The 111,460-nt window shown below is 64.0% G+C and carries 114 protein-coding genes and 1 tRNA gene (2 of these 115 only partly in view); 51 read left to right on the top strand and 64 right to left on the bottom strand.

Annotation, left to right across the window (positions count from 1 at the left end; translation table 11 throughout):
• Positions 1–893, bottom strand: partial view of an arginine N-succinyltransferase gene (gene astA, locus SOQ14_RS02850; RefSeq protein ID WP_322896533.1) — the 5' portion only. The gene continues 124 nt to the left of window position 1, outside the view; 893 of the gene's 1,017 nt are visible here — the first part of the coding sequence; the start codon lies at positions 891–893; its stop codon lies off the left edge, out of view.
• Positions 890–2,044 carry a hydrolase gene (locus SOQ14_RS02845; RefSeq protein WP_322896712.1) on the bottom strand — a complete coding sequence of 385 codons (1,155 nt, stop codon included), beginning with the start codon at positions 2,042–2,044 and terminating at the stop codon, positions 890–892. The genes astA and SOQ14_RS02845 overlap by 4 nt, the downstream gene beginning before the upstream one ends.
• A gap of 159 nt (positions 2,045–2,203) precedes the next feature.
• Here SOQ14_RS02845 and SOQ14_RS02840 point away from each other — a divergent pair, with 159 nt between their 5' ends.
• Together SOQ14_RS02840 and SOQ14_RS02835 are read left to right on the top strand one after the other, a co-directional pair.
• A complete protein-coding gene (locus SOQ14_RS02840) occupies positions 2,204–4,303 on the top strand; it encodes a malate synthase G (RefSeq protein ID WP_322896532.1) in 2,100 nt (699 codons plus the stop codon).
• 9 nt (positions 4,304–4,312) lie between these two features.
• On the top strand, positions 4,313–4,804 hold the full coding sequence (locus tag SOQ14_RS02835; RefSeq protein ID WP_322896531.1) for a hypothetical protein: 492 nt from the start codon (positions 4,313–4,315) through the stop codon (positions 4,802–4,804).
• 300 nt (positions 4,805–5,104) lie between these two features.
• Here SOQ14_RS02835 and rsmA read toward each other — a convergent pair whose 3' ends face one another.
• The 4 genes from rsmA to lptD all read right to left on the bottom strand — a co-directional run bounded on the left by rsmA (position 5,105) and on the right by lptD (position 10,870).
• Positions 5,105–5,929: a 16S rRNA (adenine(1518)-N(6)/adenine(1519)-N(6))-dimethyltransferase RsmA gene (gene rsmA, locus SOQ14_RS02830; protein ID WP_322896530.1), complete on the bottom strand. Its 825-nt coding sequence runs from the start codon at positions 5,927–5,929 to the stop codon at positions 5,105–5,107.
• Between the two features lie 98 nt (positions 5,930–6,027).
• Complete coding sequence (pdxA, locus tag SOQ14_RS02825) at positions 6,028–7,035, bottom strand: 4-hydroxythreonine-4-phosphate dehydrogenase PdxA (protein WP_322896529.1); 1,008 nt, start codon at positions 7,033–7,035, stop codon at positions 6,028–6,030.
• Positions 7,036–7,037: 2 nt separating this feature from the next.
• Positions 7,038–8,420: a peptidylprolyl isomerase gene (locus tag SOQ14_RS02820; RefSeq protein ID WP_322896528.1), complete on the bottom strand. Its 1,383-nt coding sequence runs from the start codon at positions 8,418–8,420 to the stop codon at positions 7,038–7,040.
• Positions 8,421–8,596: 176 nt separating this feature from the next.
• Entirely contained in the window at positions 8,597–10,870 is a 2,274-nt protein-coding gene (gene lptD / locus SOQ14_RS02815) for an LPS-assembly protein LptD (protein WP_322896527.1), read from the bottom strand.
• A 142-nt stretch (positions 10,871–11,012) separates the two neighbouring features.
• Between lptD and SOQ14_RS02810 the strand changes: the two genes are divergently transcribed.
• The 5 genes from SOQ14_RS02810 (at position 11,013) to ndk (ending at position 14,200) form a co-directional block, all read left to right on the top strand.
• Positions 11,013–12,473 (top strand): leucyl aminopeptidase, encoded by a 1,461-nt coding sequence (locus SOQ14_RS02810; RefSeq protein WP_322896526.1) that lies wholly within the window; start codon positions 11,013–11,015, stop codon positions 12,471–12,473.
• Between the two features lie 24 nt (positions 12,474–12,497).
• The gene (locus SOQ14_RS02805) at positions 12,498–12,641 is read left to right on the top strand and encodes a DUF2256 domain-containing protein (RefSeq protein WP_416232718.1); all 144 of its coding nucleotides are present in this window, start codon (positions 12,498–12,500) and stop codon (positions 12,639–12,641) included.
• On the top strand, positions 12,638–13,075 hold the full coding sequence (locus SOQ14_RS02800; RefSeq protein ID WP_322896525.1) for a DNA polymerase III subunit chi: 438 nt from the start codon (positions 12,638–12,640) through the stop codon (positions 13,073–13,075). Before SOQ14_RS02805 ends, SOQ14_RS02800 begins: the two co-directional genes overlap by 4 nt.
• Positions 13,076–13,135: 60 nt before the next feature.
• On the top strand, positions 13,136–13,648 hold the full coding sequence (locus SOQ14_RS02795) for a hypothetical protein (RefSeq protein WP_322896524.1): 513 nt from the start codon (positions 13,136–13,138) through the stop codon (positions 13,646–13,648).
• A gap of 129 nt (positions 13,649–13,777) precedes the next feature.
• Entirely contained in the window at positions 13,778–14,200 is a 423-nt protein-coding gene (gene ndk, locus SOQ14_RS02790) for a nucleoside-diphosphate kinase (RefSeq protein ID WP_322896523.1), read from the top strand.
• Positions 14,201–14,254: 54 nt separating this feature from the next.
• On the opposite strand, the gene SOQ14_RS02785 is transcribed toward ndk, so the two are convergent.
• The 3 genes from SOQ14_RS02785 to purM form a co-directional block, all read right to left on the bottom strand.
• Complete coding sequence (locus SOQ14_RS02785) at positions 14,255–15,475, bottom strand: sulfotransferase (protein WP_322896522.1); 1,221 nt, start codon at positions 15,473–15,475, stop codon at positions 14,255–14,257.
• Positions 15,475–16,440 carry a phosphoribosylglycinamide formyltransferase gene (gene purN / locus SOQ14_RS02780; protein WP_322896521.1) on the bottom strand — a complete coding sequence of 322 codons (966 nt, stop codon included), beginning with the start codon at positions 16,438–16,440 and terminating at the stop codon, positions 15,475–15,477. The genes SOQ14_RS02785 and purN overlap by 1 nt, the downstream gene beginning before the upstream one ends.
• A 108-nt stretch (positions 16,441–16,548) precedes the next feature.
• The gene (gene purM / locus SOQ14_RS02775) at positions 16,549–17,646 is read right to left on the bottom strand and encodes a phosphoribosylformylglycinamidine cyclo-ligase (RefSeq protein WP_322896520.1); all 1,098 of its coding nucleotides are present in this window, start codon (positions 17,644–17,646) and stop codon (positions 16,549–16,551) included.
• 68 nt (positions 17,647–17,714) lie between these two features.
• On the opposite strand from purM, the gene SOQ14_RS02770 reads away from it, so the two are divergent.
• The 5 genes from SOQ14_RS02770 to SOQ14_RS02750 all read left to right on the top strand — a co-directional run bounded on the left by SOQ14_RS02770 (position 17,715) and on the right by SOQ14_RS02750 (position 21,736).
• The gene (locus tag SOQ14_RS02770; protein WP_322896519.1) at positions 17,715–19,037 is read left to right on the top strand and encodes a heavy-metal-associated domain-containing protein; all 1,323 of its coding nucleotides are present in this window, start codon (positions 17,715–17,717) and stop codon (positions 19,035–19,037) included.
• A gap of 20 nt (positions 19,038–19,057) precedes the next feature.
• Positions 19,058–19,735, top strand: coding sequence for an HdaA/DnaA family protein (locus tag SOQ14_RS02765; protein WP_416232717.1), 678 nt, complete (start codon positions 19,058–19,060; stop codon positions 19,733–19,735).
• A 43-nt stretch (positions 19,736–19,778) separates the two neighbouring features.
• Positions 19,779–20,504, top strand: coding sequence for a serine O-acetyltransferase EpsC (epsC, locus tag SOQ14_RS02760; RefSeq protein WP_322896518.1), 726 nt, complete (start codon positions 19,779–19,781; stop codon positions 20,502–20,504).
• Positions 20,504–20,869, top strand: coding sequence for a DUF2794 domain-containing protein (locus tag SOQ14_RS02755; RefSeq protein WP_322896517.1), 366 nt, complete (start codon positions 20,504–20,506; stop codon positions 20,867–20,869). Before epsC ends, SOQ14_RS02755 begins: the two co-directional genes overlap by 1 nt.
• A 270-nt stretch (positions 20,870–21,139) precedes the next feature.
• Positions 21,140–21,736: a PilZ domain-containing protein gene (locus SOQ14_RS02750; RefSeq protein WP_322896516.1), complete on the top strand. Its 597-nt coding sequence runs from the start codon at positions 21,140–21,142 to the stop codon at positions 21,734–21,736.
• Positions 21,737–21,970: 234 nt separating this feature from the next.
• Here the strand turns inward: SOQ14_RS02750 and SOQ14_RS02745 are convergent, their stop codons facing one another.
• Both SOQ14_RS02745 and SOQ14_RS02740 read right to left on the bottom strand, forming a co-directional pair.
• Entirely contained in the window at positions 21,971–22,900 is a 930-nt protein-coding gene (locus tag SOQ14_RS02745; RefSeq protein WP_322896515.1) for an SDR family NAD(P)-dependent oxidoreductase, read from the bottom strand.
• Between the two features lie 114 nt (positions 22,901–23,014).
• A complete protein-coding gene (locus tag SOQ14_RS02740) occupies positions 23,015–23,719 on the bottom strand; it encodes an HAD hydrolase-like protein (protein WP_322896514.1) in 705 nt (234 codons plus the stop codon).
• A gap of 75 nt (positions 23,720–23,794) precedes the next feature.
• On the opposite strand from SOQ14_RS02740, the gene glmU reads away from it, so the two are divergent.
• Together glmU and SOQ14_RS02730 are read left to right on the top strand one after the other, a co-directional pair.
• Positions 23,795–25,165, top strand: coding sequence for a bifunctional UDP-N-acetylglucosamine diphosphorylase/glucosamine-1-phosphate N-acetyltransferase GlmU (gene glmU / locus SOQ14_RS02735; protein WP_322896513.1), 1,371 nt, complete (start codon positions 23,795–23,797; stop codon positions 25,163–25,165).
• Positions 25,162–25,437: an HNH endonuclease gene (locus tag SOQ14_RS02730; protein WP_322896512.1), complete on the top strand. Its 276-nt coding sequence runs from the start codon at positions 25,162–25,164 to the stop codon at positions 25,435–25,437. The genes glmU and SOQ14_RS02730 overlap by 4 nt, the downstream gene beginning before the upstream one ends.
• A 19-nt stretch (positions 25,438–25,456) precedes the next feature.
• Here the strand turns inward: SOQ14_RS02730 and SOQ14_RS02725 are convergent, their stop codons facing one another.
• The 10 genes from SOQ14_RS02725 to SOQ14_RS02680 all read right to left on the bottom strand — a co-directional run bounded on the left by SOQ14_RS02725 (position 25,457) and on the right by SOQ14_RS02680 (position 37,382).
• A complete protein-coding gene (locus SOQ14_RS02725; protein WP_322896511.1) occupies positions 25,457–25,699 on the bottom strand; it encodes a DUF1153 domain-containing protein in 243 nt (80 codons plus the stop codon).
• A 265-nt stretch (positions 25,700–25,964) separates the two neighbouring features.
• Entirely contained in the window at positions 25,965–28,052 is a 2,088-nt protein-coding gene (locus SOQ14_RS02720) for a prolyl oligopeptidase family serine peptidase (protein ID WP_322896510.1), read from the bottom strand.
• 142 nt (positions 28,053–28,194) lie between these two features.
• Positions 28,195–29,667, bottom strand: a complete 1,473-nt coding sequence (locus SOQ14_RS02715) for an ArnT family glycosyltransferase (protein WP_322896509.1) — start codon at positions 29,665–29,667, stop codon at positions 28,195–28,197.
• Positions 29,668–29,781: 114 nt separating this feature from the next.
• On the bottom strand, positions 29,782–30,039 hold the full coding sequence (locus SOQ14_RS02710) for an ATP synthase F1 subunit epsilon (RefSeq protein WP_322896508.1): 258 nt from the start codon (positions 30,037–30,039) through the stop codon (positions 29,782–29,784).
• A 45-nt stretch (positions 30,040–30,084) separates the two neighbouring features.
• Positions 30,085–31,542, bottom strand: coding sequence for a F0F1 ATP synthase subunit beta (atpD, locus tag SOQ14_RS02705; protein WP_322896507.1), 1,458 nt, complete (start codon positions 31,540–31,542; stop codon positions 30,085–30,087).
• Between the two features lie 20 nt (positions 31,543–31,562).
• Positions 31,563–32,432 (bottom strand): F0F1 ATP synthase subunit gamma, encoded by an 870-nt coding sequence (locus SOQ14_RS02700; RefSeq protein ID WP_322896506.1) that lies wholly within the window; start codon positions 32,430–32,432, stop codon positions 31,563–31,565.
• Between the two features lie 13 nt (positions 32,433–32,445).
• On the bottom strand, positions 32,446–33,975 hold the full coding sequence (atpA, locus tag SOQ14_RS02695; protein ID WP_322896505.1) for a F0F1 ATP synthase subunit alpha: 1,530 nt from the start codon (positions 33,973–33,975) through the stop codon (positions 32,446–32,448).
• A gap of 11 nt (positions 33,976–33,986) precedes the next feature.
• On the bottom strand, positions 33,987–34,541 hold the full coding sequence (locus SOQ14_RS02690) for a F0F1 ATP synthase subunit delta (RefSeq protein ID WP_322896504.1): 555 nt from the start codon (positions 34,539–34,541) through the stop codon (positions 33,987–33,989).
• A 186-nt stretch (positions 34,542–34,727) separates the two neighbouring features.
• Positions 34,728–35,762 (bottom strand): hypothetical protein, encoded by a 1,035-nt coding sequence (locus tag SOQ14_RS02685; RefSeq protein WP_322896503.1) that lies wholly within the window; start codon positions 35,760–35,762, stop codon positions 34,728–34,730.
• 90 nt (positions 35,763–35,852) lie between these two features.
• The gene (locus SOQ14_RS02680) at positions 35,853–37,382 is read right to left on the bottom strand and encodes a trypsin-like peptidase domain-containing protein (protein ID WP_322896502.1); all 1,530 of its coding nucleotides are present in this window, start codon (positions 37,380–37,382) and stop codon (positions 35,853–35,855) included.
• Between the two features lie 112 nt (positions 37,383–37,494).
• Here SOQ14_RS02680 and SOQ14_RS02675 point away from each other — a divergent pair, with 112 nt between their 5' ends.
• The gene (locus tag SOQ14_RS02675; protein ID WP_322896501.1) at positions 37,495–38,016 is read left to right on the top strand and encodes a methylated-DNA--[protein]-cysteine S-methyltransferase; all 522 of its coding nucleotides are present in this window, start codon (positions 37,495–37,497) and stop codon (positions 38,014–38,016) included.
• A 9-nt stretch (positions 38,017–38,025) separates the two neighbouring features.
• Here SOQ14_RS02675 and SOQ14_RS02670 read toward each other — a convergent pair whose 3' ends face one another.
• From SOQ14_RS02670 to SOQ14_RS02655, 4 genes are read right to left on the bottom strand one after another with little or no spacing between them, the layout of a single operon-like run.
• Entirely contained in the window at positions 38,026–38,661 is a 636-nt protein-coding gene (locus tag SOQ14_RS02670; protein ID WP_322896500.1) for a glutathione S-transferase family protein, read from the bottom strand.
• Between the two features lie 11 nt (positions 38,662–38,672).
• The gene (locus tag SOQ14_RS02665) at positions 38,673–40,232 is read right to left on the bottom strand and encodes a cryptochrome/photolyase family protein (protein ID WP_322896499.1); all 1,560 of its coding nucleotides are present in this window, start codon (positions 40,230–40,232) and stop codon (positions 38,673–38,675) included.
• A gap of 44 nt (positions 40,233–40,276) precedes the next feature.
• On the bottom strand, positions 40,277–41,791 hold the full coding sequence (locus tag SOQ14_RS02660) for a tetratricopeptide repeat protein (protein WP_322896498.1): 1,515 nt from the start codon (positions 41,789–41,791) through the stop codon (positions 40,277–40,279).
• Positions 41,792–41,835: 44 nt separating this feature from the next.
• A complete protein-coding gene (locus tag SOQ14_RS02655; RefSeq protein WP_322896497.1) occupies positions 41,836–44,004 on the bottom strand; it encodes a primosomal protein N' in 2,169 nt (722 codons plus the stop codon).
• A gap of 55 nt (positions 44,005–44,059) precedes the next feature.
• On the opposite strand from SOQ14_RS02655, the gene SOQ14_RS02650 reads away from it, so the two are divergent.
• Positions 44,060–44,758, top strand: a complete 699-nt coding sequence (locus tag SOQ14_RS02650; protein ID WP_322896496.1) for a DUF4197 domain-containing protein — start codon at positions 44,060–44,062, stop codon at positions 44,756–44,758.
• 4 nt (positions 44,759–44,762) lie between these two features.
• Here the strand turns inward: SOQ14_RS02650 and SOQ14_RS02645 are convergent, their stop codons facing one another.
• Both SOQ14_RS02645 and SOQ14_RS02640 read right to left on the bottom strand, forming a co-directional pair.
• The gene (locus tag SOQ14_RS02645; RefSeq protein WP_322896495.1) at positions 44,763–45,446 is read right to left on the bottom strand and encodes a DUF2490 domain-containing protein; all 684 of its coding nucleotides are present in this window, start codon (positions 45,444–45,446) and stop codon (positions 44,763–44,765) included.
• 131 nt (positions 45,447–45,577) lie between these two features.
• Positions 45,578–46,225, bottom strand: coding sequence for a DUF2490 domain-containing protein (locus tag SOQ14_RS02640; protein WP_322896494.1), 648 nt, complete (start codon positions 46,223–46,225; stop codon positions 45,578–45,580).
• Positions 46,226–46,295: 70 nt separating this feature from the next.
• On the opposite strand from SOQ14_RS02640, the gene fsa reads away from it, so the two are divergent.
• The 5 genes from fsa (at position 46,296) to SOQ14_RS02615 (ending at position 52,072) form a co-directional block, all read left to right on the top strand.
• Entirely contained in the window at positions 46,296–46,949 is a 654-nt protein-coding gene (gene fsa, locus SOQ14_RS02635; RefSeq protein WP_322896493.1) for a fructose-6-phosphate aldolase, read from the top strand.
• A gap of 16 nt (positions 46,950–46,965) precedes the next feature.
• Positions 46,966–48,804, top strand: a complete 1,839-nt coding sequence (gene cobT, locus SOQ14_RS02630) for a cobaltochelatase subunit CobT (RefSeq protein ID WP_322896492.1) — start codon at positions 46,966–46,968, stop codon at positions 48,802–48,804.
• On the top strand, positions 48,801–49,460 hold the full coding sequence (locus tag SOQ14_RS02625) for a nitroreductase (protein ID WP_322896491.1): 660 nt from the start codon (positions 48,801–48,803) through the stop codon (positions 49,458–49,460). The genes cobT and SOQ14_RS02625 overlap by 4 nt, the downstream gene beginning before the upstream one ends.
• A gap of 109 nt (positions 49,461–49,569) precedes the next feature.
• Entirely contained in the window at positions 49,570–51,021 is a 1,452-nt protein-coding gene (gene cysS / locus SOQ14_RS02620) for a cysteine--tRNA ligase (RefSeq protein ID WP_322896490.1), read from the top strand.
• 112 nt (positions 51,022–51,133) lie between these two features.
• Positions 51,134–52,072 carry a D-2-hydroxyacid dehydrogenase gene (locus tag SOQ14_RS02615; protein WP_322896489.1) on the top strand — a complete coding sequence of 313 codons (939 nt, stop codon included), beginning with the start codon at positions 51,134–51,136 and terminating at the stop codon, positions 52,070–52,072.
• Between the two features lie 23 nt (positions 52,073–52,095).
• Here SOQ14_RS02615 and SOQ14_RS02610 read toward each other — a convergent pair whose 3' ends face one another.
• Together SOQ14_RS02610 and SOQ14_RS02605 are read right to left on the bottom strand one after the other, a co-directional pair.
• Positions 52,096–52,497 carry a hypothetical protein gene (locus tag SOQ14_RS02610; protein ID WP_322896488.1) on the bottom strand — a complete coding sequence of 134 codons (402 nt, stop codon included), beginning with the start codon at positions 52,495–52,497 and terminating at the stop codon, positions 52,096–52,098.
• Positions 52,487–52,717, bottom strand: coding sequence for a hypothetical protein (locus SOQ14_RS02605; protein ID WP_322896487.1), 231 nt, complete (start codon positions 52,715–52,717; stop codon positions 52,487–52,489). Before SOQ14_RS02605 ends, SOQ14_RS02610 begins: the two co-directional genes overlap by 11 nt.
• Positions 52,718–52,837: 120 nt before the next feature.
• On the opposite strand from SOQ14_RS02605, the gene SOQ14_RS02600 reads away from it, so the two are divergent.
• Complete coding sequence (locus tag SOQ14_RS02600; RefSeq protein WP_322896486.1) at positions 52,838–53,509, top strand: LexA family transcriptional regulator; 672 nt, start codon at positions 52,838–52,840, stop codon at positions 53,507–53,509.
• On the opposite strand, the gene SOQ14_RS02595 is transcribed toward SOQ14_RS02600, so the two are convergent.
• Positions 53,506–53,967, bottom strand: coding sequence for a GNAT family N-acetyltransferase (locus tag SOQ14_RS02595; protein ID WP_322896485.1), 462 nt, complete (start codon positions 53,965–53,967; stop codon positions 53,506–53,508). The genes SOQ14_RS02600 and SOQ14_RS02595 overlap by 4 nt on opposite strands.
• Before the next feature lie 69 nt (positions 53,968–54,036).
• Here SOQ14_RS02595 and SOQ14_RS02590 point away from each other — a divergent pair, with 69 nt between their 5' ends.
• Positions 54,037–54,702 (top strand): MBL fold metallo-hydrolase, encoded by a 666-nt coding sequence (locus SOQ14_RS02590; protein WP_322896484.1) that lies wholly within the window; start codon positions 54,037–54,039, stop codon positions 54,700–54,702.
• 147 nt (positions 54,703–54,849) lie between these two features.
• Here the strand turns inward: SOQ14_RS02590 and SOQ14_RS02585 are convergent, their stop codons facing one another.
• Complete coding sequence (locus SOQ14_RS02585; protein ID WP_322896483.1) at positions 54,850–55,245, bottom strand: MAPEG family protein; 396 nt, start codon at positions 55,243–55,245, stop codon at positions 54,850–54,852.
• A 224-nt stretch (positions 55,246–55,469) separates the two neighbouring features.
• Between SOQ14_RS02585 and rpmF the strand changes: the two genes are divergently transcribed.
• The 5 genes from rpmF (at position 55,470) to SOQ14_RS02560 (ending at position 58,613) form a co-directional block, all read left to right on the top strand.
• Positions 55,470–55,649: a 50S ribosomal protein L32 gene (gene rpmF / locus SOQ14_RS02580; RefSeq protein ID WP_322896482.1), complete on the top strand. Its 180-nt coding sequence runs from the start codon at positions 55,470–55,472 to the stop codon at positions 55,647–55,649.
• A 37-nt stretch (positions 55,650–55,686) separates the two neighbouring features.
• Complete coding sequence (plsX, locus tag SOQ14_RS02575) at positions 55,687–56,772, top strand: phosphate acyltransferase PlsX (protein ID WP_322896481.1); 1,086 nt, start codon at positions 55,687–55,689, stop codon at positions 56,770–56,772.
• Positions 56,769–57,746, top strand: coding sequence for a beta-ketoacyl-ACP synthase III (locus SOQ14_RS02570; RefSeq protein WP_322896480.1), 978 nt, complete (start codon positions 56,769–56,771; stop codon positions 57,744–57,746). The genes plsX and SOQ14_RS02570 overlap by 4 nt, the downstream gene beginning before the upstream one ends.
• A gap of 136 nt (positions 57,747–57,882) precedes the next feature.
• Entirely contained in the window at positions 57,883–58,185 is a 303-nt protein-coding gene (locus tag SOQ14_RS02565; protein ID WP_322896479.1) for an integration host factor subunit alpha, read from the top strand.
• A 32-nt stretch (positions 58,186–58,217) separates the two neighbouring features.
• Positions 58,218–58,613: a MerR family transcriptional regulator gene (locus SOQ14_RS02560; RefSeq protein ID WP_322896478.1), complete on the top strand. Its 396-nt coding sequence runs from the start codon at positions 58,218–58,220 to the stop codon at positions 58,611–58,613.
• Positions 58,614–58,616: 3 nt separating this feature from the next.
• Here the strand turns inward: SOQ14_RS02560 and SOQ14_RS02555 are convergent, their stop codons facing one another.
• From SOQ14_RS02555 to SOQ14_RS02530, 6 genes are all read right to left on the bottom strand, one after another.
• The gene (locus SOQ14_RS02555) at positions 58,617–58,937 is read right to left on the bottom strand and encodes a BrnA antitoxin family protein (RefSeq protein ID WP_322896477.1); all 321 of its coding nucleotides are present in this window, start codon (positions 58,935–58,937) and stop codon (positions 58,617–58,619) included.
• A complete protein-coding gene (locus tag SOQ14_RS02550) occupies positions 58,897–59,172 on the bottom strand; it encodes a BrnT family toxin (RefSeq protein WP_322896476.1) in 276 nt (91 codons plus the stop codon). Before SOQ14_RS02550 ends, SOQ14_RS02555 begins: the two co-directional genes overlap by 41 nt.
• A 116-nt stretch (positions 59,173–59,288) precedes the next feature.
• A complete protein-coding gene (locus SOQ14_RS02545) occupies positions 59,289–62,711 on the bottom strand; it encodes a chromosome segregation SMC family protein (RefSeq protein WP_322896475.1) in 3,423 nt (1,140 codons plus the stop codon).
• Positions 62,712–62,735: 24 nt separating this feature from the next.
• A complete protein-coding gene (locus tag SOQ14_RS02540; RefSeq protein ID WP_322896474.1) occupies positions 62,736–63,485 on the bottom strand; it encodes a thioredoxin domain-containing protein in 750 nt (249 codons plus the stop codon).
• Between the two features lie 133 nt (positions 63,486–63,618).
• The gene (locus SOQ14_RS02535; protein ID WP_322896473.1) at positions 63,619–64,413 is read right to left on the bottom strand and encodes a DsbA family protein; all 795 of its coding nucleotides are present in this window, start codon (positions 64,411–64,413) and stop codon (positions 63,619–63,621) included.
• Positions 64,410–64,943, bottom strand: coding sequence for a DUF721 domain-containing protein (locus SOQ14_RS02530; RefSeq protein ID WP_322896472.1), 534 nt, complete (start codon positions 64,941–64,943; stop codon positions 64,410–64,412). The genes SOQ14_RS02535 and SOQ14_RS02530 overlap by 4 nt, the downstream gene beginning before the upstream one ends.
• A 29-nt stretch (positions 64,944–64,972) precedes the next feature.
• Between SOQ14_RS02530 and SOQ14_RS02525 the strand changes: the two genes are divergently transcribed.
• Complete coding sequence (locus tag SOQ14_RS02525) at positions 64,973–66,025, top strand: A/G-specific adenine glycosylase (RefSeq protein WP_322896471.1); 1,053 nt, start codon at positions 64,973–64,975, stop codon at positions 66,023–66,025.
• Here the strand turns inward: SOQ14_RS02525 and SOQ14_RS02520 are convergent.
• Positions 66,022–66,243 carry a hypothetical protein gene (locus SOQ14_RS02520; protein ID WP_322896470.1) on the bottom strand — a complete coding sequence of 74 codons (222 nt, stop codon included), beginning with the start codon at positions 66,241–66,243 and terminating at the stop codon, positions 66,022–66,024. The two genes, SOQ14_RS02525 and SOQ14_RS02520, sit on opposite strands and share 4 nt — an antisense overlap.
• A 123-nt stretch (positions 66,244–66,366) precedes the next feature.
• On the opposite strand from SOQ14_RS02520, the gene SOQ14_RS02515 reads away from it, so the two are divergent.
• From SOQ14_RS02515 to SOQ14_RS02505, 3 genes are read left to right on the top strand one after another with little or no spacing between them, the layout of a single operon-like run.
• Positions 66,367–67,701, top strand: coding sequence for a serine hydrolase domain-containing protein (locus tag SOQ14_RS02515; protein WP_322896469.1), 1,335 nt, complete (start codon positions 66,367–66,369; stop codon positions 67,699–67,701).
• Complete coding sequence (gene nudC, locus SOQ14_RS02510; RefSeq protein WP_322896468.1) at positions 67,701–68,609, top strand: NAD(+) diphosphatase; 909 nt, start codon at positions 67,701–67,703, stop codon at positions 68,607–68,609. Before SOQ14_RS02515 ends, nudC begins: the two co-directional genes overlap by 1 nt.
• Positions 68,606–69,289: a DsbA family oxidoreductase gene (locus tag SOQ14_RS02505; RefSeq protein WP_322896467.1), complete on the top strand. Its 684-nt coding sequence runs from the start codon at positions 68,606–68,608 to the stop codon at positions 69,287–69,289. The genes nudC and SOQ14_RS02505 overlap by 4 nt, the downstream gene beginning before the upstream one ends.
• 106 nt (positions 69,290–69,395) lie before the next feature.
• Here SOQ14_RS02505 and SOQ14_RS02500 read toward each other — a convergent pair whose 3' ends face one another.
• Both SOQ14_RS02500 and mgtE read right to left on the bottom strand, forming a co-directional pair.
• Positions 69,396–69,788, bottom strand: coding sequence for a DUF1489 family protein (locus SOQ14_RS02500; RefSeq protein ID WP_322896466.1), 393 nt, complete (start codon positions 69,786–69,788; stop codon positions 69,396–69,398).
• Positions 69,789–69,843: 55 nt separating this feature from the next.
• Positions 69,844–71,292: a magnesium transporter gene (mgtE, locus tag SOQ14_RS02495; protein ID WP_322896465.1), complete on the bottom strand. Its 1,449-nt coding sequence runs from the start codon at positions 71,290–71,292 to the stop codon at positions 69,844–69,846.
• A gap of 106 nt (positions 71,293–71,398) precedes the next feature.
• Here mgtE and SOQ14_RS02490 point away from each other — a divergent pair, with 106 nt between their 5' ends.
• The 10 genes from SOQ14_RS02490 to SOQ14_RS02445 all read left to right on the top strand — a co-directional run bounded on the left by SOQ14_RS02490 (position 71,399) and on the right by SOQ14_RS02445 (position 80,232).
• Positions 71,399–71,860: a peptidylprolyl isomerase gene (locus SOQ14_RS02490; protein WP_322896464.1), complete on the top strand. Its 462-nt coding sequence runs from the start codon at positions 71,399–71,401 to the stop codon at positions 71,858–71,860.
• An 851-nt stretch (positions 71,861–72,711) separates the two neighbouring features.
• The gene (locus SOQ14_RS02485) at positions 72,712–73,446 is read left to right on the top strand and encodes a class I SAM-dependent methyltransferase (RefSeq protein ID WP_322896463.1); all 735 of its coding nucleotides are present in this window, start codon (positions 72,712–72,714) and stop codon (positions 73,444–73,446) included.
• A gap of 198 nt (positions 73,447–73,644) precedes the next feature.
• On the top strand, positions 73,645–74,988 hold the full coding sequence (gene miaB / locus SOQ14_RS02480; RefSeq protein WP_322896462.1) for a tRNA (N6-isopentenyl adenosine(37)-C2)-methylthiotransferase MiaB: 1,344 nt from the start codon (positions 73,645–73,647) through the stop codon (positions 74,986–74,988).
• A gap of 108 nt (positions 74,989–75,096) precedes the next feature.
• Positions 75,097–76,128 (top strand): PhoH family protein, encoded by a 1,032-nt coding sequence (locus SOQ14_RS02475; protein ID WP_322896461.1) that lies wholly within the window; start codon positions 75,097–75,099, stop codon positions 76,126–76,128.
• Positions 76,129–76,511: 383 nt separating this feature from the next.
• Complete coding sequence (locus SOQ14_RS02470; RefSeq protein ID WP_322896460.1) at positions 76,512–76,919, top strand: DUF1761 domain-containing protein; 408 nt, start codon at positions 76,512–76,514, stop codon at positions 76,917–76,919.
• Complete coding sequence (locus tag SOQ14_RS02465; protein WP_322896459.1) at positions 76,916–77,200, top strand: ArsR/SmtB family transcription factor; 285 nt, start codon at positions 76,916–76,918, stop codon at positions 77,198–77,200. The genes SOQ14_RS02470 and SOQ14_RS02465 overlap by 4 nt, the downstream gene beginning before the upstream one ends.
• Positions 77,194–77,622: a hypothetical protein gene (locus tag SOQ14_RS02460; protein ID WP_322896458.1), complete on the top strand. Its 429-nt coding sequence runs from the start codon at positions 77,194–77,196 to the stop codon at positions 77,620–77,622. Before SOQ14_RS02465 ends, SOQ14_RS02460 begins: the two co-directional genes overlap by 7 nt.
• Positions 77,623–77,825: 203 nt before the next feature.
• Positions 77,826–78,305, top strand: coding sequence for an rRNA maturation RNase YbeY (gene ybeY, locus SOQ14_RS02455; RefSeq protein WP_322896457.1), 480 nt, complete (start codon positions 77,826–77,828; stop codon positions 78,303–78,305).
• Between the two features lie 25 nt (positions 78,306–78,330).
• Positions 78,331–79,254, top strand: coding sequence for a hemolysin family protein (locus SOQ14_RS02450; protein ID WP_322896456.1), 924 nt, complete (start codon positions 78,331–78,333; stop codon positions 79,252–79,254).
• A gap of 93 nt (positions 79,255–79,347) precedes the next feature.
• Entirely contained in the window at positions 79,348–80,232 is an 885-nt protein-coding gene (locus SOQ14_RS02445; RefSeq protein WP_322896455.1) for a LysR substrate-binding domain-containing protein, read from the top strand.
• A 10-nt stretch (positions 80,233–80,242) separates the two neighbouring features.
• On the opposite strand, the gene SOQ14_RS02440 is transcribed toward SOQ14_RS02445, so the two are convergent.
• The 7 genes from SOQ14_RS02440 to SOQ14_RS02410 form a co-directional block, all read right to left on the bottom strand.
• A complete protein-coding gene (locus SOQ14_RS02440) occupies positions 80,243–81,100 on the bottom strand; it encodes a lysophospholipid acyltransferase family protein (RefSeq protein ID WP_322896454.1) in 858 nt (285 codons plus the stop codon).
• Positions 81,084–81,512, bottom strand: coding sequence for a Fur family transcriptional regulator (locus SOQ14_RS02435; protein WP_322896453.1), 429 nt, complete (start codon positions 81,510–81,512; stop codon positions 81,084–81,086). The genes SOQ14_RS02440 and SOQ14_RS02435 overlap by 17 nt, the downstream gene beginning before the upstream one ends.
• Before the next feature lie 175 nt (positions 81,513–81,687).
• On the bottom strand, positions 81,688–82,125 hold the full coding sequence (locus SOQ14_RS02430) for a Ros/MucR family transcriptional regulator (RefSeq protein ID WP_322896452.1): 438 nt from the start codon (positions 82,123–82,125) through the stop codon (positions 81,688–81,690).
• A gap of 109 nt (positions 82,126–82,234) precedes the next feature.
• Positions 82,235–82,714, bottom strand: coding sequence for a GNAT family N-acetyltransferase (locus SOQ14_RS02425; RefSeq protein WP_322896451.1), 480 nt, complete (start codon positions 82,712–82,714; stop codon positions 82,235–82,237).
• A complete protein-coding gene (tsaB, locus tag SOQ14_RS02420; protein WP_322896450.1) occupies positions 82,711–83,343 on the bottom strand; it encodes a tRNA (adenosine(37)-N6)-threonylcarbamoyltransferase complex dimerization subunit type 1 TsaB in 633 nt (210 codons plus the stop codon). Before tsaB ends, SOQ14_RS02425 begins: the two co-directional genes overlap by 4 nt.
• Before the next feature lie 54 nt (positions 83,344–83,397).
• Positions 83,398–84,006, bottom strand: coding sequence for a malonic semialdehyde reductase (locus tag SOQ14_RS02415; protein ID WP_322896709.1), 609 nt, complete (start codon positions 84,004–84,006; stop codon positions 83,398–83,400).
• Complete coding sequence (locus SOQ14_RS02410; protein ID WP_322896449.1) at positions 84,003–84,581, bottom strand: NifU family protein; 579 nt, start codon at positions 84,579–84,581, stop codon at positions 84,003–84,005. The genes SOQ14_RS02415 and SOQ14_RS02410 overlap by 4 nt, the downstream gene beginning before the upstream one ends.
• A gap of 96 nt (positions 84,582–84,677) precedes the next feature.
• Between SOQ14_RS02410 and SOQ14_RS02405 the strand changes: the two genes are divergently transcribed.
• The 3 genes from SOQ14_RS02405 (at position 84,678) to SOQ14_RS02395 (ending at position 90,221) form a co-directional block, all read left to right on the top strand.
• Positions 84,678–87,671, top strand: a complete 2,994-nt coding sequence (locus SOQ14_RS02405; RefSeq protein ID WP_322896448.1) for a M16 family metallopeptidase — start codon at positions 84,678–84,680, stop codon at positions 87,669–87,671.
• Between the two features lie 139 nt (positions 87,672–87,810).
• Positions 87,811–89,196 (top strand): class II 3-deoxy-7-phosphoheptulonate synthase, encoded by a 1,386-nt coding sequence (locus SOQ14_RS02400; RefSeq protein ID WP_322896447.1) that lies wholly within the window; start codon positions 87,811–87,813, stop codon positions 89,194–89,196.
• A gap of 50 nt (positions 89,197–89,246) precedes the next feature.
• Positions 89,247–90,221 carry an NAD(P)/FAD-dependent oxidoreductase gene (locus SOQ14_RS02395; protein WP_322896446.1) on the top strand — a complete coding sequence of 325 codons (975 nt, stop codon included), beginning with the start codon at positions 89,247–89,249 and terminating at the stop codon, positions 90,219–90,221.
• 75 nt (positions 90,222–90,296) lie between these two features.
• On the opposite strand, the gene SOQ14_RS02390 is transcribed toward SOQ14_RS02395, so the two are convergent.
• Both SOQ14_RS02390 and cpdR read right to left on the bottom strand, forming a co-directional pair.
• Positions 90,297–90,371: transfer RNA gene (locus tag SOQ14_RS02390), tRNA-Val, on the bottom strand.
• An 82-nt stretch (positions 90,372–90,453) separates the two neighbouring features.
• Positions 90,454–90,843: a cell cycle two-component system response regulator CpdR gene (gene cpdR, locus SOQ14_RS02385; RefSeq protein WP_322896445.1), complete on the bottom strand. Its 390-nt coding sequence runs from the start codon at positions 90,841–90,843 to the stop codon at positions 90,454–90,456.
• Between the two features lie 110 nt (positions 90,844–90,953).
• Between cpdR and SOQ14_RS02380 the strand changes: the two genes are divergently transcribed.
• A complete protein-coding gene (locus SOQ14_RS02380) occupies positions 90,954–91,949 on the top strand; it encodes an N-formylglutamate amidohydrolase (protein WP_322896444.1) in 996 nt (331 codons plus the stop codon).
• Positions 91,950–92,013: 64 nt separating this feature from the next.
• Here SOQ14_RS02380 and SOQ14_RS02375 read toward each other — a convergent pair whose 3' ends face one another.
• On the bottom strand, positions 92,014–92,796 hold the full coding sequence (locus tag SOQ14_RS02375; protein ID WP_322896443.1) for a SapC family protein: 783 nt from the start codon (positions 92,794–92,796) through the stop codon (positions 92,014–92,016).
• Between the two features lie 140 nt (positions 92,797–92,936).
• A complete protein-coding gene (locus SOQ14_RS02370; protein ID WP_322896442.1) occupies positions 92,937–94,394 on the bottom strand; it encodes an FAD-binding oxidoreductase in 1,458 nt (485 codons plus the stop codon).
• Positions 94,395–94,586: 192 nt separating this feature from the next.
• Between SOQ14_RS02370 and SOQ14_RS02365 the strand changes: the two genes are divergently transcribed.
• The 3 genes from SOQ14_RS02365 to SOQ14_RS02355 all read left to right on the top strand — a co-directional run bounded on the left by SOQ14_RS02365 (position 94,587) and on the right by SOQ14_RS02355 (position 97,584).
• A complete protein-coding gene (locus tag SOQ14_RS02365; RefSeq protein ID WP_322896441.1) occupies positions 94,587–95,120 on the top strand; it encodes a hypothetical protein in 534 nt (177 codons plus the stop codon).
• A gap of 159 nt (positions 95,121–95,279) precedes the next feature.
• Positions 95,280–96,716 carry a DEAD/DEAH box helicase gene (locus SOQ14_RS02360; protein ID WP_322896440.1) on the top strand — a complete coding sequence of 479 codons (1,437 nt, stop codon included), beginning with the start codon at positions 95,280–95,282 and terminating at the stop codon, positions 96,714–96,716.
• Positions 96,717–96,783: 67 nt separating this feature from the next.
• Complete coding sequence (locus tag SOQ14_RS02355) at positions 96,784–97,584, top strand: sterol desaturase family protein (RefSeq protein WP_322896439.1); 801 nt, start codon at positions 96,784–96,786, stop codon at positions 97,582–97,584.
• Here SOQ14_RS02355 and SOQ14_RS02350 read toward each other — a convergent pair.
• Positions 97,581–99,884 carry an ATP-dependent helicase gene (locus SOQ14_RS02350; RefSeq protein WP_322896438.1) on the bottom strand — a complete coding sequence of 768 codons (2,304 nt, stop codon included), beginning with the start codon at positions 99,882–99,884 and terminating at the stop codon, positions 97,581–97,583. The two genes, SOQ14_RS02355 and SOQ14_RS02350, sit on opposite strands and share 4 nt — an antisense overlap.
• Before the next feature lie 239 nt (positions 99,885–100,123).
• Here SOQ14_RS02350 and SOQ14_RS02345 point away from each other — a divergent pair, with 239 nt between their 5' ends.
• Entirely contained in the window at positions 100,124–100,441 is a 318-nt protein-coding gene (locus SOQ14_RS02345; RefSeq protein WP_322896437.1) for a hypothetical protein, read from the top strand.
• Between the two features lie 28 nt (positions 100,442–100,469).
• Here SOQ14_RS02345 and rsmD read toward each other — a convergent pair whose 3' ends face one another.
• Genes rsmD through SOQ14_RS02330 form a run of 3 tightly spaced genes read right to left on the bottom strand, consistent with a single transcriptional unit; the run spans position 100,470 to position 102,994 of the window.
• The gene (rsmD, locus tag SOQ14_RS02340) at positions 100,470–101,012 is read right to left on the bottom strand and encodes a 16S rRNA (guanine(966)-N(2))-methyltransferase RsmD (RefSeq protein ID WP_322896436.1); all 543 of its coding nucleotides are present in this window, start codon (positions 101,010–101,012) and stop codon (positions 100,470–100,472) included.
• A complete protein-coding gene (locus SOQ14_RS02335) occupies positions 101,012–101,815 on the bottom strand; it encodes a pseudouridine synthase (RefSeq protein ID WP_322896435.1) in 804 nt (267 codons plus the stop codon). The genes rsmD and SOQ14_RS02335 overlap by 1 nt, the downstream gene beginning before the upstream one ends.
• Before the next feature lie 18 nt (positions 101,816–101,833).
• On the bottom strand, positions 101,834–102,994 hold the full coding sequence (locus SOQ14_RS02330) for an aromatic ring-hydroxylating oxygenase subunit alpha (protein ID WP_322896434.1): 1,161 nt from the start codon (positions 102,992–102,994) through the stop codon (positions 101,834–101,836).
• A 71-nt stretch (positions 102,995–103,065) separates the two neighbouring features.
• Here SOQ14_RS02330 and SOQ14_RS02325 point away from each other — a divergent pair, with 71 nt between their 5' ends.
• Positions 103,066–104,379: an AmpG family muropeptide MFS transporter gene (locus SOQ14_RS02325; protein ID WP_322896433.1), complete on the top strand. Its 1,314-nt coding sequence runs from the start codon at positions 103,066–103,068 to the stop codon at positions 104,377–104,379.
• Between the two features lie 6 nt (positions 104,380–104,385).
• Here SOQ14_RS02325 and SOQ14_RS02320 read toward each other — a convergent pair whose 3' ends face one another.
• The 9 genes from SOQ14_RS02320 to purB all read right to left on the bottom strand — a co-directional run.
• Entirely contained in the window at positions 104,386–105,678 is a 1,293-nt protein-coding gene (locus SOQ14_RS02320) for a bifunctional folylpolyglutamate synthase/dihydrofolate synthase (RefSeq protein WP_322896432.1), read from the bottom strand.
• A 145-nt stretch (positions 105,679–105,823) separates the two neighbouring features.
• Positions 105,824–106,675 carry an acetyl-CoA carboxylase, carboxyltransferase subunit beta gene (gene accD, locus SOQ14_RS02315; protein WP_322896431.1) on the bottom strand — a complete coding sequence of 284 codons (852 nt, stop codon included), beginning with the start codon at positions 106,673–106,675 and terminating at the stop codon, positions 105,824–105,826.
• Positions 106,672–107,466, bottom strand: a complete 795-nt coding sequence (trpA, locus tag SOQ14_RS02310; RefSeq protein ID WP_322896430.1) for a tryptophan synthase subunit alpha — start codon at positions 107,464–107,466, stop codon at positions 106,672–106,674. The genes accD and trpA overlap by 4 nt, the downstream gene beginning before the upstream one ends.
• Positions 107,463–108,674 (bottom strand): tryptophan synthase subunit beta, encoded by a 1,212-nt coding sequence (trpB, locus tag SOQ14_RS02305; RefSeq protein WP_322896429.1) that lies wholly within the window; start codon positions 108,672–108,674, stop codon positions 107,463–107,465. Before trpB ends, trpA begins: the two co-directional genes overlap by 4 nt.
• A gap of 102 nt (positions 108,675–108,776) precedes the next feature.
• A complete protein-coding gene (locus SOQ14_RS02300; protein ID WP_322896428.1) occupies positions 108,777–109,421 on the bottom strand; it encodes a phosphoribosylanthranilate isomerase in 645 nt (214 codons plus the stop codon).
• Between the two features lie 15 nt (positions 109,422–109,436).
• On the bottom strand, positions 109,437–109,937 hold the full coding sequence (locus SOQ14_RS02295; RefSeq protein ID WP_322896427.1) for a GNAT family N-acetyltransferase: 501 nt from the start codon (positions 109,935–109,937) through the stop codon (positions 109,437–109,439).
• Positions 109,934–110,608, bottom strand: coding sequence for an orotidine-5'-phosphate decarboxylase (gene pyrF, locus SOQ14_RS02290; RefSeq protein ID WP_322896708.1), 675 nt, complete (start codon positions 110,606–110,608; stop codon positions 109,934–109,936). The genes SOQ14_RS02295 and pyrF overlap by 4 nt, the downstream gene beginning before the upstream one ends.
• A 1-nt stretch (position 110,609) precedes the next feature.
• Positions 110,610–111,035, bottom strand: coding sequence for a LapA family protein (locus SOQ14_RS02285; protein ID WP_322896426.1), 426 nt, complete (start codon positions 111,033–111,035; stop codon positions 110,610–110,612).
• A gap of 81 nt (positions 111,036–111,116) precedes the next feature.
• On the bottom strand, positions 111,117–111,460 hold the 3' end of the coding sequence (purB, locus tag SOQ14_RS02280) for an adenylosuccinate lyase (RefSeq protein ID WP_322896425.1). The gene runs 967 nt beyond the window's last position; 344 of the gene's 1,311 nt are visible here — the last part of the coding sequence; the start codon falls outside the window, past its right edge; the stop codon is at positions 111,117–111,119.

Here is a 111,460-nt window from a genome sequence, read left to right as displayed (position 1 = left end):
CCAAGGTGGCCGGTTGCGAGGATGGCCCGCTCGCCTTCGGTGGCGGTCACGTCCGTCACCTTGGCGTGCACCGCGTCGCGCACGCTGGTGACCTGATCGGTGTGCGCCACCATCGTCGGGCCGCCATCGAAGATGTCGACATAGCCATCATGCCGGAAGCCTTCGAGTTCGAGCATCCGCATCGCCGCCCGGCCTGAAGGGTGCGGCACGCCGATCACGCTGCGCGCGTCTTCGCCCAGCATCGCGATGTAGACCGGGTGTTTGGGCATCAGATCGGCAATGAACTGGTTGCCGTTGATCGCGTTGAAATAATCCGCTTCCTGAAAATTCATTCCGAAAAAGCGCCCCGCCACGCCGTCCCAGAAGGGGGAACCGCCGCGCTCGTCGATGATGCCGCGCAATTCGGCGAGAATGCGATCGGCAAAGCGCGCCCGGTGCATCGCAATGAACAGATAGCGCGAGCGGGCGAGCAGCAGGCCGAGCCCCCCGGCGCGTTCATTGGGGTGGAGGAACAGCCCGCCGACTTCGCTCGATCCTTCGAGATCGGTGACAAGGCTCAACAGCTCGGCGCGCACCGTGCGATCAAGCTCCTGCGAATACTGGGTCAACGTGTTGAGCCGGTAGGAATAGAACGGCCAGCGCTGCCCGACCTTGGTCATCAGTTGGCAGGTGCCGCGCACCGCGCCGGTGCGGGCATTTTCGAGCACCAGCACGAACAATTCATCCGCCAGCGTATCGCCCTCGCGGGTAAAGGCAGCCGCCGCGCGTTCGAGCTTGCTGTTCAAGGCCGCGCGATCGGGCGGCAGATTGGTAAAGCCGCCGCCGGTCAGCTTGGCCATCTCATAGAGATGTTCGAGATCAGCAGGGCGCGCCGCGCGCAAACGGAAGGTCACGATATTGCTCCTAGGGCCAGACGCTCGATGACGCGGGCAGACAGCGCCGCGCGTTCAGCGAGGCTGGGGACGATGAGATATTCCTGCGACGAATGGATCGCGCCGCCGCGCACGCCCATGGTGTCAACCACGGGCACGCCGCAGGCCGCGATATTATTGCCATCGCATACGCCGCCGGTGGATTGCCAGCGGATGTCCTGCCCCAGCTCCGCGCCGCATTCCCGCACCAGATCGAACAGGCGTTGCGCCTTGGCATCGACTTTTTTGGGCGGGCGGGTGACGCCGCCGTGGCGATGGGTCGAAACGTCATGTACGGTCTGAATATCGATCAGCAAGTGATTGAGTGCGTGATCGAAATGGGCGCCCGCTTCAACCGTTTTCGGGCGGATGTTGAAGCGCAGCACGGCATGATCGGGCACGACATTATTGGGGCCGCCCCCTTCGAGCTTCGCCGGATTGATGGTTATATCGGCGTTTTCCAGCGCTTTCAGCCGCAGGATCAGATCAGCCGCCGCGACAATCGCGTTGCGCCCCTCGTGCGGGTTGCGGCCCGCATGGGCGCTGCGACCGGTAAAGGTGATCGTGTAGTTCCCCGTGCCCCCGCGCTCATGCGCCAGCGTGCCATCGGGCAGGGCGGCGGGTTCATAGGTCAGCGCCGCCAGCTTGCCCGCGGCGAGCTCGGCAATCAGATCCGCGCTGGCGAGTGAGCCAGTTTCCTCGTCCGAATTGATCAGCACATCATAGCCAAGGCCGGAGGCGCTGGCCGTCTGCTCGAACGCCATCAGCGCGTGTAGCATGACCGCAATGCCGCCTTTCATGTCGGCCACGCCCGGCCCGTTGAGCGTCTCCCCGTCGAGCCAGCGCAGCCGCTGGAAGGGGTGATCGGCGGGAAACACCGTGTCCATGTGCCCGGTCAGCAGGATGCGGCGGTTCGCCTGGGGGCGGACACGCACCACCAGATGCTGGCCGTGGGGCTTGTCAAAAGCGGTACCATCAGCGGCAATCGCGGTGACGGGGGCAGGGTCGACCAATTCGACCGTGCCGGGGAGCGCCGCAAAAGCATCCGCCAGCGCGGCGGCCTGCTGCGCGAGGCCGGCAAGATTGCCGGTGCCGGTGTTGATCGCGCTCCACGCTTCGACCTGTCCAAGCATGGCCGCTGCATCAATCGCGGAAAGATTTGCAATTCCAGACACGCGCCACCTCTAGCCTGCCTTTTGTGCCAGTCCAACCCGTTGCAATCCCCTGTCCCCTGCGCCATAGGCCCGGGCGGTCCTCTCCTCCCCAGGTTGATCCAACCGATGAGGACACTGATGACAGACATGATCCCCCGCGCCGGTATCGCGATTGATGCGCGGCTTGCCAGCTTCCTTGAAACCGAAGTGCTCGGGCCGCTGGGGCGGGATGTCAGCACATTCTGGCAGGGCTTTGCCGCGCTGCTGGCGGCGTTTGCGCCGCGCAATCGGGCATTGCTGGAAAAGCGCGAGAGCCTGCAAGCGCAGATTGATGCTTGGCATGTCGCCAATACCGGAAAGCCTCATGATGCAGCGGCTTACAAGGCATTTCTGACACAGATTGGTTACCTCGTGCCCGAGCCGGGTGACTTTCAAATCGGCACGCAGAACGTCGATCCCGAGATCGCGACGATGGCCGGACCACAGCTGGTGGTGCCGATCCTTAATGCGCGCTTCCTGCTGAATGCGGCGAACGCGCGGTGGGGGAGCCTTTACGACGCTTTCTACGGCACCGACGCGCTCGATGCGCCGCCTGCTCGGCCGGGCGGCTATGATGAGGCGCGTGGCGCAGCGGTGATCGCGCGCGGGCGGCAGTTCCTCGATGCGACTTTCCCGCTCGCGGGCGGTGCAAGCTGGGTCGATCTGCCGGGCCGGGAGGGTGTCACGCTGGCAAATCCGGATCAGCATGTCGGCGAGACGGAGAAGGGCATTCTTCTCAAAAACAACGGCCTGCATGTCGAAGTTATCTTCGATTCGCACACGCCGGTGGGCGCGACGGACAAGGCCGGGATCGCTGACATCATCGTCGAAGCCGCGCTCACCACCATCGCCGATTGCGAGGATTCGGTCGCCGCGGTCGATGCCGAGGACAAGCTGCTCGCCTACACCAACTGGCTCGGGATCATCCGCGGCGATCTGTCGGAAAGCTTCGCAAAGGGCGGCAAGACGCTCACCCGCACGCTCGCCGGCGACAAGCGCTACACCGCGCCGGATGGTACGCAGCACTCGCTTCCCGGCCGCAGCCTGATGTTCGTGCGCAATGTCGGCCACTTGATGACCAACCCGGCGATCCGCCTTCCCGATGGCTCGGAAGTGCCCGAAGGCATCATGGACGCGGTGTTCACCTCGGCAATCAGCATGCTCGATGTCGAAGGCCACGGGCGCTTCGGCAATTCGCGCTGCGGTTCGATCTATATCGTCAAGCCCAAGATGCACGGGCCGGAAGAATGCGCCTTCACCAATGACCTGTTCGATGCGGTCGAAGACCTGCTCGGCCTGCCGCGCCACACGATCAAGGTCGGCGTGATGGACGAAGAGCGCCGCACGTCGGCCAACCTCGCCGCCTGCATCCATGCGGTGAAGGACAGGATCGTGTTCATCAACACCGGCTTCCTCGACCGGACAGGCGACGAAATCCACACCTCGATGCGCGCCGGGCCGATGCTGCGCAAGGGCGCGATGAAGGGCTCGGATTGGCTCAAGGCCTATGAGGCGCGCAACGTCGCCATCGGCCTCAAGCACGGCCTGTCGGGCAAGGCACAGATCGGCAAGGGCATGTGGGCCGCGCCCGATCTGATGGGGCAGATGATGGTTGAAAAGATCGCCCACCTGCGCGCCGGGGCCAACACCGCATGGGTGCCGTCCCCCACCGCCGCGACGCTCCATGCGCTGCATTACCATGCTGAGGATGTTTTCGCGGTGCAGAAGACGCTGCCGGAACCGATGGGCCTCGACGCGCTGCTCAGCATTCCGCTGGCGGACGGCGTCAACTGGTCCGAGGCCGAGATCACCGAGGAGCTCGACAATAATTGTCAGGGCCTGCTCGGTTATGTGGTGCGCTGGGTGGATCAGGGCGTGGGCTGTTCCAAGGTGCCCGACATCAACGATGTGGGCCTGATGGAAGACCGCGCGACTTTGCGCATCTCCTCGCAACATATCGCCAACTGGCTGCTGCACGGGGTGGTGACCGAGGCGCAGGTGATGGACAGCCTCACCCGCATGGCGGCCAAGGTCGACGCCCAGAACGCGGGCGACCCGCTTTACGAGCCGCTCACCGGCAACGCGGACGGCGCGGCCTTCAGCGCGGCGAAGGAGCTGATCTTCAAGGGTGTCGAACAGCCGAGCGGCTATACGGAGCCTCTGCTCCATGCTTGGCGCTTGCGGAAGAAGGCGGGGTAAATAGCTCTTATGAAAGCTAAGGCGGAAGCGGAACTAGTTGAATACCTTACGAACCACTTGGCCTACGAACGCGAGATGCTGGGTTTCACCCTTAAGATGCTGTTTCAGTCGGACGGCTTGAGATGGTGCGCGTTTTTCGAGTCGTTTGGTTTACACGCGCGTAACTTGTATGATTTCCTTCGTCACGAAGGCCAAAAAGGAAATACCATCCGTGCCGATGATTACTTGCCGGGCCGGAAGCGCTCCGCACCAAGTCGCGTGGATGGGCGACTGAATGCGTCATTTTTCCACCTTTCCACTGATCGGTTGAAGAATGACCCAGTGAATCTCGATGACGCGATTCAGATTGCTCAGTGGATAGACGCAGAATGGAAGAAGTGGGCGGCGCAGCTAAGTAGCCCGTTTAGTGAGCTAGCAGAGGCAGCTCCTGTCTGCGCTCTGGAGGTGCCGAGCGGTGTCTCTACACCTACTGCGTCGTCAGATGTGAAGGTCATCACCTAGGCGTGAACCGGCCGGCTTGTTAGGTCAGCTGCCGCGCCGCCGCGAAAACTCCGCCACGCTGACCGCTTCGGCCCGCCGCGTTTTGTCGAAGTCCAGCGCACCAGTCGGCTGCGGGCACGTCCGTGCTTTCCTACTCGCGCCAATCCGGGCAGGCAGCACATTATGGCCCACCTCGCTCCCTTGTGTCCTATCTCAGACGCACAGTTTGTGGGGGCAGGTTTTTGGCTTCTGGACAGTGTCTCCTGTGTCTCCAACAGGGCGTGGAGAGGGCGCGAATCGGAGGGCGTGCCCGCCCGGCAGTCAGGCAGTGAGCGCCTTCGCCAGCGCGACGAACTCGGCCACGCTGACTGTCTCGGCCCGCCGGGTCTCGTCGATGCCCAGCGCCGCGAGCGCCTCCAGCGCGCCGGGCACGCCCTTGAGGCTCTGGCGCAGCATCTTGCGACGCTGGCCGAAGGCGGCTTCGGTGAGGCGTTCGAGGGTGCGGGCCGAGACGCCCTCGGGCATGGCGGCGGGGGTCACGTGGACAATCGCGCTCATCACCTTGGGCGGCGGGGTGAAGGCACTGCGGTGGACCTTCATCGCGAGCCGCGCCTCGGCCCGCCACTGCGCGAGCACGGCGAGGCGGCCATAGGCGTCGTCTCCGGCCTGCGCGACGATCCGGTCGGCAACCTCGCGCTGGAACATCAGCGTGAGCGATTGCCACAGCGGCGGCCAGGCCTCACCCCCGAGCCAGCGCACGAACAGCGCGGTGCCGACGTTATAGGGGAGGTTGGAGAGCACATGGAACGGCGCGCCGTGCATCAGCGCGGGATGATCGAGCTTCAGGGCATCGCCCTCGATCACCGTCAGCTGGCCGGGGAAGCTCTCCCCCAATTCGGCCAGCGCGGGCAGGCAGCGGCGGTCCATCTCGATCGCGGTGACGCGTGCGCCTGCGCGCAGCAGCGCGCGGGTGAGGCCGCCGGGACCGGGGCCGACTTCGAGCACTGGCTGGCCCGTGAGATCACCGGGAAGCGCGGCAATGCGGGCGAGCAGTTGCTCATCCAGCAGGAAGTTCTGCCCCAGCGCCTTGGACGCGGCGAGGTTGTGGCGGGCGATCACCTCGCGGATGGGGGGAAGATCAACCAATGTCCGTTCGCCCTGAGCCTGTCGAAGGGCCGTCCTTCCACTTCGCAACTGCGCTATAGGAAAAGACGGGGCTTCGACAAGCTCAGCCCGAACGGAAGTTATGCGCCGCTGCGCGCCGCTGCCATCGCGCTCGCCATGCGGATCGCCGCTGCCATCGCGCCCGGATCGGCCACGCCTTGCCCGGCAATGTCAAAGGCAGTGCCGTGATCGGGCGAGGTGCGGATGATCGGCAGGCCGAGCGTGACATTGACGCCCTCGTCGAAATCGAGCGTCTTGATCGGGATCAGCGCCTGATCATGATACATCGCAAGGGCAACATCATAGCCAGTGCGCGCGCGCGGTGTGAACAGGGCATCACCCGGCACCGGACCGATGGCGTCGATCCCTTCAGCGCGCAGGCTGGCGATGGCCGGCGCAATGATGCGCGCTTCCTCATCGCCGAATTGCCCGCCTTCGCCCGCATGGGGATTGAGCGCCGCGATGCCCAAGCGGGGTTCGGCAATCCCGAAATCGCGGCGCAGCGCCGCGGCGACGATCCGGGCCTTGTGGGTGATGAGATCGGGGGAGAGCAGGGCAGGCACCTCGGCCAGCGCGACATGCACCGTCAGCGGCACGGTTTTGAGCGAGGGCCCTGCCAGCATCATCACCGCATCGCGATAGGGCAGGCCGCAGGCATCGGCGAGAAATTCGGTCTGGCCGGGATAATCGAAGCCGATTGCCGCGAGGGCGGATTTGGCGACCGGAGCAGTCACCAGTCCGACAGCGACACCTGACAGCGCAAACCGCGTCGCCCAGGTGAGCGAGGCCAGAGCGAGCCGCGCGCCATCGGCTTGGGGTGCACCGGGCGTGTAGGGCGCATCGAGCCCGGCCATCACCGGCAGGCCTGCCCCGATTGCAAAGAGCGCCTCGGCCGGATCGGCTATGGGCACCAGTGGGCAATCGATCCGCGCGCGCGCGGCCGCAGCCGCCAGCACTTGCGGCCCGCCGACAACGAACAGCGGAGGAAGGCGGCCTTCTGCCCTGAGCCGCGCCCACGCGCCAAGGATCACCTCCGGGCCGATCCCCGCCGGATCACCCAGCGCGATGGCAAGAGGCGCCGCGTTCACGCTCAGTTATATTCGATATAGGCGTCGTTACGCAGGTCGCGCAGATAGCGCTGGGCGCGCTTGTTGATGCGTTCCTGCTCGATCTGGTCCATCACCGCCGCGAAGGTCGGGGCGCCCTTGTCCTCGGGATCATCGCGTCCGCACAGCATCAGCACGCGCACGCCTTCCTCGACCCCGCCGAACAGCGGTGTGGTCTGCCCGATCTGGAGGTTGAGGATGATGTTGCGCAGCTGCTCGGGCAGATTGGCGGCAAGGATCTGGTCATTCGAGACGACCTGCGCGCCCACAGCCTCGGTTGCCCGGTCGGCATCGGCGCAGCCGCGCATGCCATCGATGAATTTCACGAATTGCTCGATCTTCGCTTCGGCCTTGGGCTGGGTGGTGCCCGGCTCGAAGGTGATCGTGATCTGCTTGAGATTGAGGATTGCCTGGCTCGGATCAGCCATCAGCACCTGCCGCTTGTTGATCAAATAGACGATCGAGAAGCCGCCCGGGATTTCGATCGGACCATTGAGCTGGCCGGGCTGGAGCTGGCGCACAGCCGTGGCAAGCGGGGCGGGCAGCTGGCCGAGCCGCACCCAGCCCAGATCGCCGCCGACGACCGCCGTTGTCGCTTCGGAATATTGCCGCGCATAGGCGACAAAGCTGCCGCCCGCCTGCAATTGCTGCATGATCCGCTGTGCATTTTCGAGCACGGCGGCGCGGTTTTCCTGCGTTGCCGACAGGTAGATTTCGCCGAGACGATATTCATCGGTCCCGCGCGAGGCCTCGAGCCGGGCGAGCACATCATTGACCTCTTCCGCCGAGACATTGACGAAGGGCATGATGTTGCGGCGGATCAGGTTTTCCCACGCCAGCTCGCCCTGGATCTGGCGCTTCAGCGCCTTGGGCGATGAACCGACCGAGCGCAGGTATTCATCCATCTTCTTCGGCTCGCCCGCAAAGTTCTGCTCGGCAAGCTGCGCATAGGTGCGTTCGATATCTTCGGGCTTGGCCGGGATGTCCTGCGCCTGGGCCGCCTGTACCTTGAGCGTTTCATCAATCAGGTTGCGCAGCACTTGCACGCGCAGCCGCAGCAATTCCTCGTCGGTGACCTTGGCTTCCGACGCCGAGGTGACCAGCGCCACGCGCTCGTCAATATCCGTGCCGGTGATGACATAGCCATTGACCACCGCGGTCGCGGTGCGGACATCGGGGCTGGCCTTGCCGAACAGCGTGACTTCATCGGGCAGGCCGAAGGGATTATCGGCGGTGGGCACCGCCACCGTCTGTGCCGGAGCCGCCGCCGGCACCACGGCGAGCGTGGCCAAGCCTGCCAGCACCAGACTTGCACCGGCCTTGTAGAAGAATTTCGATTTGACTGGCGATTTGACTGGCAATGTCACTGCGTAATCCCGTTCCGGTCCAAGAAATCGCCCGATCCCGTTCGTGCGATTGATTCAGATTTATCGCCGCTTTGCTGAATGAAAGCTGAGTTATCGCGGCGATGATGATGGCTTACCCGTCCAGCCGCGCCTTTAGCGGCTTTTACCCGCTGTGCCAATTGATCTGAGCCTCACGCCTAGCGGAAGCCCAGATTGCGCAGCGCAAAGAAGATCTGGAAGGTGTTGCCGCGCAGCGCGTCACCGGCGGTGACGAAATCGCGGCGGAAGGTCGCGCCGAACTCCATGCATTCGTCCTGATAAGCGACCCCGATCCGGGTGCGGATCGGCTCGAACCCATCGAGCGCGAAGAATGGATTGTCTTCAGCCGAAGACAGGCTGAAAATCCCCGATCCGAACACCGACCAGTTGCGCCCGAAGGCGATGCGCCCGGCAGCGCGCAGCTCTTCGCGGTCGGCGAGGTCTTCGACAGTGGTGATGTTGCGGTTGAGCCGAAGGTAACCGATTTCGAGATAGGTGCGCGCGCTGCCAACCGCCGCATCGATCTCGTTGCGGCGCATGATGAAATTGTCCTTGTCGAGCCGGTAGCGGTGGGTCAGGCTGACAAGATTGCCCAAGCGCACTTCGGTGCGGCCCACGAAATCCGACACCCGATCCGGCAGGCCGGTGCCGACAGGGAAGATGTCGTTCTGTTCTTCCAGCCGGTAGAATTGGCCGATGGTTGTCTTGACGCGCAGACCCGGCCGGGTCAGCTCCCAATCGAGCCCCCAGGTGATACGCGCGCCATCTTCGATGCGATCATAACCGGCAAAGCGATTGAGCGCGAAGAGGTTGGAATCTTCCAGATCAATCGCCCGCGAATCCTCGTTGGGGATAGCGAGATTGCGGGTCTGCGGGCTGGCGACAAATTGCACGCGCGGCTTGAGCACCTGGGTGCCGCCGAAGGCTTCGCCGACAAACGGCCATTCGATATCAACCGCGCCGGTGGCGACGCCGCGCGCGGTCCAGCCTTCGCGCCCGCGATAGACTTCGGTGATGGTCGAAAGCGTGTCTTGCGTGTTGTAGATATCGCCGCGCAGCAGTGCGGTGAGTGTCACCACCTGCCCAAGCCCCGTCATCCGCCGCAGATCCCACTTGGCGGCGGCAAAGGCGCGCTGGGTGTCCTGCCCGTCGGTGCGCACCAGCGCGAGCGTGTTGGCCTGCAACTGGATGCGCCCGCCCAGCACCGGATCATCGACGAGGCGGCGGTAATCCATCGCGGGCAGGGCAATCGGGATCTGGCCTTGATCGGCAATGATGCGCAACGTCTGCGTCGCCCAGCCGGCAATCGAGAGGTAGGAATTCTCGTCAATCCTCTCGAGATTGACCACCGAACGCAGCCGGTCTTCGCGGCTGAGATCGTAGCGGCGCAGGAAGGTGCGGTCGCTGGCAACGCGGATCGACCCGGTGAGGCTCCATTCGGGGGTGAACTGGAACCGGCCATTGGCATCGAGATAGCCGCGCGGATCATTCTCGAATCCTGCGCCGCCTGTCAGGTCAGAGGCGCGGTCGCTCGCGGTGACGAACCCGGTGATCTGATAGGCGCCCTTGTCGGTGAGGTGACGCCATTGGGCGCTGGCCATCGGCGCCACGCTGGAGAAGACATAAGCGCCGAGCTTGAGATCGCGGTTATCCCCAAGCCGCCAGTAATATTCGCCGCTAACCTCGATCCCGTTGACCGCAGTGATGCGGAAATCGGGCACCAGAAAGCCGCTTTCCGCCTTGCCGTCGGTGCGCAGCGCGAGACCCGGCAGGGGCAGGATGCGGGCGCCGAACAATTCGACCATCGCGCCCTGGAACCGCACCCGGTTGGCGGATTGATCATAGATCACCTTGCGCGCGGTGATGCGCCAGCTCGGGTTCTTGGCGCAGCCTTCGGCATCGCTGATCGCGCAGGCGGTGTAGGCGGCATCGGTAAGGATGGTGGTGCCATCCTCGCTGCGGGCAGCAGAACGCGCCGCGAGCCTGCCGCCCGCCCGCAAGGCGATCAGGAGATCGGCCATGGCGCCCGCTTCGAACTGATCATTGAGCGCGATGCTTTCGGTGAAAAGCCGGTTGCCGCTGTCATCGACCAGCCGGACATTGCCATTGGCCAGGATGGAACCGGCCCGGCGATCCCACGTGACTTCATCGGCCCTGACCGAGCGATCCTTGCTTCGCAGCACGACATTGCCGCGCGCGGTGACGACATCGCTTTCATTGTCGTAGGAAAGTTGCTCGGCCTCGAAATCAATGACCTCGCCTGCCATGCTTTCGGCCAGATCTTCGGCGGGGCTGGCCGCATCTTCGGCCAAGGCCGGGGTGGCTGATGCAGCGGCCAGCAGGAGAGCAAGCGGCGAGGCAGACCGCCGCGCTGCTGCGCGCCAGCCTGGCTTTGTGCTAAAGCGCGCGCTGCCCGAGGTTCCGCCCGACATGGCTTGCCTATTGCACCGCTCGCGCTTAATCGCAATCGCGTTTGATCAAGGCCTTTCGTGCTTTGCCTGAGCCGACCTCTTTGGCGCGCGGCAGGCCGTGCACCCCCTGCGGCCAGCCAAGCTCTTTTCTTGCGGAGACCCCATGCAGATCCTCATTTCCGACACCACGCCCGCTTCTGTCCGCCTGATCGCGCGGATCACCCACCAGTGCGAAGCGCTGGCCGGGCTTGACGCGGCCCTCAGCGAAGGGGCCGCTGCCGCGCGGTTTGGTGGCCGGGTCGGTCAGGTGTTCGAGGGGTTCACCGTGGACAACGGCGCGTTGCGCCGCATCGCGCTGGCCGGTGCCGGCGAAAGGACCGCGACGGATCGCATGCTCAACCTCGAAAAGGCGGGCGCGGCGCTTACGGCCAAATACCTCGTTTCGGGCGAGACCGAAATGGTGCTGGACCTTGCCGCGGCAGGTCTTACCGCGCCGGATGCGGCGGCGGTGCTGCTCGGCCTGCGCCTGCGCGGTTGGCGTCATGACGCCTATCGCACCAAGCTGGCCGCCGACAAGAAGCCCAGCCTTGCCACGGTGCATGTCGTGGGTGCGCCCGCCGGAACGGCCGAGGCATGGGCCCGCGAGGCGGCGCTTGCTGCCGGGGTGGAGTTCACCCGCAAGCTGGTGACCGAACCGGCGAACCTGCTTTATCCCGCCACCTTTGTCGCCGCCTGTGAAGAGGCTTTTGCAGGGACGGGCGCAGAGCTCACCGTGCTCGGCGAAGCCGAAATGACCGCGCTGGGCATGGGCGCCTTGCTCGGCGTCGGGCAAGGATCGGAGCGTGAGTCCAAGCTGCTGGCGATCCGCTGGAATGGCGGCGAGGCGGGCGATAAGCCGACTGTCTTTATCGGCAAGGGCGTGACTTTCGACACCGGCGGGATCTCGCTCAAGCCCGGACCGGGCATGGAAGACATGAAGTGGGATATGGGCGGCGCGGGCGCTGTCGCCGGGGCGATGCTGGCGCTCGCCACCCGCAAGGCCAAGGCCAACATCATCGGCGTTGTCGGGCTGGTCGAGAACATGCCCGATGGCAAGGCGCAGCGCCCCGGCGATGTTGTCACCACGATGAGCGGCCAGACCGTCGAAGTCCTCAACACCGACGCCGAAGGGCGGCTGGTGCTGTGCGATGTGATCCATTGGGTGCAGGAACAGTATGATCCCGCGCGCATGGTCGATCTCGCCACCCTGACGGGCGCGATGATCATTTCGCTCGGCCATGAATATGGCGGAATGTTCGCCAATGATGATACGCTGGCGGCCCAGCTTGATGCCGCGGGCAAGGCCACCGGCGACAAGCTGTGGCGGATGCCGCTCGGCTCGGCCTATGACAAGCTGATCGACTCCCCGATTGCCGATATCAAGAATATCGGCCCGCGCGAGGCCGGTTCGATCACTGCGGCGCAGTTCCTCCAGCGCTTTGTGAAGAACGGCACCCCGTGGGCGCATCTCGATATCGCGGGCATGGTGTGGTCGAACAAACCGGGGCATAGCTGGGACAAGGGCGCAACCGGCTATGGCGTGCGCCTGCTCGATCGTTTTGCGCGCGATGTGCTGGAAAGATAGCGAGGAGATTTCGCCATCCCAAAGATGCGCAAGAAGTCCGATCTGCCGACCAAAACCTGCCTTGCCTGCGGGCTCCCTTTCACATGGCGCAAGAAGTGGGAGCGCGACTGGGACAATGTGAAATATTGTTCCGACCGGTGCCGCCGGGGGAAGGGCGCCGCCGCGTGACCAAGCTCGATTTCTGGCAGGTTACCGATGATCCCGTCGAGAAAGTCGTGGCGCTGATCGCGAAGCGCGTGCGCGATGAAGGCGCGCGCTTGCTGGTTGTCAGCGCGGACGCCGCCCAGCGCGAGAGCATTTCCCGCGCCTTGTGGCAGGCCGGGCCGGAGAGCTTCCTCGCGCATGGCGAGGCGGGCGCGACCGGGGCAGAGCGCCAGCCGATCCTGCTGTCCGATGATGTCGCAGCCCCGAATGGTGCGAGCCATCTGGTGCTGGCCGACGGGCGCTTCCGCGAGGCCGCGGGCTTTGCCCGCGTCTTCCTGCTGTTCCCGCCCGATGGCGCGCCCCATGCGCGCGAAGCGTGGAGCGCGCAGGATGGCCGCGAGGATGTCGAGCGGGCTTACTTCGCGCAGGAAAACGGCCGCTGGGTCAAGAAACGCTGAAGGCTTGCGTCCGGTCCGCCGATCAGCAATGCTCCGGCTTGCTCAACAGGGGGAGCGACCATGCGCAATCTCATCACCTTCATCCTGACCGGCGCCAGCGCGCTGCTGGCCGCGTGCGGCTCTGAACAGTCCGGCACGATCACCACGTCTGACGGCGAAACGGCCGAATACCGCATCGATGAAGCCAGCGGCGAGACCACCATGACCATCAAGACGCCTGATGGTGATGCCACCATGCGTTCCGGCCAATCCGTGCCGATCTCGCTGCCCGACGGGTTCAGCCTCTTTCCCGGCTCCACCGTCGTCACCAACACAGTGGTCAACCAGCCCGATGGTGCCGGCACGATGGTGACTTTCGAAGCGGGGGCGAAGGCCGCTGCGATCATCGCTCATTTCAAGGCGCAGGCCGAGAAAGCGGGCTATGCGATTGAGCTCGAAGCGACCATGAACGAGACCATGATGCTTTCGGGCAAGCGTGCGGGCGATGGCGCCAGCTTCATGGTGAGCACCGGTGCTGTGGTCGATGGCAAGACCAGCGGCCAGCTTGTGTTCGGCAAGGGCGCAGGCGGGTAAGCGATCCGGCCTGTCTGCTAAGGCTTGAACAAATGCACGTCCGCCGCTAGGGGCGCGGCCAGTTCATCTGGCGCGGTGTTTGCAGCGCTGGCAAGCCTCTCCTGATCCCACAAACAAGGACGAATACTCATGGCGGTTACCCGCACCTTTTCGATCATCAAGCCCGATGCCACCCGCCGCGATCTGACCGGCGCGGTCACCAAGATGCTGGAAGACGCCGGCCTGCGCGTTGTCGCGTCGAAGCGCATCCACATGACCCGCGAACAGGCCGAAGGCTTCTACGCTGTGCACAAGGAGCGCCCCTTTTTCGGTGAACTCGTCGATTTCATGATGAGCGAGCCGGTGGTGGTGCAGGTGCTCGAAGGCGAAGACGCTGTTGCCAAGAACCGCGAAGTGATGGGCGCGACCAATCCGGCAGACGCAGCGCCGGGCACGATCCGGAAGGAGCTGGCGCTCTCGATCGGTGAAAACACTGTCCACGGTTCGGACTCGGAAGAAAACGCCGCGATCGAAATCGCCTTCTTCTTCAAGCCGGAAGAAATCGTCGGCTAAGGCTTTTCAGACCAGCCAATCCAAAGGGCCGTCCCACGAGGGGCGGCCCTTTTGCTATGGCGCGCTCACGCTGTTGAACCCCGCCAATTGCGCGGCATGGGCGTGGTGATGGCCGCTGGCGCTCGCTGCCATGACCTTGCGCATCTGGCCAAGCGCTGCCGGGGTCATGGCAAGGCCGAGCGCGCTGTAGCAGCTGCGGATCGCGCCTTCCCAATCACTGTTGAGCTGCGCAAAATCGAGCCGTGCGACCGGGCCTTGCCAAGAGGCCAGCACCGCCGCGAGGCGTTCTTCGCGCAGCGCAATCTTGTGCCGCCACAGGGCTTCGATCTGGGCAAGATCGCAAGTGTCGGATTGAATCGCCATCTGGTTCGCGGCGAGCGACACGGCGCTTTTCAGCACCGCGGCATGATCGCGCTCGGCCAGCACCAGCCGCGCATCGGGCAGCAGCGCGAGCAGGGTGGCGAGATCTTCGGCAAAGGCAGGCACCTTCAGCACGCGCGGCTTGTCGGCAATCCCGCGGATCGCGGCGTCGGTCCGGAACATGCGCAGGAATTCGCGGTAGATCGGTGCCGGATCGCGGCCTTCGCTCCACGCGGAATAGGCCGGGATGCGCCACTGCGATTCGTAGATCGAATGATGCAGCGCCGCCGAAATCCACGCCAACTCCTCTTCGACCTCGGCGGGGGCCATCGGGTGGATCGATTGCATCCACGGGTTGAGCACGCCCAACATCGCCAGCTCGAAAGTGGCTTTGGCCCGGTTCACCCCGCGCCGTGCCGGCACCGGATGATAGGCATCGCAGTAGCGGGTGTGCGAATGCGCCGGATCCGCCGCCAGCAGCTTGTGGATGCGGGTCGTGCCCGAACGCATGTGGCCAATGACGATGATCGGCGGGGCGAGCCGGGTGGCGAGCAATTCGGGGCGCTTTGACCACAGATCCCCCAGCGCCAGCCGTGTTTTGACCGTGCGCAGCAACTGGCCAAAAGCCATGGCTTGCCCGAGCGGATTGAGATCGGCTTCGCTGCGCACACTGTCGCACATCCGGGTGAGGCGTTCGCGGAAATCGGCGACATCCTCGGCGCTGCGCCCGCCGTGCTCTGCGGCATCGGCGCGAGGGCCAAAGGGCTTGGCCGCGATGCGCCACAGGGTATCGGGATCAAGTGTGGGCGGCGGCAGCCAGCCCTTGTCCCATGCCTTGCCGAGAAACGCATTAGCCTGATCGGCGCGTTTGCCGCGCGCGAGCAGGTGAGGGCGGGGCGGAGGCTGTCGCACCATCAGAAAGCGTCTGCAATGTCCATCAGCCGCGTCAGGCGCTTGGGCGCGACCGAGCGCCAGCTGCGTTCAAGCCAGGCGGTGACATCATCCCAATCGAGATCGCGCCGATCCAGCACCATGCCGATCCAGCCGCTCGCGCCGTAGAAGGCCGGCTTGAAATAGGTGTCGGGCTGATCCTCGATCAGGCTGGCCATCTCTTCCGGCCCGCTGACCTTGACGAGCAGGGCGATGCGTTCATGCCCGTGCGGGCGATCGGTGAAATAGGCGAAATATTTGCCGGACTTGCCCTCGCCGACCCGGAACCCTTGCGAGCCGAAGCTTTCCTGCTCGCCCGTTTCGGGCAGGGCAAGCGCACGGGCGCGCACCTGTTCGAGCAGCCATGCCGGATTGCGCCAGCGCGAGACGTAATCGGCCACCGCACGCGGGAAGAGCTGGTGTTCGGCCAGCCGCACCCGTTCGGCCAGGCTGGCAGGCGTATCACCGGGCGCGATCGCGACCTCAGCCTGTGCGAGAACCTCGCCCGAATCGAGCTCGCCCGTCACCAGATGCACGCTTGCGCCGGCATGGCTATCGCCTGCCGCTATGGCCCGGGCAAAGGTATCAAGGCCCTTGTATTTGGGCAGCAGCGAAGGATGGATATTGAGCATCCGGCCCTGCCAACGTGCGACAAATTCTTCCGACAGGATGCGCATGTAACCGGCCAGCACGATAATCTCGGCACCGGCAGCGATGGCGGCCTGTTCCATCGCAATATCGTGATCGGCGCGGGTCATGCCCTTGTGCGACAGGGCAAACGTGGCAAGCCCTTCGAGCTGCGCGAGCGCGAGCCCCGGTGCGGCCGGATCATTGCTGGCGACGAGCACGACCTCATAGGGGCAGGCGGGCATGCGGCTGGCATAAAGCAGGGCCGCCATGTTGGTGCCCGCGCCGGAAATGAAGATGGCGATTTTGGCTTTATCGGTCATGCTGCACTATCCGTCATGCTGAACTCGTTTCAGCATCCATTTCTCCCCGAAGCACCACAGGTTCATTGTGGCCCAATGGACCCTGAAACAAGTTCAGGGTGACGGGAGTTAGCCAAGATGGGTCGCGCTCCAGTGGCCCTTCGCCGACCAGGTCTCGACCGCACCGCGCACGGTGCAGCCTGTCTCTCCGGTCTCGATCCGGCCGACGGCAAACACGGTTTCGCCCGCCGCTTCGAGCCGCGTGGTGACCTCTGCGACGCTCTCCTCCGAAACGGCCACCACCATGCCGATCCCGCAATTGAAGGTGCGGGCCATTTCTTCGGGCTCGATCGCGCCCTGCGCTTGCAGGAAGGCCATCAGGCGAGGCTGCGGCCAGAGGTCGGCATCGACCATGGCATGCGCGCCTTGCGGCAGGATGCGCGGGATATTCTCGAGCAGCCCGCCGCCGGTGATATGGGCAAGGCCGTTGATCAGGCCGCCGCGGATCAGCGGCAAGAGGCTCGCCACATAAATCCGGGTCGGCGCCATCAGCGCATCAATCAGCAGGCGTTCCTGATCGAAGATCGCCGGGCGTTCGAGCTTCCAGCCCTTGTCCGCTGCCAGACGGCGCACCAGTGAATAGCCGTTGGAATGGACGCCGGACGAAGCAAGGCCAAGCAGCACATCACCGGGCGCGACCTTGTCGCCGGTCAATTGTTCCCCGCGTTCCACCGCGCCGACGCAGAAGCCCGCAAGATCATAATCGCCCGCAGCATACATGCCCGGCATTTCCGCGGTTTCTCCGCCGATCAGCGCGCAGCCGGCCAGCTTGCAGCCTTCGGCGATGCCTGCGATGACCTGTTCGGCCACCCCGTTTTCGAGCTTGCCGGTGGCGAAGTAATCGAGGAAGAACAGCGGCTCGGCCCCTTGCACGATCAGATCATTGACGCACATCGCCACCAGATCGATCCCGACAGTGTCGTGGCGGTTGTGATCAATCGCGAGCTTGAGCTTGGTGCCGACGCCATCATTGGCCGCCACCAGCAGCGGATCGGAATAGCCCGCAGCCTTGGGATCGAAGAACCCGCCGAACCCGCCCAATTCACTGGTTGCGCCGGGCCGGGCGGTGGCCTTTGCCAGCGGGGCAATCGCCTTGACCAGCGCGTTGCCCGCAGCAATCGAAACGCCGGCATCGGCATAGGTGTAGGGGGAGTTGGTGGTGCTCATGCACGGTCTTTAGCCTTTCGCGCTTGGAATTCCACTCGCCATTGGGCAAAGGATGAGCGATTTTCCCCATGACTGGTCTTGCCACCCCTTCTAGCCCGCCCTTCGCCAAGGCCTTTTCCCCGGTGCGCTGGCCCGCAGCCAGCCGCACGGGCGCGGGCGCCGTGCTCGCGCTGGCGCTGCTGGGGGGCACTTATGCGCTGGTGTTGGCGCAGGTTTCGGGTGATCGCGGGATCGCGCCCACCGCTGCCAGCGCGGATATCGAAGTGCGCGGGATCACGGTCGATGTGACCGCCGAAAATGCCGAAAAAGCCCGTGCCGAAGGCTGGCGCGATGCGCAGCGCAAGGCGTGGGCCAAGGCGGGCGGGCCGAAATTGCCCGATGCCCAGCTTGACTCGCTGGTGGCCGCTATCGTGATCGAGAAAGAGCGGCTTGGCCCCAAGCGCTATATCGCCACGCTCGGCGTGGTGTTTGATCGCCAGCGCGCGGGGGGGTTTCTTGGCGGGGCGCAGCAAGCCGCGCGCTCGGCGCCGATGCTGGTGATCCCGGTGCTGGCGAGCGGGGGCAGTTTTACCACCTTTGAGCTGCGCAATGCATGGCAGCGCGCGTGGGCCGAATTCAATCCGGGGTCGAGCCGGATTGATTACGTCCGCCCGAGCGGGGCCGGGCGCGATTCGCTGCTAATCAATTTCGGACAGACAACACGGCGCAGCCGGACATGGTGGCGCACCACGCTCGATCAATATGCTGCCTCGGATGTTGTGATGCCCTTTGCCCGGCTCGAACACACCTTTCCCGGCGGTCCGATCACAGGCACGTTCACCGCGCGCCACGGCCCGGATAGCGAAGTGCTCGGTAGCTTCACGCTCGAAGCCCCCGGGCCTGACGAACTCCCGGCGATGCTGTCGGATGCGGTGACCCGGCTCGACAGCATTTTTGTCGCCGCGCTGGCCGAGGGCAAGCTGCGGCCCGATCCCACCTTGCGGATGGGCGGCGGCGGGGCGATTGACCCGGCGATCCAGCGCCTCATCGAAATCGGTCGCGCGGTGCAGGCCCGCGACGCGGCGGCACGTGCTGCGGCGGCGGCCGGTGCGGCGGTCGATGCGCCGCGGATCGAGGCCCAGCCGGTGATCAGCCCCATTCCGGGCGCGGTCACAGCACGCACCATCGTGGTGCAATTCGCAACCCCCGATGCGGGCGCCTTTGATGGCAGCCTTGGCGCGGTGCGCGGTCTGGCAGGGGTGCGCGGCGTCACCGTGACCAGCACGGCGGTGGGCGGCACATCGGTGATGAGCGTGAGCTTTGCCGGCACGCAGGAAGAACTCACCGCAGCCTTGCAGGCGCGCGGTTTCACCGTGCGGCAGGGCCAGAACGCGCTCGCGATCAGCCGCTAGGCGGGACGAGCTTGCACCCCGTGCCCCACGATCACGCCTCGCTGTTTGTATCGCCGTCGCAGATTGCCTTGCCCTTGGCGGGGCATGCGGGGCGCGAACCGCAGCGGCTGGTGATGGGCAATGCCAATGCCCGCGTGATCGAGGCGCTGGCCGATCCGGCGAGTTGGCCGTTCCGGGTCGCGGTGCTGACCGGGCCGCCGCGGTCGGGCAAGTCGCTGATCGGGCGCTGGGTTGCCGGGCAGGGCGGGGCGATCCCCGTCGTGGTGATGGATAACGCCGAAACCCTTGATGAAGCCGCGCTGTTCCATCGCTGGAATGCGGTGCAGCAAGGTGGCGCGCGCTTTGGCGAGGCCTTGTTGATCATCGTCAACCGCGATGCAGGGGCGGGCGGCTGGGCGATTGCCTTGCCCGATCTGGCCTCGCGCATCGGCGGCTCCTTGCACCTCGCCATCACCGAGCCGGACGACGCGATGGCAGCCGAACTGCTGCACGCGCTCGCCGAGCAGCGCGGGCTTTCCCTGCCCGAAGGCGCGGCGGATTATCTGGTGCCGCGCTGCGAACGCAGCTTTGCCGCGCTCGAAGCGCTGGTGGCAGAGATTGATCGCATCAGTCTTGAACGCCAGAGCCCAGCCACCATGTCTGTGTGGCGCGCCGCTCTTGAAGCCCTCCAAGGGCCGGAACAGCAGCGCCTGTTGTAAGGCGATCATTGCATTGCCATCCGATTGGTGGGATTGAAGAGCGATGTTCGAGCGGTTGATCAGCTATCTCGACTCTGTGCAGGCGCGCGATCCGGCGCCGCGCTCGCGCTGGGAGATCCTGCTTTATCCCGGCGTCTGGGCGCTCGGGTTTCACCGCGTCGCGCATTGGCTGTTCGAGGCCAAGCTTTATTTCCTGGCGCGGCTGGTAAACCACCTCTCGCGCTTGCTGACCGCGATCGACATCCATCCCGGCGCGCGCATCGGGAAGAATTTCTTCATCGACCATGGCTTCACTGTGATCGGGGAGACTGCCGAGATCGGCGATAATGTCACGATCTATCAATGTGTGACGCTGGGCGGCACCAATCCGACGAGCGGCAAGGGCGGCAAGCGGCACCCGACCCTGATGGACAATGTGATCATTGGCTCGGGCGCGCAGATCATCGGGCCGATTGTGGTCGGCGAAAGGGCGCGGGTCGGCGCCAATGCGGTGGTGACGGATGATGTTCCCCCCGGCGCGACCATGATCGGCCTGAAAGCGCGCTCGACACTGGTGCCCGCCGAACAATGGCTGCGCGAATTCATTCCCTATGGCACGCCGTGCGATGATCCACCCTGCGATGAACAGGGCCGGCCGCGCGGCGATTGTGTCGAAAAGCTCGAAGCCGAACTCGCGGCCTTGCGTGCCGAGATGGCGGAACTGCGCGCGTCCATGCGGCCTGCCGAAGCGGCTGATGTCGCGGCCTTGCGCAACGGAACCAAGGCTTGATGAGCGCGCGCGATTCCGCGACGAGCAACGGGCAGATTGTCGCCTTTCCGGGCCGCGTGCCGGGGCAGGTTGGCTTTGAACGGGCCGAGCTGACCCGCATTCTCGATCTCTATGGGCGGATGGTCGCCGCGGGCGAGTGGCGCGATTACGCCATGGATTTTGATAAGAACGCCGCCACCTTTGCCGCCTTCCGCCGCACCGCTGAACGCCCGCAGGCACGGCTCGAAAAGCGCCCGGCCTTGCGCGCCAAGCAGGGCATGTGGACGCTGTTCGGGGAGCACGGGCAAGTGCTCAAGCGCGGCCATGATCTGGCCAATGTGCTCGCCCCGATGGAGCGCCGCTTGCTGAGGGCCGTGGACGACTAGTCTCGCGGTGTTGCGCGCGATGGCTGGTTTAGCGGCCGCTTTCGGGCTCCCAGCATAGCTTTCCACGTGCGGAAGCAGGGTGACGGGAACGTTGGCTTTGGGGCCGATGCTGATCGCAGTTGAAAACGGCTGAGGGGTGGATGGTTGATCATGCCCAAAAAAGACCAACCCACTCATCAGTGAGCGTAAAAAGACAAAGATACAAGGGCATAAGTAATTACTGAAATAGGCATTAAAAAAGCATTAACGAAGAATTGTTAATATCCTGTAATGGTTAGTTTGAACACAGCCAAATCAGCCGCAACTAAGGCCTGCCTTCGAACGTACGGCAGGGCCGATGTGACGCTGCGCGGATATCTTGATTCGCCGCTTGGCCGTACGCCGTGTTCGATACGCGATCTGTCCCTTGGCGGAGCCCGGGTCGAAACGGAGCAAAAACTTGCTCCTGATCAGTCGATTTGGCTTTCCCTCAGGAAGTTGAGAATCTTTGGTACCGTGAAATGGGTTCGCGGCAATCTCGTCGGCATTCAGTTCGAGGAGAAGCTGCCGAAATCAATTGTGCTGAACCTTCGCGGGGAAGCCGTGGACCCTGAGGCACTCGCTGAAATGGAAGCGATGCTTGCCGCTCAGAGTTGGGTCATCGGCGCGCCAGTTGATCGTCCCAAGAGCGTACGCCTCGCCGACGTGCTTGGCGCACGCGAAAAACAGCCCGATAAACCGTTGATCGGCAGCACACAGGCGGCCGGCGGCCCTCTTCCGGAAAGATCTACAATTGACCAAAGCGGCAAACGGCGCGCAGCCGCTATAATCGCCATGTCTGCGGTTACCGGCTTGCTCATTGGTTTTGGAAGCATTCTTATCTTCTGACCTGGCGCCTTTCCCCGCCAGACGGTCATCCGGGGCATTCTTCAGCAGTCGCTCGCCTTCAGCGCGGCCAAAATGGTGACCCGTCCGATCCTGAGAGACTATCAGACGAGCGTCAACCGACCAGACCCATCGGGCACGGAATATCGGGCACAGGAAATCCAAACGGAAATGTCACAGCAAAGGCCCGCCCCCTTGCGGGGACGGGCCTGCTGAATTCCGTAACCGGAAGCCGGATCAACCGCGCGCGGAGCTCGGTCCGGTCCCCGTAACCTTCTGCATCGCGCGCAGGATGTTGCCCGATTGCTCGCTGCCCGATTGCGGCGCGATCAGGTTGGTGAAGGCGTTGATCTCTTCCCAATGGGCGGCAAAGCCTTCGACGGTGCGCTCGCCTTCCGGCAGCCACACCGCATCATTCATCACCGTCCACGACGAGTGGAACCCGCCAGCTCCCGCGCCGACAATGGCGTTGGTCGGCGCGTCTTCCGAGACGAGGAACAGCGCGGCCGGCACCACGTTCTCGGGCGCGAACAGCTTGAAGGCTTCTTCGGGGAAGAGGTCTTCGGTCATGCGGGTGCCCGCGACCGGCGACAGCGTGTTGCAGCGCACGTTGTACTTCGCGCCTTCGAGCGCCAGCGTCTTGGTGAGGCCCGCAAGGCCGAGCTTCGCCGCGCCGTAGTTCGCCTGACCGAAATTGCCGAACAGGCCGGTCGAGGAGGCGGTCATCAGGATGCGGCCATAGCCCTGCTCGCGCATCAGTTCCCAGCACGCCTTGGTGGCGAAGGCCGAACCCGTGAGGTGCACCTTGACGACGAATTCGAAGTCAGCCGGCTCCATCTTGGCGAAAGTCTTGTCGCGCAGCACGCCCGCATTGTTGATCAGCACATGGACGCCGCCCCACTTCTGCTTGGCATCGGCGACCATCTTTTCCATCTGCTCGTATTCGGTGACCGATGCGCCGTTGGCGATCGCCTCGCCGCCCATCGCTTCGATTTCGGCGACAACCTGTGCGGCGGCGTCCGAGGTGCCAGTGCCATCGCGCGAACCGCCGAGGTCGTTCACGACAACCTTCGCGCCGCGACGCGCGAGTTCGAGCGCATAGGCCTTGCCGAGCCCGCCGCCGGCGCCGGTGACGATGGCAACCTTGTCCTTGAAGCTGATGGTCATGAGTAGTCCTCCTGAATGGTGAGTGGCTTTACGCCTACGTCAAGATGGCGGCTGCGTGGCACTTTCGCGGCGCTCTTGCAACAGCCCATTGGGCAGGGGCGCAATGCCGTAAGGTCAGGGGCGCGCGCGAAGGGCGACAAGCGCCGGAATCAGCCCCTCGAACGAATCGATTATTGCGTCGGCGCCAAGGTCTTCCGCTGCGCGGTCGCAATAGCCATAGGCCGCCGCGATCACCGGCACGCTCGCGCCGCGGGCCGCGCGCACATCATAGGTCGAATCGCCGATGAAGACGAAGCGCGCGGGATCACTGACCCCGGCGGCCGCCATCGCCGCAAGGATCGGGGCCGGGTGCGGCTTGGCGAGGAATTGGCCAGCTTCGTCCTTGCCGAGGGAATCGCCGCCAATCACACCCTGAAACAGCCCGATCAGATCGAGCTGGGTCAGCACATCGCGGGCAAAGCCTTCGAACTTGTTGGTGACGACCACCATCGGCACCCCGCGCGCGGCGAGATCATGCAGCGTATCGCGCACACCGGGGTAGGGCACGGTATGTTCGGCGTTGTGATCGGCATAATAGGCGAGCATCGCCTTGTAGAGCTGCCGGAAGGCATCTTCGGGCAGGCCGCCCTGCGCCTCGACCGCACGGGCAAGCATGATCTTGGCCCCGCCGCCGATCAGGTCTTTCGAGGATTCGAGCGGTGCAGGCTGAAACCCGCCAAGCACCAGCGCTTGGTTTACCGCCGCGCCGAGATCGCGGAAGGTATCGAGCAGCGTGCCATCAAGATCAAAGCCGATGGCCTCAAAAGGGAAGCTTTGCATGACGGCTCGCCTGCGCCATGCGACATCAAACCGCAAGCATTTGCTGGCAGGCGCAGCTTTGCCTAGAGAGAACCCATGACGACGACAGCTTCCCATCCCTTTGCCGCCATCATCCTTGCTGCGGGCAAGGGCACCCGCATGAAAAGCGATCTGCACAAGGTGCTGCACCCGATTGCGGGCCATCCGATGCTCGAACATCTGATGGCGAGCGTTGCTGAACTCGGCCCGGAGCGGACAGCGGTGGTCGTGGGGGCGGGGCGCGAACAGATCGAGAAGGCCGTGGGGAATCGGGCGGTCACCTGCGTGCAGGAACCGCAGCTTGGCACTGGCCATGCTGTCCAGCAGGCCGAAGGCGCGCTGGCGGGCTTTGTGGGCGATGTGCTGGTGCTCTACGGCGATGTGCCCTTCGTGAAAGCCGCGACCATGCGCGCGATGCTCGAACGGCTCCACGCAGCCGATAATCCCGCCGCGGTGGTGCTTGGTTTCGAGCCTGCCGATCCGCTCGCCTATGGCCGGGTGATCGCCGATGATGACGGCCGCATCGTCAAGATGGTCGAATACAAGGATGCGGACGAGGGCGAGCGCGCCTGCCGCCTGTGCAATTCAGGGCTGCTCGCCGCGCGCAGCGGCGATCTTTTCGCGCTGCTCGCGCGGGTCGGCAATGCCAATGCGCAGGGCGAGTATTACCTCCCCGATATCATCAACATCGCGATTGCCGATGGCCGCGCCTGCGCGGTTATCGTCGCGGACGGCGCGGATGAAGTCGCGGGGATCAACAGCCGCGCCGAACTCGCCGCCGCCGAAGCGCGCTGGCAGGCGGCACGCCGGTTGCAGGCGATGGACGAGGGCGCGACCCTGATCGCGCCCGAAACGGTGTTCTTCAGCTACGATACCGTGTTGGGGCGCGATGTGACGATCGAGCCCAATGTCTTCTTCGGCCCGGGCGTGCGCGTTGCCGACAAGGTGTTGATCCGTGCCAACAGCCACATCGAGGGCGCGAGTCTCGCAAGCGGGGTCAAGGTCGGCCCCTTCGCCCGCCTGCGCCCCGGCACGGTGCTGGAGGAGGGCAGCTTCATCGGCAATTTCGTCGAGGTGAAGAATGCCGTGCTCGCCCCCGGCGCCAAGGCAAGCCATCTCACCTATCTCGGCGATGCCACCATCGGCGCGGGCGCGAATATCGGGGCGGGCACGATCACCTGCAATTATGATGGGTACTTCAAATACAAGACCGTGATCGGGCCCGGGGCCTTCATCGGTTCCAATTCGTCCCTTATCGCACCAGTGAGCATCGGCGCTGATGCGATTGTCGCGGCCGGATCGGCGGTCAGCCGCGATGTCGCGGCCGGCGAGCTGCGCATGGTGCGCGCCGAACAATTGGTGAAGCCCGGCTGGGCCGACCGCTTTCACGATGCGATGAAGAAAAAGAAGGCGGCAGAAAAGAAGTGAGCCATGATCTGGCGCCGCTCACCTGCTGGCTGTGCGACCGTCCCTTGGGCGATATCGTCCAATGGCATCACCCGATCCCGAAAGCGAAAAAGGGCAAGGTGAAGGTGCCGGTGCACCCGATCTGCCACAAGACGATCCATGCCAATTTCACCAACAACGAGCTGGCGCGGATCGGGGATAATGTCGCCGTGATCCGCGCCCATCCCGCGATCGTCAAGTTCGTCACGTGGATCGCGAACAAGCCTGCCGATTTCGACGCACCGACGCGCTAGGGCAGCAGCACGCGTTTGCTCAGGCGTCCTGCATCCGTGCGATCGTAGTGCTGCCAGCTGCAAGATAATCGCGTTCCCATTCTTCGAATTCGCTGCGGCTCAGCAGGTAGCGGGCCTGTGCCTCTTCAAAGGGAAGAGCCCGTTCGCGCACCGCGCGCACCACATCATCCTTGCGCGCTTTCGACCAGTGCACCCGGTGGGTCTGCGGCAGGTGGTAACGCTTGATCGCTTCCGCAATCGAAATGTCTCTGGGGTATGCCATGGCTCGGTTCCTCATTGCTCGGTTTCATTGCCCCGATGCAACGAATCTTGCCGAGCACCCTTAACAGGCACCTGCGGAACGTGGTTAAATCTGCCTTGAGGATTTTTGTTGTGCCGCATCTGCGACGAACCGAGGCCCAAGTGTCGGGTTGTTTTACAGGTAGTTGCGTTCACTGGGTCCGACTAACGCAAAAAGGGGCGATTCCGCATACGGAATCGCCCCCTTTCCTGGCGGTTGGCGGGAATCTTTACCCGCGCTGGCCGCGTTACTTGGCGTCCATCAGACGCTGCATCAGATAGACGAATTGCAGCGCCTGCAATTTGGCGCGCTGATCATTGTCCACCCCGCCCGAGTGACCGCCGGTGGTGTCCTCAAAGTAGTAATAGGGCTGGCCCAGTTCCTTGAGCCGTGCCGCGCCCTTGCGCGCATGCGCCGGGTGGGTGCGGTCGTCAGCCGTGGAGGCCCACAGGAACGGGGTGGGGTAATTCACCCCCGCCACGATCTTCTGGTAGGGCGAATAGCCTTCGATCCAGGCGCGCTGTTCGGGAATGCGCGGATCGCCATATTCGCCGATCCACGATGCGCCGCGCCCGATCAGGTGGTAGCGGAGCATATCGAACAGCGGGATCTGCACGATCGCCGCGCCGAACAGGTCAGGCCGCTGGGTAAAGGCCGTGCCCACCAGCAGGCCGCCTTGCGAGCCGCCCTGGATGCCGAGATGCTTGGGGCTGGTGAAGCCGCGCTTCACCAGATCGTCGCCCACCGCGATGAAATCGTCCCAGGTCCGCTGCTTGTTCTCGCGGATCGCGGTCTGGTGCCAATTGGGGCCGAATTCGCCGCCACCACGCATATTGGCGAGCACATAGGCGCCGCCGCGCTCCAGCCACAGCTTGCCGGTGGTGCCAAGATAGGCCGGCAGGCGCGGGACCTGGAAGCCGCCATAGCCGGTCATCAGGATGGGCGTGGTGCCATTCACCACCATGCCCTTGGGCTTCACCAGGAAGTAGGGGATCTTTGTCCCGTCCTTGCTGATGGCCTGATGCTGTTCGACATCCATGCCTTCGGGGTTGAAATAGGCCGGCGAGGTTTTGAGCACGGCCGGCGGCGTCGTGCCATCGGTGTAGTAGAGCGTGGTTGGCTCAAGGAAGCCGCTCACCGTGTACATGATCTGGTCGGTCTTGTCCGACGAGGTCGCGATCCCGATGGTGGCATTGTCGGGCAGGACAACCGGCGTGCTGACCCACTTTCCGTTCCGGAAATTGAAGCGCAGCACCTTGCCCACGACATTGTCGAGCAGGCTGACATAAAGCGCTTCGCCCGTCACCGCGCCGCCCTGCTTGGTCTGGCGCTCGCCCGGCGCCCAGACGAGGGTTTTCTTCGCGCCGTTGGGATTGGCGCGGAACTCGGCCAGATTAACGGCAATCAGGCTGTCAGCCACGAAGGTCTGGCCGTCCACAGTCCAGTCCTCATCGGTCGAGAGCAGGAGGTGGCCATCCATGATGCCGTAGGGCGAAGCCTTCTTCGGCAGATCCAACAAGGTCCACTTGCCATCGACTTCGACGTAGTGGAGGCGCTCGTGGAAGCTGATGCCGCGATAGGCAATGCGCGCCTGAACCACGCCATCATTGTCGCGCAGCAGGCTGACACCGGCCCACACATCATTGGCTTGGCCGCGGAAGATTTCGGGCGCATCCTCGATTTTCGTACCGCGTGTCCAGACGCGCGCGGTGAAGGGATATTCGCTGTCCGTCAGCGTGCCGGGGCCGAAATCGCGGCCCACCAGCAGGGTGTTCTCATCGATCCAGTCAATCCCGCCCTGGCTCTTCTTGTCGAGCACGAAGCCGCCGGCGGCGAACTGCTTCGTCGTGGTGTCAAATTCGCGCATGATGGTGGCATCCTCACCGCCATCAGACAGCGCGATCATGCAGCGGGTGAGGGCAGGGGGCAGACAGGTCGAGCCCTGATAGACCCATTCCTTGCCTTCGGCCTTGGCGAGGGCATCAATGTCGAGGATCACGTCCCATTCCGGCTTGGCCGTGCGGTAGCTTTCCAGCGTCGTGCGGCGCAGCACACCCTTGGGGTTCGCCTTGTCCTGCCAGAAATTGTAAAGCCCATCCGGGCGGAAGCTGACGAAGGGGATGCGGTCTTCACTATCGAAGATCGCCAGCGCCTCGGCCTTCAACTGGGCAAAGCGCGGATCGCTTTCGAGTGCGGCCAGCGTGCGGGTGTTTTCCTTGGCCACCCAATCGAGCGCTTCGGGGCTGCGCGCCTGTTCGAGCCAGATATAGGGATCCTGCTCGGGGCCGGGAACGCCGGGGTTCTCTTGCGCTGCGGCAATGGGGGATGTGGTCATGGCAAGCGCAATGGCCAGCCTCGATACGAGTTTCAAGTGCGACGCTCCTCTTATCGGAAAGGACATGCTCTGCTGCGTCAGCCGCAGGGCTGGCAACTTGTGGCGGGAGGGCGCGGGGATTGCAAGGCTATGCTGATGCCGCTCAGTCGCGCAGCGCCCATGCGCGCACCAGCCGGTTGTGAAGCCTTGTGCTGGCGATCTCGGAATAATCGCGTGCAAGCGCCTGTTTGACCCGCCGCATGGCTTCCGGGTTCTGCGGCGTGAACGCACTGTCGGCGGTGATGATGACCGGCGGCCGCGTCGCAAGGATGCGGGCGACTTCGCCTTCCTGCGACACGCCAAGCGCATACCGTTCAAGCGCGTTGTTGAGATGATCGGGGTAAACGAAGCGGCTGGGAATGCAGCTGTCGGTCATCCGGTAAAGCGCGGTCGGCCCGTCAAAGATGAACAGACAGCGCCCTGCGGCGGCATCGATCCGCGGGGCAATGGCGCGGGCAAAGGCCTCGGTTGCGATACGGTTCTCTTGTGTTGCCATGAACTGGAATGGCATCACGGCCAGATAGAGCACGGCTGGCAGCATCGCCGGAATGTTGAACCCGGTGGGCTCTTTCGGCTGGAAGAATGGCAGGCTCGTCAGCACACAGGCGGGCACAAGCGCGACCAGATAATAGCGGTAGACCGTCCCCGGCAGGAACACCGTCACCAACGAAGCTGCCAGCCACAGCAGCACGAAAACATAGGTTCGCGAAACCGGGGCAGGCCGAGCCTGCCAGACCGCGCGCATCCCGGCGAGCGCGAGAGCCGCGAAGGGCACCATGAACGCGGCGATATCGGGGCGCATCCGCCCTTCGGCAGCGGGCAGGCGGTCAAAGAAGGAGATGAAATTGGCAAAAACGAATTCATCCCAATATCCGGCGAGCGCATATCCCAGCGCAACCAGCGCCGTCGGCAACAGGCCCAGCAGGGCACACACCGCGCCCAATGCGACAATCCCCGTGGGGTTTCTCCGGTGTCGGTTTTGGCCCCACAGCGCCCACAGGCCGAAGAAGACACATTGCGGCAGCACCGTGTATTTGATCTGCAACGCCAGCCCGCCGATCAGCATGGCGGCCAGTATCCGCCCTATCGCCTGCGGATGTGCCGGATCGCGCAGCAGCACCGCCATGGCGAGCATCATCGGCACAAAGAAGGCTTCGGAATTGCCGGAATTGGCCCCGTAGATCGCACTCAGCACAACGTAAAGCAGCCCTGCGGCGGTTGCTGTCCCCCGATCTGTCAGATCACGGGCGATCACATAGGTCAGCACAGCGCCCGCCGCGCAAAAGCCCGCGGCCAGCAGTTGGTAGGCTTCCGGCCCCGGCCCGAACAAGGCATGCGCCAGCGCGAAGAGCGCAAACAGGCCAAACGGCTTGCGATCCCACAGGTCGACAAACGCCACCTGCCCATCGAGCATGGCATTGCCGATCAGCGAATAGAGTTGTTCATCAAGGTCGGCATTGGGATCGCCAAACCATGCGGCGCGCACGATCAGCGTAAAGGCCACAAGCACGCCGCAGGCCCACAGGTCCGGACGGCTCAGCGGCAATGCGTTGCGGCGTGAAGGCAGGCTCGACATTGCCGCCGCCTTAGCACGCTTATGGTTAATTTTCAGATTGGTGACCGGCCCGGCTCAACAAAAAAGGGCGACCCCGCAGGATCGCCCTTTTTATCGTCATCAATCCGGAGGCGTTCAGCCTTCGACGTGTTCCGCCAGCACGGTGAGGCCGTTTTCACCCACTTCGGCAAAGCCGCCGCGCACTTCGATCACTTCGGGTGCGCCGCCCGCTGTCTTGTAGACCTGCACGGCGCCATCACGGATCGTGCTCATGAAGGGCGCGTGGCCTTCGAGCACGCCGAATTCGCCTTCAGCGCCGGGGACGACCACCATGTGCACCTCTTCCGAGCGCACCAGCTTGGCCGGGGTAACGAGTTCGAAATGCAATGCCATGTTCGTGTTCCTGTCTCCCCTCCCGATCACGGGAGGGGAAGGGGCTTAGGCTTCTTCAGCCAGCTTCTTGGCCTTCTCGACCACCTGATCGATCCCGCCAACCATGTAGAAGGCGCTCTCGGGGAGGTGATCATATTCGCCATCGACCACCGCCTTGAAGCTCTTCACGGTATCTTCGAGCTGCACGAACACGCCCGGGATGTTGGTGAAGACTTCGGCAACGTGGAACGGCTGCGAAAGGAACTTCTGGATCTTGCGCGCGCGGGCGACCGTCAGCTTGTCTTCTTCCGACAGTTCATCCATCCCGAGAATGGCGATGATGTCCTGCAGGCTCTTGTACTTCTGGAGGATTTCCTGAACGCGGCGGGCGGTTTCGTAATGCTCGGTGCCGACAACGCGCGGTTCGAGAACGCGCGAGGTCGAATCGAGCGGGTCCACCGCCGGGTAGATGCCGAGTTCGGAAATCGCACGGCTCAGCGTCGTCGTCGCGTCCAAGTGGGCAAACGAGGTCGCCGGTGCCGGGTCGGTCAAGTCGTCGGCGGGCACGTAAATCGCCTGCACCGAGGTAATCGAACCCTTGGTGGTCGAGGTGATGCGCTCTTGCAGGTTGCCCATGTCAGTCGAAAGGGTCGGCTGATAGCCCACTGCCGACGGAATACGGCCGAGCAGCGCCGACACTTCGGAACCGGCCTGCGTGAAGCGGAAGATGTTGTCGACGAAGAACAGCACGTCCTGGCCTTCCACGTCGCGGAAATATTCCGCCATGGTCAGGCCCGACAGCGCCACGCGGGCACGCGCGCCCGGCGGTTCGTTCATCTGGCCGAACACCAGCGCCACCTTCGAACCTTCGCTGGTGGCATTGCCCTCGGCGTCCTTGGCGATCACGCCCGCATCGAGGAATTCGTGGTAGAGGTCGTTGCCCTCACGGGTGCGCTCACCCACGCCCGCGAACACCGACACGCCGCCATGGCCCTTGGCGATGTTGTTGATGAGTTCCTGAATGAGCACGGTCTTGCCGACGCCCGCACCGCCGAACAGGCCGATCTTGCCGCCGCGCGCATAGGGTGCGAGCAGGTCGATCACCTTGATGCCGGTGACAAGGATCGCCGCTTCGGTCGACTGGTCAACGAAAGCCGGGGCTTCGGCGTGAATCGGGGCGGTGGTTTCCGCGCCGATCGGGCCGCGCTCGTCGATCGGCTGGCCGATCACGTTCATGATGCGGCCGAGGGTTTTCGGGCCGACCGGCACCGAGATCTGCGCGCCGGTGTTCACCACTTCCTGACCACGGGTGAGGCCTTCGGTGGCGTCCATCGCGATGGTGCGCACGGTGTTCTCGCCAAGGTGCTGCGCCACTTCGAGCACAAGCACGTTATCGCCGTTCTTGGTTTCAAGTGCGGTGAGGATCGGCGGCAGATCGCCTTCGAACTGCACGTCGACGACAGCGCCGATGACCTGGCTGATAACGCCATTGGTGGTCTGATTGAGGACGGGTGCGGTAGCCATTTTCGGTTTCCTTGCCTTCGTTAGAGCGCTTCGGCGCCAGCAATAATTTCAATGAGTTCGGTGGTGATCGCGGCCTGACGGCTGCGGTTATACTGGATCGTCAGCTTGTTGATCAGCTCGCCCGCGTTGCGGGTCGCGTTGTCCATTGCCGTCATCGAAGCGCCCTGTTCGCTCGCCTCGCGTTCCAGCAAGGCGCCGAACAGCTGGGTCTTCACATAACGCGGCAACAGCTCGGCGAGGATTTCCTCTTCACCCGGCTCGTATTCGACCACGGCATCGCTGCTATCTGCCGTCGCGGGGGCGGGGACAGGGATCAGCTGGTTGATCGTCGGGTCCTGCGCCAGTGCCGACTTGAAGGTCGGGTAGATCAGGTGCGCGACATCGAACTGGTCAGCCTCGAACATGCCGATCAGCTCAGCGGCAATCGCATCGGCTTCTTCAAAGCCGGGGGTGCGGACATTGCTGGTGTCGAAGCCTGCGCCGATCAGCACCGGGAAATCTCGCTTCAAGGGGGCACGGCCCTTCTTGCCGACGAGGTAGAAGCTTACGTCCTTGCCTTCGGCGATCAGTGCCTGCGCCTTGGCGCGAGCGGCCTTCACGAGGTTCGAGTTCAGACCACCGCACAGGCCCTTGTCGGTGTTGACCACCACCAGGAGATGACGCTTGTCCGAGCCCGTGCCCGCCAGCAGCTTCGGCGCGGCATCACCGGCAACCTTGCCGGCCAGCGACGCCATCACCGCGGCAAGGCGCGCAGCATAGGGCCGCGCCGCTTCCGCCGCGCTCTGGGCGCGGCGCAGCTTGGCGGCCGCAACCATCTGCTTGGCCTTGGTGATCTTCTGGGTCGATTTGACCGAGTTGATCCGGCCCTTCAGTTCCTTGAGTGAAGGCACGTTTCAGGTGTCCTTACGCAAACTGCTTGGCGAAAGCGTCGAGCGCGGCCTTGGTCTTGTCAGCCACTTCGCCCTCGAACTTCTTCGAGGTGCGGATTTCGGCCAGCACATCGCTGTGGTTCTGACGCATGAAGCTGAGCATCGCAGCTTCGTATTCGTTCACGCGGTTCACCGGGATGGCATCGAGATAGCCATTGGTGCCGGCATAGATCGACACGGTCTGCTCCTCGAACGGCATCGGCGAGAACTGCGGCTGCTTGAGCAGCTCAGTCAGGCGCGCACCGCGGTTGAGCAGCTTCTGCGTCGCGGCGTCGAGGTCCGAGCCGAACTGCGCGAAGGCGGCCATTTCGCGGTACTGCGCGAGGTCGAGCTTCATCGAGCCCGAGACCTTCTTCATCGCCTTGGTCTGGGCGGCGCCGCCGACGCGGCTCACCGACAGACCGACGTTAATCGCCGGACGGATACCCTGGTAGAACAGGCCGGTTTCGAGGAAGATCTGGCCATCGGTGATCGAAATCACGTTGGTCGGGATGTAGGCCGACACGTCGCCCGCCTGGGTTTCGATGATCGGCAGCGCGGTGAGCGAGCCGTGGCCATTGGCCTCGTTCATCTTCGCCGCACGCTCGAGCAGGCGGCTGTGGAGATAGAACACGTCACCCGGATAGGCTTCGCGGCCCGGCGGGCGGCGCAGCAACAGCGACATCTGGCGATAGGCAACGGCCTGCTTCGACAAGTCGTCGTACACGATCACGGCGTGCATGCCGTTGTCGCGGAAGAATTCGCCCATCGCGCAGCCGGTGTAGGGCGCGAGATACTGGAGCGGTGCGGGCTCCGAAGCGGTCGCGGCGACGACGATCGAATATTCCATCGCGCCGTTTTCTTCGAGCTGCTTGACGATCTGGGCGACAGTCGAACGCTTCTGGCCGACGGCGACATAAACGCAGTAAAGCTTCTTGCCTTCGTCGTTGCCGGCGTTGACTTCCTTCTGGTTGATGAAGGTGTCGATCGCGACAGCGGTCTTGCCGGTCTGGCGGTCACCGATGATCAGCTCGCGCTGACCACGGCCCACGGGCACCAGCGCGTCAACCGCCTTGAGGCCGGTCTGCACGGGTTCGGACACCGATTCACGCGGGATGATGCCCGGTGCCTTCACTTCGACGCGGCGGCGCTCGGTGGCTTCGATCGGGCCCTTGCCGTCGATCGGGTTGCCAAGCGCGTCAACGACGCGGCCGAGCAGGCCCTTGCCAACCGGCACGTCCACGATGGTGCCGGTCCGCTTCACCACATCACCTTCGCGGATCTCGCTGTCCGAGCCAAAAATCACGACACCGACGTTATCGGCTTCGAGGTTGAGGGCCATGCCCTGCACGCCATTGGCGAATTCGACCATCTCGCCGGCCTGCACCTTGTCGAGGCCGTGGATACGGGCGATCCCGTCACCCACGCTCAGCACGGAGCCGACTTCGCTGACTTCGGCTTCAGTGCCGAAATTGGCGATCTGGTCCTTGATGACCTTGGAGATTTCTGCGGCGCGGATTTCCATGGGTTTGTCCTTTAAGCCTTCATAGCCTGGGCAAGCGAGTTGAGACGGGTGCGGATCGAGGCATCAATGCGCTGCGAACCGATGGTGACGACGAGCCCGCCGAGGAGATCGGGGTCGACCTCGGCAGACAGCATGACAGTGCGGCCCTGACGGGCGGTGAGCTTGTCCTTGAGCGTGGCAAGCTGTTCCTGGCTCAGCGGGTGGGCGCTGGTGACCTTGGCGCTCACTTCGCCGCGCTGGGCCGCGGCAATCGCCTTGAAGGCGGCCACGATGCCCGGCAGCGCCGCAAGGCGGCGGTTGTTGGCCAGCACGCCGAGGAAATTGGCAGTCAGCGCGTTCAGCTTGAGATGCTTGGCGAGTGCGGCCATAGCTGCGCCTTGTGCGCCGCGCGACAGCTGCGGGTTGGTGGTGGCGGCGCGCAGTTCCGGCGATTCGCCGAGCGCAGCGGACAAGGTGTCGAGATCTTTCTCGACTGCGGTAACCTTCCCGTTCTCGCTCGCAAGGTCGAACAGGGCCGAGGCATAACGCCCCGCTAGGCTAGCCTGAATACCGGCGGAAATATCCACGCGCTTGAGGTCCTCTTGGAAGCTTCCAGGTGATGATCGCGAAGGGCCGGTTGGACTCAATGCCGACAAGGCCCCCGTCGAGTTCGGCGCGCGCCTAGCACCCACTATGCTGCGATGCAACCCACGGTCCGCGATTTGCTGACAGGCGATGACGCGCGGCATAACCGCGTTGTGCAATCCGGGCGATCAGGGCTTTGTTGCGGTATCAAGCCCTGGCTGCGGCTGGGGTGCTGGCAGAGCGTTGCCTGCCGGTTCATCAGCCGGTGCGCCCACCCGCACGCACTCGCTATCATACACGTCCAGCATGTTCTGCTTCATGCGGGTGTTGATCGCGAGGTTCACGCTCATATTTGTGCCGCGTGTACGGATGTGGTGGAGGCCGCACAGATAGGCGCGATCGAAGGTGGTCAGCCGTTGCGGAGCGCGTTTCGGGTCACCGTCGAACAGCGATAGAATGGTTGGCACACCGGCCTCGCTCGCGTTGATTGCGCTACGCGGCGAACCCAGCAGGTGAACGGTCAAAAAATCGGCAAGCTGGTGAATACGGATCCCGTTAAGGTGCTTGGCATCAACCAACACCATAGCAGTCCCGCGCCTTCTGCCGCCAAGTGTTGGCATTCGCCCGCTGTTCCAACCCCAGAACCCGCTTGCCTGCGACTGCCCTGCCAGTAGCGCGCGGTTATCCGGCAACCAGTCGTCGAAAGTGCTCCAGGACACTGCCGGCGTTTTTGCCGCCAACTGGGCTTTGAGGGTACTGAGAGAGTATTCGCGCAATTGAGGCCAACCGATCAGCCATGGCCGCTTGTTGCGGAGGGTCGCGAAAGTGACCTGCGGATCATGAGTGATGATGGTGATGGCATTGGCCCGGCAATTGGCCCTGTCATCGAGCCGCAAGCCCACCGCCAGCACATTTTCCCGGATGCGGGCGGCGATTGCTTCGTCAATCTGCTGGCCTAGACCGACCACCATCACACATACAGGCACTTCGAAGCGCGCGACCGGTTCGAACAAACCGGTACGCCGTGTCAATTGATCGAGGGCTTGGCCGATTTCCTTGGGCGCGAGACGGCGCTCACCCTCGACGATGATCTGCCGGCGCAGCGCCTCGTCCGCCTCGTCGCTATCGACCCCAGTAGCCGGAGCCGGGGTGGCGGTATCCTGTGCATAGGCCGCCGGAAGTGACAGACATGTCGCCGCGCCCAGAGCCAGCGCGAGGGACAATCTCCTCATCGTCACGCATCCTTTTATCTCTGTTTAACATGGAGATAGTCTCATTCTTTTGCTGAACGCGCGATGAAGACGCGGCGCGGTTCAGGGTTTTGATGCGCAGCTGTAGACCAGCCGTTCATTCGGACGATCGGGCAGCATCGCGAGCAACGCGGATTGCTGCTCGCCCAGAATCCGCGCGGCCTCGTTCGCGCCGCAGGCTGGCGGATCATACTGGCGGCGTGCGGCCCGCGCCGTGGCCATCGCGTCAGCGCCCAGCAGATAGCGTTCGGTGCGCAGCGTGCGGGTCGCCGGATCAAAGGTGTTCACGGCCACCGCATCCTCATCATCCGGCACCACCAGGCGGCTCCATTCGCCTTGCGTGGTGCGGCCATATTGGGTCCGCCCGTTGACGCAGCCATCGCCCGCCCATGCGAATTCGACATCATCAATGCGCGACGAAGTCACCCGGCTGCGTTCGGGAACAAGAGTGCAAACCAGCGCGCCATCGCTGGTCGCGGCCTTCGTCGCATCGGGGGTGGCGGGCCGGGCGCCTGCACCGGGGTTTATCGCCGGGTTCTGCGCCAGCGCTTCGGCGACCTTTTCTTCGATCGCGGCAAGGCCCGGACGGGTCGCCCACAGCAAGCCTGCCGCGATCAGCGCCCCTGCGGCCAGCGCGCCCGCGCCAAGCAGCTGGCCGCGCGGCGCATCGCCCTTGTACAGCCGCATCGTGGCAACCCCGCCCGCGATACTCGCCAACAGCAGCAGGAGCGCGGCTGCCACCCGGTTTTCGCGCGCGGCAATCACCTCCATCTGGGCGGCTAGGCGCGCTTCGTCTTGGGCCTCACGCAACACGGCATCGCGCCGGGCAAGGCGCTCGCGCACCGCGGCCTGCTCGCTTTCGAGCCGCGCGCGTTCCTCGGCGTTGAGCTCGTCAATCGAGCGGCAGGGGAGGGCGTTGACCTGCGGTTCGGTGTCCTGCGCGCGCAGGAAAGGGATCAGTTCACGCAAGGAGACCGCGAAAAAGAACTCCGCGCCGCCCCCGTCCGAATCCGCGCTGAAGGAATTGACCCCAAGCACCCGTCCGCAGCCATCCAGCAGCGGCCCGCCGGAATTGCCGCGCGCAATCGGGGCGGTGTGGAGGATCGTGTCAAACTGGCGGCTCGGACGCTCGCCCGAGAGAAACCCGCGGCTTTTGACCGGCGGCTGGGCGCGGAAAATGTCGCCAATGGTGAGGCCCTGCGCGAGATCGACATTCATCGGATAGCCGACGGCCACCACTTCGCCCATCGCCCCGCTATCCTGTCCGCCAGCAAGCGCAAGCGGCGGAAGGCGGAGAGTGCCGCCGGTGATCTCGATCAGCGCGAGATCATTGCGCGGCGAGACCGCGATGACTTTGGCATAGGCCGATTTCTCGCCCTGGCTGGGCACCACCCCGATCCGCAGGCTCGTATCCTGCAAGGCTTCGCGCAGGACATGGGCATTGGTAACGATCCGGGTGGGGGTGACAGCGAAACCGCTGCCATGGGTGACGGGAACAAGCTGGCCGCCCTCCTGCCCGATCAGCACCACGCGCACCACGCCGCGCGCGGCAGCGGTGACATCGCCGGGGTCTGCCGATAAGGGATGAGACACGCTCAAAACCGCGAGGAAAAGCGCGAAAAGCGATGAAAGGGCCCGCATGGGGCGGGGTTATAACGGCTTTTGCGCAGGTTGCGAGAGCAGGGTTGAGAGGAAGGGCAGCATCATGGACAAAGCCAAGGGTACGGCGAGCGCGGTCCACTGGGCACAGGTGCCAACCACGCTTGGCCCGGCTGTGATCGCGGCCACGCAAGCAGGGGTCTGCTGGCTTTCCTTTGAAGGTGATGCAGGGCGCATGCAGGCGCATTTTCACGGCGCGCCGCTGGTGGCAGGTGGCGAGCCTGTGATGAGCCTCTGCGAAACGGTGATCGCCGCAATCGAAGCGCCGGGCGATGCCATGTTCGACATCCCCATCGATCCGTCAGGCACGCCATTCCAGCAGGCTGTCTGGGCAGAGCTGCGCCGCATCCCTTGCGGTGAAACCCGCACCTATGGCGATATCGCAGCGCGACTGGGCCAACCCGGCGGGAGCCGCGCGGTCGGCACGGCCAACGGAGCGAACCGGATCGCAGTGCTGATCCCGTGTCACCGGGTGATCGCGGCGAATGGTACTCTCGGCGGCTATGCCTGGGGGCTGGACGTGAAGCGCGAATTGCTCCGAAGGGAGCGCGCCGGGGTGCTGATCTAGGGCAAGCCCTCAATCCAGCTTCGGCGGCATCCCCGGCTCGCACTTGGCCATCGCGCGCTGGTAGGCTTCGCGCTGGCCGATCCGCTGCAAATAGGCCTTGAGGTTGGGCATCCCCTCGATGCTCATCCCGCTCATCGCGCGGCTGGTGGTCAGCTGGAAGCCCATCATGATGTCCGCTGTGGTCAGTTGCGACCCGCCGAAATAGTCGGCCTCGCCCAGCCGCTTCTCGACGATCGCCCAACCCTTCTGCACCCGGTCGGCGACAAAGGTCGGCAGTTCCTTGGCGCCCATGAACTGCGCCACCAGCGCCATCATGCCGTTGGTCATGAAGGTCGCATTGGCCCAGTGGTAGTAGAACAGGTGATCGGCGAAATCGGGGTGATCCACCCCCGGCACCAGCGCCGTATCGGGCGCGTATTTGGCGATGATATAGTCCATGATCGCGCCGCTTTCGCCCAGCACCAGGTCGCCATCGGTGATGATCGGCGCGATACCCATCGGGTGGAGCGCCTTGTACTCGTCGGGAGCCAGGCGGTTGTCGGTGCGGCGGGTGTAGAGCTTGAGGTCGTAGTCCAGCCCCAGCTCCTCGGCGAGCCAGACGATACGTTCGGATTGCGACAGGCGCAGGTGGTGGATGGTCAGCATGGCTCTCTCCCTTATTCAATACGCGCCCAGCCTTTGCGGGCGGGTTCGAGAGAGTCGAGGAATTTTTCGGCACTTTCGAGATATTCGCGCTGCTTGGCCTCGCCCATCCGGTCCCACGTAGCGAAGATGCGCCCGATGCGGTGATTGCTTTCCAGCCGCGCGCGGTTTCGGTCCATGAAATGCCAGTAGAGGGGATTGAACGGGCAGGCGTTCGGCCCGGTCTTCTGCGCGACCTTGTAACGGCACGTGCCGCAGTAATCGGACATCTTGTTGATGTAATTGCCGCTCGCCGCATAGGGCTTGGTCGCGAGCCGGCCGCCATCGGAATAGAGCACCATGCCGCTGACGTTGGGCAGCTCGACCCAGTCGAAGGCATCGGCATAGACCGCCAGATACCAGTCCTGCACCTCGCGCGGATCGATCCCTGCGATCAGGCAGAAATTGCCGAGCACCATCAGCCGCTGGATGTGGTGCGCGTGGGCGTCTTCCCGCGTGGTGCGGATGCAATCTGACAGGCAGCGCATGTCGGTCTTGCCGGTCCAGAAGAACTCGGGGAGCGGGCGGTGGGCGGCGAGTTCGTTGGCGTCGGCCAGGCCCGGCATCGTATACCAGTAGAACCCGCGCACATATTCGCGCCAGCCGATGATCTGGCGGATGAAGCCCTCTACGGAATTGAGCGGCGCCTTGCCCGATTTATAGGCAGCCTCGGCGGCGCGGCACAGTTCGAGCGGATCAAGCAGCCCGATATTGAGGCTGGTCGACAGCATCGAGTGATAGAGGTCATCCTTCCCGTGGACCATCGCGTCCTGATAGGGGCCGAACAGGTTGAGCCGCTGCACGAAGAAGGCCTCGGCCGCTTCCAGCGCCTCGGCGCGGGTGACGGGCCAGCCGAAGGGTTCAAGATCGCCGAAGTGATCGGCGAAGCGTTCGCCGACCAGCGCGATCACCGCCTGCGTGATGGCGTCGGGCGCGAATTTGGGGGCGGGCGGCGCTGTCATCTCCCCCTTGGGCGGTTCGCGGTTTTCGCTATCGAGGTTCCAGACGCCGCCAAGGGGCTTGTCGCCGTCCATCAGCAGCCCGGTCTTGCGGCGCATCTCGCGATAGAAATACTCCATCGTGAGATGCTTGCGCCCGTCGGCGAAGGCGCGAAACTCGGCATGGGTCGCGATGAAGCGGGTGTCAGGGAGGATGCGGACCGGGCAGGGCAGGCGGTCTTCCCATTCGCAAATCGCCTGCTGGACGCGCCACTCGCTCGCTTCGGTGATGCGGACTTCGGATGCGCCGTGGCGCTCCACCGCGCGGGCGACTTCGCCGGTGAAGCTGCCGGTGTTGGCGGGGTCATCCAGCGCGACGTAATCGACCTGCCACCCTTGCGCGCGCAGGTCTTCGGCGAAGTGGCGCATCGCGGAAAAGATCAGCACGATCTTCTGCTTGTGGTGCTTCACATAGGTCGCCTCGTCCCACACCTCCATCATCAGGATGCGGGCTTCGGCGGGCGTGAGGCCATCGAGGCTGGAAAGATTGCGCGATAGCTGGTCGCCAAGGATCGGCACGAGAACGGGGCGGGTCATGCAGGGGGATACGCGCGCGCCCCTGCTTTGGTTTCGCTGAGGCGCTACTGCGTGGCCTCCAGCGCCCGCCACGCGGCGGCGGCGAAGGCGGGATCATTGAGCATTGAGATCAGCAACCCGCGCGCCATCTCTTTCTCCCCCCGACGGCTCAGCGCGGTCGCCTGCGCATAGCGGAAATCGCCGACCCCGGCGTTGTGCAGGAACGCGCGTTCGAGCTGTTTTTGTGCGGCGTGCGGCGGCGTGCGGCCCTGTTCGATATAGGTCTGGTGATAGAGCGCGGCGGCGAGCGGATGGCGCTCGGGGTCGCGCGCCTGCTTTTTGAGCAGCGCCCGCACTTCGTCGTAGGAGGGCGGATCGTCCGGGTTGCCCTCGCGCACCAGCCTTGCGAGCATGATTTCGGCCTTGAGCCGCTGCGCGCTCTCCAGATTGGGGTCGATCGCCAGCGCGCGATTGACCGCCCGCCACGCTTCGGCATCGGAATAGGGATTGGCAAGGACAATAAGTTCGCCATTGGAAAAGCCGAAGCCGCGGAACACCGGCCGACCGCCGAAATCGCTGTGCTGCACGCGGGCATATTCGGCCGCGGCAAATTCGTACCACACCAGCGCACTTTCAGGGTGCCTTCGGGTAAGGTTGCGCAGCTTGCCCGCGGTTGATTCGAGGCGGGTTTCAAGCAGACGTTCGAATCTTGGCTCGATCAGTGCGATCTCGTCGGCGCGCATCGGGCGCACCGAGATATTCGCGACAAAAGCCGGGGCGACCTGTACCCGCCGTACGGGTGCAACAATCCGCCGTCGCGCCAGTTCTTGCGCTAGCGCATCAAGGTCGCCCAACTCGCGCGCTGCATTCTCCATGCTTTGCCCGGCTGCGTAGGCATCAAGATAGCGGTCAAGAATCCCGGAAAAGCGATCCTCCAGAAGCAGCGGACTGGCGAGCGCGCGACTCACATTGAGAAACCGGGCATAATCGGATTCCAGTCGGTGGCGGAACTGCACTGCCAGCGCCTCGGCAAGCGCCCTGCGGGATATGCCTTCGGGCGGTCTGAGGCGTCGCGGAGTGCCGATCACAAAAAGGCCTTCCTCGGTGCGGACCGCGGTGCCGAAATAATGCGAGAGACCTGCTGCAACCCACATGGGCTTGGGGCGAAAGAACGAGTTCTCAAGGTGAAACTGGGAGAGACAATAGAAGATCTCGCCGGGATCGCGCTTGCCCTTCGCGTCCGGGGCGAAAAGCACATAGGCCATCGGCAGTTCGGCATGGCTATCGCATACGGCGGAGGCACCGAAATCAATCATCCGCGCAATGCGGCGAGGATCATCGGTCAGCGTGAATTCCGGCTTGCGTCCATGCCAGGTCTCGCTCGGCATCAGCCCGTGGAGGACGCGGTCAAATTCCTCCATGGTTTGCAACAGCGCCCGTAGTTCGCCTTCCTGCAGGCTGGCATGGACGACGTAGTGATCGCTCTCGGCGCGGAGCCACGGGGCAGTCTGCGCACGGACCGCAAACGGCAAAACGAGCCACAAGGTAATCAGCAATGACAGGACCAGCCGCGACGCCATGCGTCCTGTCATATCATTGGCCAAGCGGCTGTAAACACGAATGACTAAACGAAGGAATAGGGGTCTATATCGATCCCCACGCGTACCCCGGGCGGGAAGCTGTGCGCGGCAATCCATTCGCGCAGCACATGCTGCAAGGGCGCGCTGCGCCGCGCATTCACGAGAAAGCGAAAGCGGTATCGCCCGCGCAACAATGCCAAGGGTGCCGGTGCAGGGCCGAGCACATAGAGATCATCACCTTTGGGCTTGTTCTGGCCCAGCCGGTGCGCCGCCTCGCGCGCTTCCTTTTCGTCTTCCGATGACAGGATGATCGCCGCCCAGCGCCCGAAAGGCGGGGCACCGGCGTCGCGGCGGGCTTCGGTTTCGGCAGCGTAGAACCCGTCACGATCATGGGTGGCGAGCGCGGCAATCACCGGAGCATCGGGATGACGGGTCTGGATCAGCACTTCGCCCGGCTTGGCACCGCGTCCGGCGCGCCCTGCAACCTGCGCGATCTGGCTGTAGGTGCGCTCGGCCGCGCGCAGATCGCCGCCTTCAAGCCCGAGATCGGCATCGATCACGCCAACCAGCGTCAGATCGGGGAAGTGGAAGCCCTTGGTCACCAATTGCGTGCCGATGATGATGTCGATCGCCTTGCCTTCCGCCTCAGCGATGAATTGCGCCGCGCGTTCGGGCGAATTGAGCGTGTCGGAGGTTGCCACCGCGATGCGGGCATGGGGGAAGAGATCGCGCACCTCATCGGCAATGCGTTCGACCCCTGGCCCGCAGGCGACCAGACAATCGGCTTCGCCGCATTCCGGGCAGCTATCGGGCACGCGGGTTTCGAACCCGCAATGGTGGCAGGCGAGACGGGCTGAGAGGCGGTGCTCGACCAGCCACGCGCTGCAAGAAGGGCATTTGAAACGGTGCCCGCAATTGCGGCACAGCGTGAGCGGGGCATAGCCGCGCCGGTTGAGGAACAGCAGCGATTGCTCGCCCTTGTCGAGCCGGTCGCGCAAACCCTCGATCAGCGGCCCGGCGAGCCAGCGCTGGCTTCCCGGCTTTTCCTGCGTCAGATCGATCAACTGCACCCGTGGCAGGGTTGCCCCGCCAAACCGGCTCGGCAGCGCCAGCCGGGTGTAGGTGCCCTGCTGCGCCATGAAGAGGCTTTCGAGCGCCGGGGTCGCGCTTGCCAGCACCACCGGGATCTGTTCGAAGCGCGCGCGCATCACCGACACATCCCGCGCATTGTAGCGCACGCCATCATCCTGCTTGAAGCTGATCTCATGCGCTTCATCGACCACGATCAGGCCGAGGTTGGCATAGGGCAGGAACAGGGCCGAGCGCGCCCCCACGATCACCTGCGCGCTGCCATCGGCAATCGCCCGCCATGCCCGCCGGCGTGCTGTCGACTTGAGCGAGGAATGCCACAGCACCGGCGGCACTCCGAAGCGCTGGGCGAAGCGCGCGAGAAAATTCTCGGTCAGCGCAATCTCGGGAAGCAGCACGAGCACTTGCCGCCCGAGCCGCAGGGCTTCGGCGACGGCTTCGAAATAGGTCTCGGTCTTGCCGGAACCGGTCACCCCGTCGAGCAGGAAGGGCGCAAAGGCGCGCGCCTGCACCGCCGCCACCAGCGTGGCAGCCACCTCGGATTGCTGCGGCGAGAGAGCGGGCTGATGATGATCGGGGTCGGCAGCCGGATAGGGGCGATCAATCGCCACGCTGACAGGTTCGAGCAGCCCTGCGCCCATCATCCCGCGCAGCACCCCTTCGGAAACGCCCGCGATCGCGGCCAGTTCGCGCATCGTGCCCTGTTCGCCCGCCAGCGCCGCCATCGCCTGCTTGCGTTGCGGGGTGAGGCGGCTGGCGCTGTCTGCGCCGCTCAGGCGGTATTCGGTAGTGGTGGCCGGGCCGCCCAGCGCACCGCCGCTCGCCAGCGCCATGCGGGCCACGCTCGCAAGCGGGGCGCAGTAATAATCCGCCGTCCATTCGATCAGGCGGCGCAGCGGCGCAGGCAGGGGCGGAACCCGCACCACCTCAAGGATCGGGCGGAGCCGTTCAAAGGCGATTTCCTCGCCCGGCAGACGGCCTTCGTCCCACACAATTCCCATGACCTTGCGCGGGCCAAGCGGGGCCATCACCACGCTGCCCGCAGGCGCATGCAGCCCATCGGGCAGGCGGTAATCGAGCGCACCCAAGGCAGCATTCAGGACAAGGAGCCGGACCCGGTTCATCGCGCAGTTATATGGGCTGCGGCAATAGGGCGGGGCAAGCACGGAGACCCGATAAATGTCCGAAACACGCAATCCTGTCCCCACCCGCCGCGCGCTGCTGCTGGGTGCAGCCGGCGGAGCCGCCGTCCTGATGCTGCCCGCCTGCGCCAGCACGGGCGGGCCGCTCAGCATGGAAGAAGCGATCCGGCGGCTGTTGCTGCTCTCGGCAGAGAATGCCTTTGCGCGGCTGACCATGCCGGGCGGCTATTGGGATGAACAGATTGCCCGCGCCGGGCTTGGCACCATGCTGGGCGCGCGCGGCGATGTGCTGACCCGTATTCTGACTTCTGCGCTGATCAAGGATCGGCTGGAGGAGGAATTTGCCAGCATCGCTGTCGAGGCGAGTTTCCGCGCCGCCCCGATCGTGACCGATGTGGTGCGCATGATCGGCTTTCAGAACGCGCTGGATCTGGTGCGCGGCGGGCCGAGCGCGGGCACAGCTTTCCTGCGCGGCGAAGTGGGCGAGGCGCTGATTGATGCGATGGTGCCGGGGCTGGGCGAGGGACTGCGGTTGGCCCGCGATCCGCTGCTCTCCGAAGCCGTGCGCGCGCTCACCGGGGTGGACAGCCGCGCGGCTGCCAACCGCTTCGGACAGACCATCAATGATGCGATCTGGGGCGAGATCGCGCGCGAGGAAGCCGAGATCCGCGCCAATCCGCGCGCGACCCGCGATCCGCTGCTGATCAGCGTATTCGGGGCAAGCAATCTTCTCTGATCATTCAGAGCTTCACGAAGGTTTTGATCCACAAGACGTGGTCCATCCGGTCTTCCCGGCGTTCTCGCGGTGCATAGAGGTTCATGTAGCCCGGCATGATGTCGACATGTTGGGAGACCGGGATCAGCAGGCCGGCAAAGTTGCGGATCTGTTCAAACCCGCCGGAGAAATTGGGCTGATCATTGAGATTGAAGAAGGGCTCAACGAAGAACACGGGGCCAAACCCGTTTTCCGCCATCGGTAGTGTGATCTGGATCATCGAGCGTGCCCGGATCGAATGATCGCCGATATTTGCCCATTGGCGGCTTTCGAGCCGCGATCGGGTGTCGATCTTGATCCCGGGTCGATCCAGCACCCGGTAATTCACTTCCGCATAGGCGCGATGCTCGAAGATGAAGCCATTTTCGCCAGCGTCGCTCTGGCTGCGGAAATAGGCATAGCCACCACCGATCTGAAGATTATCGTTTACCTGATAGGCAACATAGGGGCGCAGAATGAATTGCCCCAGTGTTGTCACATCGTTTGTGATACGTTGCTGCGATTCCAGACGAACAAAGACCTCTTTGTGTTTGTCCGCGTGGAATTTGACAAATTGTGCATTCCAGATCGCGGCGTCTTCATTCGCAGCGTGGGCCGGACAAGCACTGAATGCCGCGACAAGCGCGGTCAAGAAAAGAGATAAGCGCATGAAATACTCTAAAAACGGGTTTCATGCTGCACTTGCACAGGGTTTGGTTTGAGGGAAGGCGGGGGAACCCGTTCACGGCTCAGCCCGTCCGGTTTCTGGCTCGTGATATCCCAACACCGCCACGCCGCGGGCTAGAACTTATAATTCAGCGTCACCTGCGGCACATGGCTGATCGCATCGGACCGGTTCTCGCGCGGGGTGATCTGGAGCATGTAGGTGGGCTGGATTTCAAGCGAGGGGTTCAGTTCAAGCGCAACGCCAATGATGTTACGCACCTGCTCAGTTCCCGCCGCCCTGCCTGCGCGGCGCGGCTGGATGATGCCGAACCATTCCGACGACGCCAGCGCCTTGATCTTTTTGCCGACCGGATGGGTGTATTGCACCCGTTGGCGCAATCGCAGTTCGACTTGATCGGCCCCTTCGAACCAGCGCTGTTCAAAGCGGGCGCGCAGATCAAGACCGCCTTTGCTATACCGGAATTGCTGGTGCAGCCGGGCCTCGCCAACCGTGCCGGTCTGGAACCACGAGACCCCGCCGCCGAGCCGCACCGTGTTATTGAGCGATTGTTCGAGCGTCACCCGGACAGTCTGCTGATCGGCGCCGAACACCGGATCACGCCAGCGCTGCGATGTGTCGATCGTGAGGTAGATTTCATCGGAAACCTTGCCACGCACGAAGCCCACCAGCCAGAATTGCGTGTCTTCATTGTCAGCAAGCGCTTTCGACGGTTGCCAAGCGACGAGCATGGCGGCAAGCAGCATCGCAATTCGCATCGGCATCCGTGTCATGCGCGCCTTCTTAGGCCTGTGCTCCGTCACCGGCCAATGCACAAAAGCTTGGAGTGACCCCATGAAATTCTTCGTCGACACTGCCGAAATTGACGCAATCCGCGATCTCGCCGCCACCGGGCTGCTTGACGGGGTGACGACCAACCCTTCGCTGATCGCCAAGTCCGGGCGGGATTTCATGGAAGTCACCCGGGAAATCTGCGGCCTCGTCGATGGCCCGGTCAGCGCCGAAATCGTCGCGCTCGATTATCCCACGATGATGAAAGAGGCCGAAGTGCTGCGCAAGATTGCGGATAATGTCTGCATCAAGGTGCCGCTGACGGTTGATGGCCTCAAGACCTGCAAGGCGCTGAGCGGGGAAGGCACGATGGTGAACGTCACCCTTTGCTTCTCCGCCAATCAGGCGCTGCTCGCGGCCAAGGCGGGGGCGACCTTCATTTCGCCTTTCGTTGGCCGCCATGACGACAACGGCTTTGACGGGATGGATCTGATCGAAGACATCCGCCTGATCTACGACAATTATGATTTCGCCACCGAAATCCTTGTCGCCTCGGTGCGCCACACCACCCATGTGCTGCAAGCCGCCAAGATCGGGGCCGATGTGATGACCGCGCCGCCCAAGGTGATCCACGACCTGTTCAAGCATGTCCTCACCGACAAGGGCATCGAAGGCTTCCTGGCTGATTGGGCCAAGACGGGGCAATCGATCCTGTGACGGGCATTTTCTGACGATGGTTGATCAATCCCCGCTCGATATCTTCAAGCAGGCGCTGACCGGCGCGGCGCGGGCGATTGCGCGCGATGGCGAGGTTGAGATCGCGTGGAGCGCGGATGTGCCGGGCGCGGCGGGCAATCGCTTCCGCGTGCCTTTGCCGGGACGTGATCTGCCGCAGGATCAGGTGACCGAAGCGCGCGGCTTTGCCGATAGCTTCGCGCTCAAGCTGCGGCACCATGATGCGGGTCTGCACGCGCGCGCGGCCCCGCCCGAACCCGTGGCGCGGGCGTGCTATGATGCGATCGAGCAGGTGCGATACGAAGCCTTGGGTGCCAACCGCTTTGGCGGGATCCGCGCCAATCTTGATGCGGCGACCGAGCTGCGCACCGCATCCGACAAGATCGTGCGCGCGCAGAATTCCTCCGAAGTGCCGCTCGAAACCGCGCTGGCCCTGCTGGTGCGTGAGGCGCTGACAGGCGAGCCGGTGCCCGCCAAGGCGCGCGGCGGGATCGCATTGGTGCGCGACTTCCTTGAAGACCGCGTCGGCGGGGATTTTGCCGGTCTGGCCGAGAAGATCGCCGATCAGGAAGCCTTCCAGAAGCTCGCGCTCGATATGCTGCGCGAGCTTGATCTCACGCGCCCGACCGATGCCCCTGACGAATCCGACAGTGATGACGGCGAGGATGATGACGGCGCTGATGATGATCAGACCGGCGATGATTCCGATGACAGCGCGGGCGATCCGCAGGCCGCTGAAATGGCGGGCGACATGGCCGAGGGCGAAGGCGATGCCGATACCTCCTCCGAAATGGCCTCGGACAGCGAGATGTCCGAAGGCGAGCCGGGCGATGAAGGCGATGCGCCCAATGCCCCGCAGCGCCCCAACCGCCCGCAAGGCGAGATACCGCTCGGCCTCGAATACAAGGCCTACACCACGAAATTCGATGAGGTCGTGGAAGCGCCGGATCTGTGCGATGCCGAAGAGCTTGATCGCCTGCGCGCCTATCTCGATAGCCAGCTGACCGGGCTTCAGGGGGTGGTGACGCGGCTCGCCAACCGGCTCCAGCGCCGGTTGATGGCGCAGCAGAACCGCAGTTGGGACTTCGATCAGGAAGAAGGCGTGCTCGATGCCGCGCGCCTTTCGCGCGTGGTGGTCTCGCCCGGCATGGCCTTGAGCTACAAGGTCGAGCGCGATGTCGAATTCAAGGACACCATCGTCACGCTGCTGATCGACAATTCGGGTTCGATGCGCGGGCGGCCGATTTCCATTGCCGCAATCAGCGCGGATATTCTGGCGCGCACGCTCGAGCGCTGCGGGGTCAAGACCGAGATTCTCGGCTTCACCACCCGCGCGTGGAAAGGCGGGCAGAGCCGCGAGGCGTGGCTCGCCGATGGCAAGCCGCCCAATCCCGGCCGCCTCAATGATCTGCGCCACATCATCTACAAGCAGGCGGACGAGCCGTGGCGGCGCGCGCGCCGCAATCTCGGGCTGATGATGCGCGAGGGGCTGCTCAAGGAGAATATTGACGGCGAGGCGCTGATGTGGGCCCATTCGCGCTTGCTCTATCGCCGCGAGGAACGCCGCATCCTGATGGTGATTTCCGACGGAGCGCCGGTCGATGATTCCACGCTGAGCGTGAATTCGGCGGGCTATCTCGAAGCCCATCTGCGCAGCGTGATCGACTGGATCGAGAAATTCTCGCCGGTGCAACTGGTCGCGATCGGGATCGGCCATGATGTCACGCGCTATTATCGCCGCGCGGTGACGATCATGGATGTCGAGCAATTGGGCGGCACGATCATGGAGCAACTCGCCGAATTGTTCGAGGATGAGAAGGGTCCGAAACGCAAATGAACGTCACCGAAGCTGTCACCACCCGCCGCTCGATCCGCGCCTTTCTCGACAAGCCGGTGCCGCTGGATGTCATCACCCGCGTGATGGACACCGCGCGCTGGGCGGCCTCGGGGTGTAACTACCAGCCGTGGGAAGCGAGCATCGTGACCGGCCAGCCGCTCAAGGATTTGCAGGGGAAGATCACCACCACCCCGCCGCAGCAGGCCGAATACGACTGGACCGCACCCGGGCAGGAGCCCGCCTACACCGCGCGGCTCCACGGCGTCTCGGCGGGCATGTTCGGCGCGATGGGCATTGCCCGCGATGATGGCGCCGGGCGGATGGCGGCGATGATGAAGAATGCGACGAGCTTTGATGCGCCCGCGGTGATGTTCGTCTATTTCCCGCGCCTGATGAAGGAGCCGCAGTGGTCGGACACCGGCATGTGGCTCCAGACGGTCGCGCTGCTGCTGCGCGAAGAGGGGCTCGATAGCTGCTTTCAGGAATACATGGCGCTTTATGCCAATGTGATCCGCGATTTCCTCGGCCTTGATCACGAACGCTACATGTTCTTCTGCGGCATGGCGATCGGCTACCGCGACCCGGAGGCGCCGGTGAACAATTTCACGCGCGAGCGGGTGCCGCTGGAGAACCAGGTCAAGTTCATCGGGTTCTGACGCTTCCCGTCACCCCTGCGACAGCTGGGGCATGGGGCGGCGGGCTCGGCGCTTGCGGCCCGAGATCCCAGCTTGCGCTGGGACGACGGAATAGGGCAAAGGCCCCCCGATGACTGACGCGCCGCTCAAGCTGTTCAACTCGCTCACCCGTTCGCTCGAGGTGTTCGAGCCCGTCCACCCGGGCGAGGCGCGCGTTTATACCTGCGGTCCGACGGTCTATAACTACCCGCATATCGGCAACATGCGCGCTTATGTCTTCGCCGATGTGCTGGGGCGCACGCTTTCGTGGAAGGGGCTGAAGCTCACCCACGTCATCAACATCACCGATGTCGGCCATCTCACCGATGATGCCGACGCGGGTGAGGACAAGATGGAGAAGATGGCGGCGAGCCAAGCGCAGTCGATCTGGGACATCGCCGAGCATTACAAGCAGGCCTTCTGGGCCGATGTGCGCGCGCTCAATATCCGCCAGCCTGCGCAGTGGACGGTCGCGACCGATTACGTTGCGCAGATGATCGACTTTGCGAAGGGGATCGCGGACAAGCATTGCTACGAGCTGGAGAGCGGGCTCTATTTCGATGTGTCGACCGTGGCGGATTACGGGCGGCTGGCGCGTGCCAACACCGAAGAAGGCGAAGGCCGGATCGAGGCGGTCGAAGGCAAGCGCAACGCCGCCGATTTCGCAATCTGGCGCAAGACCCCGCCCGGCGAGACCCGCCAGATGGAGTGGGATTCGCCGTGGGGCCGCGGCGCGCCCGGCTGGCATCTCGAATGCTCGGTGATGAGCGGGGAAGTGCTTGGCTTCCCGTTCGACATCCACACGGGCGGGATCGATCACCGCGAGATCCACCACCCCAACGAAATCGCGCAGAATCAGGCCCATTGCTGCACCAATGGCCTCGATGATCCGCGCAATTCGGGCGCGAAAGTGTGGATGCATAACAACTTCCTCGTCGAACGGTCGGGGAAGATGTCAAAATCCTCGGGCGAGTTCCTGCGGCTGCAATTGCTGATCGACAAGGGCTACCACCCGCTTGCCTACCGGCTGATGTGCTTGCAGGCGCATTACCGGTCAGAGCTGGAGTTTTCGTGGGAGGGCTTGGGTGCGGCGCTGACGCGGCTCAAGCGGATGGTGATGGCGGTGGAACCGCTCAAGGCCGTGGAAGCCCAGCCGGTTGCCGAACACCCCAAGTTTGCAGCCGCCCTGACCACGTTCGACGAGGCGATGACCGATGACCTGGCAACTCCTGTGGCGCTTACCGCCTTGGACGAGGCGCTCGCGGTGAAGAAGGTCGATGCCGGGGTCAAGCGGGCCGTGATCGAGGAAATGGACGCAGTCCTTGGCTTCAATCTGTTCGGCCTCACCCGCGCTGATCTGCGCATCCGGCCCAAATCCGCCACGATCACCGAGGGCGAAATCGAAGCCGCGCTCGCCCGCCGCAAGGAAGCCCGCGCGGCCAAGGATTTTGCGACGTCCGACGCGATCCGGGACGACCTCTCGGCTCAAGGCGTCGACGTGATGGACGGCGACCCGTTAGGCTGGGAGTGGAAACTTAGCTAATTCGTCATTGCGAGGAGCGCAGCGACGAAGCAATCCAGAGCGTCACGCGATCCGCACTGGATTGCTACCCCCGGATCAAGTCCGGAGTCGCAATGACGAAAAGAAAGACCACATGACCATCCTCGCCATCTCCGGCCTGATCCGCCCAATGCTCGAAAGCAGCTTGCCCGAAGGGCTCGATGTGCGTTGGTTCATGACTCACGAACAGGCGCTCGACGCGGTTGCCGAGGCCGAGATCGGCTGGTTCGATATGAATGATCAGCAGGCCATGGCCGAAACGCTGCGCGCGGCGAAGAAGCTCAAATGGCTCAATTCGATCTATGCCGGGCTCGATTTCCTGCCGATGGATGTGCTGATCGAACGCGGCATCACTGTCACCAATGGCGCCGGGATCAATGCCATCACCATCGCCGAATATGTCGTGATGGGGATGCTGAACATCGCCAAGGGCTACCGCGATGTCGTGCGCGCGCAGGATCGCCACGAATGGCTGACCGACAGCCCCGGCAAGCGTGAACTCGCCGGATCAAAGGCGCTGCTGCTGGGCTATGGCGCGATTGGCCAGCTCATCAAGCCGCGTCTCGAAGCCTTCGATGTCGAGGTGCAGGTGGTGCGGCGTTCGGGCGGTGAAGGCGTGATCGGCCCGGATCAATGGCGCGCGCGCCTTGGTGAATTTGATTGGGTGATCCTTGCCGTGCCCGCCACGCCCGAAACCGAAGGCATGATCGGCGCGGCCGAGCTCGCCGCGATGCGATCCGATACCGTGATCGTCAACATCGCGCGCGGCTCGGTGATCGATCAGCCAGCCTTGGTGACCGCGCTCGAGAAACGGGCCATCGGCGGGGCATTCCTCGACGTGACCACGCCTGAGCCGCTGCCCGCCGATCATCCGCTATGGTCGCTCGACAATGCGCATATCACGATGCACCTGTCGGGCCGCGCACAGGACAAGATGTTCCTGCGCAGCGGGCAGCGCTTCCTTGCCAATCTCGACAATTATCTGAACGGCCGCCCGCTCGCCCCGATCTTTGATCCCGCCAAGGGCTATTGATCGCAAACGCGCTGCGGGCGGGTTTACAGCTCCTCCAGCAGCAACAAGACGGCGGTGACAGTCAGCCGTTCTTCCTGGCCGAAGCGGTGCTCGACGGTCTGGATCGCGGCATCAGCCACCAGATGGCCGGGGATGGTGAATTCATGATCGGGCAGGAGAGCGATCAGCTCTTCGCCGGCGGCCACGACATCAGCGCCCACGAATTCGAGGACAAGCGCGTGGCGCGAGCCCGAAAAGGTGATCGAGGCCCAGGCCTTTTCCTCATGGCTGAGGATCGCGCCGCGCCCGCCGGCCAGTTGCATCAGCGCCGCGCGCACCCGATCGCCGAGCGAGCGCCGCGGGCGGGGCGGGGAGCTGGCGGATTTGTGTTCGCGGGCATTGTCAGGGCCGCCGAGCCAGAAATCTTCGCGCGGATCATTCAGCATGGGCCAGCTCCCCTACGGACTGGGCGGATGGCGCAGCGGCCTCATGCTGATCGGCATAGGCGCGCATCCATTGCAGGGTGCGGTCTTCGGTTTCGGGACGCGGGGTCCGGCCCATCCGCAGATCGAGCACGAAGCGCGGATCATGCACGGCAAGGCGGCCGAATTTGGTGGGCGGCATGGCGTAGCGGGTGAGGAATTGTTCGATTCTCCGAAGCAGCATGGTGCGTCCCTTTCTGTGCTCTGGCGGTCTGAAGCATCGGGTGATTCGCCTCGATGTTCCTGAAATGTTCCAACGAATTTCCAACTTGTCTAGGATATTTCCTATGTGTAGGATAAGATCATGGGAAATGCCGCCGCTTCTCTGCCCGATGGGGCGCGTGACCGCCTGCTCGAACTGGCGCGGGCGCGGGGCGTAAGCCTTGCCAGCCTGTCGGATTTCCTCGGGCGTAACCCATCCTATCTGCAACAATTTATCCGCAAGGGCTCACCGCGACGGCTGGAGGAGCGTGATCGTCGCAAGCTCGCGGCCTTCTTCGGGGTGGCCGAGGATGAGCTCGGTAAAGCGCCGGAAATGTCCTACGCTCTGCCGCATGAAGAGGAAGGGCCCGGGGCTTGGGTTGTTGTCCCCCGGCTCGATCTGGGCGCTTCAGCCGGGCCTGGCGTGGTTCCGGGCGGGGAAGCGGCGTTCGATACGTTCCGCTTCTCGCGCCGCTGGCTGGCCGAGCAGGGGCTTGCCGGGGCGCAGCTTTCGGCGATCACGGTGGCAGGCGATTCAATGGAGCCGTTGCTCAATGATGGCGATGAAATCCTCGTCGATCGCACCCCGCGTCCGCTGCGCGATGGTATCCATGTGGTGAGGCTCGGTGATGCGCTGCTGGTGAAGCGCGTCGCGCAGGCGGGGGCAGGGCGGCTGGCGCTGTTATCGCAGAACCTCGCCTATCCGCCGATCGAAGTGGCGGCGGACGACCTCACCATCATTGGCCGGGTGGTGTGGAAGGGCGGGCGGATTTAGCGCAGCTTGCGCTTGAACCCCGTGTGCGTCGGCACAAAGCCGAGCCGCCCGTAAAAGCGGTGCGCATCGGGGCGGTTACCATCGCTCATCAATTGCACCAGCGCGCAGCCGCGCTCCTCGGCGCGGGCGATGGCCCAGCGGATCATCTCCGCGCCGATCCCCTTGCCCTGATGTTCGGGGGCGACCCGCACGCTTTCGATCATTGCGCGCCATGCGCCGCGCCGGGCGACCACGGGGAGAAAGGATAGCTGGAAACTGGCAACCGGCTCGCCATCCCACTCCGCCACATAAAGCGCGTGATTGGCATCGGCGGCAATCGCGCGGAATCCGGCAAGCTGCTGCGCGGCGTCATCGCTCGCAGGTGGATCGCGCGTGTCGGCCACGGGATCGCTGGCAATCAGACCGACTATGAAGGCAAGGTCGCCCTCGCAGGCCTCGCGGATGGTGAGCGTTGTCATGCCCGGTGCTCTAGCGGTGGAGGCCTTCCCCTTGCAATCGGCAGGCGAGGGCGGCACATCATGCCCACCATGACAGACCAAGCCAGCCTCCCGATGCGCGCCGCGATTATTCCGGTGACCCCCTTGCAGCAGAATTGCTCGCTGATCTGGTGCACGAAGACCATGAAGGGTGCGCTGGTTGATCCGGGCGGCGATCTCGACAAGCTGAAGGAAGCCGTTGCCAAGGCAGGGGTGACGCTGGAAAAGCTGCTCGTCACCCACGGGCATCTTGATCATTGTGGGCAGACCGGGATGCTGGCTGACGAGCTGGGCCTGCCGATCGAAGGCCCGCACGAGGATGACCGCTTCTGGATCGACCAATTGGACGATGATGGCCCGCGCTGGGGCATGATCGCCAAAAGCTTCACCCCGACCCGCTGGCTCCGGCATGGCGACACGGTGAGCGTGGGGGAGTTGACGCTCGATGTGATCCACTGCCCCGGTCACACCCCCGGCCATGTGGTGTTCTACCATGCGCCGAGCCGCTTCGCGATTGTCGGCGATGTGCTGTTTCAGGGGAGCATCGGGCGGACGGACTTCCCGCGCGGCAATCATCAGGATCTGATCGATTCGATCACGCAGCGGCTTTGGCCCTTGGGCGAAGATGTGATGTTCATCCCCGGCCACGGCCCGACGAGCACCTTCGGCCGTGAGCGCAAGGCGAATGCCTTCGTGAGCGATTACGCGCTGTCCTGATCCTCCCCGAACCGGGGAGGGGGACCATGCGCAGCATGGTGGAGGGGCAGGCGCCGCTTTCGAAGACCGCGATCCTCCGGATCATTCGCAAGTGCCACTCCACCCCGCCGCTGGCGCGGCGCGGTCCCCCTCTCCCGAGAGAGAGGCCTACATCACCCCGCCAGCAATCAGCGCTGCCACCACGGCAAGGCCCAGCTGCACCAGCATCGTCAGCAGCGTGCCGATCATCCGGCCGAACTGCATATTGCCTCCGTCCATCCCGAAGGCATGGGCGATGCGGCCAATGAAATAGGCCGCCGCGACATAAGCAAGCCACCAGCTGCCTTTGCCCGACAATTCGATGGCGCCGATCAGCACCAGCACAAAGGCGGTGTTCTCGACAAAGTTGAGCTGCGCGCGCATCCGCCGCTGCAAGGCCTGATTGCCGCCATCGCCCACGCTGATACCGGTGGCCTGCCGCACCGCACCGATGCGGAGCGAAAGCCACAGGTTGAGAACGGCCGCGGCTGCGGCGGCGGTCAGGGTGACTTGCAGAATGGCCATGGCGGATGATCCCTTGTTGTCTGGCCCGCAGTGCTAGGCGCGGCGCGATCCGCTTGCAACGCGCGAATTTTCAGCTATAGCGCCCGCCTTCCCCGCCAAACCAGGGACAGGGCTGGTGCGCTCGCAAACGCTTGTGCACGCGCCTGCCTTACCGTAAGGGCGGCCCCGAGCAATCGCGTCGCGAGACGCAACACACATTGGTTATTTGAGGAATTGGTGCCACCATGGCTGTCCCCAAGAGAAAAGTATCGCCCAGCCGTCGCGGCATGCGTCGTTCGCACGATTCGCTGAAGGTCGAAGCCTTCCACGAATGTTCCAACTGTGGCGAACTGAAGCGTCCGCACAACCTGTGCCCGCACTGCGGCTATTACAACGGCCGTCAGGTCGTCGCCGTCGGCCTCTGAAGGCCCAAGCCTTAACGGTTTTCGGAAAGGAAGCGCGATGAGCCTGCCGCGTATCGCTGTCGATGCGATGGGCGGCGACGAAGGCGTGCGCGTGATGATTGAGGGCGCGGCACTGGCGCGCCGTCAGCACGAACGCTTCCAGTTCCTGCTGGTGGGTGATAGTGCCCGGATCGAGCGCGCGCTGGACACGCATCCCAATCTGCGCGCCGCATCCGAAATCCTCCATTGCGATGATGTGGTTGGCGGCGATGAATTGCCGAGCAAGGCGATCCGCCGCGCCAAGACAACCAGCATGGGCCTTGCCGTCAATGCGGTGAAGGAAGGCGCTGCGGGTGCCGCCGTCAGCGCGGGTAACACCGGCGCGCTGATGGCGATGAGCAAGATCGCGCTGCGCACCATGGCCGGGATTGATCGTCCGGCGCTTGCCGCGCTGCTCCCGACGCTGGAACCGCATGATGTGGTGATGCTCGATCTTGGCGCCAACACCGAGGCCGATGCCCGCAACCTTGTCCAGTTCGCGGTGATGGGTGCAGCCTATTCGCGCATCGTCAACGGGTTTGAACGCCCGCGGGTCCGCCTGCTCAACATCGGCACCGAGGAAATCAAGGGCACTGAAGCGCTGCGCGAGGCGGCGGCCATGCTGACAGCCGCGGCAGCCCGTGAAGATGGCGGGCTGGCGATGCAGTTCGATGGCTTTGTCGAAAGCGACAAGATCAACCGCGGGCAAACCCATGTGGTGGTGACCGATGGTTTTTCGGGCAATATTGCCTTGAAGGCGATCGAAGGTTCGGCGCGGTTTGTGACGGACCTGCTCAAGCAGGCCTTCACCAGTTCGCTGCGTTCCAAGATCGGTTTTCTCGTCTCGCGCCCTGCGACCGAATTGCTCCGGCATCATCTTGATCCCAACAACCACAACGGCGCGGTTTTCCTCGGGCTCAATGGCGTGGTGGTCAAAAGCCACGGCAGTGCCACGGCCAAGGGTGTCGCCCATGCCGTGGCCGTTGCCGCCCGCCTGCTCGAAGACAAGCTGATAGAGCGGATCGCCCATGATCTGGGCGCGCTCAATTCCGATGCCCTGCGCGGCAACGGGCACGGCAAATCGCGCCCCGAGGCCGCTTCGTGAGCGGCTCACGCCTGCTCGGGACAGGCTCGGCCTTGCCGGCGCAGGTTGTCACCAATGATGATCTCGCGGCGCGGGTTGATACTTCGGATGAATGGATCATCGAGCGCACCGGAATCCGACAGCGCTACATTGCGGGCGAGGGGGAGACCACCGCGACTCTCGCCACCGCTGCCGCGCGTGCGGCACTGGCCGATGCCGGGGTTGATGCTTCGTCGATTGGCCTGATCGTGCTTGCCACCGCAACGCCGGATAACACTTTCCCTGCCACGGCGACCAAGGTTCAGGCTGCCCTCGGCTGCAATGGCGGCGTCGCTTTTGATGTGGCGGCGGTGTGTTCGGGCTTTCTCTACGCGCTGGCGACCGCTGATTCGCTGCTGCGCACCGGCATGGCCAAGCGCGCGCTGGTGATCGGGGCTGAAACGTTCAGCCGGATTCTCGATTGGGAAGATCGCACCACCTGTGTGCTGTTTGGCGATGGGGCCGGTGCAGTGGTGCTCGAAGCGCCCGAAGCCGGGGCAAGCGATGATCCTTCGGGACCCGGCATTATCGCGACCCGCCTTCACGCCGATGGCGCGCAGCATGATCTGCTTTACGTCGATGGCGGTCCCTCGACCACGCAGACTGTCGGTCATGTCCGCATGAAGGGGCGCGAGGTGTTCCGCCATGCTGTTGTCAATCTTGCCGACGTCTTGCAGGAAGTGATTGAAGAAGCTGGTGTTTCGGTCTCCGATGTCGATTGGGTGGTGCCGCATCAGGCCAATGCCCGGATCCTTGATGCCACCGCGCGCAAGCTGGGCATTGCCCCGGAAAAGGTGATCGTGACCGTCCACGAACACGCCAACACCTCGGCGGCTTCGGTGCCGCTCGCGCTTGACGTGGCGCGCAAGGATGGCCGGATCAAGTCCGGCGATCTGGTGATGCTTGAGGCGATGGGCGGCGGCTTTACCTGGGGTGCAAGCCTGATCCGTCTGTGATCGCTTATCTGCAAAGCTAACAAAATCGACAGATATTGCGGAGAACGCAATTTTTCCCGCGGTATCGCGTTGCAAAGGCGGTAAAAATTTGCAAGGTCTTGGTGTAACGGGTCGCGCCAACCAAGGGGTACAACGCATGATGCGTTCGGTAGGCACGCTGACTCGCGCCGATCTTGCAGAGACCATTAACCGCAAGATGGGTTTGAGCAGGGCAGAATCACTCGATATGGTCGAAGCGATCCTCACCAAGATGAGCGACGCTCTGGCTCGCGGTGAAAACGTGAAAATTTCAGGCTTTGGCAGCTTCGTGTTGCGCGACAAGAATGAACGGATCGGCCGTAATCCCAAGACCGGGGTTGAAGTGCCGATTACCCCGCGCCGGGTGATGACATTCCGCGCCAGCCAGCTGCTCAAGGAGCAGATCGCCAAGGGCGACTGAGCCCGTTCGGCAAAAAAAGGGATGAGGGGCTGATGGCCGGGTTCGATGATGGCAAGGATGAAGGCGCGCTGCGCACCATCGGCGAAGTCAGCGATGCGCTCGGCATCAAGCCCCACATCCTGCGCTACTGGGAACAGCAATTCCCGTTGCTGAAGCCGCTCAAGCGCAGCGGTGGACGGCGTTATTACCGGCCTGCCGATGTGGCGATGGTCGAGACGATTGATCGGCTGATCAACCGTGAAGGCTACACTCTCAAAGGGGCGGAAGCCGTGCTGCGCGCCGGCGCGAGGAAGCCTGCCAAGTCTTCCGAAACCGTGCCCGAGGCGCCCGGCATGCGGTTGGTTGTCACCGAAGGCCCTGATTTGAGCGATGTGATAGCCGGGCTCAAGGCGGTGCGCGCCAAGCTTGCCCGCGCGCTGGAGGCGTAGGGGCTAGATCCCAAGCTTTTCCCGCAAGGCTGCATTGATCCGTGATTGCCAGCCCTTGCCGGTTGACCGGAAGGCATCCAGCACGTCGGGATCGAGCCGCAAGGTCACTTGCTTTTTGGGATTGGGAGAGCGCGGGCGGCCTGCACCGCGATCACCCGGTTCGACGGGAATGATGCCTTCCGGGCCGAGCTTGCCCGTGGCAGGGCGGATCAGGGTTTCACCACGATAAATTGCTGCCGCCCGGAACATTTCTTCCGTCCAGACGACATCAGCATCATCAGGGTCAATCCAGGGTTCTGAAGATCGCTTCGTGTTCCTGCTCATGTGCATATCTCATTGTAATGATCCGGCGGGCATTCCCACGAAGTGTCCAAACCAGGCTCACTCGGCGACCGCGCAAATAGCCCCGCACCCGAAAGCGCTTCTCTCCGTAATCCTTGCGAGTGTCTTCCAATTCTATGTGCCGCCCGGCAAATACGAGAGGAGGGTCATCGCGTAGGTCAAGGCCGCGCTCTTCGAGGAGCTTCAGACGTTTGCCTTCATCAAATTCTATTTTCACAACAACGACATACCAAAGGTTTCCGCATGAGGCAAAGCCGGACGCGGGAAGGTGATAACCATCCCCTTTGGTGTTGATCTCTGCTATTTATTGTAACGACAAAAAATGTCAAGCGGCTACTCCGCCGCCAGCCTTTCCGCCTCGCCCAAATCGACGCTGACCAGCCGCGAGACACCCTTTTCCGCCATCGTCACGCCGAACAGGCGATGCATCCGGCTCATCGTCACCGCGTTGTGGGTGACGATCAGGTAGCGCGTTGCGGTGGTGCGCACCATCGAATCGAGCAAGTCGCAGAAGCGCTCGACATTGGCATCATCAAGCGGCGCGTCGACTTCATCGAGCACGCAGATCGGCGCGGGATTGGTCAGGAACAGCGCGAAGATCAGCGCCGTGGCGGTCAGGGCTTGCTCACCACCGGAAAGCAGTGAGAGCGATTGCAGCCGCTTGCCCGGCGGCTGGGCGTAGATTTCAAGCCCCGCTTCAAGCGGATCATCGCTGTCCACCAGCGCGAGATGCGCTTGCCCACCTTCGAACAGGCGGGTGAACAGCACGCGGAAATGGCCATCGACTTCCTCGAAAGCCGCGCGCAGGCGTTCGCGGCCTTCCCGGTTGAGACTGCCGATCGAACCGCGCAGCCGCGCGATGGCCTCGGTCAGTTCCGCCTGTTCGCTGGCATTGCTGCCCAATTCACCTTCGATCCGCGCGAGTTCGTCGGCAGCGACAAGGTTGACCGGGCCGATCCGCTCGCGCGCGGCGGTCAGCCGTTCAAGCTCTTCTGCTTCCGCAGCCGCATCGCCCAAACCATCCTCGGCAAAGCCGAACTTCTCGGCAAGTAACGGCGGCGGACATTGGAAACGCTCGCCCGCAAGGCGCGCCATTTCGCTGCGGCGCTGTTCCTGATTTTCGGCCCGCGCAGCCAGCGTGGCGCGGCCTTCGCGGGCCTGTGCCAGCGCCTCGGTACGCTGGGCCAGCAAGGTGGCCGCGCTGCGTTCGGTATCCTCGCAGGTGCGCATCGCAGCCTCGGCCGCGGCGAGTTCCTCCCCCAGCCGCGCGCGGGTGGCTTCGCCCGCTTCGATTTCGGCCATGAGCGCTGCGGGCTTGGCTTCGTGGACCGCGCGCTCTTCGGCAATATCGGCAAGACGCTGCGCCGCATCAGCCATCCGCCGGGTCGCTTCGGATGAGCGGGCCTGCCAGTTCGCATGGTCCGATTGCTGCGCGGCGAGCCGTTCACGAGTCACAGCCAAGGCCTGATCATGCGCGGCAAGTGCAGCCAGCGCGGCCTGCAAGCCGGTGCGGGCGGCTTCGTTGCGCGCGCGGGCTGCTTCGAGTGCCGCGCGCCCGGCATCACGCGCGGGGAGCGCCGCACGTTGCGCCTCTGCCCCGGCAAGTTCGCCTTCTGCTGTGCGCACCTGTTCGGCAATGTCGCTGGCCGATGCCGCCAATTCGGCCGCGCGCGCGGCGAGGCGTTCGCGCGCAGCCTCCGCTGCATCAAGCCGCCGCAAGGCCTGCCGTTCGGCTTCAATCGCGCCGGCAATCGCGCGTTCCTGCGCGATCAAGCCGGTTTGCAGACCCGTAAGCTCGTCGCGCACCGCCGTATCCCTAGCCTCGGCATCGCGGGCGGCGCTGCGCAGCGCCGGCAAGGCGGCATCGAGTTCGGCAAAGCGGTTCGCTGCTTCGAGCTGGGCGGCTTCAGCGGCCCCTTCGCCGCGGGCGATAAACCCGTCCCAGCGACGCAAATGCCCGGCGCGGGTCACCAGCCATTCGCCGGGTGCCAGCGCGCGGCCATTATCCGCCTCGACGCAATGCACCAACGCAAGCCGCGCTGCGAGTTCGGGCGGGCAATCGGCGAGATGTGCGAGCAGGCTTTCGGCCACCGGCTGGCCTGCCGCCGCGCCCGTCCAGAAGCGGCCATCCTGCGGCGAGGCGGGCGCGCCGAGCGGGGCCTTGCCATCGCGCCCCAGCACGGCGGCGAGCGCGCGTTCATAGCCGGGTGTGACGGTCACCTTGTCGAGCGCTGCGGGCAGGCCTTGCCGCGAGGCTTCGCGCTTGGCGCGCGCTTCCCGATCGCGCGCGAGCGCCGCATGCTCGCGCTCCACCCCGGCGAGTTCGGCCTTGGCCGTGGCAAGCTGTGCGGCGGCTTCATCGCGCACGGTTTGCAGGGCAGCCTTGCGCGCCTGGTCGGTTTCAAGCTGCTTGCGCAGTGCGGCAAGATCACGCCCTGCCACCGCAACCGCCTCAGTCGCGGCTGTGACCTCGGCCTCAGCGGTGCTGCTGGCGGCGATTTCGCTGCGCAGCCGTTCGATCCGTTCGACCTCGCGGGTGAGCCGTTCCAGCCGCGCACGGGCCTGATCGACCGCCGCTTCGGCCACGCGCCATTCGGCTTCGACCCCGGCCTGATCGGCCGTTGCCTTGGCAAGCGCGAGTTCAGCCGCGCGGCTGGCGCGTTCTGCATCCTCGCTCTTGTCCGCAAGCGCCGGGCGGGCAGCCTCGGCGTCAGCGAGTGCTTGCCGCCCGGCTTCAAGCTCGCGGGTCAGGCGCGCCAGCGCTTCGACCGCATCGCGGGTCAGCCGGTCAGCATCCTGCCGGTCCTCTTCGAGCCGGGTCTGTTGGCGGGCGAGATCGGCAAGGCGGGTTTGCGCCGCTTCAAGCTTTTCCGAAAGCGCCGCCATGCGATGGCCGTGGGCGCTGGCGTCATCGCGGCGGTCTGCCAATTCGTCGCGCGCTTCGGCGAGCGCACGGGCCGCCTCGGCCTGATCGCGCTGCGCGGTTTCGACCGCGCCTTGGGCTTCGGCGACGAGCGTTTCGGCCTGTTCGGCAGCGGCGCGGGCTTCTTTCGCTGCTGCGGCCGCCTCGCGCCAGCGCGCAAAGATCAGCCGTGCCTCTGCCGCCTGAATCTGCGTTGTCAAAGCGGTGTAGCGTTCGGCCTGCTTGGCCTGTCGCCGCAGCGTGGCGATCTGCGCATCAAGCCCGGCCATCAGATCCTGCAACCGCGCGAGATTGGTTTCGGCGCCGCGCAGCTTGCTTTCGGCATCCTTGCGCCGCACATGAAGACCCGCGATCCCGGCAGCCTCTTCCAGCATGGCGCGGCGTTCGGCCGGCTTGGCCGCGATCACCGCGGCAATCTTGCCCTGACTGACAAGCGCCGGGCTGTGCGCGCCGGTTGCCGCATCAGCAAAGGTGAGCGCCACATCCTTGGCGCGCACATCGCGCCCGTTGACGCGGTAGGCCGAACCGGCACCGCGTTCGATCCGGCGGGTAACAATCAGATCCTCTCCGATGTCATCCCTGGCGTGGAGCACCACTTCGGCAAAATCGCGCGGCGGGCGGGTGGATGTGCCCGCGAAGATTACATCCTCCATCCCGCCGGATCGCAGCGATTTGGCGGAGGTTTCCCCCATCACCCAGCGGATGGCCTCGAGCAGGTTCGATTTGCCGCAGCCATTCGGCCCGACAACACCTGTCAGCCCCGGTTCAATGCGCAGTTCAGCCGGCTCGACAAAGCTCTTGAAACCACTGAGCTTGAGCCGGCTGATCTCCATCGCAGCGCGCTTGCCTTGCGGCCCTTACCGCGCGCCAGCGCGTTGCAGCAGCGGTTCAAGCTGCGGCCACTGGTTGGCGTCGATCTTGCTGCCATTGAGCAGGAAGGTCGGGGTAGCCTGAATGCCAAGCTCGTCCGATTGCTTGGTCGAAGCATTGGCAATCGCTTCGATCTTGCCGCGATCAGCCAGACAGGTGCGAGCCTGATCGGCGCTGAGGCCGCGCGCTGCGAAGAAATCAATCAGCCCGGTGGCCTGTGCAATCGCGATGAAGCGCTGTTCGACCGGAAGATTGCCCGATGCCTGCAATTGGGCATTGTTGGCATCCGCGCGCGCGAAGATATCATTGAGCGCAGCCCATGCTTCGTCCGCGAGCGGCTGCATGTTTTCCTTCGGCCCGCAGCGCACCAGGGTAGCGATCGTCAGATCGATCGGATCGCGCACCAGATTGCGCAGTTCAAAGCTGACGACGCCGGTCGGGATATATTGCTGCTTGAGCGCGGGCTTGCCCTGTGCGGCAAAAGCGGCGCAGGCTCCGCAGGTGTGCGAGGCATATTCCACCAGCTTGATCGGCGCTTCGGGATTGCCGACGAGGTAGCCCCCTTCTGGCGTGACCGTGACGGTCTCTGCCCATGCGGTGCCAGCCGGTGCGGCAATCGCCGGGATCGGCTCGCCCGCGGCAACACCGTCAGCCGTCTCCGCCTCGTCAGAGCAGCCCGCCAGCAACAGCGGCGCGGCGAGGATAGCGGTGAGGAACGAGCGATGGCGAGTAATCATAGTGCGGTGTCCAGATAAGAGGGTTGAGAATAGTCAGGCGGGAAGGGGCGCGGCAAGACGGGAGGGGGCAGGCCTGTGCACAAATGGGCGCACAAATCGCGCCCCTTGCGCCCGGCATACCACGCCGATCAGCCTAGCGCGCCTTGGGTGCGCTGCCGGTTTGGGGCGGGGTGGGCGATCCAAACCGGGCCGACAGCACCGGGTACAGCGCTTGCCAATTGTGCACATCCTTGATGAGCTTGCCATCAAGCGCGAAGCTCGGGGTGCCCGGCACCGCAAATTGCGCGCGGTCGGCATCGCTGTCCTCCAGCAGCTTGGCGGCCGCCTTGTCGTCCATCAGGCATGCCGTAAGGACGCTGCGCGATTGGCCACCCTTGGCCAGCATGTCGACCAGCCCGAGCGCATTGGCGGCATTGACCCGCGCCGGGGCATCCCCGCGAAACCACACTTCAAGCTGGCTGCGCGGGGCTTGCCGCGCCTTTTCCAACCATTCGCCCTGCGTGTTCATCAGCAGCCGGTGACGATCCTTGAACCCGGCCACCGGCCCGCAGGCAGCCAGCAGTGAGGCCGTCAGATCAATCGGATTGCGGATGAAGGAGCGCACCTCAAGGTTCATTGTGCCGGGGCTGACGAGCACGAGATCAAGGCTGCGCTCACCCTCGTTCGCGAAGTCGGCACAATGGGGGCAGGTATAACTGATGAATTCGATCATCGTGCTCTGCGCCTTGGGATTGCCGATCAGGTGGCCGCGTTCGGTGCGGGTGACAGTGGCCTGCCAGGTGCCCTTGTTCTGGCTGGCGACAAAGGCGCTGTCCGGATTGGCGAGATCCTGCCGCGGCGCGGGCGCTTTCTGCGCGAGTATGGGCGCAGCGCCGAGCGTGGCAGCGACGAGAGCGAGGGCACTGGCAATCGCAGACGCGGGCTTCATTGCTGATCCTGTTCCTTCTTGCGGTTTTCGCTGGTTTCCAGACTGCGGGCGAGCGATTCAAGCACCATGCGCAATTCAGGATCCCCGATATCGCGCAGACTGTCGCCAAGTTCCATCGGAATCGGCTTGAGCGAGGGCGGCGGCTTGGCCGCGCGCAGGCCTTCGGGCGGTTTGACAGCGCCGTGCCGCAGCTTGACCCGAGCCACGGCCTTGTATCCGAAGAAGCGGTTGACCCGTTCGATAATCTCCGGGGTGACTTGCTGGATCAGCGGCGCATGCGCCGGGATCACCACCAGTTGCAGGATGCCATCAGCCTTCTCGCCGGGCGGAAAGCGGATCGCTTCGGGCGCGCAGACGCGGGCGTGGGTCGGGCCGACGATTTCGGGCCAGCGGGTCACGACCGAGCTTTGCACGAAGCCGAACCGCCGGAACGCGGTGCGGCCGATATCGGGCGTCAGATCGCCGATCGCCTTCGCGCCGCCGCCGCGCGGGCGGACATAAGGTTTCGAGGTTTTGTTGTCGCTTCCCATGACGCCTTGCCCCATGCCATAGGCGCGGCGTGACTGCCAGCATCTCCGACATCCTGCTGCAATGGTATGATGCCCATGCCCGCGATCTGCCATGGCGCCTCGCGCCGGGCAGTGCGCTGCCCGATGATCCCGACTGGCCATACCGGGTGTGGCTGTCCGAAGTCATGCTCCAGCAGACCACTGTCGCCGCGGTAAAGCCCTACTTTGCCAAGTTCGTGGCGACTTGGCCTTCGGTTGTCGCGCTCGCGCAGGCGGATGAGGATGCGGTGATGGCCGCCTGGGCGGGGCTGGGATATTATTCGCGGGCGCGCAATCTGGTGAAATGCGCGCGCGCCGTCGCCGAACGCGGCGGCTTTCCCGCGACCGAGGCCGAACTGCGCAGCCTGCCGGGGCTCGGCGCCTACACCGCTGCGGCGGTGGCGGCGATTGCTTTCGGGCAGCGCGCGGTGGTGGTCGATGCCAATGTCGAGCGGGTCGCCGCGCGGCTCTTTGCGATTGCCGATCCCCTGCCGGGTGCCCGCAAGGCGATCCGGGCTGCGGCCGAGCAGATCACCCCGCAGGAGCGCGCCGGTGACTTCGCACAGGCGATGATGGATCTCGGCGCGCAGATCTGCACCAGCAAGGCACCGCGCTGCTTGCTCTGCCCCTTGCGCGAAGCCTGCGCGGGCCATGCCACCGGCGCGCCCGAAAGCCTGCCGGTCAAGCCCGCCAAGAAAACCGTGCCCGAGCGGCGCGGCACGGCATTCTGGATCGTGCAGTCCGATGCGGAAGGCGAGCCCTGCGTGTGGCTTGTGACGCGGCCGTCTGCGGGCATGCTCGGCGGGATGCGGGCCCTGCCCGATGATGGCTGGAGCGCGGCGCGCGACGGCACTGGCATCCTGCCGCTGGCGGGGAGTTGGCGCGATCTCGGGGCGGTGCGCCATGGCTTCACCCACGCGCATCTGACCCTTGCGGTGAAGGGCCTTGCGACCGATGCTCCTCCGCCCGGCGAAGGCCGATGGTGGCCGATAGCCCGGCTTGATGAAGCGGGCTTGCCGACCTTGTTTGCCAAGGCCGCGCAACTGGCGCTGGCTGCGACCTAGAAAAATCCGCCGCCGAGCAGCAGGCGCACGCTCGCGATGAAAAGCACGATCAGGCAGAAATCGCGCCCCGCGTTCTTGGATGACAGCGCGCCCAGCAGGATGCCCACGACAATCACCGGCAAGGCAAACCAGTTGCCCCAGCCCAGCATGGGGATCTGCGCCGGGATCACGATGATCAGGCTGATAATGCCGAACAGGAAGCTGAGGAGATTGAGCATGTGTCTTATATGGCTACTACACTTCGCCATGGCAAGCCTGCGCGATCTGCACGCGCCCGATTGACCCATGGGCGATGCTGCCGCACACAGTCAAAAAACTGAACTGTCCGGAGATTCCCTGTCATGGCCTTTCGTGAGTTTGAGACTGCTGCTCTCAACCCGGCGTTGTCGCGCCGTTCGCTGTTTCGCTCGCTCGCACTGGCGGGGGCGGGGGTATCGCTGGCGAGCCTGCCGTTCGGGCGGCAATTGCTGGCGCATAATGTCGCGGAAAGCTGGCCCAATGTGGCCAAGCTTGCCGACAGCTATGTTTCATCGCGCAAGGTGGCCAATCTCTACTTGACTTTTGGCTGGGGTCAGGAAGATCACGCCCACAGCGTGGGGGGCGGCACGCTGTCGCTCGCGCGTCCGACGCCGGTCGATGAAAACTCGCTCTACCGCATCTATTCGATGTCCAAGCCGATCACCGGCATGGCCACAATGATCCTGATCGACGAAGGCAAGCTGGGGCTGGATCAGCCGCTGCATGAAATCCTGCCGGCTTTCCGCGACATGCAGGTGCTGGTCGATCCCAAGGGGCCGCTTGATCAGACGGTGAAGGCTGAACGGCCCATCACCATCCGCCAATTGCTGACGCACACCTCGGGTCTGGGCTATCAGATCATCAGCGAAGGGCCGCTGCGCGAGGCCTATAACAAGCTCGGGCTGGTGGGTGGACGGGTCAGCCGGGCGCCCATTCCGGGCTTCCCGCCAGTTACCCCGGCGCCGGATCTCGCTGCATTTGCCGATCGCCTCGCGACCTTGCCGCTGATGTATCAGCCAGCGACCACGTGGAGCTATTCGTGCAGCATCGATCTGCTGGGCCGCGTGATCGAAGTGGCGAGTGGGATGGAATTCGAGGCCTTCCTCAAGCAGCGCATTTTCGAACCCTGCGGGATGATCAGCACTTACATGCAGGTGCCGCAGAGCGAGGCGGGGCGCCTTACCGACAATTACGGCATCATCAACGGCGCGCCCTTCCCGATCGATCCGGGCATCAACTCGGTCTATCTTGATCCGCCGCAATTCCCCACGGGCGGGGGCGGGCTGGTGTCGAGCCCGCGGGATTATGATCGCTTCCTGCGCATGCTGCTTGGCTATGGCGCGATTGATGGCAACCGGGTGATGAGTGAGGAAGCGGTGCGGGTCGGCGTCTCCGATCTGCTGCCTGCCACGGTCAACACCAAGGGGAGCTGGATCGAAGGCGCGGGGCATGGTGCCGGTGGCCGCTCGACGCCGACAACCTTCGGCTGGAGCGGCGCGGCCGGGACGGTGGCAGCGGTGGATTACGGGCTGGGCCTGCGCACCGGCCTGTTCACCCAGTACATGCCGTCCGAAGCCTATCCGATCCGCGATGAATTCCTCGCGGCGATGGAAGCCGATCTCGTCGAAATGCGGAAGAACGGCACCAAGGCGGCGTGATGCATCACACTGCGCATTCCGGTCTGACCCAACCGGCGCCGATTGCCTTTTCGGGATCGCCGATCGATCGCGCGGATCACATCCGCGCGGACGAGGCGGCCTTGGCGAGCCACATGAACTGGCGCGCGCGGGTGCTGCTGATGGATGGCTTGCTGCCGGTGCTGGATGATCGCGGCGGCCTGTCTTGGGGCACGCTGGCCGATGTCGCGCCTGATGCGGAACTGGTGTTTCTCGGCCTGCTGGAAGGCAAGGCACATTTTGCGCCGGTGCCGCGTGAGGGCGCGGAGGGCCCGGCCTATGCCATGCCTGCCGCGTGGCAAGTGATGCAGGTGCTAAGTCCTGATGATCTGGCGATCTATGGCGGGGCGCGAAGCCTCGTCGATTGGCATGCACGGCACCGCTTCTGCGCCCGCTGCGGTTCTGCCACCAAGCCTGCCAAGGGCGGCTGGCAGCGGCATTGCGACAATTGCGGGGCGGATCACTTCCCGCGCACCGATCCGGTGACGATCATGCTGGTCGAGCACGAGGATCGCTTGCTGCTCGGCCGCCAGCCGCGCTTTCCGCCGCGGATGTATTCGGCGCTCGCCGGGTTTGTGGAACCGGGCGAAACCATTGCCGAAGCGGTCGCGCGCGAGGTGTGGGAGGAGGCAGGATTGCGGGTGCGCGATGTGCGCTATATCGCCAGCCAGCCTTGGCCCTTCCCGAGCCAGCTGATGATCGGCTGTGCTGCGGTGGCGGATGATCCCACCCTTACCATCGATACCACCGAGCTCGAAGATGCGCGCTGGTTCACCCGCGCGGAGCTGCAAGCCGCACGCGCCGCGGGCGAGGCGGGGACCGACTTGCTCTATTTCCCGCGCCCCTTCGCAATTGCGCATCATCTTGTGTGCTGGTGGCTTGATCGATGAGCCAAAGCCTTACCATCGACATCTATTCCGATGTGATGTGCCCGTGGTGCCTTATTGGTTATGGCCAACTGACCAAGGCTTTGGCCGCGCTTGAGGGCGAGATCGCCGCGGAAATCCGGTGGCGGCCGTTCGAACTGAACCCGCAAATGCCGCCCGAGGGCGAGGAGCAGCAAGCGCATCTCCAGCGCAAATATGGCCGCTCGGCCGAACAAGGCGCAGCCTTGCGCGGACAGATGAAGGCGATTGCCGACAGCGCGGGCGTTTCGCTGTCCTACGAAGGGGAGGGCGAGGCCCCGCCCGCGATGATGTGGAACACCCGCGATTGCCACAAGCTTCTGACCTTCGCGCTGGAAGAGGCAGGCCCGCAGGTGCAGACCGCGTTGAAGCTCGCGCTGTTCCGCGCCCATTTCAACGCGCGCAAGGCGCTGAATGATCGGGCGGTGCTGCTCGATATTGCGGCCAGCGTCGGCCTGCACCGCGAAGCGGCCAAGGCCGCGCTCGATGATCCCGCGCTCGAAGCCCGCGTCATCGCGGAAGAGCAGCAGGCCTGGGACTTCAACATTTCAGGCGTCCCGGCGATGATCGTGGAAGGCAAGTTCTTGATCCCCGGCGCGCAGGCCCCCGAGGTTTACGTCAACGCGCTGCGGCGCGTGGCGGAGAAAAGCCGGGCGGCGGGGTAAACCCTTCTAGCCCCTTCCCTTGAGGGAAGGGGTTGGGGATGGGTGGTCAGCCATTCGTCGGGCAGAACCCCCACCCCCGGCCCCTCCCCAAGGGGAGGGGAGAATTTCAAACCAGCCCCAGCCGTTCCAGCTTCATCGCCAGCTTGCCCGGCAGGGCATCGCCGATATCCTCGCCCTCGCTCACATCGCGCGGAGCCTTGTCCTCGGTAAGATAGCGCCAGCCCTGATGCGCACGCTTGGGCTGGGTGTGGACCCGGATCAGCACCGGCTCAAGGCAGATATCCCAGCGGCCATCATCGGTTTTGACAAAGCCGATGATCGGCGAACGCGCCACGATGGCGTGATTGATGATCCAGTAAAGCGAGCCGCCGATGCACTCCTCGTGCCGGGTCGGGCGGTTGCGCGTGGTCAGCCGGATTTCGCCGCGTCCGCGATACCAGCCCGCGAGATGATCATAGCTTTTCGCGCCAAACGCGATCTTGGTGAGGTGAAGAGGCATGCGCCATCCCTCACGCGCGCGGCTGCGGCTGTCAACGGGAAAGGAGGCTTGCCGGTTAGCTGACCAGCCCGCTCGCGACGGCCAGTCCCAGAAAGACGAGAAAGCCCATCGAGTCGGTTGTCATGGTGACAAAGATCGAAGAAGCGATGGCCGGGTCGGCCTTCATCTTCTGCAAGGTCAGCGGCACGAACACGCCGGCAAAGCCGGCAATCAGGATGTTACACGCCATCGCGAGGCCGATCACGATGCCAAGCTGGACGTTGGCAAAGATCAGCGAAACCGCCAGCGCGATCACCACGGCCACCGTCGTGCCGTTGAGCGCGGCAATCGAAAGCTCGCGCCGCACCGCGCGCCAGGTGTTGCTGGCGGTGAGCTGGTTGGTGGCGAGCGCGCGCACCGTCACCGCCAGTGTCTGCGTGCCCGCATTGCCGCCGATCCCCGCGACAATCGGCATCAGCACGGCGAGCGCCACCATTGCCGCGATGGTATCTTCAAATTGCGAGATCACCGATGATGCCACAGAGGCGGTCAAGAGATTGGCCAGCAGCCAGCGTACCCGCGCCTTGTAGCTTTCGCGGATCGGCTCGTTGATGTCCCCATCGCCCGCGCCGGACAGCAGCAGCGCATCCTCGCCCGCTTCCTCGGAAATGATGTGGACGATATCATCCACTGTCATCTGGCCGACGAGCCGACCGGCATCATCCACCACCGCGGCGGAAATCAACGCGTATTTCTGGAACATCAGCGCGACTTCTTCCTGATCCATGGTGACAGGGATCAGCGTCTGGTCGCGTTTCATCACATCGGTGAGGCGGATATTGCGCGGGCTGGTGAGCACCCAGTTGAGCGCGCAGGTGCCAACCGGGCGGTGGAATTCATCGATCACGAAGACTTCGTAGAATTCGTGTTCGAGATCGCCTTCCTCGCGCAAGTAATCGATCAGATCGCCCACGGTGAGATGTTCGGGCACCGCCACGAAATGCCGGCTCATCAAGCGGCCGGCGGTCTCTTCGGGATAGGCCAGCGCGCTCGCGACGGCTTCGCGGGTTTCCGGCTCAAGCTCGGCAATCACCGCGCGCTGATCGGCTTCGTCGAGGTCTTCGATCAGCTGGACCGCATCATCGGTATCGAGCTGTTCGGCGATGGTGGCGACCGCTTCGGGCGGCAGCGCCTCCATCAGATCTTCGCGCACGAAATCATTGAGTTCGGCGATCACGTCGCCGGTCATCAAATCCGTGATCGCGGCGATCAGCGCGGTGCGATCGGGCCGGTCAAGCAGTTCGATCAGGTCGGCAATATCAGCGGGGTGCAGCGGTTCGACCAGATCATAGGCCGTGCCCTTGTCGCCCGCGTCGAGCGCTTCGCGGATGGCGCTGACGTAATCGGCCTTGAGACGGTTTTCGCTGTCGAGCCGCTCATCATCCACCCGGTCATCCGGGCGCACTTCGGCCTCGCCCGTTTCGGCGATGTGCAGATCATCCTCAAGGATGCGATCTTCGGCCATATGAGGCGTTTAGGGGCAGGGTGATGAAAAGCAAGCGGGGAGGGTGACAGGCGCTTGCGGCCTGCTAAAAGCGCGGCCAAACCCAACCCCAAAGCGGAGAATAGACATGGCCGAAACTTTGACTTTCACCCTCGACACCGGCGATGGCGAGGCGCGCGATGTGGTGATCAAGCTGCGGCCCGATCTCGCTCCGGGCCATGTCGAGCGGATCACCTCGCTGGCCAAGGATGGCTTCTATGATGGCGTGGTGTTCCACCGCGTGATTGCCGGCTTCATGGCGCAGGGCGGCGATCCGACCGGCACCGGGATGGGCGGCAGCGATCTGCCTGATCTCAAGGCTGAATTCAACGATGCCCCGCACGTGCGCGGCACCTGCTCGATGGCGCGCACGGCCGTGCCGGACAGCGCCAATTCGCAGTTCTTCATCTGCTTTGATGATGCGCGCTTCCTCGACAAGCAATACACCGTCTGGGGTCAGGTCGAGAGCGGGATGGAGCATATTGATGCCCTGCCCAAGGGCGAGCCGCCGCGCGCGCCCGGCAAGATCGTCAAGGCGACGGTTGCCTGATTTTCCCGGTGGGTCCCCGCGGATGCGGGGACCTTCCCAACCAGTGCGCGGGTTCGCTTGAAGCCCCGTATCTGCAGGAGCGCCCACGGCGTGCGCTCTCTGCGGCCCTGCACCAAACGCGCGCTTCCATGACAGCTCCAAGCCTCCGGTCCCGCCAAATCGGACAGCGCCTCGCCATTCCACTTGTGAGGGCGATTAAACCACTGTAAAACATTAAGAATCATCAGCCATGGGTCGCCGAAAGGGATGGCATGGGCGCTCGGGTGCGAAAAAATGTCCGACTCTTGATTTACGGTGCGATGATACTGGGCTCTGTGGCGGCGTCCGCCCAGACCATCTTTGTGCAAATCCCCGTTGTTGCTTCTCCCGGGTCGTCGATCGTTCTTCGTAACGGCGGCGGATTTCAGTCTGGCGACGCTCGGTTTCAATTGAGGATACAAATCCAGTCTGGTTTCCAGCCGAATGGGCCACTCCGGCTTTTCTATGGAAATCAGGTTCTTTGGAGGGCGCCAAATACAAGTCCCCGATATCAAAGTGTTCCCAATGCAACTCTCGTAACCGAGGCGTGCATATTGAGATTCCAGTCGGATGGACATCTCGTTGTGCTTGGTGCGCAGGGTGTACTTCAGGTTCCAATCTCAGGTTGTGACAATCCCAACATCACAGAAAATAATATGCAGGCTATGTGGAGCAGCAATACACATGGTAATCAGGGAGCGACTTTGGATGTCCAAAATGATGGAAATGCTGTCATAAAGAACGCGAATAACCGGATGATATGGTCAACCAATACGTGCTGTAGATGATCGACATCGCAGCGAATTATACTGGTTATCAAGGATCGCCTGTCGATGCGTTTTCCTGATTTGAATTTTCGCAGACGGCATATCAGTCATTCTGTCAAAGACTATAGAAGAATAGTGCGTCGTAAATTGCGAAGTAACCCGCATGACCGGGCTCTCGCTCTTGCTCAAGCGATCGGTTCCGACACGATAGAGGCCTTCGTTGCTCAGGGTGATGCGCAGGTAAGCGCCCTGCGCCATCATGGTCTTACTGACGGGATGGCCATATACGATTTGGGGTGTGGAAGCGGGCGCACCGCCCAAGCATTGCAGCGATCAGGTTGGCGCGGCCGGTATATCGGGGCCGATGTCGTGCCCGAGCTTCTTGATGAACTGAGGCGGCAATGCCAAGGCTACGAAACGGTATTGAATGTAACGCCGAACATCGTTGCCCCCGACGATTCTCTGGACATCATTTTTCACTGGTCTGTTTTCACCCATCTTTACCCAGCGGAATCATACCTCTACTTGGCTGACTCATTCCGTGCGCTCAAATCTGGCGGTCGGCTGGTTTTCTCGTTCCTTGAACTGGAGGACCCGGCGCATGACGTGGTCTGGCAAAACAATCTTGCCCATCTGCGCCGTGGGGACGCAGCCCAGCAGCTCGACACATTCCTTCATCGCGACTGGATAGCCCGCTTCGCGATGACGGCCGGCTTTGCGCCCCCTCGGTTTACTGACGGCTCTGACGGCAGCAACCATCCGCCGCTGTGGCAGGCTTTGGCTATCCTGGAAAAAGGCTAGCCGTAGCAGGCATTCGGTTTGCGCTATGGTCACGCGGCGCTAGGTTCGAGGAATGGTGTGAAGGACAGGACGGTGGCGTTGTGGCCGGTGGCTATAGGGAAAGGCTGCTTGAGCTTGCGAACGGATGGCGTTCGGCGTGACCAGTGCCTGATAGGACCGATTGAACCCGGCGCGGCTTGGCGCTAAGGGCGCAGGCTCATGAAACCCTCCGCGCCTCCCAAGACCTTCCGCGTCAAGAGCTTCGGCTGCCAGATGAACGTCTATGATGGCGAGCGCATGGCAGAATTGCTGGGCGAGCAGGGGATCACCCCCGCGCCCGAAGGCGAGGAAGCGGATCTCGTCATCCTCAACACCTGCCACATCCGCGAAAAGGCCGCCGAGAAGGTCTATTCGGATATTGGCCGGCTGGTGAAGGCGGGCGAGGAAGCGGGCAAGAAGCCGCTGATCGCGGTCGCCGGCTGCGTTGCGCAGGCCGAAGGTGAAGAGATCATGGCGCGCGCGCCGGCTGTCTCGATCGTGGTCGGACCGCAGGCCTATCACCGCCTGCCTGCCATGCTGGAAACCGCCACGCAGGGCGGCCGGGCGACCGACAGCGACATGCCCGCCATCGCCAAGTTCGACGCGCTCCCGCAGCGTCGCAAGCGTGCGCCGGCTGCGTTCCTCACCGTGCAGGAAGGCTGCGACAAGTTCTGCACCTATTGCGTGGTGCCCTATACCCGCGGTGCGGAAATATCCCGTCCGTTCAAGCATCTGATCGCGGAAGCCGAGAAGTTGGTGGAAGCGGGCGCGCGTGAGATCACCTTGCTGGGGCAGAATGTGAATGCCTGGACGGGCGAGGATGACAAGGGCCGCGCGGTCGGGCTCGACGGGCTGATCCGCGCGCTCGCCAAGCTGCCCGATCTCCAGCGCATCCGCTACACCACCAGCCATCCCAATGACTTCACGCCGGGGCTGATCGCCGCGCACGGCGAGGTCGACAAGCTGATGCCCTATCTGCACTTGCCGGTGCAGAGCGGCAATAACCGCATCCTCAAGGCGATGAACCGCCAGCACACCGCCGAGGATTATCTGCGCATCCTCGAACAGGTGCGCGCTGCGCGGCCCGATATCGCGCTCTCGGGCGATTTCATCGTCGGTTTTCCCGGCGAAACCGAAGCCGAGTTCGCGGACACGCTCAGCATTGTTGATGAAGTGCGCTACGCCGCCTGCTTCAGCTTCAAATATTCCCCGCGCCCCGGCACCCCGGCGGCGACAATGGATGGCCAGATCGCCGCCGAGGTGATGGACGCGCGGCTCCAGCGCCTTCAGCAGCGCATCGCCCACCACCAATTTGCCTTCAATCAGGCGAGCGTCGGCAAGACCTGCACCATTCTGGTCGAACGCACCGGGCGCCATCCCGGCCAATGGCTTGGCAAATCGCCGTGGCTGCAATCGGTGTGGTTTGAAGGCGAAGGCGCGATCGGCGATCTGGTCGAAGTCGAACTGGCCGAAGCCGGGCCCAATTCGCTCAAAGGGCTGGTCCGCCACCGCGCGACGGTTTGATGACTTTCCACCGTTGATGTGCCCCGGCTTGCTTGCTTTGGCGCGCAGGGCTCTTACCTTCCCGACTCAGGGCAGGGGATTGTCCCTTGCCCGCAGCCAAAGGAAGCTATGGGCCGCAGACCGTCCCGCGCCGAACACCCGGCACTTTCGCCCGATCCGCGCGGAATTCCCGCGCCGCGCCGCGCCCGCGTTGATCTCACCTTCGAAAATCAGGCTTTGCTTGGCCCGCTCTTCGGCCAGTTTGATGCCAATCTGGTGCAGGTCGAAAACCGGCTTGGCGTCTATATCCATGCCCGCGGCCATCAGGTTGTGATCGAGGGGCCGGAAGATGATGTCGCCCGCGCGCGCGAAACGCTCAAGACCATGTATGATCGCCTTGCCCGCGGCGAGGCGCTGGATAGCGGGGCGATCGAATCGATGATTGCCATGTCCGCCGAACCGACGCTTGAAGGCATTATCTCGGGCGATCAGGGCGCGCCGCCGATCATGATCCGCACGCGCCGCAAGACGATTGTGCCGCGCTCCGCCACGCAGATCGAATATATGCGGGCGCTGGCGAAGGAGGATATCATCTTCGCGCTCGGCCCGGCGGGGACGGGCAAAACCTATATCGCGGTCGCGCAGGCGGTCAGCCAGTTGATCAGCGGCAGCGTGCAGCGGCTGATCCTGTCGCGCCCCGCGGTGGAAGCGGGCGAGAAGCTCGGCTTCCTGCCCGGCGATATGAAGGACAAGGTCGATCCCTATCTGCGCCCGCTCTACGATGCCTTGAACGATTGCATGCCGCCCGAACAGGTCGAACGGCGCATTGCGAGCGGCGAGATCGAGATCGCGCCGATTGCCTTCATGCGCGGGCGCACGCTCGCTGACAGCTTTATCATTCTTGATGAAGCGCAGAACACCACGCGCGAGCAGATGAAGATGTTCCTCACCCGCTTTGGCCAGAACAGCCGGATGGTGGTGTGCGGCGATCCGCGGCAGGTCGATATTCCGGGCGGCCCGAATATGAGCGGGCTGAATGATGCGGTGAGCCGGCTTGAGGGTGTCGAAGGCTTCGGCACGATCCGCTTCACCGCTGCTGATGTGGTGCGCCACCCCATCGTCGGCCGGATCGTCGAGGCTTACGAGGGCGGCGGAGAGTAGGCGCAAAGCGGCAGGTCAGCTTTTCGGGGTTTGTGGTGAAAAGCTGCCGTTCGGGTGTCGACCCCAATCTTGCCTTCCCCGTCACCCCAGCGAAAGCTGGGGCCCAGGGCCGCACAGGACGGCGCTTCCCGCCCTAGGTCCCAGCTTTCGCTGGGATGACGAAAGGGCAGTTTCCACCCACGACCAGCTATGCACCCCGGGCCAACACGTGATCCCGAAAGCGGCATCGCGGCTTTGCCCCGCTCGCAAAAATTTCTGCCATTCAGTACACGACCCCGTCACAGTCATTAGCATTTTGATCTTCAAAACGAATAGGTTAGCTCCGCTGAATCCGGTTCCATACGCATTTATGTGCGATCTGAGTAACGTGATGAGGATCGCACATGAATGATCTCGTAGTCCTTGCAGCTCTTGCCCTGCTCCATTTCGTAATTGGAGGCCTCTGGTATAGCCCTTTGGCCTTCGCTGAAGCTTGGATGAGCGGCTTGGGAGTTACCCAAGCAGACATAAGCGAAGCGAGGATCAACACCAAAGCGGCATTGGCGGCATCGGCACTGGCAAGCTTCGCACAGGCTGCGGTGATTATCGTGTTGCTTCGCCAAATCAGCGCACCCTCCATTTTCGTTGGGCTCACGTTGGGTGCGGCAATCGCAGCTGCCTTTTCGTTTTTACCCATGCTCAAGGATCGTGTCTGGGCGGACCGTCCTTGGTCGGTAATCCTCATCGACGCCGGCTACGAGTTGGTGGCCGCTTCCGTCGTTGGTGGGCTGGCCGTTTGGCTGCTTGTGTGAGCGACGAACAACAACTGGCTGCGGTGTTCTTTGCCCTATCCGACGGACAACGCCGCAGGGTCCTCCAAGAGGTTGCGCGTCGACCAGAAGCAAGGGTGACCGAGATCTGCGAAGCTTTTTCTGTCTCGCGCTTCGCCGTAATGCGCCACCTCAATATCCTGGAAGAGGCAGGCCTCATCGAGCGTGAAGCGGTGGGTCGCGAACGCCGAGTTCGACTGACCGATTGGAAGTTTGAAGACGCAATCCAAAATTGGATGCGACAGCAAAGAGGCGAATGCTGATGGCCAATTCGTTGATTGAGAAACTCGGTTGGAAGCCGGGCATGGGCACTGAAATCTGGCGCCTTCCGACGGCGCTCAAGATAGAACTCGCCCAACTTGAAGACGCAAGGTCTGACTCACCCACCTTCCGCATTGCTTTCGCCAGAAACGCGGCCGAACTCGAAGAAGCAGCTGCGCAGGTAGCGGCCAATTACATGGCGGGTGGCCATCTATGGCTCTGCTATCCCAAGAAATCTGGCCGGATCAAAAGCGACATCACTCGCGACGTTGGCTGGGAACCGATCCATGCTCTTGGACTGCTCGGCGTCAGGCAGATTGCCCTTGATGAGGATTGGTCCGCGTTGCGCTTCAGATTCAAAGAGGAAATCCCGGTAATCATGCGATCATCGCCCTCTGGCGGTCGACAGAAAGCAAATAGCTGAACTTCAACTTCATACCCAATTCCCGCCTTTGCTCTGCGCCTATCGCCAAGCAGCGCTTTCCTAAATCGGGTAATGCGCGCTATGGCCGCGGGCGATGATCCGTGGCCCCTTTCCCGCGCAGCTGTGCCTTGCGAAACTTGCCTTTCGAGAGCGGAGGTTTTTGCGCTCAAGACAGTGTCTCACATGTCTCCATCACGGCGCCTATGCAGCTTGATATCGACATTGAGGATTGGCCTGCCGGGGAATGGCAGGCGCTGGCCGAACGCGCGGCGCAGGCCGCAGGCGAGGGTGAGCCCTTGCTCGCCAACCCGCGCCTGATGGTGAGCATCCTGTTCACCTCGGACGCGGAAGTGCACGCCCTGAACCGCGAATGGCGCGACCGCGACAAGCCGACCAATGTGCTCTCTTTCCCGATGCTGGAACGGGCGGAACTCGCCGCGCTGGGCGGCGATGGCCCCCCTGTCATGCTCGGCGATATCGCGCTGGCCCATGCGACCTGCGCGCGCGAAGCGGCGGACAAGGCTGTGCCGCTCGAACACCATGCCGCTCATCTGATCGTGCATGGCCTGCTCCATCTTGCCGGTCACGATCATGTCGAAAGCGACACACAGGCCGAAGCAATGGAAGCGCTTGAAGTGGCAATACTTGCAAAATTGGCCATCCCTGACCCATATGGGCGGTGAAACAGCAGGAGCTTTCCAGACGGCCATGGCCGATTCTCCCTTATCCGCCGGAGACGCGGACAGTAGCAGCGGGCTGTGGCCTGCCATCCGTAAAGCACTTGGGCTGGGCGAAGGCGCGCGTTCGCTGCGCGAACAGCTTGAAGAAGCCATCGATGAGCACGAGGATGAAAACGGCGATTCCGCCGCGCCTGCCAAAGGCAGCGACAAGGGCGATCTGACCGCGCTTGAACGGCAGATGCTGCGCAACCTGCTGCATTTTTCCGAACATGATGCCGATGATGTCGCGGTACCGCGCGGCGAGATCGTGGCCGTGGATGCCGCGATTTCGTGGGACGAGCTGGTGGCGAAATTCTCCGAACATGGCCATTCGCGCATGCCGGTCTATCGCGAGCGGCTCGATGATGTGATCGGCATGATCCACATCAAGGATGTCTTTCCCTTTCTCGCCGAACGCAAACCGCCGCCCGCCGATTGGACGGTGCTGATGCGCCAGCCGCTTTATGTCCCGCAATCGCGCGGCGCGCTGGATGTGCTCGCCGACATGCGCGCACGGCGGGTGCATCTCGCGGTGGTGCTCGATGAGTTTTCCGGCACTGACGGGCTGATCACGATCGAGGATCTGGTCGAGGAAATCGTCGGCGAAATCGAGGACGAGCATGACGAAACGCCGGCCGCGCTGATCGTGCCGATCGGGGAGGGGATGTGGGATTGCGATGCCCGCGCCGAGCTTGATGATGTGGCCAAGCTGGTCGATCCGCGGCTCGCCGAGGTCGAGGAAGCGGTCGATACGCTGGGCGGGCTGGCGTTCGTGCTCGCCGAAGCCGTGCCGCCGGTGGGGGCGATTCTGGAACACCCGAGCGGCTGGCGCATTGAAGTCACCGCGGGTGACGAGACCCATGTGACGCGGTTGCGGCTCCATGCCCCGGCTGTTGCGAGCGAATTGCAGTAAAGGCAAGTCACCGCAAAATTTCTCGCAGCCACTTCGATTTTTTGCATCCTTTGGGGTTGTCGGGCGTATCTCCTTCGATCAAGGAGCCACACCATGCCTGCACGCCGCTTGCCTCCCCTGCGCGCTCTTGAAGCTTTCATGCGCACCGTTCGTCTTGGCTCGGCCCGCGCGGCGGCGGAAGAGATCGGGTTGAGTCCGTCCGCGCTGTCGCGGCGGATCACCAATCTGGAAGAATTCGTCGGCAAGAAGCTGTTCACCCGCGCGCGACAATCGATGCAACTCACGGATGAGGGGCAGGCCTTCTACGAAGCGGTCAATCCGCACATGGAAGCGCTCGCCCGCGCGGTGGAAAGCCAGTCGGACAATATCGCGCTGCTCCGTCTGCGGCTGGGCGTGCTGCCGATGTTCGGCAGCCAGCGGCTGTTCCCGCGATTGGGGGAGCTGCGCAAGCGCCACCCGCTGCTGCACATTGATATTGATACCGCGCCCCATCTCGAAGACCGGGTCGGGGATACGCTTGATGCCGCGATCATCCTCTCCCGCGGTCCGGCGAGCGGCCTCCATGCGGTGCGGCTTGATCACAATCTCGTCCACGCCATTTGCAGCAAGGAACTTGCGCGCGGGATCGGCAATGTCGTCTCGCCCGAGACCATGGCGAAACAGACCTTCCTGATCCACAACGAGCTGCCGGAAAGCTTTGTCGCGTGGAAGAAGGCCAACAGCCTTGAAGATATGGATCCGGTGGCGATCGATCATTATGATTCCGGCCAGCTGATGCTCGAAGCCGCAGCCCAGGGCCTCGGCATTGCGATTATGCATGATGATCACTTGCGCCGTGCGGGCGACAATCGCCTCACCAATCTGCCGGGCGTGCCGGTGGAAAGCCCCTATTCCTATTGGTTCGTGTGCAAGCCGGTCGCGCTGGAAAGCCGCCCGGTGCGGCTGTTTCACGATTGGCTGGTGCGCGCGGGGCTTTGAGCGCCCGGCGCTAGTCCTGCGGCTGGTAACGCACCGGGGCGACCGCGTGCGCAAATGGGCGCAGCGGCTTGCCAAGGATCTCCCCCAGCGCTTCTTCGATCCGCGCCCGGGCTTCGCTGCTGATCGCCTTGCGGCCGCGGAAATGCTCCGGGCTGAAGGGTTCGAGGAAATAAAGCTTGAGCGGGAAGGAGCCTTTGCGCGCCAGCACCCGCTTGGCATTGTTGAGGCCGCCTTCCTCGCCGATCCAGCCGATCCACTCGGCAACCTCGCCATAGTCGAGTACCACCGGCTGGACCAGCACGCCGGGCGGCGGCGGATCGAGCACCGACATCATCGAGGTCTTGAACGGCAGCAGCGATTGCCCGTCGGTGGTGGTGCCTTCGGGAAAGACCGTGACGGACCAGTTATCTTCCAAGGCTTCCTTGAGCGCGTTGATCTGTTCGGCGACGCCAAGCCGGTTCTCGCGCTTCACGAAGACGGTGCGGTTGAGGCTGGCGAGCCATCCCACCACCGGTGCTTCGGCAAGTTCGGCCTTGGCGACAAAGGCTGTGCCGCTCGCACCGGCGAGCGCCAGAATATCCATCCATGAAACGTGGTTGGCGATAAAGAAGACATCGCGCTTGAGATGGGTGCCGATGACTTCCACCCGCGCCCCGCACACGCGAGCGGCATAGCGCAGGAACAGCATCGGGAAGGGCGAGCCATAGGCGAGCGTGCGGAACGCGTAGTGCAGCGGCACAAACACCAGCAGAAGGCCAATCAGGGCGGCGGCGCGCAATCCGATCCGCAGCCAGCCACCCAGTGAAACCGGGGTGATTTCCCCGCGCGCGGCCGCCGCGCGCAAGGCAGCGTCAGTTGCGCTCTTCACGGGACAGCCTGACGCCGTAAAGCTCCATGCGGTGATCGACGAGACGATAGCCCAGCCGTTCAGCAATCTGGCGCTGGAGCGCTTCGACTTCGGGATCGACGAATTCGACGACCTTGCCGGTCTCGACATCGATCAGGTGATCGTGATGGGCTTCGGGAACGGGTTCATAGCGCGACCGGCCATCACCGAAATCATGGCGATCAAGAATGCCCGCTTCCTCGAACAGGCGCACTGTCCGGTAAACCGTGGCAATCGAGATCTTGGAATCGATGGCAGAGGCGCGTTCGTGCAGCAGTTCGACATCGGGATGATCGGTGCTGTCGGAAAGCACCTTGGCAATCACCCGGCGCTGTTCGGTGATGCGCAGGCCCTTTTCGGCACACAGCTGCTCAAGATCGATTTTCTGGCTCAAAAGACGCTCCGCCCCGGGCACCATCGGCACCCGCCTGATGGAAATGGTTGCGACACTTTACCGGGCCTTGCCAATGGGCTCAAGCCAAGCGGGAAAAAGCGGTGGACGAGCACCGCGCGGGCGACGTGATCCGGGCTGGAGCCAAGCCTGTCAGCGCGCGCGGTGCCGCCTTGCCTTACTTGGCGCGCCGGGTCTTCGCTGTCGCGCCTGGCTTGCGCCCGAGACCGATTTTCTTGGCGAGATCGCGGCGGGTCTCTGCATAATTGGGTGCGACCATCGGATAATCAGCCGGCAAGCCCCAGCGAGCACGGTATTCTTCCGGGGTCATGTTGTAATTGGTGCGAAGATAACGCTTAAGCATTTTGAGCTTTTTGCCATCTTCAAGGCACACAATGTAATCGGGCTTCACCGAAGACCGGACCGATACTGCCGGTTCAGGCCGGTTTTCCACCACCGGCGCCGCTTCACCAAGCCCTGCAAGTGCAGAGTAAACATTGGTGATAAGCCCCGGCAGGTCACCCACTGCAACATCGTTATTGCTGACATGCGCTGCGACAATATCGCTTGTCAGCGTGATTAGGGTTTCCTTCATTTCGAATTCCAAGTTCTGCATGAGTTCCTCGTGGTAACACTACCTTATTTTTTAAGGATTCCCAAATGCCGCAGAATTTCATCTTTTGCAAGAGGACTCCTTGAAATTGTGGAGGAATGTCCCGACCCTATCAAGGCTCTAGCGTCTTGCCAAAAGTAATAGCGTCGATGCGTTCCCCGCTTGGCGTTCGGTAATAGTTGAGTCGCTCACCAATCGGAGCAAATCCCAATTTACCATAAAGGGCGATCGCAGGGTTGCCGCGGCGCATCTCAAGAAAGACGCGAGTAATCCCGCGTTGCCGTGCCGCATCAAACAAGTGTCCGATCAATTGTTCGCCCAATCCACGACGACGATGTTGCGGATCGACTGCGATCAGCAGCAATTCTTCCTCATCGGCGGCGTGGCGGGTGAGGGTGAAGCCGGCCGGGATCAGCCGGCTTGGGCCGTCGGGGATGAGGGTACCCTCGGTGCTGATGACCAGCGCGTGGGTGCTGGCCAGCGTCAGCGCGTCGCTCACCTGCCGGCGGTTCCATGCCTCGCCATAAGCCGGATCAAAAGCAACGCTCATCACCTGCATGATCCGGTCAAGCTGGCGCGGGCAGGGCGTCATGGCGTGGCCTGTTGTTGCGCCAGCGGCATGGCATCGGGGCCGCGGCCATAGATCGGTGCGAGATCGCGGGTCAGCAGGGCTTCGGGAACGGCAAGCGCCTGACTGGCATCAGGCAGCAGCGCGAGCGCGATGCCATCTCCGCGCTGGGCAACCCAAGGCTCGGCCCGGTTGCCTGCGATCAGCGGGTGGGGGCGCCGCGCCAGTGCTGCTTCGGGCGTGAGTGAGGCCGTGTCACCTTGGGGCAGGCCCTGCGCATCAAAATCGCCGACAAACCATTCGCCATGTCCGCCATGCATGCAGACAGTCACCGCGCTGTCGCCCTGTTGCTGGCGCGTCATTGCGGCGACCAGCGCCAGCGTCGGATAGCCGAGCACCTCAGCCCCCCACGCGAGGCCGAGCGCGCGCGCGGTCGCCAATCCGATCCGCACACCGGTGAAGCTGCCGGGGCCAAGCGAAACGAGGATGCGCGGCGCCTGCCCCTTGTCGGGCAGCGCGGCAATCATCGGCACCAGTGCCTCGGCGTGCCCACGCCCGATCACCCGGTGATCGTGCGCCAGCACGGCGCCATCGGCCCCGAACAGGGCGATGGAGCAGGCTTCGCTGGCCGTCTCAATGGCGAGGGTGCGCATGAACAGCGCCGATGCCTCAGCCTGCCGCGCTATGCAAGGAGGCTTTGTGCGCCGTCAGGCGATGCGATTGAAGTGATCGAAATCAGGGCGGGGCGAGCGATCAAAGATGCTTGCCGGATCGCCATAGCCGACCGAGCAGATGAAATTGACGCGGTGGCGCGGTTCATCGGCGAAAAAGGCGGCGTTTACCGCGGCCGGATCGAACCCCGACATCGGCCCGCAATCAAGCCCGAGCGCGCGGGCGGCCAACATCAGATAGGCGCCTTGCAGCGAGGAATTGCGAAACGCGCCTTCCTCACGCCCTTTTTCATCGCCTTCGAACCAGCTTTTGGCATCGGTGTGCGGGAACAGCCAAGGCAGTTCCTCGTGGAAGTCGATATCATAGCCGATCACCGCGGTGACGGGCGCAGCGAGCACCTTGGCGCGGTTGCCTTCCATCACGCAATCCGCGAGCCGCGCTTTCGCTTCCGCCGATTTGACCCACACGATGCGCGCGGGCTGCATATTGGCCGAGGTCGGCGCCATCTTCATCAGATCCCAGATCGCATGAAGCTGGGCGTCCGATACGGGCTTGTCGAGCCAGCCATTATAGCTGCGCGCTTCGTTGAAAAGCTGGGCCAGCGCGTCGGCGCTGAGGGCATGATCGTGGAATTGCATGATCAGGCTGCGCGCACTTCGACAACTTCGGGGACATAATGCTTGAGCAGCCCTTCGATGCCGTGCTTGAGCGTCGCCGTGCTCGACGGACATCCCGAGCATGATCCTTGCAAAGTGAGATAAACGACCCCGTCGCGAAAGCCGCGATAGGCGATATCGCCGCCATCGCCAGCAACGGCAGGCCTCACGCGGGTTTGGAGCAATTCATTGATCGCGGAAATGATTTCGGCATCTTCCGCGCGCTCTTCCACGGCCATATCCATTTCCGGCGGCACGGCAATGCCGGCCGCGCTGCCGCCTGCGAACAGCGGGGCTTCGGACACGAAATGATCAAGCAGGATCGCGATGACCTGCGGCTTGAGCGCGGTCCAATCCGCGCCGGGGGCGGCGGTGACTGTTACGAAGTCCCAGCCATAGAACACGTTGACCACATCACCCGTGTCGAAAATGGCCTGTGCCAAGGGGCTCGCTTGCGCGGCTTCGGGCGAGGAAAATTCGCGGGTGCCAACCTCCATAACGGTCTTGCCGGGAAGGAACTTGAGGCTCGCCGGGTTGGGCGTGGTTTCGGTTTCGATGAACATGGCTGGCGATTTAAGACCGATCTTGTCGGATTTCAAGCGCGCAATCCTGTCGTCATTCACTATCCCTTCAGAAATTGCGCCCCTATAATCGGCTCCATGACCATGCTTGATCGGGCGGGCCGCGCCCTCTTTCTGCTTGCAGCGCCGCTCGCGCTCGCGTCCCCGCTGCTTGCCCAGACCCGCGAGGCCACCGTGCCCGCGCCTGCGGCGGAGAATGCGATCCCCACGCCGCGCTGGCTTCAGGCCAAGGGCGAAGTGCCCTGGCTCTATCGCGGCAGTGATGTTCCGGTCGATGAAGAATGGCTGTTCGGCGAGATGCCCAACGGGCTGCGCTATGCGGTGCGGCGCAATGGCGTGCCGCCTCGGCAGGTCGCCATCCGGGTGCGGATCGACGCCGGTTCGCTCCACGAGGAAGACAGCGAGCAAGGCTATGCCCACCTGATCGAACACCTGCTGTTCCGCGAAAGCCAGTATCTCGGGCAGGGTGCGGCGATTGCCGCATGGCAGCGGCTCGGGGCGACATTCGGCAGCGATGCCAATGCCGAAACCAGCCCGACGCACACCGCCTACAAGCTCGACATCCCCAATATTGACCGCGCCAAGCTGTCCGAAAGCTTCCGTCTGCTGTCGGGCATGGTGCGCGCGCCGGTGCTGAATGATGCCAATGTGCGCGCCGAATTGCCGATTGTGCTTGCCGAAAAGCGCGAGCGCGGCGGTGCCGGGCAGCGCGTGTCTGATCTGACGCGCAGCACGCTGTTTGCCGGGCAACGTCTCGCCAGCCGGAGTCCGATCGGCACCGAGGAAACCCTGCGCGGGGCAACCGGGCGCAAGGTGCGGGCCTTCTATGATCGCTGGTATCGCCCGGAAAATGCGGTGATCGTGGTCGCCGGTGATGCCGATCCGATGGAGCTGGCAGGCCTTGTCGAACAGTGGTTCGGGGATTGGCAAGGTTCGGGCACGCCGGGCGTTGCGCCGAATTTCGGCGATCCGGTTGTTCCCAAGGGCGCAACCGATGAACCCGTGATCGGCGCGCCGCTGGGCGAACTGGCCGTCGCGGTCGAGCCTGATCTGCCCCGCAGCCTCACCTATGCCGTGATGCGGCCTTGGCGCCCCAAGAATGACACGATCGTCTATAATGAAGGGCTGCTGCTGGATGCCGTGGCGCAGGCGATCATCAACCGGCGGCTCGAAGCGCGCGCCCGCGGTGGTGGCAGTTTCCTTTATGCGCAGGCACGGCAGGAGAATATCTCGCGTTCCGCCGATGCGACCTTCATCACATTCGCCCCGCTGTCAGGCGATTGGCAGGCTGCGCTCAATGATGTGCGCGGGGTGATTGCCGATGCGCTCGCCGAGCCGCCGACGCAGGAAGAGATCGATCGCGAAGTGGCCGAATTCGACGTCGTCTTTGCCAATGAAGTCGAACAGGCGCCCGTGCAATCGGGTGCCGATCTGGCGAACACGCTCGTCAATGCGGTCGACATTCGCGAAACCGTTGCCGCACCCGGCACGGTGCTCGCGGTGTTCCGCGGGATGAAGGCGCGGCTCAACCCCGAGGAAATCCTCGCCAGCACGCGGCGGCTGTTCGATGGCGATGTGCTGCGATCGGTCTATGTCACCCCGGTGGCGGGTGAGGCCGATGAAAGCGCCCTGCGGCTCGCGCTGGCCCGCGAGGTTGTGATTGATCCCAGTGCGCGGCTCGCGGCGCAGAGCATTTCCTTTGCCGATTTGCCGCCTGTCGGCGCGCCCGGCGAAATCACCAAGCGTGCGCCGCTCGGGGTGTTGGAGGTGGAGCAGATCGAATTCGCCAATGGCGTGCGCGCCTTGGTGTGGGCGAGCGATGCCGAACCGGGGCGCGTGACAGTGCGGGTCCGGTTCGGCGCCGGGCAACGCGCGTTCGACCAGAGCAATGCGGTCTATGCCTCGCTCGGCGAAGCCGCGCTGGTCGGCTCGGGCATTGGCGAGCTGGGACAGAACGAGTTGGATCGCCTGGCGACCGGGCGCAAGCTCGGCTTCGATTTCGCGATCGGGGAAGGGGTGTTCACCTTCACCGCGCAAACCCGGCCCGATGATGTCGCGGGCCAGCTGTATCTGTTTGCAGCCAAGCTCGCCAATCCGCGCTGGGATGCTGATCCGGTGATCCGCGCCAAGGCTGCCGCAGGGCTTGCCTACAACACCTATTCGACGAGCCCCGGCGGGGTGTTGCAGCGCGATCTCGACTTTGTCGCCACGGGCAATGATGCGCGCTTCGCCACGCCATCGCCTGAAGCTCTTGAGGCCGCCACGCCCGAAGGCTTCCGTGCGGTGTGGGAACCGCTGCTGAAGCAGGGCCCGGTCGAAGTGCTCGTGTTCGGCGAAGTGGATCCCGAAGCCATCGCCGAACAGCTGCGCCTGACTTTCGGTGCCTTGCCACCGCGTGAGCCGATTGCACCCGAGATCGCGGCGCGGGTCCCCGGCTTTGCCAAGGCGAGTGACGGGCCGAGCGTGCTCTATCACCGCGGCGATGCCAACCAGGCCGCCGCCGCCGTGATCTGGCCGAGCGGGGGCGGGATGGCGAGCATCCGCGAATCCCGCCAGCTCGAAATCCTCACCCAGTTGTTCAACAACCGCTTGCTCGATGCGCTGCGCGAACGCGCCGGGGCGAGCTATTCGCCGCAGGTGTTTTCAAACTGGCCCACCGATGTCGAGAGCGGCGGGCGGATCACCGCGCTCGCCCAGCTTGAGCCGGATTTCGTGCCGATCTTCTTCGCCGAGGCTGATCGGATTGCCCGCGACCTCGCGGCAAACCCACCCGCGGCGGACGAGCTGGAGCGCGTCACCGGGCCGCTTGGCCAGATGATCCAGCGCGCCTCGACCGGCAATCAGTTCTGGCTCTACAATCTCGAGGGCGCGAGCTTTGATCCCCAGCGCGTCGCGCTGCTGCGCTCGCTGCTGGTTGATTACACGCAGACCACGCCCGAAGTGATGCAGTTTCTGGCGGAACGCTATTTCACCCAGCGCCGACCGCTGCGGCTGGCGGTGATCCCGCAAGGTCAGACACTTGCTGCCGAACCTGCCCGGCGCAACAGCCGGGGTAATGCCCGGGCGCGCTGACCGGACGAGAAATAATATTGTCGCAGGAGGCATTGAGGCTTTACAAATCTAACGCGCCTCCTGTAGCGGCGCGGCCCGCGGCTGGAATGTGCCGCACATTCTTGCCATATGGCCTGATGACATTTGGAAGACTTGCAAAGTGACGAAGACCTGGACCCCGCAAAGCTGGCAGACCCACGAAGCGCGCCACTTGCCGCATTACGAGGATGCGGCGGAGCTCGCTGCGGCAGAAGCGACGCTTGCGTCCTATCCGCCGTTGGTATTCGCGGGTGAGGCGCGCGCGCTCAAGGCCGATCTGGCGCAGGTTGCGCGCGGCCACGGCTTCCTGCTGCAAGGCGGGGATTGTGCGGAAAGCTTTGCCGAATTCCATCCCAACAATATCCGCGATACCTTCCGCGCGATCCTGCAAATGGCCGTGGTGATGACCTTCGCCAGCAAGCGTCCGGTGGTGAAAGTGGGACGCATGGCGGGTCAGTTTGCCAAGCCGCGCTCGTCGCCGACCGAGACAATCGATGGCGTGACCCTGCCGAGCTATCTGGGCGACAATATCAACGGGATCGAATTTGATCCTGCCGCACGCCGTAATGATCCGGCGCGCATGGTGCGCGCTTATTCGCAGGCGGCGGCGACGCTCAACTTGCTGCGCGCCTTTGCCGGCGGGGGCTATGCCAATCTGCGGCAGGTCCACCAGTGGACACTTGATTTCATGGGCCGCACGCCGTGGACCGAGAAGTTCTCGGAAATGGCCGACCGGATCGGCGAAGCGCTCGATTTCATGGAAGCCTGCGGGGTTGATCCCGGCACGGTGCCGCAATTGAAGGGCACCAGCTTCTATACCAGCCACGAAGCGCTGTTGCTGCCTTACGAGCAGGCGATGACGCGGCAGGATTCGCTCACCGGCGATTGGTATGCGACCAGCGCGCACATGCTGTGGATCGGGGATCGCACCCGCTTCCCCGGTTCGGCGCACATCGAATACGCCCGTGGCATCGGCAATCCGCTCGGCATGAAGTGCGGCCCCTCGCTCGAGCCTGATGCACTGCTCACCTTGCTCGACACGCTCAACCCCCGCCGCGAGGCGGGGCGGATCACGCTGATCAGCCGTTTTGGCCACGACAAGGTTGAGGAAGGCCTGCCACGGCTGGTGCGCGCGGTGGAGCGTGAAGGGCATCCGGTGGTGTGGAGCTGCGATCCGATGCACGGCAATGTCATCAAGTCGGATAATGGCTTCAAGACGCGGCCGTTTGATCGCATTCTCAGAGAAGTGCGTGGTTTCTTTGCGGTGCACCGTGCCGAGGGCACCCATCCGGGTGGCATCCATATCGAGATGACCGGGCAGGATGTGACCGAATGCGTCGGCGGAGCGGTGGCCATCACCGAGGAACGGCTGGGCGATCGCTACCACACCCATTGCGATCCGCGCCTTAATGCCGAGCAATCGCTTGAGCTGGCTTTCCTTGTCGCAGAAATGCTCAACGAAGCCGCGGGCGAGCGCGCTCCGGCACTTGCGGCTGACGCGGCCTGATTGTCGCCGCGCAAGCGGAAACCGGCTCTGCCCCCGCGCGTTGGGCGGGCATGGAAACGACGCATCACGACATTCTGATTATTGGCGCAGGCATGGCGGGCCTGTCCTGCGCCCGGCATCTGGCTGATGCGGGGCTGGCGCCTGTGCTGATCGACAAGGGCCGCGGTCCCGGCGGGCGGATGGCATCCCGCCGCATGACGATTGCCGGCGCAGACATTTCCTTCGATCACGGCGCGCAATATTTCACCGCGCGCGATCCGGCGTTTCGTGCCGCAGTCGCCGCTTGGGAGGAGGCGGGGGCAGCAGCGCCTTGGCCCGACGCCGGTGACAAGGCCTTCGTTGGCACGCCCGGCATGAACGGCCCGCTCAAGACGATGGCGCAAGGGTTTGATGTGCGATGGGGCGTGCGCGCCACGCAGCTTGCCAGAGAAGGCACGAGCTGGCGCGTGACGACCGATGCGGGCGAGATCACCGCGCGGTGTGTCGTGGTTGCAGTTCCGGCCGAGCAGGCGCATGACTTGCTTGCCGCAGCCGCGCCCGAACTCGCCGCGCTGCCCGCTGCTGTCACGTCTGCGCCGTGCTGGGCGGTGCTGGTGGCTTTTGCCGAACCCCTGCCGCTGACCGAGGCCTGCCTGCGTCGTGACGGGCCCATCAGCTGGGCCGCGCGCAACGCTGCCAAGCCGCAGCGGGCTCCTCTGGAAACCTGGGTGATCCACGCCTCGCCAGCGCGCAGCCGCGAAGTGCTCGACATGCCGCGTGATGCGGTTGCGGCGCTGCTGCTGGAGGATTTCCGCACGGCTGCTGGTCTGGCGTGCCTGCCCGAGCTTGTCCACTGCGATGCGCATCGCTGGCTTTATGCCTTGCCCGGCGTTGTCGCGGCTGAGCCAGCGCGCTTCGATGCGGCAGCGGGCATCGGGATTGCGGGGGATTACCTGCACAGCCCGCGGGTTGAAGGGGCCTGGCTGTCGGGCCGCAAGCTGGCGAATGCGATCTTGCACGAAAGGGTAGCGCCGCAAGCCTGCTGACCGGCACGGCTGGGCGGCGAGCTTTCAGCCAATAAAAAACCCCGCACCAACGCGGGGTTTTTCAGGCTGTTTCGATGGTGGGCGTAGGAAGGATTGAACTTCCGACCCCTGCGATGTCAACACAGTGCTCTACCACTGAGCTATACGCCCACGCTATCGAACAGCGCGCCCTTGCAGGCGGAGCGCGCCCTTAACCCAAGCACGCGAGGCACGCAAGCGATTCGCGCGATGATCAGGGTTGGGCTTCTCGCGCGTTTTCGAACATGCGTTCCACTTCGAGCACGAGATCGCGCAAATGGAACGGCTTGGAGAGCACTTTGGCCGAGGGCTGTTCCCGGCTCGCGCGCAAGCTGACCGCCGCAAAACCCGTAATGAACATCACCTTGGTGCGCGGGCTGATCTCGGCACAATGCTGTGCAAGCTCGATCCCGTCCATTTCGGGCATGACAATGTCCGAGACCAGCAAATCGAAATCGCCGCTTTCCAGCAAGGGCAGCGCTGCAACACCGCTTTCCACGGCGCAGACTTCGTAACCCGCATTGGTAAGCGCGCGGGCAAGGTAGGTGCGCATGGCCTCTTCGTCTTCGGCAAGAAGGATACGCGGTGCAACAAGTGTTTTCATGGCGAGGCGTCTAGCACGAGGGCCTTAAGAAATCTTTGTGCGCGATCCGCTGCCGCTTGCGCGATTGCCGCTTTGACAAGCCGGAGCAATCAAGGCAGCACAGGGCTGGCATGGCTCAGCACCCTGATCTTCCGCAGCATTCCGATGGTTCCTTGGTGCCGCAAGGGGCCGAAGCCAGCCAACGGATCAGGCGGCAGGGTGGCAGGACGGCCCATGGCCTTTCCGATCCGGCCTTCACGCTAGATGCCCCGACCGCGCCTGGCTTGCCGGTGCTGGTCGCGGTGCCGCATGGCGGGCGCGCCTATCCGGCTGATCTGCTCGCGCGGATGCGCGCGCCCGATCTGTGCCGGCTGCGGCTTGAGGATCGCCATGTCGATCAACTCGGCACCGCCATCGCCGAGGCGACAGGTGCATCGCTGCTGCGCGCCCATGCGCCGCGCGCGATGCTCGATCTCAACCGGGCGGAAAGCGATATTGATTGGGAGATGATCGAAGGCCCGCGGCTGGCCCGGCCGGTTGCGGCACCCGGGGCGAATCACCGCGCGCGCAGTGGTCTCGGATTGATCCCCCGGCGCTTGCCCGGGCATGGGGAAATCTGGCGCACACGCCTGCCGCGCGCTGAACTCGATCGGCGGATTGCCGATGTGCACCAACCCTATCACCGCGCCTTGGCCGAAGAATTGCAGCGTATCCGCGACCTCTGGGGCGCGGCGCTGCTGATCGACCTGCATTCGATGCCGCCGCTCACCCAGCGCGATTCACCCACGCCGGCGCCGGTCATGGTGCTCGGCGACCGGTTCGGGGCTTCGTGCCATCATGCCTTGGTGAGCCGGGGCTTGAGCTTCTTCGAAAGCGAAGGCGTGCCCGCCGCGCAGAACCGCCCCTATTCAGGCGGCTATGTGCTCGATAGTCACGGCGCGCCCGAGTCCGGGATTCACGCCCTGCAGATCGAGGTCTGCCGATCGCTTTATCTCGATGATAGCTTTGCCGAACTGACCCCGGCGGCGGCAGGGGTTGCGGCCTTGCTCGCGCGGCTGGTCTATGCGCTCGGCCAGGAAACCGCGGCGCTAGGGCAGGCGCGCAGCATGCTTGAGGCGGCTGAATAGCAACGCCCGCCGCCTGCGCCCTGTCATCAGGGGCAAGCGACGGGCGCGCGTGATCACGGATGGATCAGTTGACGGCAGCAGCTGGAATGGCGGGCATCTTGCCCATGGCCGCTTGGCGTTCGAAGATATGGCGCATCAGGTTCAGCGAGAACAGGTGCGCATGGATCAGCATGAGGATGCCGTTCTTGCTGATTTCTTCGAGCTTTTCGACGGGCAATTCGCGCAGCTTGGTTTCATCGACCATGCGGAAGCCGCGATAGATGAAGGGCGTGTCGGGCTGATCATTGCGGGTGATCGCGACTTCGCCGTCCATCATGATGCCGAGGTCGTCGAGCACCTTGATGAAGGCCTGTGTGCGCTGACCGGCTTCTTCGAACTGGCGGCAGAACTCGAGCACCTGCTGGGTGTAATCGGTCGGCTCACCCTTGTCCGAGAAGAAGGCCTGACCTTCGACATTCTTGCCGATGTTCTTGACCGACGGATCAAAGCACAGCGACAGTTCCTGCGCTTCGGGCTGGAGCCGCGCCAGCATGAAGGGATAGCGGCGCACATAGGCAGGCAGATAGACTTCGGAGACCAGCTTGTTGTCATCGCCCATGAAGGTGTTGACGCCTTCGTTCAGGCCCAGCAGCGCGATCGGCACCGGGTTTTCGCCGACAGTGAACACGATCGGGAAATGGCGCTGCGCGTCGACGAATTCCTCCACCGTCAGCGGGATCGCGTGGGTGTTCGCCATGAAAGCGGCGTTTTCCAGCGGCCCGACTTTCCAGTCGGTGTGATCACGGCTGTTGAGCGGAATAAGATCACTGTAAAAGAGCGGAAGGGTCGGCTGCGGCGCGCTGGCCATGAAGTCATCTCCGAGAATAGTGGGCCGGACAAGCCCTTGAACACTATCCGTGCGACCAGCAGCATATCCGCCCGCCCACCGGATGGGCGGGGCTTTAGGGCTTTGCGCAGCACGGTGCAAGCCGCAGCGGATAATCCGGTTCAGGCCCTCAACAGTTTGCCCGGATTGAGCAGTCCGGCAGGGTCCAGCGCCTGTTTGATCGCCCGCATCATGCCAAGCCGCACCGGATCTGCGAGGCGGGCGAGTTCATCCACCTTCATCTGGCCAATGCCATGTTCGGCGCTGATCGAACCGCCCCAGTCGCGCACCAGATCATGCACCGCTGCGCTGATGGTTTTGCCCTCGGTTTCTTCCCACACGCCGGCAACCGCGCCAGCAGGGGCGAGCACGTGGAAGTGGACATTGCCATCGCCAAGATGGCCGAAGGCAACAGCGCGGCAGCCCGGAAAGCGGGCTTCAAGCGCAGGACTGGCGGCAAGGATGAATTCCGGCATCTTTTCGACCGGCACGGAAATGTCGTGCTGCATGGCCGGGCCAAGCGCCCGTTCGGCCGCCGAAATGCCATCGCGCAGCGCCCAGAAGGCTTCGGCCTCGCGCTCGTTGGCGGCTATCACCGCGTCCGCGATCAGGCCCTGTTCGAGCACTTCTCCCAGCACGGTTTCGACCGCCTCACGCAAGGCCACAGGATCATCGCCGCTGGTGACAAACTCGATCAGCGCATTCCACGGATCGGCCTGCGCCAAGGGCGCGCGTGCGCCTGCCTGATGCGCGAGCACGCTGGCAAGGCAATGCGCGGGCACGACTTCGAACCCTTCGAGCACATCGCCGAGCCGCGCCTGAAGGCGTTGCAGCACGCTGCGCGCCGCGGTGATCGAAGCCAGCCCGGCCCAGATCGTCACCCGCCCGGTCGGGGCGGGCAGCAGCCGCAGGCAGGCCGCTGTGACGATCCCCAGCGTGCCTTCCGAGCCGATCAGCAGCTGTTTGAGATCAAACCCGCGATTGTCTTTCTTGAGCACCGCCAGGCCATCGAACACCGACCCGTCCGCCAGCACGGCTTCGAGCCCGAGCACCTGTGCCCGCATCGTCCCATGGCGGAGCACTTGCGTGCCGCCGGCATTGGTGGCGATCAGCCCGCCGATTGTCGCCGAACCCTTGCCGCCCAGCGTCAGCGGGAAGCGCATGCCCGCCGCCTCCGCCGCATTTTGGAGACTTTGCAGCACCACACCGGCTTCGCAAATGACTTGCCCATCATCCGCGCTCAGGGTGCGGATTGCGTTCATCCGCCGCAGCGAGAGGATGATCGCCGTGCCGCTGGCATCCGGCGTCGCCCCGCCTGCCATTCCGCTATTGCCGCCTTGTGGGACAAGCGGCACGCCGAATTCCGCGCATAACTGCACCAGCGCGGCCACTTCCGCGGTGCTGGCAGGGGAGGCCATCGCCAGCGCACGGCCGGTATAGCGTCCGCGCCAGTCGGTCAGCCACGGCAGCAGCAAGTCGGGATCATCCGTTAACCCGCGCGGGCCGAGCAGATCGCGTACCCGATCAAGAAACCGGGCTGTCAGGGCGGGATCGCGGCGAAGAGAGGATGCGGTTGTCATGGGCGGAGGTATGCCACAGCCACGATGCTGTGCACCAGTTGCTTTGCGGCATCACCTGCATGATGCACAACCGCTGTCGATGCGTCAGTTCATTTTCGGTTCAACCATGGCTGATAAGGCAGGCAAGGGATCACAGCTTCGTCCCGCGTGCCATCGCCGTCATTCGGGACATCAGGAGGAAGCCAGGCCATCATGCCCCGCGCGTCTGTTCTGGGAGCGCTGCTCGCGCTGGCCGCCGTGTGTCTGCCAACGGGCAGTCAAGCGCGGGCAGGCGTGGCCTCACCCGTCGAAGTCTGGGGCCTGTTCAATCCGCTGCAGGCCTGGTGGGAACGGCAGACCGCCCGCCAGGTGCGGATCGAACAGCGGGTCGTGGTGCGAATCTCACCCCAACCGATGAGCAATCGTCAGGAACTGGCGGCACAGGCCTTCGAACGGGCGCTGACCACCCGCTATGAGGAAAAGCGGATCGGCCGGTGCCTGCCGCTTGAAGAGATTGCAGGGGTCAAGACCGGCAGCGGTAACCGGCTGGTGCTGTTCCTGCGCGATAACCGGATGGTTTCGCTCAATCTCGACAAGTCTTGCCGGGCCCGCGATTTCTACTCCGGCTTCTATGTCGAACGGCATCAGGATGGGCGGCTATGCGTGGAACGCGATCTGTTGCAGTCGCGCATCGGGCCCAAGTGCGAAGTCGAGCGCTTGCGCCAGCTGGTCGCGATCGAGGATTGAGCCGCGCTTTCGCCGCAGCCCGCTATGGGGCGAACCCCGCAGATTTCTTGACTTTGCGCGCCATTTGAGCAAAGGCGCGGGCACCGTTGGCGATAGGATCGCCCGGGGGCAAGCATTCGGGCAGCGATAACTGCCCCTTATCCGGACAACACACCCAGCATGACCTTCGCCGATCTCGGCCTTTCGCCTGAATTGCTTAAAGCCGTCGAGGATGCGGGCTACACCACGCCCACAGCCATTCAGGCGCAGGCGATCCCGACCGTGCTGATGATGCGAGACCTCATCGGCATCGCCCAGACGGGGACGGGCAAGACAGCCAGCTTCGTGCTCCCGATGATCGACGTGATGGCCGCAGGCCGCCGCCGGGCCTTGATGCCGCGTTCACTGATCCTCGAACCGACGCGCGAACTTGCCGCGCAGGTTGCCGAGAATTTCGAGAAGTACGGCAAGAACCACGATCTCAAGATGGCGCTGCTGATCGGCGGGGTGCAGATGGGCGATCAGCTCAAGGCGCTGGATGAAGGCGTCGACGTCCTGATCGCCACGCCGGGCCGCCTGATGGACCTGTTCGAGCGTGGCAAGATCCTGCTGACCGGCTGCGAATTGCTCGTGATCGACGAGGCTGACCGCATGCTCGACATGGGGTTCATCCCCGATATCGAATTCATCTGCTCGAAGCTTCCCGAAACCCGGCAGACGATGCTGTTTTCGGCGACGATGCCGCCCCCGATCGAAAAGCTGGCCAAGAAATTTCTCAACAATCCCAAGCGGATAGAGGTAAGCCGCGCGGCTTCGACCAACGCCGATATCACTGCCTTCAAGGTGCCGGTGAAGAGCCGGGCCAAGCGCGAGACGTTGCGCTGGTTCCTTGAAAATGATCTTGTCGAGACAGCGATCATCTTCGCTAACCGCAAGACCACAGTGCGCGAACTCAACCAGAGCCTCAAGCGCCACGGCTTCCGTTCGTCCGAGATCCATGGTGACATGGATCAAGGCAGCCGCTTGAAGGAACTGGATCGCTTCAAATCGGGCGAGGTGAATATTCTCGTCGCTTCCGACGTTGCGGCGCGCGGGCTCGACATCAAGGGTGTCAGCCACGTGTTCAACTTCGACACGCCGTGGCACCCCGATGATTACGTCCACCGCATCGGCCGCACCGGCCGGGCGGGGGCCAAGGGCCGCGCCTTCACCTTCGTGTTGGAGGAAGATGCCGAAGCCATCGCCAATGTCGAAAAGCTGACAGGCAGTGCGATCAAGGTGTTCGGCAAGGAAGACGTGCGCGTCGATCTGTCTGAAGTCATCGCCCGCGCCGAAGCCGCCAAGGCCGAAGCCCCGCGCGAAGAGCGTGAGGAGCGCCCTGAGCGTGAGACCTCGCGCAAGCCCCGCCGCGCCCGCGAAGAGCGCGAGCCGCGCGAGCAACGCCAACCCCGCGAAGAGCGGGCCGAACGCAAGCCGCACCGCGAAAAGGATGCGCCGCGTGAGGATCGTGGCCCGCGCGCGCCGCGCGCGCGCCGCTATCACGAGGATGATGAACCCGTGCCCGCCGGTGAATGGAACGGCCCGCGTCCGGCTTTCCTCGATGTCGGGTTCGGCTGACTTAACGCTTTGTTCGCTGTTCTTGTGGCAGTGATCCTGCCCGATGGAACCGTTCGTTTCCGCCGCAATGGAAAGCCTTAGGGAAATCGCGCCGATTGCGCTGATTTTCATGGCGCTGGCCTATGTGCTCAAACGGGACAAGGTGTGGGCAGGGCTCAAATCCGCCCGGCGCGAGGTCGGCACCAATTTCGGCCTGCTGCTGTTCAACAGCGTGGTGATGATCCCTTTGCTCACAGTGCCGCTCGGCCTGTTCCGCAGCAATATCCCGCAATTGCCGATGATACCCGCGTTCTGGGAAATGCTGCCCAAGCTGCTGGTGGTGATCATCGCCATCGTGATCATCGATCTGGCGGCCTATTGGCGCCACCGGCTGGAGCATAGCCGTGCCTTCTGGCGCATCCATGCCACCCACCATGCCGACGAAGCGATGAACTGGCTGACCTTGCATCGCAAGCACCCGCTCGGTGAATTGCTCAGCCTGGTGCTCGATCTCATCCCGGTGCTGCTGCTGGGTCTGCCGATCTGGGCCATCGTTACGGCCGCCCTGCTGCGGTCCTGGTGGGGTTATCTGATCCACGCCGATGTGCCGTGGACCCTTGGCATCTTTGGCAAGGTGATGATGTCGCCCGCTGCGCATCGCCTGCATCATATTCGCGATGAAGCGCTGATGGGGTCCAATTACGCCAACACCATCACCTTGTGGGATCGTCTGTTCGGAACATACATCGATCCCGCGCCCTATCTGAACTGCGAGACGGGCATTGCCGAAGGCTCGCGCACTCTGATCGGGGAATTCGCCCGTCCGTTCGAAGCGCGCTATTGGCGGCGTCCGGCTAGACCGGTCGAGGCCGATCAGTCAGCCGCCTAACCCACCACCGTCACGAAGCTGTCGAGGACGCGCTTTTCGCCGGCCTCCTCGAACTGGATGGTCAGCTTGTTGCCTTCCTGATCGATGACACAGCCCGTGCCGAACTTGGCGTGGGTGACCATCGCCCCGATTGCGATGTCTGACCGGGCGGGGGCGGCAAAGCTGGCGGCGGAACTGGTGTTTTCGCGCAGGCGGGCGGGGTTCTTGTCATAACCCGAAGTCAACGCGCGCTGCCAGCCGGGGCCACGCGCCTGCACCTTGTCGGGCCGCGCCGCCGCGACATGCGCGAAGGGATCTTCCTGTTCGCGCCAATTCGCGCGCCACAGCGATGCCCCGCCGGTGAGCGTGGTTTCCTGCTCGATATGCTCTTGCGGCAATTCCTCGATGAAGCGCGAGGGAATGCTGCTCGTCCATTGGCCATAGATACGGCGATTGGCGGCGTGGGTGATGATGCAGCGCCGGCGTGCCCGCGTGATCGCGACATAGGCGAGGCGGCGTTCTTCCTCGAGGCTTGCAAGCCCGCCTTCGTCAATCGCGCGCTGCGACGGGAACACGCCTTCTTCCCATCCGACACAGAAGATGTGATCGAATTCGAGACCCTTGGCGGCATGGATGGTCATGATGGTGACGGTGTTTTCATCATCCGACCGATCATTATCCATGACCAGACTGACATGTTCGAGGAAATCGCCGAGCGTTTCGTATTCCTCCATCGCGCGGGCCAGTTCGGAGAGGTTTTCCGCGCGCCCGGCGCTTTCCGGCGTGCGATCCGCGGCGAGCATGGCGTTGTAGCCGCTTTCCTCCAGCACCAGTCTGAGCAGATCGGCGGGTGTGATATCATCGGCAGTTTCGCGCCAGCGCAGGAATTGCCGCATCAGGCTGCCGATGGTGTTGGCCGCACGCACCGGAAGTTCATCGCTATCGGCCAGTTGCAGCGCGGCGGCGGCCAGCGGCAGATCCATGCGACGGGCGTGCTGGTGCATCTTTTCGAGCGCCTTGGCACCCAGACCGCGCTTGGGCTGGTTGTAGATACGCTCGAAGGCGAGATCATCCTGTGGCTGCGCGATCACGCGCAGATAGGCAAGCGCATCGCGGATCTCGGCGCGCTCGTAGAAGCGGAACCCCCCGATGATACGATAATTGACGCCGATCTGGATGAAGCGATCTTCGAATTCGCGGGTCTGGTATTGCGCGCGGACAAGGATGGCGACGCGATCCAGCGGCGCGCCTTCGCGTTCTAGCCGTTCGATCTCCTCGCCCACCCGGCGCGCTTCTTCGGGCGCGTCCCACACGCCGATCACGCGCACCTTGTCGCCGCCATTGGTCTCGGTCCACAAGGTCTTGTCGTGGCGGTGCGAATTGGCGCGGATCAGGCCCGAAGCCGCACCCAGAATATGCGGGGTAGAGCGGTAATTCTGTTCGAGCCGGATCACCTGCGCCCCGGGAAAATCTTTCTCGAACCGCAGGATATTGGCAACTTCCGCGCCGCGCCACGAATAGATCGATTGGTCATCATCGCCAACCACGCAGATATTCTTGTGCTCCTGTGCGAGGAGGCGCAGCCAGAGATACTGCACGGCGTTGGTGTCCTGATATTCGTCCACCATGATGTAGCGGAAGCGCCGCTGGTAATCCGAAAGGATATCGGGATGCGCACGCAGGATGTTCAGCATGTGCAGCATCAGATCGCCGAAGTCGCAGGCGTTGAGCGCCTTCAGACGATCCTGATAGCTGCGATAGAGCGCGGTGCCGCGGCCATTGGCGTAGGCTTCGTTTTCCACCGCATCGAGATCGGCGGGGTTGAGCCCGCGGTTCTTCCAGCGATCGATCAGCCCGGCCAGCTGGCGGGCGGGCCAGCGCTTTTCATCAAGATCCGCCTCGATGATGAGCTGTTTCAGCAAGCGCAGCTGATCGTCGGTGTCGATGATGGTGTAGTTGGACTGGAGCCCGGCCAGTTCGGCATGGCGGCGCAGCATCTTGGCGCAGATCGAATGGAAGGTGCCGAGCCACTGCATCCCTTCCGCACCCGGCCCGAGATGGCCAGCAACACGCTCACGCATTTCGCGCGCGGCCTTGTTGGTGAAGGTGACGCAAAGGATCTGCGAGGGATAGGCGCGCCGGGTTGCCACCAGATGCGCCATGCGTGCCGTCAGCGCGGCGGTTTTGCCAGTGCCCGCGCCTGCGAGCATCAACACCGGGCCTTCCGTCGCCAGCACAGCCTCACGCTGCGGCGCGTTGAGCCGTGCCGCATAGGCGGGGATGCCGTCTGAACCGGCGCTGGAGGGGGCAGGATTGTTCATGGTGTGGCTTGAACAGGTAGAGAACGCAGCCGCGACCCGCAAGCCGCCTTCCTCGCGTTTTCGACTAATCCCACAAATGCCACGCATTTGGGTGAGCCGTGTGCCCGCCGGGGTGCGTGCCCGCACGGCTGGCTTGGCAGGCCAGGCCTTTGTCGGCATCTTCGATTGATCGGAACAGGGGACATCATCCCGATCAAGAGCAGTGCGGTCACGCTTGGGGGAAAACAAAGGAGATACCCATGCGTAGATTTTCGAGAACCGTTCTTGTCGCTGCTCTGGCAGCGCTCGCCTTGCCGATCCCGCCGGCGCTGGCGTTGCAAGACGAAGCCACTGCCGCGCCCGATGGCCTCACACCCGAGCAGCAGTCGGCCATGATGACATGGCCGGAAGACACAAAGGCGTTCTATGCCTCACTCTCGGCTGAACAGCAGCAAGTGTTCTGGGCGCTTTCCGATGAGGACAAGGTTACGCTTTCGCGCATGGAACCGGCCCAACGAGACGAAGTGATGCGGCAGTTGCAGGCACGTCTTGGGGGCTCTCCCGCGAAAGGGCAGTAAGCATCGCGGCGCCCGGTTGGATGAGGGATCAGGCGGGACGCAGCAGCGTCAGCTTGCCCTTGCCGACCGGGCGCTCGCTTTCGATCGCCAGACCCTTGATGTCGGTGGTTTCTTTCCCCGAGGTTTCGAGCGCGATCCAGCTTTCCGGCCCAATCCAACCGAGCCGCAGCAGCCGATCAAGCGCCACGCCGCCCGCGCCGGTGTGATAGGGCGGATCGAGCAGGATCAGATCATAGGGCTGGGCGCTGGCCCGCAGGCTCATCACCGAACCCGCTTCCACATGGGTGCGAGCACGGGCATCCAGCGCGGTGATATTGGCGCGGATCGCATCGAGCGCCGCGCGGTCCTGTTCGACAAACAGGCAATGCGCCGCCCCGCGTGACAGGGCCTCCAGCCCGAGCGCGCCCGAACCGGCAAAGAGATCGGCGACGCGCAGGCCTTCGAAGGCACCCAGCCTGCTGGTGAGCATGCTGAACAGCGTCTCGCGCGCACGATCAGCCGTCGGGCGGGTCGCCTCGCCCTTGGGCGCGATCAGTTTGCGCCCGCGCCATTTGCCGGCAATGATCCGCATCAGCGCGCGTTCCGACCAAGCTGGTTGAGGAAGCGGGTGAGCGCTGGCTTGGGGATGGGCACCGCCTGCCCGCGCGGCAGGTCGCCCAGTTCGAACGGGCCATAGGCGGTGCGGATGAGGCGGTTCACCTTCAATCCGAGATGTTCGAGCACGCGGCGCACTTCGCGGTTCTTGCCTTCGGTAATCGTCATCTCGACCCACAGATTGCGCCCGGACGAGCGTTCGAGATTGGCGTCGATCGGGCCATAGCGCACGCCATCGATCTCGACCCCGTCCATCAGATCTTCAAGCTGGGCCTGGGTCACTTCGCCAAAAGCGCGGGCGCGGTAGGTGCGCGGCACCTGACTGGCGGGCAATTCCATGCGGCGCTTCAATTCGCCATCATTGGTCAGCAGCAACAGCCCTTCGGTGTTGAGATCCAGGCGGCCAATCGGCATCAGGCGCGGTGCGCCCTTGGGCAAGGCGTTGCGCAGGGCAGTGTAGATCGTCGGCCGGCCCGCGGGATCGCGTTCGGCGGTGATCAGCCCGGTCGGCTTGTGAAAGGCGTAAAGCTGGGCCGGTTCGGGCGCGGCAACCGGCTTGCCATCCACTGTCACCCCGGCGAGGCTGGTGAGGATCGTTGCGGGCGTTTCGAGCACCTTGCCATCCCGCGCAATGCGCCCTTCAGCGATCATGCGTTCGATCTCGCGGCGGCTGGCGATCCCGGCGCGGGCGAGCAGCTTGGCGATACGATCGCCTTCGGGACGATCGGGTGACCGGACGGATCGTGCCGGTGAGGGCTGGGCAGGGGGCTTGGAGGGCATGGCGCGCCGCCTACGCGCTTAGCTGGCTGCCCGCAAGGCATCGGCGACAATCTCGTCAAACCGGGCGATCCCGCCTTCAAGTGTGCCAAGCGTGAGGTGATCGAGCGCGCCGCTGGCAAGGCCCTGCTGGCCAAGCTCGGCCGCGCGGAAATCCTCGCTCGCAAACACCCCGCCATCAAGCAGTGCCCAGCTGCGCTCCCAGTGATCGCGCGCCTTTTCCGTGGCTGGCACTTCGGGGATGAGCATGAAATCCTCAACCAGCGTTTCATTATGCGCGCGCGGCATCAGCACCATGACATTCAGGTAATCGGGGCTGGGCACGATGATGGTCGCAGGCAGCAATTGGTAGGCAAAGGTGATCACCCGCCGCAGCGCGGCCATGTCGGTGAGATCGACCCCGGCCATTTCTTCGAGCCGCCCGACCGCCGAGCGCTGGTGCGGGCCAATCTGGTCGCCCGCCGTGATCCCGTCCTTGAAGAAGGGCCCGATGGTGTTCGCGTGGAGCCGGGTGACATGGTAGCTTTCGAGGAAGGCATCCATGATCAGCTTCCAATTGCCTGCCACGCGGTGGGTCTTGCGGCGGAACAGATGCGCTTGCGGCAGGCCGAAGGTGTTCAGATCCTCGCCCAGTGTGATGGCATGGGTGAAATCGGCCTCGGCCTGCGGTGCAAACCAGATCAAGCCGCCCGCCTCGCACGAAGGCAGTTCGGCAAGGCCAAAGGCACCCTTGTCGAGGCCGGGGAAAGTCTCGGGCCGGGGCAGGGCCATCAGGCTGCCATCGAGCCGATAGGTCCACGCATGATAGGGGCACACCAGCCGCTTGGCGCATTGCACCGCGCTGCCTTCGACCAGCCTTGTGCCGCGATGCTGGCAGACATTGAGGAACACGCGCACCCGGCCATCGCCATCGCGGGTGATCAGCAGCGGGCGGCCCGTGCCATCATGCGGCACCGCCATGCCGGGTTCGGGCAGCAGGGCAGAGGGTGCCAGCACTTGCGGCAGACGATCGAACAGCGCGGCCTTTTCAGCGGCGAAGTGTTCGGGGCAGGTGTAATGGCGCGCCGGAACCGTTCGGATGCCCGCGCTGGTCTTTGCCCGCCCGTCGCGGATCGCTTCGGCAAGCGCGAGCTGGCCCGGCGTGGGCGACAATCGGGGCAAATCTGTGGTTGCAGGCCTCATCGCTCTTTTCTCATCCTCTCGTCCGTGCTGAGTGTGCCAGAGATTGCACCCAAGCAAAAGGACAAGCCTTCATGAACGAGATCGGGGCTGCCCCCAGGCAGAGCTGGGCGAGCGCGCTCAAACCCTATCTGGAGAAGGAATCGCTGGCGGCTTTCTTTCTCGGCGTGTCCTCGGGCTTTCCCTATGCGCTGATCGGCGCAACGCTGACTTCGCGGCTGGCACAGGACGGCATCGACAAGAAGACCGTGACGGCCTTCACGCTGGTGTTCCTCGCCTACAACTTCAAGTTCCTGTGGGCCTGGGTGGTTGATGGTGTGCGGCTGCCGGTGCTGGCCAGGCTGGGCCAGCGGGTTTCGTGGATGCTGCTGACGGGCGCTTTGGTGATCGCGGCGGTGGCGAATCTCGCGCTGGTGGACCCGGCGGCGAATATCGGCTGGGTGGCGACCTCGGCGATCCTCGTCGGCGTTGCAGGGGCAACCTTCGATATCGTGATCGATGCCTACCGGATCGAGACGCTCAAGCCCGAACAGCTCGGCGTCGGTTCGGGCATGACCCAATATGGCTGGCGCATCGGCTCGGCCGGCGCGGGCGCGCTGGCGCTGGTGGTGGCGGCGCGCGCGGGGTGGGAGGTTGCCTATCTCGCCTGTGCGACCTTCGCTCTGCCGGCGATGCTGACCGCGCTGGTGCTGGGTGAGCCTGCGCGCCGCCGCATCAAGGAGCGCGCCAAAGGCATCGGCGAGGCGCTGCGCGCGGTCTATGGCCCCTTCACCGAGTTCTTCATGCGCAAGGGCGCACTGCTGGTGCTGTTGTTCATCCTGCTGCACAAGATCGGGGACACGCTGGCGAACCTTACCGTGCGGCTGCTGCTTGATGACAAGGGCTACACCAATGACGAGATCGCGCTTTACGATGTGGGCGTGGGGTTCTGGGCGTTCCTGATCGGGATTTTCATTGGCGGGGTGCTCTATTCGCGTCTCGGCATGAAACGTTCGGTGCTGTTGAGCCTGGTGCTGATGGGCGTCTCCAACCTCAGTTTCGCGATCCTCGCGGCGGTCGACAAGACCAACGCGGGGATGGCGGCGACCTTCCTGTTCGAGAATATCGCGAGCGGTATCGGCGGGGTGACCGTGGTGGCCTATTTCGCGGCTTTGACAGACCTGCGCTTTACCGCCTCGCAATATGCGCTGATCTCGGCGGCGGCGAGCATCGTGGGCCGGGTGCTGACGGGGACGACAGCGGGCGCGCTGGTGGAAAGCTTCGGCTATGTGAACTTCTACCTGTTCACCACGGCCGCCGCGCTGCCGGGGATCATCCTGTTTTGGCTGATGATGCGCGCAGGCCTGATCGACGCCTCGATCGGGACAGCCGGGACCGAAGAGGGCTAGCGCAGCTTACCCCGGCATCTCGCCGTTCAAGCGGAGCGCTTCGCCCGCGAGGTAAAGCGAGCCGGCGATCAGCACCGGCAGGCCATCCTCGGGGATGCGCGTGAAAGCGCCGGGCAGATCAGGCGCCGCTTGCGCTTGCGGCCCGAACGCCTCGGCTGCGAACCATTCATGCCCCGGTACCGGCACGGCCGTGATGCTGGCAAGGCACGGCCCGAGCGGTCCGACCAGCGCGCGCGGGTCTTTCCCCGCGATCATCCCGATCACGAGATGCAGCCGCTGGCCTGCAAAATGCTCTCCCAGCATGGCCCCGGCCTGCGGGTTGTGCCCGCCATCCAGCCACACTGTGCGTGTGCCTGTGAGCGGGCCGGAGACGAGACGCTGCAACCGGGCGGGCCAGCGCGCGGCGGCCAGCCCCTGCGCCATCGCCTCCGGGGTTACGGTGATGCGCTCCTGATGCCGCAGCATGGCGATCGCAAGGCCCGCATTTGCGCTCTGATGTGCACCGGGCAGCGCGGGCAGGGGCAGGGTGAGTGCGCCTTGCGCATCGCGATAGGTGAGCATCGCGCCTGCCGCGCAATCCCATGCTTCGCCTTGCATGGCGAGCGCGGCACCTGCGCGCTGCGCTGCTGCGATCACTTCGCGGTTTGAACCATCCGCATAGCGCAGGCTCACCAGCGGCACGCCTGTTTTGACGATCCCCGCCTTCTCGAAGGCGATCCGCGCCATCGGCTCTTCCGGCGTTCCCGCCTCGGGGGCGAGCAGGAAGCGTTCGTGATCAAGCCCGAGCGCCGCAATCCCGCACGCGGCGATCGCCTCGGGCTCCAGCACATTGGTGGCATCAAACCGCCCGCCGAGCCCGACTTCGACCACGCAGGCATCGACAGGGGTGCGGCTGAACGCGAGGAAGGCAGCGGCGATGGTAACTTCGAAGAAGCTGGGCGCCAGATCAGCGCCCGCATCCAGCACCTCTTCGAGCAGATCGGCCAGAGGATCATCCGCGATCAATTCCCCCGCCAGCCGGATGCGTTCATTGTAGCGCACCAGATGGGGCGAGGTGGTGACGTGGACCTTGTAACCTTGCGCTTCCAGCATCGCGCGCAGGAAGGCGCAGGTGGAGCCCTTGCCATTGGTGCCCGCGACATGAAACACCGGCGGCAGCTTACAATGCGGATTGCCGAGCCGCGCCATCAGTGCACGGATGGTGTCGAGGCCCAGTCGTCCCTGCGGCAGGCTCAGCGCGGCCAGCCGATCAAGCTGCGCCTGCACGCGCGGATCATCCGATTGGCCGAAATCGCGCATCACTCCTCCCCTTCAGGGGAGGGGAAGCACCGAAGGTGGTGGAGGGGCTGGTGCGGCTTTCCGTATAGCGGCTTCAGGGTGGATGGGGGCGCCTGCCCCTCCACCACGCTGCGCATGGTCCCCCTCCCCGTAACGGGGAGGATCATTACGCCGCCTTCACCGGGGTGAGATAGTCGAGCACGCTCGCCAGTGTAGCCTTCAGCTCGTGACGCGGGACCACCATGTCCACCATACCGTGCTTGTGGAGATATTCGGCCCGCTGGAAGCCTTCGGGCAATTGCTCGCGGATCGTGTCCTGGATCACGCGCTGGCCGGCAAAGCCAATGAGTGCGCCGGGCTCGGCAATGTGGATATCGCCGAGCATGGCGTAGCTCGCCGTCACGCCGCCCGTGGTGGGATCAGACAGCACCACGATATAGGGCAGGCCCGCCGCCTTAAGGCGGCGCGTCATCACGGTGGCGCGCGGCATCTGCATGAGGCTGAGAATGCCTTCCTGCATGCGCGCCCCGCCTGCTGCGGTCACGACGATATAGCCGCAGCGCCGGGCAAGGGCGGCTTCGGCGCCCTTGCAGAAGGCCTCGCCCACGGCCATGCCCATCGAGCCGCCCATGAAGCTGAAATCCTGCACGCCGACGACAGCCGGGCGGTTGTCGATGCTGCCCGAGCCGACGACAAAGGCATCGCGGTGCGGGTTGGCAGCGCGCGCAGCCTTCAGGCGATCGGTATATTTCTTGGTGTCGCGGAAGCCGAGCGGGTCTTCGCTGACTTCGGGCATCGGCAGCAATTCAAAGCCGGGATCCAGCAGCATGCCCAGCCGGGCGTCGGCATTGAGCCGCCCGTGATGCCCGCACGAGGGGCAAATCTTGAGATTGGCCTCATAATCCTGGACGAACAGCATCTCGTGACAATTGCTGCACTTGATCCAGAGGTCTTTCTCGGTGGTCTTCTTCTCGGCCGAGAAACCCAGTGAATTGCGGACACGGGTGAACCAGTTCATGCCAGTTGCTCCTGACGGGCAGTGTGGACCGCGTGCGCAAGCGCGGCGGTAAGTTCTTTTAGCTTGGCCGGGGCTTCGGCGCCATATGCGCCGCAAATCTCGACCAGCGCCGAGCCGACGACGACGCCATCAGCGACTTTGGCGATGGCAGCCGCCTGTTCGGGCGTGCGCACGCCAAAGCCTACCGCGACGGGAATGGCGGTCGATTGCTTGATGCGCGCGACATTCTCTTCGATGCTGGCGATCTGCGCCTGCTGCTTGCCGGTGATCCCGGCGACCGAGACATAGTAGAGGAAGCCTTCGCTGCCTGCGAGCACCTGCGGCAGGCGCGCGGCGTCGGTCGTCGGCGTGGCGAGGCGGATCGGGGCGATGCCCTTGGCGCGCAGGGCCGGGCCGAGCGCGTCGTCTTCTTCAGGCGGGATGTCGACGCAGATGACGCCATCGACGCCCGCTGCGGCGGCGGCCGCGGCAAACCATTCCGGCCCGCGCCGCACCATCGGGTTGGCGTAGCCCATCAGCACCAGCGGTACGTTAGGGTGCCGGGCGCGGAAGTCGGCGGCATAGCGCAGCACATCCGCCGTGGTCGTGCCCGCGCCGAGGCTGCGCAGGTTGGCGCTCTGGATCGCGGGGCCATCGGCCATCGGATCGGTGAAGGGCATGCCCAGCTCGATCACATCCGCCCCGGCTTCGACCAGCGCATCGAGATTGGCCGCGGTGTCGCCATCGCCCGCGGTGATGAAGCAGACGAGCGCGGGTGCAGGCTTGCCGAAAACCGAGGCAAAGCGGCTCACAGCGCGACCCCCAGACGCTCCGCCACGGTGAAAATATCCTTGTCGCCGCGCCCGCACAGGTTGGCAAGGATGATGCTGTCCTTGGGCATCGTCGGCGCGACCTTCTTCACGGCGGCGATGGCGTGCGAGGGCTCCAATGCGGGGATGATCCCCTCGGTCGCGCACAGCAACTGGAAGGCGTCCAGCGCTTCCTCGTCGGTGACGGCGGTGTAATCGACGCGGCCGCTTTCCTTCAGCCACGCGTGTTCCGGCCCGATGCCGGGGTAGTCAAGGCCGGCGCTGATCGAGTGGCCTTCGGTGATCTGGCCGTCTGCGTCCTGCAACAGGTAGGTGCGGTTGCCGTGGAGCACGCCGGGCGATCCGCCGAGCAGGCTCGCGGCGTGCTCGTCGCCGTCGAGGCCGTGGCCTGCCGCTTCGACGCCGAGCATCTTCACGCTGGGATCATCGAGGAAGGGGTGGAACAGCCCCAGCGCATTCGATCCGCCGCCGATCGCCGCGACCAGCAGGTCGGGCAGGCGTCCGGTGCGGGCGAGCATCTGCGCGCGGGCTTCCTTGCCGATCACGCTCTGGAAATTGCGCACCATCTCGGGGTAGGGGTGGGGGCCCGCCGCGGTGCCGATGATGTAGAAGGTGTCGTGGACATTGGCGACCCAGTCGCGCAGGCCCTCGTTCATCGCGTCCTTGAGCGTCGCGCCGCCGCTGGTGACGGGGATCACCTCGGCACCGAGCAGCTTCATGCGGAAGACGTTGGGCGACTGCCGCTTCACGTCCTCGGCACCCATGTAGATCACGCAAGGCAGGCCGAAGCGCGCGCAGACCGTCGCCGTGGCGACCCCGTGCTGTCCCGCGCCGGTCTCTGCGATAATGCGGGTCTTGCCCATGCGGATCGCGAGCAGGATCTGGCCGATGCAATTGTTGATCTTGTGCGCACCGGTATGATTGAGCTCGTCGCGCTTGAACCACACCTGTGCGCCGCCGAGTTCCTCGGTCAGGCGCGGCGCGAAATAGAGCGGCGAGGGGCGGCCCACGTAATGTTCGAGCAGATCGTCAAATTCCGCCTGAAACGCGGGGTCAGCCTGTGCCTTGCGGTACTCACGCTCAAGATCGAGCACGAGCGGCATCAGCGTCTCGGCGACATAGCGTCCGCCGAACTCACCAAAATGGCCGCGCTCGTCAGGCTGGTTACGGAAGGAGTTGGGAGAGTTCATCTTTTTTCCGTTCGGGCTGAGCTTGTCGAAGCCCTGTCCTTTCTTCGAGAGTAAGGCGTAGAAAAAGTGCGACCCTTCGACAAGCTCCGGGCGGACGGGCTTCTATGCTTGCATTGCCGCTTTGCAGAAGGCCGCAATCTTGTCCACGTCCTTGATGCCGGGAGAACGCTCGACCCCCGAAGAAGTATCCACCAGCATGGCGCCGGTCAGCCTGATTGCATCGCCGACATTGGCGGCGGTCAGGCCGCCGGCCAGCCCCCAGGGGAGCGGGGCCTGCCAGCCGGCGAGCAAGCTCCAGTCGAAGGCTGTGCCATTGCCGCCGGGCAGGGGGCTATCAGGGGCAGGGGCCGGGGCATCGAGGAGCACCCGATCCGCCGCGCCGCGATAGCGCGCAGCCTGATCGAGCGCGGCCTGATCTTTCACTGCGAGCGCTTTCCACACCTCGACCCCGGTTTCGGCGCGGGTGCGAGCCAGCACATCGGGCGGTTCGCTCCCGTGGAATTGCACGACCTGCGGCCCGACCATACGGATCGCTTCGGTCAAGGCGTGGGGTTCGGGATCCACCACCAGCAGCACCACGCGCGTGGTGTCCGGCAGATCGCGCCGCAGCATGGCGGCCTTGGCCAGCGAGACATGGCGCGGGCTTTTGGGAAAATGCACCAGCCCGATATGGCTCGCCCCGGCCTGCACCGCCGCCGCGATAGTTTCAGGCGTGGAAAGCCCGCAGATTTTGACATAGCGCCGCATAGCGCGCCTCTAGGGCTAATCGAGCGGCTTTTCCAGCACCGCGAAGGTGATGGGCGGATCGCGCAGCACGGGGAAGGGCCGGGTCTCGCCGGTCAGGACATAGCCGCGCCGGACATACCAGGCGATCAGGCTAGTGCGGCTGTCGATGACCGTCATCTCCATCGCGGACAGGCCGATGCTGCGGGCATGAGCTTCCGCAGCATCAAGCAGGCGGCGGCCAAGGCCGCCCGATTGCAAGTTGGGCAGGACACAGAGCATCCCGAGATAGCCAAGCTGCGCGGATTTGCGGGTGACGGCCACACAGCCGATGAGCGTACTGCCCTCCCGCGCGGTGAGGATGGTCACCGCCGGATCGGCGAGCAGGGCATCAAGCTCCGCGCGCGCAATGCGCTCATCATCGAGGATATCGGCCTCGTGGTTCCACCCGGCGCGTGCCGAATCGCCGCGATAGGCGGCTTCGAGCAGGGCCTTGAGCGCAGGCGCGTCGGCGGGCGACGCCGCATCAATCGCTGTCAAAGCGTCGCCTCGATCGCGCGGGCTGCGGCAAGCGGATCGTCGGCGCGGCTGATCGGACGGCCGATCACCAGCACGCTCGCGCCATTGTTGCGCGCCTGCGCCGGCGTGACTACGCGCTTCTGATCGCCGGTGCCATTGCCCGCCGGGCGCAGGCCGGGGACGACGAAAAAGCCATCTTTCCAGGCCTTTTTCACCATGCCGACTTCTTGTCCCGAACACACGATGCCATCGAGGCCCGCGTCATGCGCGAGCTCGGCCAGCCGCATGACTTGGGTCTCGGCGCTGCCATAGACCCCGGTCGCGGTAAGGTCGTTCGCGTCCATGCTCGTGAGCATGGTGACGGCCACGACCTTGCAGCCTTCGGCGGCGGCGGCCTTGGCATCCTCCATCATCGCGCGCCCGCCGCTGGCGTGGACGGTGACGATCGCGGGTTGGTAGACATGGATCGCCTGCATCGCCGAAGCGACAGTGTTGGGGATGTCGTGGAACTTGAGATCAAGGAAGATCGGCAGGCCCAGATGCGCAATTTCGTGCACTCCATGCGAGCCATGGGCGCAGAAGAATTCAAGGCCCAGCTTGACCCCGCCAATATGGCCTTTGACCTTGTTGACCAGCGCCTTGGCCGGCTCGATTTGCGGCACATCGAGCGCCAGATAGATCGGATTGCTCATCTCAGTCGCCGCCCCCATCGCCGCCGCCGCCCCCGTCGCCATCGCCATCGCCATCGCCATCAAAGGCATCCTGATGCGGCTTGTCTAATGCGGGCGATTTCTTGCTGTCACCGGCGGTCACGGCGGCGGGCATCACCGTCGCATCCCCGCCGCTGCTTGCCGGATCCTGGCGCGGCGAAGTCGCCAGCGTCTTGAGCGAGCTTTCGAGATTGCGCACCCGCCGCTTGAGCGCCCATTTCACGCTGAGGTGATAGGCCAGCAGCGGGATGAAGCCGAGCAGGAAGGCCAGCACGATCAGCACCGGCACCTTGGTTTCGAGCACGAGGTTCTCCCAGATCGTCACTTCGACCGGGCGCCAGTTGTAGAAAGAGAAGATCAGCAGCCCGCAGACGAGCGCGATCCAGAGAATGGTGCGAAATACAGCCAAGGAGGGTATCCCTTCGAAAGCCCTACACAGGCGCGTGAAACTAGGCGATTTGCCCGCCGAGTCCAGTTGATGCGCGCAGCCTTACCCGAAGACCCGCGCGAAGATCGTATCGACTTCGCGGAAGTGGTAGGCGAGATCGAACTTCTCGGCCAGCTCTTCGGGTGAAAGCGCGGCGGTCACGTCGCTGTCCGCCTTCAGCAGCTCGAGCAGCGAAACCTTGCCATCCGATTCCCACACCTTCATCGCGTTGCGCTGGACGAGGCGGTAGGCATCCTCGCGGCTGACGCCTGCTTGCGTGAGCGCCAGGAGCACGCGCTGCGAATGGACAAGGCCGCCCATCGCGTCGAGGTTCTTCTGCATCCGTTCGGGGTAGATCAGCAGCTTTTCGACCACGCCCGTGAGCCGTGCCAGCGCGAAATCAAGCG

The sequence above is a fragment of the Erythrobacter epiphyticus genome (assembly GCF_034653295.1).
Classification (GTDB): domain Bacteria; phylum Pseudomonadota; class Alphaproteobacteria; order Sphingomonadales; family Sphingomonadaceae; genus Erythrobacter.
Note: the sequence above shows the minus strand (reverse complement) of the source record. Positions and strands in the feature narration are given on the sequence as shown.

Coding starts and splice junctions, on each gene's coding strand:
- SOQ14_RS02845 (WP_322896712.1), bottom strand. CDS start 2,044: ATGCTTGGACAGGTCGAAGCGTGGAGCGCGATCAACACCGGCACCGGC.
- SOQ14_RS02840 (WP_322896532.1), top strand. CDS start 2,204: ATGACAGACATGATCCCCCGCGCCGGTATCGCGATTGATGCGCGGCTT.
- SOQ14_RS02835 (WP_322896531.1), top strand. CDS start 4,313: ATGAAAGCTAAGGCGGAAGCGGAACTAGTTGAATACCTTACGAACCAC.
- lptD (WP_322896527.1), bottom strand. CDS start 10,870: ATGTCGGGCGGAACCTCGGGCAGCGCGCGCTTTAGCACAAAGCCAGGC.
- SOQ14_RS02810 (WP_322896526.1), top strand. CDS start 11,013: ATGCAGATCCTCATTTCCGACACCACGCCCGCTTCTGTCCGCCTGATC.
- SOQ14_RS02805 (WP_416232718.1), top strand. CDS start 12,498: ATGCGCAAGAAGTCCGATCTGCCGACCAAAACCTGCCTTGCCTGCGGG.
- SOQ14_RS02795 (WP_322896524.1), top strand. CDS start 13,136: ATGCGCAATCTCATCACCTTCATCCTGACCGGCGCCAGCGCGCTGCTG.
- ndk (WP_322896523.1), top strand. CDS start 13,778: ATGGCGGTTACCCGCACCTTTTCGATCATCAAGCCCGATGCCACCCGC.
- SOQ14_RS02785 (WP_322896522.1), bottom strand. CDS start 15,475: ATGGTGCGACAGCCTCCGCCCCGCCCTCACCTGCTCGCGCGCGGCAAA.
- purN (WP_322896521.1), bottom strand. CDS start 16,440: ATGACCGATAAAGCCAAAATCGCCATCTTCATTTCCGGCGCGGGCACC.
- purM (WP_322896520.1), bottom strand. CDS start 17,646: ATGAGCACCACCAACTCCCCCTACACCTATGCCGATGCCGGCGTTTCG.
- SOQ14_RS02770 (WP_322896519.1), top strand. CDS start 17,715: ATGACTGGTCTTGCCACCCCTTCTAGCCCGCCCTTCGCCAAGGCCTTT.
- epsC (WP_322896518.1), top strand. CDS start 19,779: ATGTTCGAGCGGTTGATCAGCTATCTCGACTCTGTGCAGGCGCGCGAT.
- SOQ14_RS02755 (WP_322896517.1), top strand. CDS start 20,504: ATGAGCGCGCGCGATTCCGCGACGAGCAACGGGCAGATTGTCGCCTTT.
- SOQ14_RS02750 (WP_322896516.1), top strand. CDS start 21,140: ATGGTTAGTTTGAACACAGCCAAATCAGCCGCAACTAAGGCCTGCCTT.
- SOQ14_RS02745 (WP_322896515.1), bottom strand. CDS start 22,900: ATGACCATCAGCTTCAAGGACAAGGTTGCCATCGTCACCGGCGCCGGC.
- SOQ14_RS02740 (WP_322896514.1), bottom strand. CDS start 23,719: ATGCAAAGCTTCCCTTTTGAGGCCATCGGCTTTGATCTTGATGGCACG.
- glmU (WP_322896513.1), top strand. CDS start 23,795: ATGACGACGACAGCTTCCCATCCCTTTGCCGCCATCATCCTTGCTGCG.
- SOQ14_RS02725 (WP_322896511.1), bottom strand. CDS start 25,699: ATGGCATACCCCAGAGACATTTCGATTGCGGAAGCGATCAAGCGTTAC.
- SOQ14_RS02720 (WP_322896510.1), bottom strand. CDS start 28,052: ATGACCACATCCCCCATTGCCGCAGCGCAAGAGAACCCCGGCGTTCCC.
- SOQ14_RS02715 (WP_322896509.1), bottom strand. CDS start 29,667: ATGTCGAGCCTGCCTTCACGCCGCAACGCATTGCCGCTGAGCCGTCCG.
- SOQ14_RS02710 (WP_322896508.1), bottom strand. CDS start 30,039: ATGGCATTGCATTTCGAACTCGTTACCCCGGCCAAGCTGGTGCGCTCG.
- atpD (WP_322896507.1), bottom strand. CDS start 31,542: ATGGCTACCGCACCCGTCCTCAATCAGACCACCAATGGCGTTATCAGC.
- atpA (WP_322896505.1), bottom strand. CDS start 33,975: ATGGAAATCCGCGCCGCAGAAATCTCCAAGGTCATCAAGGACCAGATC.
- SOQ14_RS02675 (WP_322896501.1), top strand. CDS start 37,495: ATGGACAAAGCCAAGGGTACGGCGAGCGCGGTCCACTGGGCACAGGTG.
- SOQ14_RS02670 (WP_322896500.1), bottom strand. CDS start 38,661: ATGCTGACCATCCACCACCTGCGCCTGTCGCAATCCGAACGTATCGTC.
- SOQ14_RS02665 (WP_322896499.1), bottom strand. CDS start 40,232: ATGACCCGCCCCGTTCTCGTGCCGATCCTTGGCGACCAGCTATCGCGC.
- SOQ14_RS02660 (WP_322896498.1), bottom strand. CDS start 41,791: ATGGCGTCGCGGCTGGTCCTGTCATTGCTGATTACCTTGTGGCTCGTT.
- SOQ14_RS02655 (WP_322896497.1), bottom strand. CDS start 44,004: ATGAACCGGGTCCGGCTCCTTGTCCTGAATGCTGCCTTGGGTGCGCTC.
- SOQ14_RS02650 (WP_322896496.1), top strand. CDS start 44,060: ATGTCCGAAACACGCAATCCTGTCCCCACCCGCCGCGCGCTGCTGCTG.
- SOQ14_RS02645 (WP_322896495.1), bottom strand. CDS start 45,446: ATGCGCTTATCTCTTTTCTTGACCGCGCTTGTCGCGGCATTCAGTGCT.
- SOQ14_RS02640 (WP_322896494.1), bottom strand. CDS start 46,225: ATGCCGATGCGAATTGCGATGCTGCTTGCCGCCATGCTCGTCGCTTGG.
- fsa (WP_322896493.1), top strand. CDS start 46,296: ATGAAATTCTTCGTCGACACTGCCGAAATTGACGCAATCCGCGATCTC.
- cobT (WP_322896492.1), top strand. CDS start 46,966: ATGGTTGATCAATCCCCGCTCGATATCTTCAAGCAGGCGCTGACCGGC.
- SOQ14_RS02625 (WP_322896491.1), top strand. CDS start 48,801: ATGAACGTCACCGAAGCTGTCACCACCCGCCGCTCGATCCGCGCCTTT.
- cysS (WP_322896490.1), top strand. CDS start 49,570: ATGACTGACGCGCCGCTCAAGCTGTTCAACTCGCTCACCCGTTCGCTC.
- SOQ14_RS02615 (WP_322896489.1), top strand. CDS start 51,134: ATGACCATCCTCGCCATCTCCGGCCTGATCCGCCCAATGCTCGAAAGC.
- SOQ14_RS02610 (WP_322896488.1), bottom strand. CDS start 52,497: ATGCTGAATGATCCGCGCGAAGATTTCTGGCTCGGCGGCCCTGACAAT.
- SOQ14_RS02605 (WP_322896487.1), bottom strand. CDS start 52,717: ATGCTGCTTCGGAGAATCGAACAATTCCTCACCCGCTACGCCATGCCG.
- SOQ14_RS02600 (WP_322896486.1), top strand. CDS start 52,838: ATGGGAAATGCCGCCGCTTCTCTGCCCGATGGGGCGCGTGACCGCCTG.
- SOQ14_RS02595 (WP_322896485.1), bottom strand. CDS start 53,967: ATGACAACGCTCACCATCCGCGAGGCCTGCGAGGGCGACCTTGCCTTC.
- SOQ14_RS02590 (WP_322896484.1), top strand. CDS start 54,037: ATGACAGACCAAGCCAGCCTCCCGATGCGCGCCGCGATTATTCCGGTG.
- SOQ14_RS02585 (WP_322896483.1), bottom strand. CDS start 55,245: ATGGCCATTCTGCAAGTCACCCTGACCGCCGCCGCAGCCGCGGCCGTT.
- rpmF (WP_322896482.1), top strand. CDS start 55,470: ATGGCTGTCCCCAAGAGAAAAGTATCGCCCAGCCGTCGCGGCATGCGT.
- plsX (WP_322896481.1), top strand. CDS start 55,687: ATGAGCCTGCCGCGTATCGCTGTCGATGCGATGGGCGGCGACGAAGGC.
- SOQ14_RS02565 (WP_322896479.1), top strand. CDS start 57,883: ATGATGCGTTCGGTAGGCACGCTGACTCGCGCCGATCTTGCAGAGACC.
- SOQ14_RS02560 (WP_322896478.1), top strand. CDS start 58,218: ATGGCCGGGTTCGATGATGGCAAGGATGAAGGCGCGCTGCGCACCATC.
- SOQ14_RS02555 (WP_322896477.1), bottom strand. CDS start 58,937: ATGAGCAGGAACACGAAGCGATCTTCAGAACCCTGGATTGACCCTGAT.
- SOQ14_RS02545 (WP_322896475.1), bottom strand. CDS start 62,711: ATGGAGATCAGCCGGCTCAAGCTCAGTGGTTTCAAGAGCTTTGTCGAG.
- SOQ14_RS02540 (WP_322896474.1), bottom strand. CDS start 63,485: ATGATTACTCGCCATCGCTCGTTCCTCACCGCTATCCTCGCCGCGCCG.
- SOQ14_RS02535 (WP_322896473.1), bottom strand. CDS start 64,413: ATGAAGCCCGCGTCTGCGATTGCCAGTGCCCTCGCTCTCGTCGCTGCC.
- SOQ14_RS02530 (WP_322896472.1), bottom strand. CDS start 64,943: ATGGGAAGCGACAACAAAACCTCGAAACCTTATGTCCGCCCGCGCGGC.
- SOQ14_RS02520 (WP_322896470.1), bottom strand. CDS start 66,243: ATGCTCAATCTCCTCAGCTTCCTGTTCGGCATTATCAGCCTGATCATC.
- SOQ14_RS02515 (WP_322896469.1), top strand. CDS start 66,367: ATGGCCTTTCGTGAGTTTGAGACTGCTGCTCTCAACCCGGCGTTGTCG.
- nudC (WP_322896468.1), top strand. CDS start 67,701: ATGCATCACACTGCGCATTCCGGTCTGACCCAACCGGCGCCGATTGCC.
- SOQ14_RS02505 (WP_322896467.1), top strand. CDS start 68,606: ATGAGCCAAAGCCTTACCATCGACATCTATTCCGATGTGATGTGCCCG.
- SOQ14_RS02500 (WP_322896466.1), bottom strand. CDS start 69,788: ATGCCTCTTCACCTCACCAAGATCGCGTTTGGCGCGAAAAGCTATGAT.
- mgtE (WP_322896465.1), bottom strand. CDS start 71,292: ATGGCCGAAGATCGCATCCTTGAGGATGATCTGCACATCGCCGAAACG.
- SOQ14_RS02490 (WP_322896464.1), top strand. CDS start 71,399: ATGGCCGAAACTTTGACTTTCACCCTCGACACCGGCGATGGCGAGGCG.
- SOQ14_RS02485 (WP_322896463.1), top strand. CDS start 72,712: ATGCGTTTTCCTGATTTGAATTTTCGCAGACGGCATATCAGTCATTCT.
- miaB (WP_322896462.1), top strand. CDS start 73,645: ATGAAACCCTCCGCGCCTCCCAAGACCTTCCGCGTCAAGAGCTTCGGC.
- SOQ14_RS02475 (WP_322896461.1), top strand. CDS start 75,097: ATGGGCCGCAGACCGTCCCGCGCCGAACACCCGGCACTTTCGCCCGAT.
- SOQ14_RS02470 (WP_322896460.1), top strand. CDS start 76,512: ATGAATGATCTCGTAGTCCTTGCAGCTCTTGCCCTGCTCCATTTCGTA.
- SOQ14_RS02460 (WP_322896458.1), top strand. CDS start 77,194: ATGCTGATGGCCAATTCGTTGATTGAGAAACTCGGTTGGAAGCCGGGC.
- ybeY (WP_322896457.1), top strand. CDS start 77,826: ATGCAGCTTGATATCGACATTGAGGATTGGCCTGCCGGGGAATGGCAG.
- SOQ14_RS02450 (WP_322896456.1), top strand. CDS start 78,331: ATGGCCGATTCTCCCTTATCCGCCGGAGACGCGGACAGTAGCAGCGGG.
- SOQ14_RS02445 (WP_322896455.1), top strand. CDS start 79,348: ATGCCTGCACGCCGCTTGCCTCCCCTGCGCGCTCTTGAAGCTTTCATG.
- SOQ14_RS02430 (WP_322896452.1), bottom strand. CDS start 82,125: ATGCAGAACTTGGAATTCGAAATGAAGGAAACCCTAATCACGCTGACA.
- SOQ14_RS02425 (WP_322896451.1), bottom strand. CDS start 82,714: ATGACGCCCTGCCCGCGCCAGCTTGACCGGATCATGCAGGTGATGAGC.
- tsaB (WP_322896450.1), bottom strand. CDS start 83,343: ATGCGCACCCTCGCCATTGAGACGGCCAGCGAAGCCTGCTCCATCGCC.
- SOQ14_RS02410 (WP_322896449.1), bottom strand. CDS start 84,581: ATGTTCATCGAAACCGAAACCACGCCCAACCCGGCGAGCCTCAAGTTC.
- SOQ14_RS02405 (WP_322896448.1), top strand. CDS start 84,678: ATGACCATGCTTGATCGGGCGGGCCGCGCCCTCTTTCTGCTTGCAGCG.
- SOQ14_RS02395 (WP_322896446.1), top strand. CDS start 89,247: ATGGAAACGACGCATCACGACATTCTGATTATTGGCGCAGGCATGGCG.
- cpdR (WP_322896445.1), bottom strand. CDS start 90,843: ATGAAAACACTTGTTGCACCGCGTATCCTTCTTGCCGAAGACGAAGAG.
- SOQ14_RS02380 (WP_322896444.1), top strand. CDS start 90,954: ATGGCTCAGCACCCTGATCTTCCGCAGCATTCCGATGGTTCCTTGGTG.
- SOQ14_RS02375 (WP_322896443.1), bottom strand. CDS start 92,796: ATGGCCAGCGCGCCGCAGCCGACCCTTCCGCTCTTTTACAGTGATCTT.
- SOQ14_RS02370 (WP_322896442.1), bottom strand. CDS start 94,394: ATGACAACCGCATCCTCTCTTCGCCGCGATCCCGCCCTGACAGCCCGG.
- SOQ14_RS02365 (WP_322896441.1), top strand. CDS start 94,587: ATGCCCCGCGCGTCTGTTCTGGGAGCGCTGCTCGCGCTGGCCGCCGTG.
- SOQ14_RS02360 (WP_322896440.1), top strand. CDS start 95,280: ATGACCTTCGCCGATCTCGGCCTTTCGCCTGAATTGCTTAAAGCCGTC.
- SOQ14_RS02355 (WP_322896439.1), top strand. CDS start 96,784: ATGGAAAGCCTTAGGGAAATCGCGCCGATTGCGCTGATTTTCATGGCG.
- SOQ14_RS02350 (WP_322896438.1), bottom strand. CDS start 99,884: ATGAACAATCCTGCCCCCTCCAGCGCCGGTTCAGACGGCATCCCCGCC.
- SOQ14_RS02345 (WP_322896437.1), top strand. CDS start 100,124: ATGCGTAGATTTTCGAGAACCGTTCTTGTCGCTGCTCTGGCAGCGCTC.
- rsmD (WP_322896436.1), bottom strand. CDS start 101,012: ATGCGGATCATTGCCGGCAAATGGCGCGGGCGCAAACTGATCGCGCCC.
- SOQ14_RS02335 (WP_322896435.1), bottom strand. CDS start 101,815: ATGCCCTCCAAGCCCCCTGCCCAGCCCTCACCGGCACGATCCGTCCGG.
- SOQ14_RS02330 (WP_322896434.1), bottom strand. CDS start 102,994: ATGAGGCCTGCAACCACAGATTTGCCCCGATTGTCGCCCACGCCGGGC.
- SOQ14_RS02325 (WP_322896433.1), top strand. CDS start 103,066: ATGAACGAGATCGGGGCTGCCCCCAGGCAGAGCTGGGCGAGCGCGCTC.
- SOQ14_RS02320 (WP_322896432.1), bottom strand. CDS start 105,678: ATGCGCGATTTCGGCCAATCGGATGATCCGCGCGTGCAGGCGCAGCTT.
- accD (WP_322896431.1), bottom strand. CDS start 106,675: ATGAACTGGTTCACCCGTGTCCGCAATTCACTGGGTTTCTCGGCCGAG.
- trpB (WP_322896429.1), bottom strand. CDS start 108,674: ATGAACTCTCCCAACTCCTTCCGTAACCAGCCTGACGAGCGCGGCCAT.
- SOQ14_RS02300 (WP_322896428.1), bottom strand. CDS start 109,421: ATGCGGCGCTATGTCAAAATCTGCGGGCTTTCCACGCCTGAAACTATC.
- pyrF (WP_322896708.1), bottom strand. CDS start 110,608: ATGAGCAATCCGATCTATCTGGCGCTCGATGTGCCGCAAATCGAGCCG.